Raw genomic sequence first — 112942 nt, 5'->3', positions numbered from 1 at the left:
TGATTGAGGCTCCGAACCGAACCATATCAATACCGGAGAAGTTGTTTTTATCTGCAAATAATGCAGCAGCATGATTAAACTCTCCTTTTTTTGTATAAAAGCCGAGAGTCTTTAGGACATCGGTACTTAAGCTTTCCAGTTTTAATTTTTGTTGAATAATCCGAAAAAAGGACTCAAAGGTCAAATCTTGTGCAGGGGAGGGCAGATCTTCAAAGGACATGTTGTCTCCCATTAAAATCAGCCGTTTTAATTCAATTTGATCTACTTCGACTGTTGCCGTATCGCTTCGCCTGTATGCTTTCCCCTTATATAAATAGGGTTTAAATGCTCCGTCTTTTACTTCTAATGTGATTACGCCGGTACTGCGGTTAATGGAAAAAGAAAAGTCAGGCTTTGGCTGAATACTGTCATTTATTTTATTTTCAATATCCAAACACATCTTATCAGGGTTTTGAATTCCCTTTATAGAACCGTCATCTTTAATCCCAAATAATATTTTTCCGGTACCGAAGTTGGCAAAGGCCGAAACCGTTTTTAAAAAGCCTGAACTAAGGCCTTCTTTAAATTCCGTAAATCTATTTTCTTTCATCGTTAATACCCCTAATTTTGTTTAGTGTACCTTTAGTTATTATACCATATAACAAACGTAAATGCAACGTATTTTTTTGCGTTTTATTTACGTTTGAAACATATTTTTCTTTCGTTTGATTTGCGTTTGCAAAATGAGTTTAAAATTGACTGAATTACAACAGAAAATTACAGGATTCAAGGGTTTTAAAATTTGAACCTGCGGCGAGTCTTATAAGATAGAATAAAAAATCTTTTAGTTCGGCGTAGGCTTGATCCGAGAGGTTTAATTCTCTTGAAATTTTTGGAATAAGATTTTGAACTGCAAAGAGGTATAAAAGGCTTTCGCCTGAAAGGGGAAAGGCCGGTTCGTGTTTATCAAGGCAGGAACTGCAAACGCAAGAATCCTCATGCGGAACGAAAAAAAAGTTTTTTTCAGCGTAAAAAAAATCTGAAATGTTTTTATTAAGGCAATCCGTTTCCGGTATGTTACTTGAAACCCTTATTCCGCAGCGGCAGCAATTTTCCATATCCGGGGCAAGACCCGATAAAGAGATTACACGCCACAAAAAACGGAGCAGGGCTTTTCTACATTCGCTTTCGGAAGAAACGGCAATTCCCGTTAAAAAGGAATTTATGATTTGCCAATCGATGTTTCCCTTAAGCTTTACGGCTAATTCGGCTGCAAAGGCGGCACACCAAATACGGGTCAGGTTATCGCTGAGGCCTATGCGGTAGTCGCTTACCTTAAAGTCGCTTATCTTGTTTGAATTTTTTATGGGGTTGGAATAAATCCAAACCTCTCCTGTGTGATAAGGAATTACCATGCTTCGCAGTTTGCTTTTAGGCCCGCCGAAGACGGCTGCATCTACCAGCTTGCAGGAGTGTTCCGTATCGGGTAAGAGGAGAAGGGCGTTTCTGTGCCCTTCCCCGAATGTCTTCAATGAAAGAACAAGAGCTTCGGAAGACCAAGAGCGGTTTGCCATTTTTATTTAGTGCCTGTCTGATTGTTTTGAGAGCTGTTTGTATTACCGGATTGTAAGAGGCCTTTAGCCCTTCGGCTTAAAGCTCCGTTTTTTTCGTCTTCGGCAATTAAGGAAACAAGGGACACCAGTTCGGGATATCTATTCCGTTTGAACATATCCAATCCTATACTTTTGAAAATGGCATCTTTATGGTTTAGATAGGCCTCGGCTATCGGTGCTGTTCCTCTGTTTTCAACTTTTGAAATAACCTTGCCGAGCTCTGCGGAAAATTTATTTTGCTTCTTGTCCGAAATAGCTTTTAATGCAGCCTTCTTTACATCATCGAAAATTACATCAAAATTATTCTTTAAAAGGCTTTCGGCGATTTTTAAGCGGATGGATAAGCCTGTCCTTTCTTCATTAAAAGAATCTATGAGCCATTCGTTTGCTTCCGCATTATTGAAATGAGAAAGGGCTTCTATGGCGGCCAGTTTTACAACATTTTCAGGATCTTTTTTTGCACGGTATAAAATAAACGGAACAGCATCTTCTGCTTTTTCTTCTTTTGCGGACTGAACGGCTTGCAGTCTTACTTTATAATAGGAATCCTTAAAGGCTTGGGTCAAGATGCTTTTGGCTTTTTCGTCCTTAAAGCCTGCAATGCCCTTTATCGCAGCTGTTCTTAAAACCGGATCCTTATCTTCAAAAAGTTCCGATAAAACCGGAACAGCATTTTCGTTGCCTATTTTTCCAAGAGCTGAAGCAGCACTGCCTCTTATGATGGAATTTTCATCGGAATCTTCAGCGACTCTAATTAAAAAATCACTGATTTCGGGAGTGTGCAGCTCTTCCAAGGCAAACATTATGTTTTGTTTTATTATCAGTGATTTTTTTTCGTCATCGGAACTTTCAGAATCAAAAAGCTCTGTAAGAAAAACGGCATCCTCCGGTTTTCCTATCTTTCCTATTGCAGAAATACAAAGGTCCCTGTATTCGTCTTGTTCATCTTTTAAGATTTGCCTTAAAAAATCTATGCTTTCATATATCTCAAGTTCCCGTATGTAGGAAATCGCCGAGCGGACGGTTTCTTGGGGGGCGTCATCTTTATTTTCCAAGAGCATGAGGGCATCGGCCTTTAAGCAATCGTTCTTTTTTTCGGCAAAGTAAGCAAATAAGGCTTCTCTGATTGCAGGAATCTTGGTCTCGGCAAATACTTTCTGCAAATCGGCATCAAAGCGGTCATCTTCATCGGCTTTTAGTCTTTTTATAAGCTCCAAGATATCGTCGCCGATGCCGTAAAGAATCGTATCTCTTTTTTCTTCAAATTCCGAAACTTCTTTTTTCTTTTTTTCATCAGCTTGAGCGGCCTGATTTTCTGAAGGAGGCTGGGCAGTTTCTTGAGCTCCAAGTTGAACTGCGAAGCTTAAAATAAATAAGAGGCTTAGCACGCCGGGTTTTAAAAAAAAGTTTAATTCTTTTTTTAGGGTTTTCATAAATTATCCTCCGTGATACAAGTTTTTGCCTTACAAAACACTACCGATTTTAAGGCTTACAAAATACTTATTCTAAACGGTTTTCATATTTCTTTAAAAAGTTTTTATAATAATCGTTAAAAGAATCGTTTTGAATGGCCTCTCTTATGTCTTGTACCATACTATATAAAAAAGCCAAGTTATGATAAGTTGCAAGCATTGAGTATAAAATTTCTTTTGTTCTAAATAAATGCCGCAAATAGGCCCTTGTATATTGTCGGCAAACCTTACACTTGCATTGAGAATCGATCGGGTTAAAGTCGAACTCGTATTCTTTCCGCTTAATTGAAATGGCTCCTTCATGGGTAAAAAGATTTCCATTCCGGGCATTGCGGGAAGGCAGTACGCAATCAAAAATATCGACTCCGTTTTTTACGGCTTCGAGGATGTAGTCGGGGGTTCCTATTCCCATTACATAGAGGGGCTTATTTTTTGGGATGTGCTTTGCGGTAAAGCTCAAATATTCTTGGTAGAGGTCTTTAGGTTCTCCTATGGAAAGGCCGCCTATGGCAATTCCCCTAGGTTCATGCTTTAAGATAGCTTCAAGGCTTTGAAGTCTTAGGTCTTCAAAGAACCCGCCTTGCACAATAGGAAAGAGTGCCCCATCATATTCATCGGGGGTATTGTGCCAAGCTGCAAAGGCCCTGTCGAGCCAGTTCATAGTTATTTTAAGGTCGGCAAGGGTTTGGGTTTTGCTTATCCCAAAAGAAGAGCAGATGTCCAGCTGCATTTGAATGTCGCTGTTAAATCCCGTCTGCAATTCTACCGCAATTTCAGGGCTTAAAAATTGACGGCTTCCGTCTATGTGGCTTTGAAATTTTACACCTTCTTGGGTAATTTTTCTTAATTGTGAAAGCGAAAAAACTTGAAAGCCCCCTGAATCGGTTAAAAAGTTTTTTTTCCAGCCTGAAAAGCCGTGTAAGCCTCCTGCCGCTTTTATAACTTCAATTCCCGGCCGTAAAAAAAGATGGTATGTATTGGCCAAAATAATTTCAAAACCTATTTCGTCTAAGTCATCCTTTGTCATCGCCTTTACGGTAGCCGCCGTTCCCACAGGCATAAAGGCCGGCGTAAGCACCTTTCCATGAGGCAGCTCCAAAACTCCCGTCCTTGCAGGAGAAGCCGCATCTTGATGTAAAAGCGTAAAAATTTCTTTTTTTTCTTTCATTAAATGTTCAATCCTTTAACCGCTTGAAAGTTTATCACAAAGACGGGAAAAAATCAATTAAAGGGGAAAGTTGCCGGCAGGGACAGCTGGGGTTAGGTATTTAACCGCAACGAGGTTTGTCCGTATATCGGTTGCGAAACTATGTTAGGTTGACCTGCCTAAAGGCAGGCAGGTTCGGAACCGACCTATAACATTTATCGATCTAAAAATAAATTTATAGGAGGTGTTTTATGTCTGATATTGATATTACAAATAAAGTTATCTTAGACATCGATTTTGATACTCCATTCGGAAGCGGTCATATCCATTATGATGATAACGATAAAGAGAAAGATGACGATGATAATGAATAGATGAGTCTATTTATCACTGTATGATTATACTATATGTAGGGTGTAATCATACAGTCTTTGTCGCTTGTTTCTATAGCTTGAGCTATTTTTGAGTGGTTGTTTGAAATATTATAGTGATGTTCAACTGAAAATAAGTCTAGAACTGAAATAGATTAATTGGAAAAATAATATGTGATGCTATTGGAATAATCGACTTGACATGTAAATACGAATTCTTAAAAATATATATAAAAAAGAAAAATATTTCACAGATTAACAGATTAATAAAAAATATTTAAGAAAACAAGTCTAGCCTATTTTCTTAAATAGAATTGAACTTTCAGGAAAAAAAGTTAGTGGTAGTATGTGGCTTTATGTCGATTTCAACACTATTATCTGCTTGACATATACATGTGAAAGGTATATAATGTGATTATGATAAAGAGTTTTGCGGATAAAGATACTGAACTTATCTATGATCAGAAGTTTTCTAAACGGCTTCCTACTACAATACAGAAAGCCGCCTTGCGTAAACTGATGATGCTGGATAACGCAAAGTGTCTGGAAGATTTACGAGTGCCGCCTAGCAATCACCTGGAACTTCTTGTTGGAAACAGAAAAGGTCAGCATTCAATCCGTATAAATAATCAGTGGCGTGTCTGTTTTACTGAAAAAAATGGGCATTATTATGATGTAGAAATTGTGGATTACCACTAGGAGCGAATCATGTCTAATTATATTGAAACACCTACAATGGGAGAAATCCTTAGTGAAGAATTTTTCATTCCTCTTAGTCTTTCAGCCTATAAAGTTGCAAGAGAAATAAATGTTCCAACTTCCCGTATTCAGGATATTCTCCATAACCGCAGGAGAATTACCATAGATACATCTTTGCGTCTTGCAAAATTTTTCGGAGTGTCCGATGGATATTTTATGTCATTACAGAATGACATAGATATTCGGAATGCTAAATTGGAACTTGCTCCCCAGCTTGAAGAAATAAAGACTTATGTGTATGCATAAAAATACCTAACACCCGCTTCAACCTGACATTGCCTTTGCGGCAATGCAGCTTATCCGCCGCCCGTTAGACTTACTATCGCACAGAAGTAAAAATAATAATGTTATCACTAAATCACTATATCATTTGCAGATTTTATGATATAATATCAGAGAGGTGACTAAATGAAAACTGAATTGATTTTAAAAATAGATAAAAATATTGCTGAATCGATGAGACATTATGCGGTCAAAAATAAAAAAAGTATGTCAAAATTTGTTGAAGATCTTTTTAATAATTCAATGGGTATAAATCAAAGGATAGAAGAAATATCTCCACTGGTCAAAGAATTGAGCGGCATTATAAAAGAGCAGGATTTAGAAAATATAAGTTATATGAGTTATTTGGAAAAAAAATATGAGTAAAAAAATATTTGTTGATTCAGATGTAATTTTAGATATTTTATGCCAACGTGAACCCCATTATGAATATGCTGCTTATGTATTTTCATTGAGTGATACAAAAAAACTTGTTTTATACACAACATCGTTGGTATTTTCAAATGTATATTATATACTTAGAAAGTTATTAGGTATACAAAAATCAAAAGAAGCATTACGGAAACTGAGGTCGCTTGTTAAAGTAATACCGATAGAAGAAAAAGAAGTAGATTTAGCTTTGAATTCAAAGTTCTCAGATTTCGAAGATGCTTTACAATATTATACGGCAATGAGGTATGGAATAAAAATATTATTAACACGAAATATAAAAGATTATAAAGAAAGGGAAATAATAGTACAAACACCTAAAGAATTTATAAGCGATAATAAAAAAATTAAAGTCTAACACCCGCTTCAACCTGACATTGCGAACAGCTGGGACTCGGTATTTAACCGCAGGGGGCGCAAAGAACGCAAAGGATTTTTTGAGATGCGAAAAACTGTCGGATTGGTTTTGTATACCTGTATAAATTAAAATACGTCCGGCAAAGCAAAATCATAAACATCTATTATATCGACACCACAATATTGACAAGCGTCTGCATGCATTTGTAACGGGGCGCAAAAAATGGCAAAATTTTGCATTTAGTTTGGCAAAATAGCGTGTTTTTCTATGTTTTATACTGTTTTTTCGTGCATATAAGTAGTGTTCTATAAGCTTTTTACGGCCGATAGAACACTTTTTACTTTTGGCTATAACAATTGAACCTCATTATCGACAAGCCCTATAGGATAGTTTGCCGTTAGAACTTCTATTTTAGTTCTACTTGGAGAAGATGCTGCTCCGGGATGATTGTTTATTTTAAGTTCAATTTGATACCAGTTATTTTCTTTTACAGATACTGTTAAAGATTTGTTTCTGTAAGAACTTAAAAGGAATTTACCTTCAATTTTTGAAAGTTCTGTAATTAAGGCATTAAAGTCTTCTTGAGTATAACCATCATAATGCCCTTGATCTGCTCCGACATACGGCGGATCAAGATAAAAGAATGTATCTTTATTGTCCCGTGATTTAATAATTTTTAAAGCATCACAACATTCTATTTGAACATCCTGAATTCTCATTGCCAGTTCTTCCTTAAAACCATCTCTTTTCATAGACAATGAGTGTGTCAACTTACCTTGTTTATCATGGGTAAAGCCGCCTGTCATAGAGTTATTGAAAGACATATTTGCCAACATCCATATAGCCCAAGCCCTTTTTACGCGGTCAAACATTTCAGGGTTGTCATAGATGACTTGCGCATGTTTATGAAGTTTTCGGCTGTGTAGGCTTATAGCAACTTCCGATTGCAAGGCTGTAAAATCTCTCTGTAATACTTCATAAAAATTAACGATTTCGGAGTTGATATCGTTGATGATTTCAGACTGTGATTTAGGTTTTGCAAAAAAAACTGCGGCCCCGCCTATAAAAGGTTCACAGTAAATCCTATGCTCAGGAATGAGAGATACGATCTTGGACGCAAGTTGTTGTTTGCCTCCATAGTAGGTCAATGGTGTTTTCATAACACGCCTCCTAAAATATAAAATTTTAGGGCTAAATCAAAAGACAAAAATAACCGATATTTTTAATACCTATGCGCTTAGGTCGGGTGAAAGCCGGTTATCCGGTAAGTGACAATAACACTTGTCGGCGTGGACTGGACGCCGATTTTTGCCCGTTATAGACTAAATATAAACTATTCAACCTTGGGATAGCGAGCTTTAATCTCTGCTATCTTTTCAAGCCAGACGGCTTTTTCGAGGTCGCCTCGCATTACCTGCATACCCAGCGGATCGGCTTCTCTTGAATAAGCTGCTTGCCGGAGCTCATCGATGTAAGCGTTGTAATCTTCTTTTGAGAGCTTACCCTCATCAAAAAGCTCTTTTTTTGTTTTTGGAACGATTTGCCCATTTTCAATTTTTTCATCGTCTTTAAGATTTCTGAAACCTGCCTCTACCTTTTCGGCTTCACTCATATCTTCAAAATCTGTACCGGCTTTGTTGAGCTTCTTTCCTTCGGGCGGCTGGATTAGGTTTTCTTCTACAAGTTTTTTAAGGCTTTTCTTTTTGCCCAAAATGACATCTTCATACATTCTAACATCATCGCCGATGTTGGCTTGAATGTTTGAGCCGTAGATATAAATAATTCCCTCTTTTTCTTTCTTCGGTTTTTCGCCGATGATGTGATTTATGATGATATTATTTTCAATTTCTATTCTTTCTACATATTTCATATTTAATTTCTCCTATTCGTTTTTTACCAACACCCAAAAAGTAAAGGTAAGGTTTCGAGAGCGATTTTCTTCGGCGGTTGGGACAACTCGCGAAGCCTCAAATGATATTTCCGACTGATTATAATTATACGGATATAAATGCGGCACTCTCCCTCGCCCGATTGCTGTTTTTGATGCAAAAACACCTGCTTCTTCCTTTTTTTCATTTTCATCATACAATAAGTATTTTACTTTACCCTTTATATTCCTAATCGCATCACCCTGCTCATCATCTTGAAAGATATAATCCCCAATCCTGATTTGTTCTTTCGTCAATTTTTTAGAACTAAAGGGATTTGCATTTCTGCCTTTAGCTCGGAAAAAATTCCCGTCATAATTAACTTCATGCCAGCTATACCCCTCATAGTGCATTGATGTATCTTCGAGAGGGCTAGGCATTCCGGGCATCTGAAAGTAGCCTCTTTGGTAATGTTCGATAAACTTTTCATTCACTTTTTTTAAAAGTATATCATTGCCTCCTGAAAAGGCTCCTTCTACTGTATTTTTTATTTTTTCATCCGTCTCTTGCTTTGTGTAACGGTTTTCAAGAGCTGCGTTTATGGCTGTTATGCCGTCTTTGTTTTCGGTTAGGGCATCAGCGAGTTCTTTTAATGTGTTTAAGGCATCGGGAGCATTGTCAATAAGTTCTTCTATTTTTGTGTTAATTTGATGAGTCAGCTCATCTTTGGATTCTTTTAGTTTGGCGGTCATTTCGTTTTTTGCATCACTTATTTGAGTTTTTGTTTGAGCAAAAGTTGTTAGGTCGTCATCGTATTGAGCATCTGAAGCTTTTAATGTACCGGAGTCTGTACGGAGAGCAATCGAATTATTTACTACACTTTCAGTTGCGGCATGGGCCGTGGTTTCGTTAATATGCTCAGTCATTTTTTTTGATAAGGTTTCGACTTTCCCGGAAATTTCTTGAGATGTTTGAAAAACCTCATCTACATTATCCAAAAACTTATTAAAGGCATCCGCAGACACAAAATCTCCATAGGAATGATAGTCTATATAAACATCAGAGAAAGATTTAAAAAATAGAATAGCTCTATAACAATCTTTATTTGATTGTTCAGAAGCAATAGAATCCAAAATATTATACTCATAGTCAATGCCGAGGACTAATCTTTTTGTTTTAGAAATATCTTCAAAAACAGAAAGAGTTTCAGCAAAATAAATGCTGTGCTCAACATAGTAAGGATTATTAGGAACAATATTTGAGATTTTTTCTCCTCGAATATAATTTTCGGGGTTTTCCATAAAAAGGTCTGCATTTAAAAGTTTACTCATTTTAAATCTCCTTATATAAACTGTAAAAGTTTTTTATCTTGTAATGGCCTATCAGATAAAACAAAGTGTGAAAAAATTCTTGAATCTCGATTATGTTTCTTCGTTTGCCGTATTTTTATTTTTTGAGAAAGAGAACCGTTATATTCAAGTTCAATTTCGTCCACAATGCCTTGGGTGAATCCATAACCTCTTAAACTTTTAAAGGCGATTAAGTCAAAGAGAATAAGCCTAGGATCAGCCCATACTTGAACCGATAAATTGTTAGAAAAGTGTCTGTAATAGTAAGCCATAGAATTTAAGACAGTCCGTGCAATGTCATCGCTTGCTAAAGCTCCGACTTCTATATTTTTAATTATTTCTCCATTGACTTGTATGTCATCATTATTTCTAGCTGTAATGGTTTTCTTTTCCTTCCCGGGAATAAGCCGATTGCCATAAATATTGACTGTTAAAGTTTGAGGAACATCAGGAAAATAGTTCCAGACTTTGACATGAAGTCCTTCGGCTGTTTTTCGATAAGAGAATTCGAATTTACTTTTTAAAAACTTATTCGCAATTTCAACAGATGAAACACTTACAGAATCCTTTAATTCTATTTTAAATTCTTCAGGTTTGTTTTTTTCGTTTCTGCTTTCAACAGCAGTAGGATCGGCTATATCGATGTCTTCATTTTCATCAGGAATTATGTAAGTTTCGGGCATTTTGGGAATTTCAAAATTTTCTTTTTTTAAAAGAATCTGAATAGGCTTTTCCTTAATCATAATAAGAATTGAAAGCTGCTCCCCTTCATTTCTCGTTATAAAATTCCAGACTTTAACGGCGGCCTTAGTCGCTTTCCCTTCCGGAGAATAAGAATACTCGATGGAATATTCTAGGCCCTTTGGAATAAAAGCATCCGAAAATTCTATTGCTTCAAAGTTAGATGGAAGATTGAATACTTTAGTCCAAGAAGGAGAAAGCCCGCCGCCAATAGGATATTCTCCATAGGGCACATTTTTATATTGTTCAGGAAAATCAAGTTTACCGATTTCAGAATATAAGACGACATCCTTTTGACCGATTTGATATTCTCCTTCATACTCATAATTTGAGTATGAAAGATTTATTATATTGGGAGCAGCACTAGATGATTCGCCTGAATTGTTTGATTTAAACTCATTCAGCAAAAAATATCTTACGGGATATCGGACTGATCCATGTTTAGAAAGAATAAGAGATGCGATAAGAGCCGATCCTGTTTCATCGCAGGAGCAAAAGGCGTTTGTTAAAATGCAAAGATTATTTAAAAGACTTCCAACCGTTCCGTTTAAAGGGAGCCTTTTTAATTTTATAAGTTTTAAACTTTGGTCAATTCGAGAAGCTGAAAGACTTAGAGCATTTGCAATTTTAACGAAACACGAGTAAGCATCGGAATTGTCCTGTATTCCAAGTGATAGATATTTATTCTTATTAACACCGATATAGTCTTGAGCTTTAATCGATACGGTCGCTTTTTGCTCATCATTTTTTATATTCATAATATAAAATGAACCGAAGTTTAAATAAAACGGTTTATTGTGTTTACTCTGTTTTAATAAAAGTGAAACTGAACATGTCGTATTTGAATTGAAAAAACCAAACAAAGGGCTGTTTATATTTTGATTATCATAAAGTCTTGTAAGGTTGTTTAATTCCAAGTCTAAAGAATTAACATAGAGCCTGCCAATAGAGCCTTCTTTGTTTTCGGTTTTCCTTTTTTGATGTTTAATTTTTACAATATCGTTTTCATGTATTAAAAATTCAAAACCCGGATAAAAGGCTAAAATCCATATATGCTTATCCGGGGTGGCTTTAGTAACATGAAGTTCTAATATACCGGCTTTTTCACAAGGTAAATCAAAGACTATTTTATTTTTTAAGTTGCCTGTAATTGTAAAGCTCTCAATAGTTTTTCCGAATCGAGTTTTAGCCGTAATAACAGCATTTGTGATTATTCTGTCATTACTTGTTATTAAGGTTATCTTTTTTAAAGAAGTTTCAGGAAGATAAAGAGTAACTGTGTCATCTACATCCCCTGTTTGAGAGGCTTTTTTTCCGATATAGCCGATTCGTGAGTAAGGCCTATTTTTTACGGGATGAAGTCTTCCGTCTTTGTGAATGTTTTCAGCATTCGGAAAAAGGCGTGAAGCAAAATTACTCCGGACAAAGAAACGGTTTTGAATATAAGATAAAAAGGGAGAAACAATCTGATCGGGAATAGAACCTTTAACGGCATTCGGAGCTTGAATTTTAATGCTTTCAGGAATTTTGCAGGAGAGGAAATTAAAACATACAGAAGCATTGTACTGTCTGTTATTTCCGAGGATTATTTTCTCGGTTTCTTTTTTTACGGGTATCATAACATTTATCCTGCGTAAATATAAAGTTCTATAGTTACATTTGATGGTCTAGTTTCAGAAGAGACACGGCCGGATGTTCCATAAGTTTGCCGTTCTGTTGTTGAATCATCATCTTCACAAGAGTCATTTCCATGTACATTCCAAATAGAATCACGGCCGGAAGTTTCATAATATCGATGTTGATGATCTTGGAAAGTATCTATCTGACCTCCGCCGTCTCCTTTGATTCCGGGATCATGGTAGATAGAGGTTCCCGATTCTTTAAACTTGCTTGCATTTCCGCCTGCAAGACGCATAAAATCTCCGGGGTAAAGTGCATGAATAGCTTTCCATTGGGCTTCAGTTGTTTGAGGATATTTTTCCCAAGGAACAGGCATTCCGGGGCATCTGAAATAAGGAAAGCCGGGCAAAGGTATATCCGGCGGAAGTTCTTTTATTTTTTTTAAAGCTTCGGTTAAAAGTTTAATTGAAGTACAGACGCTGTTCCAGTTGTTTTCCAAAAGCGGTTCATCGCTTAAGACGGTAGTCGGAACATTAGATTTTAATTGCAGTAAGATTTGTTCAAGCTCGGGGCGTAGTTCCATTTTTTTCTCCTTTAGTTCAATTTTAAAGTAATTCCGGAATACAAGAATTCGGAGTTTTTTCTGAAAGAATGCGAGTATTTAATAGGGTGTACAATGTCTATTTTTACGGCGGTAAAAAATGTTTTAAAATCACTTTGAGGACTGATCGGCATGTTTTCTTTTTTTAAAAACAGATATTTCGAGCTATCATAAAAAGCATTGTCAATTTTTGTAATAATTTCACAAACATTCTCGAAGTCTTTTTGCGTCAAAACAGAAAACTTGATAGAGACTGCTTTATATTTACGGATTATGTCTTTCCGCTTTGAGCCGTCGGCCGTTGTAAAAGTTGAAGATATTTGTTTATCCTCGATGTCGATTTTACCGCCTTTCGGGAGAGGAAAAAATTCATCCTGTATACAAATAAAATCATGAGGATAATGATTATTTAAATATTCTGTGTCAGTCATTTTAATCTCCAACGAACCAATTTTGTTTACCGGTCTCAACGATGTTTAAAAGTTCTCTGTCATGAGAGCGAAGAACATTAAGCAAAGCTTCATCTAAAGACTTCTCACTATTTTGACTTATTTCGATACTGTATGACGGAGAGTAGCTAAATGATTTTGAATTATCTGTTTGATTTAGCCCTGCTGCCTTAAATACATTTTGCAAATTGGGAATATTTATCGGAAGGATGAGTTCAGGCAAACCCGCTTCTGCAACAAGCCCCGCATTTCCGTTAGGCAGTGTAATCCCTGTCCCTGCACTTGAAGGCATTACTATACCGCCTTGTGCAAATTTAATTAACCGCGGGGCCGGCGGCAAGGGCTGTTGTATATAGTCGGGAGGTGCAGGTTGACCCGCAATAACACCAGCCTGAATACCTGCAGCAACAGCCGCTGCAATACGGGCCGGAGCCTCTATAGCACCGGATGGATCACCTCCAAGAGCTCTAGCAATAGCTACTGCTGCAAGAGCTGTTTGTTCAGCTCCTTTAATAGACATGCTTATAATTCCTTGAGCTTTTTGCCATTTGGCTGCCTGCTGAGCGGCCTTTGCAGCTGCATCACCTGAAGCATTTTCCGTTTGAATGCGAGCTATGGCAAATTCATGTTCGGCTTGAGATTTTGCATTTAACAAAGATATCTCATAAAGACGGGCTTCTTTATCTCTTTTTTTCTTTTCATCCTCTTCTTTTTTGCGTGCAGACTCTTCGGCTTTTTTCTTTTTTTCGGCTTCAAGCTGTTTTTCAAGGTTGCGTAATTTTTCAAGATTTGTTTCGGCCTCAAACTGTCCCTGAAGTTCCTGAATATTTCTCTCAGAGGATAAAAGTCTTTTTTCGTATTCTTCATTACGCCTTTGTTCTTCCCTCTCGGAATCTTCCTGTTGTTTTTGTTCTCTCATTTCAGAAAGTTCATTATCAAGTTCTAAAAGAGTTTCATTTTTTTCGCGTTCTATTTCGGCTAATTTCGCAGCAGTTTGAGCTTTACGCTCAAGCTCTTTGTTTTCAATCGACGCTTTCGCAGCATCGGCAATTGAAGAAAAAACTTGTACAACCGAATTGCCTATTGCAGAAATTTTATCGGCTATGTCTTTGGCGGCTTCTGCAAATGACTTTTTTATTTTTTTACTTGATTCTTGTCCTTCATCAGCAAGAGCCCCTAACGCTTCAACCTGTTTTTTTATAAGGGCAGCTTTTTCCTTGTCCTTTTCATTCCCGGAATTGATAAGGTTTAAATACTCGCCCATGAGTTCTTTTTGTTTTTCCAAATAAGCTTTAGTTTTTTCGAGTTCCGCATTGCGTTCTTTTTCTTTATCTGTTTTGCCGGCAATTTGCCCGAGCTCTTTTTTTAATGCGATTTCATCTTCAACAGCTTTTTTTGTCTTTTCGGCTATTGCATTTATATCGTCTATTTCTTTTTTATGTTTTTCATCGGCAATACGGGACAGTTCTGCATTTGTTTTTTCTGTTTCGGTTTTTATACTTTCATTTGCAGCACCTACTATCTCTTTTTGAGATTGTGCAAATGTTTTACCTTTTTCCAGATTTTCATTATGAAATTGCTCAAGAAGATTAAGCCTATTGTTATAGTATTTTTCTTCGGCAGCTTTTAATTCGGCATCTTTTTTAGTTTTTTCGATATTGCGATTTGAAATGATTTCTATTTCTCTTTTAAAGGCAGCATCTATGGTCTCTAATTTTTTTGCATGTGCAGATTTTTCATTTTTGCCGGCACCCGGGTTTTCTTTGGTTTCAGAGTCCAATGCAGTTTTACTGTCTTTTAATTGGGCAAGTAAAATCTCATTTTTTGAAATTTCTTCCGAAAAGATTTTTTCTTTTTCAATTAATTCTTTTAAAGCGGCCTCTTCTTTTTTTATTTGGCTATCGTTAATACCATAACCATAATCACCTTTTGCATTTACTTTATATTCATTTGTTTGTTTTAATAAGTCAAGGTGTTTTTTATTATCCTCTATAATTCTTGAAATATTCCCATGAGCTGTTTTTGCATTCTGAAGATTAAGTTCGATCTCTTTTATTTTTTCGGCATTGAAATTTTTTAAAACTTCCAAATTGTTTTTATAACCGGATTCTTCCAATGATAACTTACCTGCAAGTTCAGGAGATAATTGTATAAGCTGTTCAGTTTGCTTTTGAAGTTTTAGTTTTTCTTCAGCCGTTAAGTTTGTTTTATCTGCCAGTTCTATGTATGCTTTTGAAAGAGAGATTGCACTTTCTGCTTCTTTAGGGAAAGAAAGAGAGGAGCGAAGAGCTTGGCGTTCTACTTCTTTTTGCTTTTCGGAAGCACGGTCTAACCAAGAACATAGCTCTTTAATGGCAACTATTGCAGCAACAGCACCGGCAATAGTCAAAACAAAGGGATTACTTAATCCTATTACCTTAAAAGCTTTATCCATCGCTTTTACTGCTTTTTGAACAGCTATTACACTTTTTGCAAGGCCGAAAACTCCGGCAGTAATTCCTGTAATAGTAAGTAAAATTTTTCCGGCTGAAACTATAAGAGCTATCTGTTCATCATTCAAATTTTTTAAGTATTCAATGCCTTTAAAAATAGGATTTAAAAGAGATTGTAAGGTAGGAATCAATTCTTGTCCGACTTTAACGGCAAAGGCTTGAGCATTCAGGCTTGCTTGTTGTAGTTGAAAGCCGAAGGCGTTAGGCCCTTCGGTAGTGGCATCTTTAAAAGCCTGCTCGGTGGCTCCTGCTGCCTGCTGCATGGCTTGAAGGTCGCTTGTAAATTTGGCAGCACCTTCCCCTGAAGCATAGAGAGCGAGTTTTCCGGCTTCGGCAGAACCGAAAAGATTGCTTATAGGTTCTCCCGTTTTTTCGGCTTCGGATTTTAAGGCCTTCAATGCCCCTTGAAGACCTCCGAAGTTTTCGATAAGTTCAGTTCCCGATTCGACACCAAGAGCCTTGAAAGTTTTCGCAAGCCTGTCCCCCGGCTTTTGCATTTCGGTAAGCAGGGCAGAAAACTTTGTAGAAACTTCTGCAGCTCCTCCTATAACACCGGTTCCTGATGAAAACACGGAAAACAATTCTTCCTGACTTATTTTTAAAGTATTGCTTTGAGAGGTGACTCGTTGAATGGATGCTGCAAGTTCCGGGAAAGAGGTTTGTCCTAATTTTACTGTTGTGAAAGCAAGGTCTGAAACTTTTTTTTGAGCTATGTTCGATGTGTCGCCATAACCTTTTGTAACGGCTGAAAGAAGAGCTATAGAGTCTTTAGTGGTAGCTCCTCCTGCCGTGGCGCCCTTTGCAGCAAGCTCCAAGTTTTTAGCACTATCGGCAGAATCACCGAAAGCGGATATAACTTCATAAAGACCATCGGTTAAATCTTTTGTGGTTTTTCCAACGGCAGGAGAAAGGTTTAAAATTTCATCTTGGAATTCTTTTACCCGTTCTTTTGCGCCCGGGATGAGGGTTTGTACTTTTCCGAAGCCTTCATTAAAGTCTTTAGCCATTTTTGCGGCAGCAATCCCCAAAGCGGCTATTGCCGTACTTGCAACGGCCGCTTGCTTGGATACTTGGCCAAAGAGCTCGTTAGCGTCCTTTGTTTTCTTTTTAAAATCATCAAGCCGGTTTGTGCTTTCTTCTACAGCCTTATTAAATTGCTCCGAGTCGCCTATTATTTTAAATAAAAGTTCCCTTGCCGTTACTGCCATTTTTATTCCTAATTATAAAGTTTACTTATTTCATCATCACTTAAAGGCTTTTCTTTTTTTTCTTTTACAACACCTTTTTGTAAAAGAATAAAGTCAAAGCCGTGTTTTACCTTTTTTATAATAGTTTCTAAAGACCAAGTTTTTAATATAAGTTCTTCGGAAACTCCATACATAAGCATAGCCTGATCTATCAGTTCTCCCCAGTCGTTTTTTTTTCAACAGAGGTAGAAGATTCAGAATCATCATTTGATACTTCCGCAGAAAAGTTTTTGACGATTGCTGTAACAATGAGCAGGTACATTTGCTCGATTTGTTTATCGCTTGCGTTTTTTGATAAAAACTCTTCGGTAAAATCGGGCTCATAAAATGAGCAAAAAAGGGATACGGATTTTATATTGTCCTTTAAAAGCTTTTCCGGACTGTCGGTTTCTTTTTGTTCTTTTATGTTTTTGTTATGATTTTCAATCAAAGGAATTGCAAGCCCTGAGGGGATATAACCTACTTCAAATTCTTTTCCTAAAAATTTAACCTTTTGACTTTCAGAACGCAGAAGATCAAGATTGATTAAGTTGTTTGCCATTTTTTTATCTCTCCTATTTTTAGCAGGGACTTTGGTTTGAAGCCAATTCCCTGCTATGTGTTTTTTTTGTTAATTTTCAGGGGTTTCCTTGTAAAGACTTTCCGATTCCATTTCATTATCTAAAACCAAATCGGGGTGCGGGGAAAATTCAAAGCTTACAGGAACCTCAGCAACATTATCCGAATCGTTTTTTGATTTGAAAGTGATTGAATCTTCACCGTCATAAAAGCCGTAAGGGAATGCAAAAGTGCGGGCTATAATTCTTCCGTCTTGAGACTTACGATTGTTTGTAAGCTTTAAAGCGATAGGTTCTACAACTCCGCCTGAACCTTTACAAAGAGAATAGGCCTTAATACGCGTAACTTCATATTCTATTGTAACAGGTTTTGAAACATCCAAAGTGCCTGCAGCGGGGAATTTATAACCCCATATATCTGCCGAATTTTTCTCAACGATATAATCGGTGTTTGAGGTTAAAGTTTTCGTGCCCTGTTTAATGACAATATTTTCAGGTTTGGATCCGTCATAGTTAGCATACTTAAATTCATAAAACTTATCTTTTTCGGCGGTAAAAACTTCCGTTTCTTTTTTCTTGGTACCCGGAACAATTTTAACGGTAACTATTCCTTTCATGATTTTCCCCAAAAGAGGAACATACCGTTCAAGCAATACAAATTCGACTTTTGCTTTATTGTCGATTTGACCTTTTAATGGAACGGTGCCGTTATCTGCCTTTACATCGATCTTGCTTGATGAAAAAGAAATCTTAATTCCTCTTGCCAATCCCAGATCTTCAAGGTCTTTAAAATCCCAAGTTTTTTTTATTTTATCGATTTCAATCCCTTGAGTTGAAAGTTCAATTTTTGCAGAACCCAGAACCATGCTGTCGGGGTTTTGAGATTTTGTCAAATCCATAGTTTTTTCTCCTTAAAAAAATTTAAATAAAATCGTCTGAATTGATTTCCAATTCGACGAGCCAGCTTTCGTTATATGAAAATGAACGCTCTTCAGTTTCCTGTAAGTCGGAAAAAAGATCGTCATCTTCCCGAAGGGATGTGTGATAAGCCATGCCGTACACAGCCTGTCCCTCGTTTGTTTGCTTGCGGATGGTAAAACCTTCCGCTTGGTCAAAGAAATTTGCTAAAAGAACGGAGCGCTTTAAGCAGTCGTTAATGCCCGGATCACTTGCGGGGATTTCTGCATACACTGTTGCTCTAAGTCTAAGACGGATTCTGCCGTTGCCTACGATAACAGGATGAGGTAAAAGATTAAGCTCCACATGGAACTTTTCACTTTTAAGCAATGACGGCATGATTACAGCCTGAGCGCCTGTTTGTGATTGTAAGCGTGCCGCATAGGCTTTGACTGCTTCAAGGAAATTAGGCTTCATAATATTCTCCTATCCTTTGTTCTATAGCTGCGATTACTTCATCAGGCAAAAACATAAAAGGGCGAACCGGAATCTTTATACTTTTTTTTAAAACAAAAACAGCAAAAGGTTCTTTGCCTTTTTCTTTTGCCATAATTACATTGCTGCGTTCCCCGCCGCCTCTTTTGTACGGGCGGTAAATCGCAAAGCCTTTAGATTCAAGAGCTGCAATTACTTCACGCGGAGACCAACCGTATTTACGGAAGAGTTTACGAGTTTCGGGCCCCGCGGGAAGACATAAAAACTTTGCATTTTTAGGACGGATTACGGTTTCCGTTCTTCCGTCTTCGGGATTGTGAAGATGAGCGTAATGTACATTTGTACCTACCACAGCTTCCGTATCCGAATGCCGTGCGGTCAAGCTTGCCCTAAGGCGGCCTGAATCGCGCAAGGTATTATTGCCCTGCTTTACAGCCTTAGTTAAGGGTGCATTATCGGGCTTTATACCGCCTTCGATGTTCTTTTGAATTGCCGATAAAGCTTTTAGAGAAAGCTCTTTCATTAAGGGTTTAGGGTTTGCAAGACGATTGAAAAAACTTCCTTTCATGTGTTCTTCAAATTCGATTTTTACCTGCATTTACTTTCTCCTATTTAATTTTAAAGCTTTCTTTTTTGGCTTTTGAAACAGCAATAAAAGGAATTGCAGCTTCCCTTTCTTTTTCGAGTGAGCGGTAACGGTCGCTTATTAACCGCTCCGCTTTTTCCATGTAGCCCTTTGCTCTGTAACGATCACCGTTATACATATAAAGTTCGTAGACCGTAAGCGTTTTAATAATTTCCGCTTGGGTTTTGCTGTACTCGTTTAATTTTTCGTCCACGAGATGAAGCATAGTTTCAGCCAAGGCGGTTGCCTTATCGATACAGTCTTGAGTTACTTCTTCTGCACTTCTGTTTTCATCCCAGCTTAATTCACTGTAGAGCTTAGGGCTTATGAAATCTTTTATGTCGGAAACGGAGATTGAAAAGCGAAGAGGCTTATTTTCTTGCTTGAGCGGCTCATGAGCGGAGGGTTGCTCATTTGAGTAAACAGGGTTTGAAGGCAAATTAAATATATCACTCATCGCTTTTTTCTCTCTCTCTTTTTTTACGCAAGGTACTTGCGGTCAACCGTTTTTGAAACTGCAACGGCAGGGAACGGCTTACTCATTCCGATAATCTTGTAACCGGAAGGATCTTTGCTTTCTACCTGTTTTGCAAAAAACGGCATGGATCTTAATCCTGCATCAAGGTCATCAAGAGCAAGGTAAAAAAGAGTTCCGGGATTTGCAAGGTCTATCGTCTTTATCGTTTTTGATTCGATAACATTGGTAAGACTTGTCGAGCCCGGGACTGCATAGGTTGCACTTAAGGGCATGATTTTGTATTTGCCGAAAAGAACGCAGCCCCAATCCGTCCACTGAACGGGAATGCTTGCGTTTTGAGTGCCGGAAATTATTTTGACAATTTCCGCATAGGCATCACTTCCTGCAAGGAAGCGGATATCGGCTGAATAACCGGTTTTCATTTGTTCCAAAAAATGCTGCTCAAGATTTGCCTGCAATATGTTGATTGCTTTGCCGGTGATGTCGGTGTCTGTCATTTTTTGAGCCTTGCCGATTTCGACTTTGTAGGTGTCGAATGCACCGCCTGCAGTTGCAGCAGGGTAAGCGATAGTTCCAGAAAGAGATTGAGCACAAAGAATTTCCGTTGAGGTTATGATTCTGTTTCTAAGCTCTTCTACCTTGTCGGTGAGCTTTTCATTAATGCTTTGAACATCGCCCAAAGCAATAGAATCGTTTAGGTCTCTTGCGGAAATAAAGCTTGAGGGCTTAAAGCCTTCAGGCTGAATGAGTTCTATTTCTTCAGAACCGGAACCGACGGGGTAAGAAGCTGCCCCTCGTTTTACTACGGGAACGGCACCGGTTACATCTTTAACTTCCGAGACTGAAAGAAAGGGAGATGTCTTTTGTTTTTTGTTGCTTTCCGAAAAGAGTAAGTCCTTGATAGGGCTTTTCGGTTTAGGCATAGTAAGCAAAACATCTTGAATGTTTCGTGGCGTAAAATACGCACTCAATGTTGATTGAATGTTTAAAGGCATTATTTTTCTCCTTTGGCCGCATAGATGCCGTTTTTGCGCAACGCCTCGACCTGAGCGTTTGTAACGGCGGTTCCATCCTTAAAGGTTAAGGCTTCTCTTTTTACCCTGCCGAAAACGATGACTACGGCGGAGGTATCTTTACTTTCCCCTTCGATGTTTTCGTTTAAAACGGCAATCGGATCTTCCGAGCCTGTGCCTTCAAGGTGTTCCAACTTTTCGCCTGCTCCCATTTTTAAAATGGTGCCTGCAAACAAATTTTTCATGCCGTCTTTTAAAGGCATTGTTTCAGTAAAGAAATTTTCGCCAACGACAACTGCCGTTTCGCTGACCTTTACTTTTCCTAAATTTCCAAGTATCATTTTTTTCTCCTTATGATTTTAATACATGCTAAATGCAGCCCATCATTTTAGCGGCACTTACCGGCTCTTGGGTTTTACCCGAATCGGGATCGGATAGTCCTATAACTTCTTGCGTTAAAACTTGGTCAGGGATAGCGTTTAAGATATCTTTAACCAAATCGAAGCCTGTAGTTTGTTTGCCGTCCGAAAGAGCGAGGCTTCCTGTTGCAGGCAGCATACCGGCAAGGGCCGACACAGCACCGTGAGCCGCAGGCGGAAGTTTTGTCTTTGCCAAGCCCAACAAACTTTCAGTTTTGGTCTTTCGGATTTCGGACAAAAGCGCTTTGGTTTGCGGATTTGAATCGGAAAGAGCCAAGTCCTCTTCCGGATATTTTTCCGCAATCTTTGCAAGCTTTGTTTTAAGCTCTTCGTTTTCGGCTTTGAGTTTTTCAGCATCTTCCGAAGAACCGCCTGCCTGTTTTGCTTTTTCAAGCTCTTGTTTAAGACTTGCATTTTGAGCTTCAAGCTCTGCAATTCTTTTTTTAAATTCCTCTTCGTTCACTTTTGAACCTCCTATATCGCTTAATGCGATTGTTTTAGATTTGATGGATGGGAAAAATAACACATCCTTTATGTCCGAAGCTGCTATTGCAGCAAGGGATTCGGTAATTGAAGAACGCAAATTTTTAATTGCAGGAGGCTCTTCTCCCAAATAGGCAAGATGATGAAGATAGAGTTTTCCGGTTTCGGCAGAACGCTTTGCACCAATTGAAAGGTCAGGAAAGAAGCCTTGTTCTACAGCATCAGCAAGAGCATCCTGCTCTTTTGTAATGCCATATAAAAAGCCGTCTTTAAGCTCCAAGCCGACTACTTCACCGAAGCGGGGATTGCTTCCTGAAAAGTCGTGTCCTAAAACAATGGGACTTGAATTCATTTCTGCAAAAGATTCGTAGATTTCTTTTAAGTCTTGTTCCGTTACAGTCTGAGGATTTTCGGTTGAACCGAAAATGCCTGCCCGTGCAATTTGTCTTATTCGTGTTTTCATACAGGCAGTATACAAAACTTAAAAAAGGCTTAACGGAGCATAGCTAAAGGATTGTGTATTTTTATAAAAAAGGTGTTGGATAAAAAAACAGCCCCGCAAGATGCGGGGCCGTTGGTTACCAGTTTTTACTGGGTGTTGTTATTATTTCGCTTTTTATAAATTCTTTGATTTTTTGTATTGCTTCTTCCGGTAGTTTGATTATGGGAGAGCCTGTGTATTGGATGGACAGGCTCTGAGTATTTAATAGGCTTTTAATATCATCTTCATTTAAAAGAAAGAAATCAGCCTGCTCTACACAAAAAACAGTACTGAGTGTAATGGTATGTCTTTTAGGATTATTATCTTCAAGTTTAACAGTTCTATCATCAGTTTTAAAATTTAAATTTTTTATAAATTGCCAGTCTTGCCCTTGATAATTAACTGAAAAATAATAAACTGCATCAAAGCTATACCCTGCTTTTTTTAAAGCATAAATTCTTTCATTGCTTGGTTTTCTCTTACCTATTGATACTATATTCATAGTCGCAAAAAGCTTATTATATTCTTTATAAATCGGCATGATATTATTTGTCCACGATTCCTCTATATTTTCATGAGTCTTTACTAATATTTCGTAAGGTTGCGCCCAATATAATCTAGCGGCTTTTGTTGTTGCCATTGAAGCACATCCAATAAGTAAAATTAAAGTAAAAAGACTACAAATTAAAATTACCGTTTTTTTCATTTTTTTCTCCTAATTTTATATTTTTTTTATTATATCAGCCATAAGCTGAATTTACAAGCTGTTCTCCACCTAAAATACCCCTATTCGAACGAAATTCTAACAGTTTTTTGGCGTTTTATTTTAAAAGCCGTTAAATGTTCCGACTTAGCCCCAAAAGACGCGTTATTGGCGTTTTTTTGGCAAAACCGCAACGAACCGCCCCTTGACTTCCCAGTCCCCATTTTTGAGCTCTATTTTGGCCCCGGAACCATCACGATATAAAAGTTCCCATTCTCCTTTTATGTTTTGATGTAAGAGTTTAAGGGTTGTGTTTGAGTTGTAACTTACGACCATAATCTCGCCGTCGATAGGCTGATCGGTGTATTCCAACAGGACGCAGGAGCCGTTTTCAATCCCTGCTTCGGTCATACTGCTTCCTTTAATCTTTGCAACACAGTATTTTTTCCGTTTATTGGGGATTAGTTTTTTAGGCACAGGAAAGGTGTCGTTTACATCTGAGGCTTCAACAGGAATACCGGCTGCAAGATTTTGAGCCAACGGCAGGTCTATGGTTTCTTCCGGTTCTTCATAGGCGGCGGTGTACAACGGGGCAGGTTCTTTTACTTCTTCGGGGAGTTTTGAATCTTCAATAAAAGTGCCGTCAGGGTAAAGAATACCCTGTTTTTCTGTAATTATACCTTTTGAGCCCATAGAACGCCGAATAACCCTTTTCGGTTTGGTTTCTTTCGGCGTGTTATAGTAGAGGTCGTACATTTCTCGATAAATTTTATCTAACTCTTCTTGCCGGTTTTCAACTTTTGCAAGTCTTTCCTCTTGTTTTAAATATTCTCTTTCCTGTATTAAATTTTCCAACTGCATTTTCATTCTTATAAGTTCTTGCTCTTGCTCTTCTATGGTTTCTTTTGCAGCCTCTTTTGCCATTTTTTCAAGCTCTTGCAAAATGGCTGGTTTTTCTGATGATGTTGTATTTTTTAAATTTATAATTTCATCTGATTCACCTTTTAGCCAGTCAGGATTTATATTTAAATTTTTTATTAAAGATAAAACAAATTCCCCATTAGGAATTTTTGTTTTACCAGTTTTTAAGTCCGATATATACTGATACCTCACACCTAAAATAGTTGCCAAACTCCCAGAAAGAGGAATTTTATCCTCTATTTCGTATATTATTTTGCTCCAATCCATAAAAATATCCTTTTTTTCTTATATTTTTCGGTAAAAACACTTGACAATATAAGATATATCGACTATATTGTAAGAAATAACGGCGACAAAAGTCGCCAATTTATACAACACTTGTGAAAAATGGCGACTTTTGTCGCCACAATATTATATCTCAAAACGGGATAATTTAATAGAGGGAAACGGAGAGGAGTTTTAAAAATGAGCAGACAAGAAGCATTTTATTGGATTGCAGGATATTTTACCTGCTTAATAAGCACTTCGGTTTTAATTGCTTTCGGCGGAACGGGAGCTTTTATCTTTGATTTTTTTAGAGAGAGCCTTCCCCATTTTTTTAGCAGAATGTTTTGCAGGTTCAACAAAAGCAATATGCAGCTGAGAGAACAGGAGGAGCCGCTCATCAAGAAGTTTGTTGATAATTGTGTTTCCGAGATTTTCGTAAACGGAAACGAAGATGTTAATGTCCTCATCGGTAAATTTTGTGATGTCTTTGGTTGCGAGGTTTCCAAGTTTACCGCAAAACAAATCGATACACTTAATTACTTCCTTAAGGAAGCGGTTAATAGGTTCGTACGAGTCAGGGAGGAGCCAAACAGAATTTTTAAACATCGAATTTTGGACATCGCTCTTGAGCTTGTTGAGGCTTGCCAAAAACTCTATTGGGTTTTTAGGTTCTACACAATGTATAAAAGCGGGAATCATAGACTGCATTATTTGGTCAACAGCTTCGATCTTACATTCAAAAAAGCGTTCATCCCTTTTTTCTTGGATGAGATTGGACTCCCGCCAAACATTATAGGCGATATTTATAGCTATAACTATTATTGGGACAATAGAGGATATCAATGCGATGTAGACATTATCCATTTAAATACTCCTTTAACTTAAATAAGGTTCCATTATACACAAAAGGTAAAGATTAAAACAGGGCTTTAAGTCCTTAAAATAAATAGCAGAAAACGAAGCAGGTTTTCACAGTGCTATTAAAAGATTTTTGACAGCGGTTTTATTATTGCAATGCGATAGGCAAGAATGGAACCTGACAAGACAGTAAAGCGTTTTAAGAGACCGACTTTTAGCGTAACCGCTTATACCGATGTGCGGCTGTTTTGCCAAAATAAAAAAACGGAATCACGCCCCGGAAGGTTTCTTAAAGGAAAGCATAATTCTCCTAATATTATGATTTAAAAAAGTCAATAGATATTTCTTTAATGCAGGTTCAAGTCCTGCTCGGGGCTTATTCAATTTTTAATTATAAATGCTTAATTGGGAATTGGAGAACCTTTCGGTTAGCCACGAAAGGCAGCTAGATGACGGCGGCACCGTAACCCGTTAGGGGGATTCGTAAACCCACGCTGCGCCGCAGGCGGTCCGGCAAGGGGCAATACTTGCAGCGGCATTTTTTTAGCGGAAGCTTTCCGCAATGGAGGAATAAGATATGAGAACGAACCAAATATTTTCTAACAAAAAATTTCCTGATAAAGATTTTTGTGTTGTATGGGTTTTATTAAACAGCATAGATAACAATTGGAGTCTGGCTCTTTACGACAAAACAGGAAACGAACAGGATTTTTATCTTTTTGGCTCTCCTTGCACAGAGCACGTGATCGCATGGAAATATGCAACGAAAGCAGAATTAAGAAGCGACAAGGGACATAAAAAACTCACAAAAAAAGAAAAGATTTTTATTTCATCACTTGATGATAAAAATAAGGAGGTAAAAAGATGAGTCAACTAAGCGAACGACTAACCGGCTTACAACAGGCAATCGCTCAAAAAGAAGAACGCAAAGCCTCAGGCGAAAAAGAGCCTTGCACCATCGACCTAATCAGGGCAGACAAAGAAAAGGCGCTTTCGATAATAAACAGCTGGCGTAAAAATGCTGTTCTCTATAGTAAAAAGCAGGCAATAGAGGACTGTAATTTTTTAATCAAATTTTTAAATAAATTAATGAAATAAAAGGAGAAAGACAAGAAATGATTATTGTAGCAAGACATCAAGAGGGTATAGGACTTAATCCTTTGGAATATCTTTTGAATGAGGACGGAACGGAAAAAGAATTTGAGAGCAAGGAAAGAGCTATAGAATTCTTAAAAAGTGCCGGAGCTTCAGAAGAAGATATTTATTATATGAGGTTTTTGGATGCAGAAACAGGAAAGGAGTTGGAGGAATAAAAAAATGAACGAACAGATAAAAAAGAAGCCGTGCGGATTTGAGGCTGCACGGCTTGACAAACAAGTAATAGGGCTCAAAGCCCTAAGAGATATGGATATTGTAACAGAAAAAAAGAAATTATGCAAGAGCTTTTATTTAAGCTTAAAAAAAACAGCAAGATTTATTTTAAGAGGAGGTTGGTATGGCTTTAACTTATGAGGAGTTTAGAAAGTACAAAGTTACTAAAAGGCCCTATCCTTTCGATTTTGAAAGGAAACAAAAAGTTGAAAGAGCGATGTACGAAAATGGGATAAAAACGGTTTCCGAGTTAGCTGTAAAATTAAAAATAAAAAGAACAATTCTAAATGAAATAATAAACGGAACAAGGCGAAGCCCCGTAAATGAAAAACGGATTGCTGCATTTTTTAAAATGCCTGTATCAGAGCTTTTTCCGCCGAGGACTCAAGACGAAATAGCAGAGATGAATAAAAAAGAGCAGGAGAGGAATAAGGGGGCAGCATGAAAACTGTAGCAACTAAAGAGATTGCTGAGGTTTTGGACTTGAGTAAAAAAAGCATCTTGGAGCGGGCAAGGAAAGAGCATTGGCAATACATGAAAAAAAAAGGTGCAATGCTTTGGCTTTGCGATAAGCTTCCTGCAGAAGTACAATTGGCTTTAATCCAAAGAGGAAAGACTCTTGTATCCGAAACAAAGGAGCCGGTAACTTTTTTACAGGCTACTGAAGTCGAACGCAAGACAGCAAAACTAAAGGCAGGAATAATAAACAGCTATAAGTGTGCAGGATTAAAAGTTCAGGATTTTTGTATAGCATTTAATGCAGGAAGGATAAGTATTGCATATAGAAAAAAATATGGGAAAGAGTTAAACGACAGAACTCTGTACCGATGGCTTAAGGATGAAAAGGAGACCGGTCTTTCCGGCATTACACCGCTTTATTCAAAAAGCGGTAAAGAATGCGGAGCAGGATCCAGTCTTACTGCAACAGAAAAAGAATCTCTTATATTCTTTTATCTTGATTATACCAAACGGAGTATAAGACATTGCTTTTTAAGTATGAAAGCCAACATAAAAGAATCCAAGGCAACATACGCCACCTGTAGAAGGTATTTAAAAAGCCTTCCGGAGGCAATGGTAGATTTTTATCAGTTGAGTCAAGAAGCTTTTGAGGCTAAGCATTTCCCGTATATCGAAAGGGATAAAAAGTTATTAAAAGCTATGGATCAGGTACAAGGAGACCATCACAGAATTGACCGCGTTGTAATGTACAACGGGAAACTTGTAATTCCGTGGATTACTACTTTTGCTGATGTCCGATCCGGGGCTATTTTGGGCTGGTGTGTAAGTATCAATCCGAATTCTCAAACAATTTTAGCGGCTTACTACATGATGATTATGCGCTTCGGAATTCCTGAAATGGTGCATGTCGATAACGGAAAAGACTATAAGGGAAAAACTATCAAGGGGCAAAAAATCAAGATGAAAGCTGTTGATAAGGACGGAATAGAGCATGAGGAAGAAGTTATCATAACGGGAGCAATAGTAACATGCGGAAGCAGACTTCAATATGCAAGAGCCTATCATGGCCAATCAAAGGGTGTTCAAGAAAGGTTTTATAAAATCCTTGAAGAGTATTATTCCAAAAATACAGGGAACTATATCGGCAGTAATACGGCCTCACGAGTTGATGAGCAAAAGCTTTATTGGCGAGCAATGAAAGGAAAAGCTAAGCGAAACGATGTAGGAAGCTGGGAAGACTTTATCAAAGAAATTACCTATTGGGTAAATTGGTACAATACCGAATGGGTTAGCGATGCTAAAGATAGAAAAGGCTTAACCCCAGAACAAGCATTTATTCAAAACATGCCTGAGGCAATAAGAAAGCCCGATCCTGCAACCGTGCAGCTTGCGCTGACCCGCGGTGAATTACGAACCGTCAGAGAAAACGGAGTAAGTGTAGGAGGAGCTGATTACTGGGCGGAAGAGCTTATAGGGCTTACAGGACAGCAGGTTATAGTCCGCGTAAACCTTACAAACAGGAACGAGGCCTTAATCTGTAACAATAAAGGACAACTTCTTTGCAAAGCTTATGCAGATGTCTTTATGGAAACGGGAAACATGGAAAAAGATAACGAGTTTGTAAACCGTGTAAGAAGGGATATAAGGCAGAAAGTTAAAGAGCAAAGCAGATTAACTCACCTTACAACAAAACCTAAAAACATGCTTGAAATTGCTATGGAAGCTACAGGAGTTGAAATTCCGCGTGTGGAACAATATATTCCGCAGATTGAAGAAGAACCAAAAGCAGCCGGAGCGGAAGACAGGCAGATAAACAAGGGTAAATATCAAAATTATTTTAATATTGATGAGGAGGCATTTATATGTGCGACAGACAAGTAAAAGAAAATCTTTCCATCAAGGAAAGATTAATGGAAACTTTAGCCCGGTATGAGATAAGTCAAAATAAAGCGGCTAAAGAAATGGGTTATACGTCAAGCGTTTTAAGTCAATTCTTAAACGAAACGTATAAGGGAGATACGGCGAAGGTTGAAGAGGCTATCATTAAATGGATAGCCAGAAAGGCTGAAGCTGCAGAACGGAAACATGTTCCAATTGTTGAAACTTCCGTAATGAAGCAGATGACGCGTGCTATCAGGCTTGCACATGATGAAAAGGATATAGCTTTAATTGTATCCGATGCAGGCGGAGGAAAGACAACAACCGCCGAAAGGTATGCAGAGGATAACGAAAGGAATACAGTCTTAATAAAATGTTCCGGGGCGATGAATAAAAAAGTTATGACACAAGAAATAGCCAAGCAGTTGGGGCTTGATACATACCGGATAAATTTTGATGCCCTTGTTAATAATGTAACAAGCACATTAAAGGACAGGGATATGATTGTCATTATTGATGAAGCGGACGGGTTAAAAAGTGATGCATTGGAGTTCAGCCGTCGGCTTATAAATGACTTGGGCGAAACAGGCCTTGTGCTTATAGGCTTGCCCAAACTGGTTTGGACTATTCAAAATTTAAAGAATGACCATAGACAGTTGGAAAGCCGAATAGGAGTGTTTTTAAAATTGGAAGGTCTTACAAAACCGGATGCACAAAAGATTGCTGTAAGTGTTTGGGAAAATGCTTCAAAAGAGGTTATCGATTCGATTTATGAGATAAGCCGAAAAGATGTAAGGCAATTCGTAAAAATTATAAACCGAGCACAAAACATCATGACAGTGAACAAAATATCGGAGCCTGATGTTGAAGTTATCGAAATGGCAGGAAGCATGATATTACGCCGTAATTATGGAAAAGGAGTGTAAAACATGGATAATTCAAAAAGCCTTGTAAATATAAAATCTTTATATAAGGATGAGGCAAAAGAGATAAATAAAAATCATAAAAAGCTTTATGATCTTATGAAAAAAGGTGTTTTAATAGCCTTTGAAATTGGAGAGCAGCTTGTTAATGTTCAACGATTTTTAGCTTCAAACGACAGAAATGCTTTTAAGGTTTGGGCCGAATCTAATCTTGAGATATCTCCGGCAACCATAAGAAACTATATAAAGCTTTACGATTATTTTTATGACAAGCCCGAACTTTTAAACACTCTGACTTTAATGGAGGCCTATTCGGAAGCCGGCATATCAACAAGGAAAGCTCTTCCGGCTCCTTGTGATGAAGAGGATGGAAAGATTTATACAGCGGGGCTTGAAGATGATGACGGAAGTTATGATGAGGAGCTTGCAACAATTTTTAACCGTAAAACAAGAAGCGGTATTAAACTTGAAAATTACCGTGTAGAGATTTACGGAGAAGAATTGTGGGGATTTAGGCGCGGTATGGGCCGTTTCCCCGTTGCTGATATTTTGTTTACTCGCCCTGCCGGATTACCGGAAATTGAATGGCAGGACATGCAAAAGAATGTTTGTATGGCTTTTGAGGCATATTACGCAAAAATCGAGATGTACGAAAACAACGGGAAACTAGAGGCTCCGGAAGATACAAGATTCGGGACAATGATGGAAAGTAAGGGAGGTCTAAAATGAAAGTAAATGAAAAAGCTTACGAGCTTTTGATGGACAAACTTTTGCAAATTGAAAATACGGCATCGTGCGGTATCATAGAAGATCAGGGCACTGAATCCTGTTTAGTTATCCGCAGTCTGGTATTTGATATACGCAAAATTATCAATGATAATTTTTATGTTGCAGGTGATGATGAACCGCCTGCAGCGTAAGAGAGAAAAATATTTTATTACAAGGAGATGTTTTATGGCAAGAACAAAATCAAATGCAGCAACGATAACGACTATCGAGGAAGCTGAAAAGATTTTAAAAGAGATGTGCGAACTTGAAGCACAGTGGGAAAAGATTGATAATGCTGCAAATAAAAAAATTGCAGACATTAAAGAAAAAGCGGCAAACGATGGAAAGGTGTTAAGAGATACATACAAGTCGCATGTGGATTCTTTAAAAGCGTATGCCGTTTACTTTAGGTCAGAATTGTTTCAAGACAAAAAAACTATTGATTTACAATTCGGTTCTATAGGATTTAGAAAGGCTCCGGATTCGATTTCATGTACAAAACAAACGGCAGAGCTTTTACAGAAACTAGGCTTAAAAGAATTTGTCCGTGTTAAAATTGAGCCGGATAAAGAAAGAATGTTAAGCCTTGATGATGAAACATTGAGCCAAGTCGGAGCGGCAAGGAAATCTAAAGAGGACTTTTTTGCCGAAACCAAAAGGGATTTGGTCAATCAAGAGCTTGCAAAATTAGCAGGCTAAAAATTTAAAAAAAAATCAAGATGTAAGGAATACTTTTTTTAGTATTCCTTACATTAAGATAAGGAGGGGAATATGCTTAAAGACAGAAATAAAAAACTAGCAGCAATACATATTGCAAAAAAAAAATTAAAATTAAATGAAGAGGCATACAGAGCCCTTCTTTCCGGGGCAGGGATTTATTCGGCTTCAGAAATAAGAACAGAAACTCAATATAAAATAATAATGCAGGGCTTTAAAAATTTGGGTTATACATTCAAAAAAGAAAAGAGAAGTAATTATTCTTTTAAAAATCAACGAAGCGGAGGCGGGAAAGATCGCCTTACGGAAAAACAAGAATACTACATAAGAGGTCTTTGGGATTTAGCGTCCCGAGTAAAAGATGAAAAAAGTTTAAATGCTTTAATTTTGCGGATAGGAAAAGTGATAGATATATCGCATTTAACCGTATTTAATGCGAGCAAGGTTATTCTTGCATTAAGAGATATTTGTAAAAAAGCGGGATTTAATCCCGATTCAAAATATACTTAAAGGGGGTTTAAAATGTTATTAACACCAATTGAGACGGCAATAATAATGACGGCTGTTGAAGGAGAACTTGTTACAACAAGACAAGTTTATTACAGATTAGAAATGTATTTAATACTGGGCGTTAAGGTCGGCACAGCATTAAGAATTCCTGAAAAAGAAATAGAGGTTTATTATGACGATGTTGGAAAGCGAGGGTTTGGAAGAAGAGTTAATGAGTTTACAAAATACTTTAAGCATCTCGGAAGCAGCATTCTTTCTGAGAGTGAACTATCATACGATTTACCGCCTGATTTGTTCAGGGCAATTAAAAGCGTACAAGAATGGAGACGAACAAAACTGGAGGATAAGCAAAGAAAGCTTAATCCGCTATTCGGAAAAACACGAAACAATCAATTAGAATTTAATTTTGCAGCGTGAAAGAAAACACCGCACCTTTTTGTGCGGTGTTTTTTTATTCCTGTTTTACTACGCTCCGTTAAAAATTTTCTTTAAAGATTAAAATTTAGTTATGAAAATTGAAAGAAAATTCTTAACGGAAAATAAATTCTCCAGGCCCAATAAAAACCTTATAGGGGTAAAGGGAATCGTTATCCATTGGGTAGGGAATGCCGGAACTTCGGCATTGGCAAACAGAAATTATTTTGAAAATCTTAAAAATCAAAAAGATATTAATAAGGCAAGATATGCATCGGCTCATTTTATTATAGGCTTGGATGGAGAAATAATACAATGCCTGCCGGCAGACGAAATGGCTTATCATGTAGGTGCTTATTCCTATTGTCAGGGAATAAAAGAAAGTCTGGGTTCTTATCCTAACAACAGCACTATAGGGCTTGAGCTTTGTCATCCCGATTGGACGGGCCGTTTTACTAAAGAAACATACGGTGCTGCAGTTGAGCTTACAGCTACATTGATAAAACAATTTAATTTAAATCCGCAAAAAGATATTTATCGGCATTTTGATGTAACAGGGAAAATATGCCCTAAATATTTTGTCGAAAAAAATGAAGCTTGGAATAACTTTAAAGCAGATGTAGAAAAGTTTTTAATAAGCATTTTATAAATGCTAAAAAATAAATAGGAGGTCTTGTTATGGGATCATTGATTGGATTTTTACCGCTGTTTGTGGTTATAGCGGTACTGTTGACGGTTATCTTTACCGAGCTCGTAAAGAAGCTGGATAAGAAGGATAGGCTTACGGGCTATCGAGTCTGGATACCTGCCTTATTCTCGGCTTTCTTTGCATTCCTTTTATGGCATGGAGCTTTTTTTGCTCCACGGGAAGTTTGGTTTTGGTGGGCGACTATATTCGGAATAAGCGTATTCTTTTATGAAGCCATCTTAAAAAAATTAAAAGAAGCGTGGCATGAGAAACATACTTAGTAAGATTGTAAAAACTGTTGCAGCCGTGTTGTCCGCGGCTGCGGCTTTCTTTGTATTTATTTTTTTCCGTAACAGAAAAAAAATAAAACAAAAAATTGATGAGGCAAAAATAAAAGCTCAAGATAAAAAGGAAAGTGTTTATGAAAAAATTAAAAAAAGCGATGGCAGCGATCTTGTTGACAATGCTTGTAATGCAAATGAGTTACACGCAATCACAGGAAAGCTCAAACAAGATGCAGCCGAGTCAATTCAACATAAAATTAGCGAAGCAGGTTTATAGCAAAGAGGACGTAGAAAAAATTTTACTTATCTGTTTAGGCGAAATGAACAAGAACATAGATGCTTCTTTTGCAGAAGGCTATAAACAAGGATTGCTTGCAAGTGCTCCCGGAGCCGAATATTACAAAACACTTTCTTTAGAACTTGAAAGAGAAGTCAAAAGATTAAACCATAAGATGAATGTTCCGTGGTGGAGTATTCCTATTTCTATTTTAGGCGGGACAGCATTAGGGTTCGGATTAGCTCAAATAAGGTGGTAGACATGGGATTTGAACAACTGATTATTGCAGCCAAAGACTGGGGACCTACAGCGATAACTACAATTATCGCTTTTGTTATTTCGTATCTTTTTAAGCAGCAAACAAAAAATGCGGCCGAAGATGCAAAGCGGTCAAATGAGTTTAAAGAGAGCTTATCAAGCGGGTTAAGCAGGCTTGAAGAAAATTTCAATAAAACAATTTTTGACCTAAAAAAGGAAATTGATGTACACCGAAAGGAAATAGGTGCTTTAAAAATGGATAAGCTTGAGAAAGACGATTTTTATAAAGACATGGGCGGATGGCGCAGTGAATTAAACCGTGTACAAGATTTAATCATTGCTCAAAATAATACGACACTTGAAAAAATTATTGAACTTTGGAAGGGACAGAAATGAAAGTTAAAACTGCATATTTGAGAGGCGAACTTATTACCTTTTTACACACCGTATATCCTGACGGAATCCCCGAACAGGTTATTGTACGGGCATTTTATGATTATAACGAACGGGATGTTATTATCTCATCGCTTGAATACTTGGCAGAAAAAGGCTATGCCGAAAAAAAAGAGATTCCTCACCCCTATAAAGAGCGTTCTTTTGTGCGTTGGTTTAAAATCACTGCAAAGGGAATCGATTTAATTGAGGGAAATATCGAAAGCGATGCAGGAGTGAATATTCCTTAATCGAAAGGCAGGCAAGTATGGGCGCTAAGAGTAAAGCACAGGAACACGGTCTTGTAGAACTTATTATCGATAAATGGGACGGCGGCAAAAATACGATAGTCTATGTTACCGAAGAAGTGAATAAAAAAATTCAGGAACTAGGACTTAAAGTAACAATCAGCCGTGAGGGAATCCGCCGCGTAATAAAGTCTCATAAAGAAGAAATCGAAGACACACAAAAAGCAATAGAAGCTGCAAAGGCAATGGCCGAAGTTTTAAAGGACTATCCGGGAACGGAAATGAGTGAGGCTGTTCTTATGCAGATGACAAGCCTTATCGCAAAAGACTTACGCACTATAGACAGCTTGGAATTTGACGATCCCGTCGACTTATTCCAGTCTGCCGCTCGTGTTGCAGAAGCTCAATTAAAACTTTCCAATTACCGAACCAAAGCAATTAAAGCCCTGGAAAAAGCAAAAGAAGAAATAAAAAAAGAATTACAAAACGCAATTAAAAACGACACCGACCTTTTACAAAGGCTTTATGTAATCATCGATAAGGTTGAGGTTAAATAATGGCTGATATTTTAACAGAACTTGTCGGGGATAACACAAAAGAGGTTTTAGAAAAGAAAGCACGTCTTGCAAAAGCCGAAAATGATTTTTTTTACTTTTGCAAAACGTACTTGTCGCATTACTTTTCTTCAGAACCGGCGCCTTACCATAAGACTTTAATAGATATTGCAAATACTCAAAGCCTTACACAAAAGCATATTGAAGAAATTAAACCTCTTATTAAAGAGCAGTATCATTCTTATTTGATACCCTCCGAAAAAGTAAAGGCCGTTGTCGATATTGAACCGCGCGGATTTTCAAAATCCACGCGCTGGGCATTGGCGTTTCCTCTTTGGCGGATTCTTTTTAAGAAGAATAATTTTGTTTGTATTTTTTGCGCTACTCAGGATATGGCAAACAGAGCCTTACAAAGCATAAAAGATGAAATTGAGGGAAACGATTTTATCTTTGAAGACTTTGGAGCAATGGAAGGTAAGGTTTGGAAAAGTGATTTTATTACATTAAAAAATGAGACTGCAATTAAAGGCTTCGGTTCAGAGGCCGCCGTGAGAGGCGTTAAGTTTAGGCAGCATCGTCCCGACTTAATTATTTGCGACGACATTTTAAAAGATGAGGCGGCCCGCACTTTCACCCAAAGAGATAAAATATATCAGTGGTTCTTGCGTGCCGTTATTCCTCTAGGTCAAGATGTTTTTACAATTATTATAAATACTATTTTTCATTCAGACGATGTTCCGAGTCGCTTATTAAAACGCATTGCAGACGGAGAACTTACAAATTGGATAGGCTTACGCTTTGCAGCCTTTACGCCGCAAGGGACTTCTCTTTGGGCTTCGTATTGGACGGACGAAAAGCTAAACACAAAAAAAAGAGAGATAGGCAGTGCAGCGTTCAGTACTGAATATATGAACGAACCTTTAAGCGATGAGGAACGCATTTTTAAGCCCGAATGGTTTATCCGTTACACTCATGCCGATATAGGCTCATTGCGTGTTTATATGGGTGTCGATCCGTCGGCAGGGAAGCATGACGAATTTGCTATTTTTGTTTTAGGCATTGCGGAATCAGGAGAATTATACGAGCTTGACGAATGGGCAGAATGTTGTTCTGTTGATAAGGCAGTAAATAAATTGATTGAAAAATATTTAATTTATAAACCTATTTTAATAGGTTTTGAAGAGGTCGGTTTTCAATCAATCTATAAAAAGCACATTATGGAAGCTGCCGCCCAAAAGAGCGTTTACTTACCCATTAAGGGGCTTTCAACACGGGGTATCGGAAAGGAAAGAATCTTATCCTTATCTCCTTTAATTGAAAACGGCTTTTTCAAATGGAAAGAAAATCACAATAAAACGATTGATCAATTAACGATGTATCCGAAAGCGGAGTTTGACGATTTGCAAGATGCATGTTATTACGCTTGGGAAGTATCGCAAAACACAACAAACGAAGTATTTGCGTTTAAATTGCAAACAGCCCCGACAAGGCTTAAGGCTGCATTAAGCAGGTTTAGACATTAAATAATAGGAGGAAGGAAAATGGAAATAGCAAAAACAATAAATGATTTTATTGAATTAAAAAATAAAATAAATGGAATGTGTTCTTTTAGAAAATATATAGGTTTTGAAACAGAAAACGGCAGAAGACTTATTATTAAATTTAAAAAGAAAGACATTCTAAAAGATTATGAGTATACCGTTCTCGATCAAAATCTTTCTATCTTTGAAGATAAAGATAACAATTTTAAATACAATACACCTTTTGAAATAGTACAGGGATATTTTCAAAACGGCAGTATTCCTATAACAAATATGGAATTCTTTAATGACAGAGCTGCCGCCGTTATGTGGTTGATTGAAGAAGAAGACGATGATGATGGGGAGGAATAAATGAAACACGAATTAGCAATGGAGATTATACAGCCGGATCAGTTTTGGTCGGTTATTTCTTATTTACCGAACCCTGCCGATTTATGGGCGGATAAGGTAAGTTTTTATAGAACTGTAGACGAAATGATTTTAGACGCTAAAATCGGCTCGCACTTACGGCTTAGAAAAGACATCGTTACAAGTTTCCCATTCGTAATTAGACAGGGAAACGCAAGCGATGAGGTGTACGAATTTATCCGCGATAATTTAACTGCTAATCTAAATTGGGAAACGGATGTTAAAGAATTTTTAACGGCAATAGAATACGGGCACTCATTCAGTGAAGTTCTGTGGAAAGAAACGGCTCAAGGAAAAATCATTCCCGATTCTTTACGGAATAAATACCCTGAAGACATAGTATATAAAATAGGTTTTGTAAAAACTCAAGGCGGAAAAAAATCGGTATGGGTTCCTGTATTGAAAAAGACAAACGAGGAGTTAAAATCTTCGCATAAGTTTTTAACTTACCGAAATAATCCGAGAGCCGAAAATCCTTACGGTTTTTCAGACCTTTTAATGTGCTATTGGCCGTGGAAGTTTAAACAACTTGGCTGGGAGTTTTGGCTTAAAGCGGCACAAAAAGCCGGTGTGCCGTCATTGGTAGCTTTGTTTGACGCTCCTGATGGAGATAAGGCTAGGAAGAATGCACAAGTTATATCCGACACTTTAAGCGAGTTAGGCGGCGGAGACGGACTTGCTCTTGCAAATGTAAAAGAGCTAAAAGTGCTTGAAATGTCCGGAGCTTTGCGCGACCATAAAACGCTTATTGATACTTGTAATCAGGAAATCAGCTTTGCCCTTACAACTCAATCATTAAGTACACAAGAAGGCGAATTCGGTACAAGAGCGCAGGCGACCGTTCATGATGAAAACTTGGTGAGAGTTTGCCACGGAGATGCTCTTGCATTGCAGGGTGTTTTTCAAAGGCTCATAGACTGGATGGTGGAGCTCAATTTTGGGAAAGAAATTCCATCGCCTAAAGGTGAATTCGATTTACAAAGTTATGCAAGTTTTGAAGAAATAATGCAGGCAATTCAAAACAAAATCCCCGTATCAAAAGAAGCCTTATACACTCGATATAAATTGCCGCGTCCTAAAAATGCAGAAGATGAATTTGTGCTTACTGAAATTCAAAATGACGGCTTTGCCTTGTCAGATAAACCTTCAAAAAAAAAAGACCGCTTACCCGCACGAGTGTTTTAGCTCAAGAAGAAGCAAAAGCCCAAGAAATTGAAAGCCTTGCGGCCGCTTCAAAAAAACGCTTTTTAAAAGCTATTCAAAAAACAGTAAAAACCTTTTTAAAGACTCTTTCAAAAAATAGTGAGCCGCCTAAAAAAGAAGATTTAAAGGCGGCACCGCGTCCCGATTTTAACCGTGAACTTTTCTCAATGACTATGAACGCCTTTGCATCGTCCTTGCTTATCGGAATGGAACATGCCGCAGGGAATATAAGTTTTGCAGATGACTCAGGACAGCTCGATTTGGATATTTCTTTTTCGGCAGAACCCTTACCCTTTGAAGAAGCTATAGATTTTTTTAAGGGTAAGATTTCTTTGACAAAAGAAGAGTGGGAAGAACTCGAGCCTAAATTAAGGTTTAGGGCTTTTACGGTTTCCCGCCTTGCAGAGGCTGACCATATCGAAATGCTTAGAGGCAGGCTTTTACATGCAATGGAAAAGGGAGAGCATTTTACCGAAACTTGGAAAGATGTAAAGGCTTTTACCGAAGATGCAGATCAGCCTTTTCCAGCTAGGTATTTTGAAACAGTATACCGCACCAATATGCAGTCGGCATATAATGCGGGACGGTTAATGCAGTATCAAAACAACATGCCGCCTGCGTGGGAATTATTGTTTATTGAAGATGGCCGTACAAGCGACATTTGCCGCGGGCTTGCTTCTATTGCCGGAAACGGGAAAGCATTAGCTGCTTCACACTCATTCTGGAGTACATACGGGTTTCCGCCTTATCACTTTAATTGCCGCACAACTTTCCGCGCCGTTTATGATTATGAAATCGGGCACGGAATGGAAATTGAAAATGTTCCAATGAAACAAATAAGGCAGAATTTTAAGCCTCAAGACGGCTTCGGCGGGAATCCGATAGAAAAGGAAAGCTGGTGGAGACTGACTGATAAAATGAAAGAAAGAATTGAACGATACGGGATAAAAGAAGAGGTCGAAGCAGCTGCCAAAGCGGCCGGGATTGATAATTTTGATCTAAAACTTGCCAAGAATGAGGTTATAAAGAGAGAGTTAGGGCATACAGGGTATCATGCAAATTTGGTAAAAGGTGCAGATCCGGACCAGAATGAAGTTGAAATTGCAAAGATTCTTGAAGAAAACGGATACAAGGTTTTATTTACACCGAAAAATACCTTTGTTCAAGGTGTGAAAAATCCTGAAGGAATTATTCCCGCTCTTGATAGAATTATTGAAATGAAAAAACTTACTAGCGATGATATAGGAAAAATAGGCGATAGAATCAAAGAGGCCGTTAAACAACAAACCGAAATAGTTGTTTTGAATTTTGACCTTAAAACAGATTATACAAAACAAAAAGCCATAGAAGAAGTAAGGGAAGCGATATACAAAACAATTCCAAAGGATACTATTTTTACCAATCCAAACCAACTTACCAAGAAACAGAAAAAAAGTCTTGAAGAAAAGAAAACAGGAATTCAAAAATTAAAAGAAGTATGGTTAATCTGGGATGGCAAAATAAGCAAGATAAAAAAATAAGAGGCTTACAACACCGAGCCTTGCGTTCAGACTTTAACCGGTAGTAAACCCCTCGACGGCACAACATGGTAGCTAGTTACACTCGCTAACGCCTCACGCCTCCGCCATATAATTTAATTATACCCTATTATCGGTAAAAGTCAAGTCTTTTTTTACGATTTTGCCGATTTTTTTAGGCAAGTTGCCCGGGTTTTATCCTTATTTTTAGATGTGTAAAAACCGCTTTAAACGATGTTTGAACGGTTTTGAATAGTCTAAAATATGGTGTTCAAAAGTCTAAAAAATAACCTATTTTTAATGGTTTTTACCATTTTTTTTGTTATTTTTGCCTGAAAAAAAAGAAGGTAACGGAAAGGGTAACGATACAGGCAGAAAAAGGGCTTTTTTAGCCGTTTTTGGCCTAAATTCGCTAAATTTCAGGCTTTTTTATGTACACGGGAATTTTAAGGTGTAGACGCGTAAGTTTATGCTCAATATAGAATTATATAATTTATATATTAAAGTGAGGATTGTCATTGTGTGTGTAAAATAACAGCTGTTCGTCTTGCAAATGAAATCGTTGATATTCAAACGGATAAGATAGAAAACGACGATATAGGCAGTTTGTCCAAGTCTGTTCAGTTATATGAAGATGCCGTTAACTCTTACGGCGATGACGGCATTCTGAATAAAAATCTTGATAAACTTAAACCTCCTCAAGAAGAACTTGATATAAGTCCTGAACCGGATTTAGAAGATTTGGGAGCGGTAAGTTTTGAAGATGACGATGAAATAACTCTCAGCGAAAGCTTTGAAGATATGCCCGATTTAGAGATGCCTTTTGATGATTTAATGGAATTGGCTGATGATGAAGTTTTTGATAGAGGAGAAGATGAAGAGTCGTTAGATAATTTGGTCTATGTTGATGCGCCCATTGACGATAGTCCGGACATAGGTGCTGAGTATGATCCTCTTGAGCTGGGTAAGCCGGGACCTAATAGGAACCGAAAGAACGATATACCTGAAGAAGAGCTTCAGCTTCAAGATACTCCAACAAAAGAAGAAGCGCTTGCAATGGAAGCTGCACCTTCTCAATCTCAGCCATATCAGGCTCCTTCAAAGGAAGCGGTTCCTTCTCAATCTCAGCCATATCAAGATACTTCAAATGAATCGGCGTCTTATCAAGCTCAGCCGCAGCAGCAATCAAGTGTGCCTGAATCGGATTATCCCCAAGATCTTAGCTTTGCCGCAAAATCCGAAAAGCCCGGCACAGCCGATATTCCCTTTTCTGCGGCAAAGCCCGATGCAGTTGACAGTTTTGGTTCTCAAGGTGAAGAAATCGAAATGGGAACGGAATTGGAAACAGTACCGGAATTTCAAAGTGCTTCCAGTCCGCTGCCTGAAAGATCGGCAGATAAAAAAACGCCTCAAGATTCCGACCTGCCAAGCTTTGATGATGAAGCTTTTTTAGATCCTGCCGGTACGGCTCCCGACTCCCTTATTCCTTCTTCCTTTGATGATGATTTGGATACTTCCGATTCTGTTGATGAAATTGTAAATAAACTTTCTGACAAGCCTTATCTTTCAGTTCTGCCTCACAGCTTAAAAGAATCGCCTCAATTTGAAGAAGAGTTGGATATTATCGAAAGTTATGAAATAGTTAATCTCTTTGTCTATTTGCGTGACTTAATGGACAATCTTCCCTCTATCGAATTAAAAGATTTTCTTATAAGTAATGAGCGTATTCAAATGGAATATGTTATAAATAAATTGTCCGGAGAGGTTGGGTTAAAACGCAGGATGATTCTCTTAAATGTAAAAGGTGCTTTGAAAAAAACAATAGACCCTAAAACTTCTACGGATAAAACTTTAAAGGATGTTTTGGGCTATCTTAGAATAATTGCATCTCAGCTGCCTGATAAGGGATTTGCTTCTGCCTGCATAGGAAAGATCAATAGTCTTATAGAACAAATCGAATAAGGCGCTCATAGCTGGACAAAAGGCAAAATATATATTATTTTTAAATTAGGAGTTTAAATATGGAATTAAATAAATATATCGATCACACCCTTCTTAAACCGACAGCTTCCGAAAAGGATATAATCAAAATTTGTAATGAAGCAAAGGAGTATCATTTTGCTTCCGTTTGTGTAAACCCTTGTAATGTTTTATTGGTAAGCAATGAACTTAAAGGTTCCGATGTAAAGGTGTGCAGCGTTATTTCTTTTCCCTTTGGAACGTCTTCAACAGAGGTAAAAGTAGAAGAGGCTAAAAAAGCAATTGAAGCCGGTGCTGAAGAGATAGACATGGTTATAAATGTAGGGAAACTTTTAGAAGGAGATTTGGAATATACTCAAAATGAAGTGAGTGCCGTTACAAAGGCCTGCCATGAAAAGAATGTTCTTCTTAAAGTAATTGTCGAAACCTGTTATCTTGAAGAAAAGAATATTGCGGATATTTGTGCAATTATTGAAAAGGCCGGAGCGGATTTTATAAAGACCTCGACAGGCTACGGCTCCCGCGGTGCTTCGGTTGAAGATATAAAACTATTTAAAAAATACTTAAAAAAAGATACGAAGATAAAAGCTTCAGGCGGGGTGCGCACCCGTGAAGATGCGGAAACCTATATCGGTTTGGGCTGTTCAAGAATAGGAGCCAGCAGCGGTATAGCAATAGTTACCGGCAAGTAAATTATTAGAAAAAAAACGGCCTCCAAGGGCCGTTTTTTTTACGTCTTTAAATTTAAGCTCTTTTGCCTAGTTCCTTATCCAAAATCATAAGACCTGTATTGTTATCGATGTATTTAAACTTATCCAAGATAGCCGTAACATTGGCTTCTTCTTCAACCTGTTCATTGATAAACCAAGTTAAGAAGCTTTGAGTTTTATAATCTTTTTCGGCTAGGGCCAACTCGTAAAGGCTTGTAATAGAAGCAGTTACGAATTTTTCGTGTTCCAAAACCTTTTTGATAACATCTATCGGTTTCCCGTATTCGGTACTTTGGGCACCGATGGCTCCTAAAACAGGTTTTGCTCCTATTTCAAATAGGTATCTGTATATTTTAAGAGCATGTTCCATTTCTTCCTTAGCTTGCTCCTGCATCCAATGGGCAAAACCTGTAAGAGCTTCAGCTTCAAAATGTACAGCCATTCCTAAATATAAATAAGCCGATTCCATTTCCTTGTTAATCTGCTCGTTTAAAGCCTTTGTAATTTTTTCGTTCATAATATTTACCGCCTTTTGTATGTTAATATATTAAAGGTAACACTATTTTTATCTATAGTCAAGTAAGAAATTCCATTATTTTCTGCTATAAAATTTGAGAAAATGCTAAAAACAGCATTTCACAGAAAAATTATGGACTGTGATTGCCTAAAAATTGATTTTCGTTTCTTCTGTTAAAATTATACTTGATTTTATTCAATACATAATATATACTGTTGTAACAGAGATATACTTTAAAGGAGTTTTTTATGATTATACGCAAACCTGAAGATAACATCAAGATACGTTTTGACAATTGTGGAAACTGTTCTGGTTCTCGTAGTTATTTGCATCCCCTAAAATCTGAATCACAGAATATGAAACAAGTTAAAAACCGGTAATTAGTTACTAATTTTAGAAATTTTTATTACTCATGCTTGATTAAAGTTATGTCCTTGGAACAAATTATCTATGCAGAATGTCTTTCCAAAAAATATAAGATGAGGGAAAATTACGCCGTTGAAGATTTTTCGTTAAAGCTGAATTGCGGCGAAATATTAGGGCTTCTCGGCCCCAATGGGGCCGGCAAAAGTACGATTATAAAAATGCTCTTAGGGATTATAAAACCCACAAGCGGTGAAGTCAAGGTTTTTAATAAAAATCCTCTTAAATTTTCTTATCAAGATAAAAAGAAACTTGGTGTTTTTCTCGGAGGTAAATCCAATCTGATTTATCATCTTCCTGTAATTGAAACAATAAAACTTTTTAAGACAATGTATAAAATACCCAATGATATTTATCAAGATAATATAAAAAAATTTTCAGACATTTTAGGGTGTAAAGATTTTCTAAATAATAAAACGGCAACTCTTTCTTTGGGACAAAAAATTCGTGCCGAACTTTTATGTATTTTAATTTATGAGCCGTCCCTGCTTATTTTAGATGAACCTTCTTTAGGTCTGGATATAGAAGGTAAAAGGACGCTGCGGAATATTCTTCAAAATCTGGCATTAAGTAAAAATATTTCAATCATAATTACTACTCACGATATTTTGGACATGCAAAAACTATGCAGCAAAATTATTTTAATTGCGAACGGTAAAAAGCTTTTTGAAATGAACCGTCTTCAGTTGGATGAGTATCTTGACAAATATACAAGTTTGACGACAAATGTTGAATTGGATTGTAAACTATTTGATATTAAAAAAACCGATGAAACTTTAACAGGTGATAGGCGTTATTTATTAAAAAGAAATCAAGCCGATTCCGTAAGTAAAACACTTGCAGAGCTTAATGCAAATATAAAGTATGAAGAGCCTAATTTAGAGGATTTGCTTTATGAATATTATAAATAGATTTTTTTTAATTTCCTTAAAAAAGAATTTTGCCTATCCTGCAAACTGTTTTTTTATTATACTTGATGATATCTTCGATCTTGCCGGAGTGTGGATTTTTTGGAATTCTCTTTTTGCTTTGGGATTAAAGGCTGCAAGTTGGAACTACAATAGTTTGACCGTATTTATGGGATTTAGTTTTATATGCACGGCAATTTCCGCATTCTTTATTGGAACATATTTTATTGAATATTATATTTTAAACGGAAGTTTGGATTTATGTTTGGTAAAACCTTTAAATCCTATTCTTTATATTTTATTGGAACGGGCTAACTTTTTTAGAATTTCATTCAGATTTTTACTGGGTTTGGGCTTTGTTCTATACGGCTTGATAAAATTACAAGCCATAAAGGTTCTCATACCGGCTCTTATAATTTGTGCAGTTGCAACCGTTGCTATAGAAAACATCCGTCTAGCCGTTTCTTTTTTAGGTTTCAAAATAGGAAAGGTATATGAATTGCTTCAGTTAAGTTTTTCTTTTTTAGAAATAAAAAAATATCCTCTTAATTTTTTCCCTGCTATCCTGCAAAAAATTTTTACCTATGCAATTCCGGTTATGTTTACTGCTACAGTGCCTGCACGGTTATATTCTTTTTCTGTCGGAAAGAATTATTTTCAACTATTTATTTGGATAATAGTTTTAGGCATACAGCTTTTCCTGTCTTATATTCTTTGTAATGCCGCATTTAAAAAAGGATTAAGCCTATATGAATCTGCCGTTTAAAAAATATTTAATGTTTTCGATTGCAAAAATTAAGGAAGAAAATCAATTTAAAATAGATTTTATATTATCTTTTTTTTCAATCTTCATAAGTTCAATTATTTTTTTACTTCTTTTTAAAAATATTTTTTTTAATTCTAAGACTGTAAATTTTAAGTATATAACCGGTTACTATATAACGGTAAATATAATTTTTTATTCCGTTTCTTCTGCAATGTATATTGCATATAATTTGATGGAAAATATAAACTCAGGATCAATAATCCCTCTTTTGATACAGCCTGTAAATTATATTTTTAGAATTTATATGGAGGCTTTCGGTTTGTTTTTTATCCGCTTAATTATAAATATAATTTTTATTGCAGCCGTTAAAATATTTTTATTAAATTCTTTTAGTTTGTCTTCGATTTTAATAGGTTTATTTGCTTCAATCCTAGGTTTTTCTATTTTATTTTTTATTCAAGCAATTATCGGCTGCTTTACGGTTTGGTTTACGGATATTACCAGATTTAGAGACTGCATGTATTCTGTTTTACTTATTTTAGGAGGAAAATTTTTTCCTGTAGAATATCTGTATGGAAGTTTAAAACATACGGTAAAATATACTCCCATTCCCTATGTTTTTGATACGCCTGCCCGATGCTTTTTAGAAAAAATAAGTTTTTCGGAATTACAGGCACAAGGTTTATGGTTTATAATTTTATTTTCAATTTTATTTTTACTCTTTAATTTAAAAGTAAAACATAATATTGAAATGGGCAGCTAAAAATCTTCTGCCTATGTTTTTAGAGGCTCCCCTCCCATAAGTTAAAATTTATTCATTATGCGTACAAAAAAGGCAAGAGTTCTTTTAAACTCGTCCAAGCGGATTCTTTCGTCATTGCCGTGAATTAAGCCTCTCTCTTCTTTTGTTAAGTGCATTGCAGAAAACCTATAAACCTTATCCGATATTTTTGAGTAATGGCGGGAATCCGAACAGGCCATCATCAGATAGGGACTTACTAATGTCTTTTCCCAAGTTTGTCTGATTGCATCACTTAAAAGCTCAAATTCGGGGCAATCTATTTTTGAATAACGGCTGGGTTCTTCATCGTATTTGACTTCAATTTTTACATCCTCATTTTTTATTATTCTTTTAAAATGAGAAATAATGTTTTCTCTTCCGTCCTCGGCTAAATAGCGGATATTGATTCCTATACTTGCTTTAGGCGGAATAACATTAAAGGCATCGGAGCCGGCCATCTTTGTTACAGCCGTTGTGGTGCGGAGCATGGCATTTAATTCTCCGCCTGTTTTTTTGGTAAGCATGTTAAATAGGGGATAAAAAACTTTTAGGTTTGCAAAGACTAATCTCATTCCAAGGCCTGCATGACGGCCGAGGACATCGAACATAGCCGAAACCGGAGGTGTTACATGCATGGGGAGGGGATTGTTTTCGATATTGCAGACGGCTTGAGCCAATTTACCTACAATCGTGTGCTTAGGAGGTGTTGAAGCATGTCCGCCCTTACTTTCCATCGAAAGCTCCACATCCATCTGCCCCTTTTCTCCTATACCTATTACAGCAAACCTTTCTTTGATGCCGGGGAAAATACCTTCAACTACGGCACCTCCTTCATCAAGAACGAACTCCACATTTATATTTTCTTTTTTAAGCTCTTCGACTATTGCAGGGCAGCTTGGGCCGTGCGGTTCTTCATCTCCCGAAAAAGAAAGATAGATATCATGTTCGGGTACAAAACCTTTTGAAAGAAGATACTCGGCAGCTTCCATTACACCGCAAAGGGTACACTTAGTATCCAAGGTGCCGCGCCCCCAGAGTACATTATCTATAATTTCAGCGCCGAAGGGATCTCGGCTCCAGCCCTCCCGATCTACGGGAACTACATCATAATGAGCCATAAAAACCGAAGCCTTTTCGGAATTCTTTCCCTTCCAATGATAGAGGAGCCCCTTAGGCCCTAAGATTCGGCGCGGGCAGGTTTTTGTAACAAGAGGGTAGGCTTCGTTCAGATAGGCTTGGAATTTCTTAAAAACTGCCGGGTCTTCAAGACTGACATCTGAATGAGATACCGTAGGAATCTTTGTCATCTCTGCAAACCGGCTTATAGCCTTATCAAAGTCCATATCGACATTTTCTACGATAAGTTTATTTGTTTTTTTAGGTTTAAATGTGAGAGCCCTTAGCAGCAAAACTAAGGGAAATACAAGAAGCAAAAATAATAGGTAAAAATAATTCATAAGGTTTTCCCCTTTTTCTATTCCGTATTATAGCATAAACTCTCAAAAAAGTCTTCCTCCATACGTATTGAATTCTTTGCCCTTATCTTGTACAATCATCCGGATTATTAAACTTTAGGAGAATTGCATGGCTGTCATAAATGTTACAAGCGAAATAGGAAAACTAAAAAAGGTGCTCTTGCACCGTCCCGGAAAGGAACTTTTAAATCTTACCCCCGATAAACTTGACGAACTATTGTTTGATGATATTCCGTTTTTAAAAGTGGCTCAAAAAGAACACGATGCTTTTGCCGATATTCTGTCTAAAAACGGAGTGGAGGTTGTATATCTTGAAGACTTAGCGGCTGAGGCTCTTTCTCAAAGTGCGGAAATCCGCGAAAAATTTATAAAGCAGTATATTAACGAAGCTGACATCTATTCCGAATATTATCAAAAGATGATCTATGATTTTCTTAATGCAATCAAGGATCCGAAAGAACTTATCCTAAAAACAATGGAAGGTGTAAACGCAAATGAGATACCCTTTAAGAATACACATTCGCTTTCGCACTATGTTCTGGATTCGGGCTCTATGATAATAAACCCTATGCCCAACCTCTACTTTACCCGCGACCCCTTTGCATGTATAGGAAACGGAGTCAGCTTAAATAAAATGTACTCCGTAACAAGATGCCGTGAAACTATTTACGGGGAGTACATATTTGAGCACCATCCCGAATATGCCGGAAAGGTAAACAGATTCTACAATCGATATGATGCTCCCAGTATTGAAGGCGGAGATATCTTAAATATCGGTAAAGATGTTTTGGCGATAGGGCTTTCACAGAGGACATCCGCCAATGCCATCGATTCTATAGCAAACAATATCTTTTATAACTCGGATTCCCCTATAAAAACGATCTTAGCTTTTCAAATCCCTGCTATCAGGGCCTTTATGCACTTGGACACGGTCTTTACTCAAATAGACTTTGACAAGTTTACCATTCACCCCGGAATTCTAGGGCCTTTAAGAGTCTTTGAAATTACCCGAGGTGCCAAAAAGGGAGAACTCAACGTAAAGCAGATTGATTCTACCTTGGAAAAGGTTCTTGAAAAATATACGGGAGCCGGAAAGATTGAGCTTATCCAATGTGCCGGAGGGGACAAGATTGCAGCCGAACGCGAACAGTGGAATGACGGTTCCAATACCCTTTGCATAAGTCCGGGCACAATAGTCGTTTATGAAAGAAACGATGTTACAAATGAAATCTTAAACAAGAAGGGCTTAAAAGTCCTCGAAATGCCCTGCGGTGAACTTTCCCGCGGCCGCGGCGGCCCCCGCTGTATGAGCATGCCTCTATTAAGGGAAGATATAAGATAAATTTACATAAAGTTTAAAAATTATGGTCTATACCGCTTTGCTTCATGATAGCATTAGCGGTATGCCGTGATTTTATTTTGGAATCGCTGATTATTCTCTTGGAGCAGATCAGGCACGGCGTATCGTACTCTTTCCATAAGGGCATCAATAGAACCGCTTTCAAGAACAAGGCCTCTTATATCATCGCTTGTTGCTATCCATACCCCGGCTTCATTGTCCCAGTTTATTTTAATGATATATTCCATGATTATAAGTTTATCATAGGCGGGATATTTTTACAAGTGTAAATTATTTCACGGCAGATATTCGGGTAAGATATTCTTTAGAGAATTAAAAAGGTTTATCTTGAGCTTGTAGGAGCCGCCTGTCAGGCGGTCGAGTCTTGAGCGGGCTGTTTTGCGGGCGGAGTTTTCTTGAAAGTTGCAGGTGCAGGTCGAACATATATAACCGGCCTGCTCCGAATGGCGGATAATCATGGGGAGGTCTGCAAGACAGAGCGGTCTTATCATCGTAACGGGATATTTTTCAAATTTTAAGACAGGGGGCATTGTAGACAAGATGCCCTTTTCTAAGGAATTCATCAAAAGGGTTTCCAAAATATCATCCAAGTGATGGCCTAAGGCTATCTTATTAAAACCTTCCTCCATGGCAAACTTATTTAGCTCGGTGCGCCGTTGGGTTGAGCACCACCAGCAATTCATCTTTTCATTAGGTTTTAATCTTCCCAAGACAGAAACGGTTTTTATCGTTAACGGAATATTCCAGTTTTCAAACATTTTTATTAAATCAGGAGAAAGGGGAGGGGCTACATCGGTTGCAATGTGCATAGCATGAACTTGAAATCTAGGCGAGGGGCGTTTTAAGCGCATCGAAAAATACTCGGCTAAGGCCGTAGAATCTTTTCCGCCTGAGGCAGCAAGTAAAATTCGGTCTCCTTCTTCTATCATCTTATAATCAAAAACAGCCCTGTCGATTGTTCTAAAAAGTTTGGGGTTTGCCATGAATATGAGAATAATATTTTTTTAAAAAAAAGACAATGGCTTTTGTTTTAATAAGCTGCCTGCCGATAATGAATAGAGGTGTTATATGGGTTTTAATGCGGATATAAAAAAATTGGAAAACATGGACGAAGGCGAATTAAAAGTTGAACTTAAAAAGCTTTTTGATGAGGTTTATGGCGCTTCGCCGGAAGAAGGAATTTTAATAGCCTCTCCTCTTAGTTTGACCCTCATGGGCGAAGAGCTGGATTATAACGGCGGAAATGTTTTAAATTTATGCTGCGATAAATCTATTTATTTTTTTATTAAAAAAAATAACTCGGATAAAATTTCTTTGACGGATTTGGTTTTAAATAAAAAGTTTGAAGGCCTTATAAGCGGACAAGCCGGAAAAAATCAAAATCCGGACAGCAGGAAAGAAGGTTTTGCAAGCTCCATATTCAATATTATTCTTTTAACGGCACAAAAAATTAATAAGCATTTTGAAAATCCTTTAAGCGGTTTTGATATAATGGTCTTCGATAAGTTACGCTTTAAAACAGGGCAGACCTCATTACCGGCCTTTGAAGCGGGCTTTTGTACCGGGCTTTTATCTATATTTAAACTTAAAGAGAACTTTAAAGCTATAGCCTCGCTGTGCTTGGAAGCCGAACATGAAATCTTAAATACAAAGAGAGGGCTGTCAAATCAAATATCTTCTTTTTCGGCAAAACAAGATGCTCTTAATTTATTTGACTCTAGGGATCTTTCTTTTTTAAGTCTGCCTTTAAATTTAAGAGAATATGGAATAGTAATAATAGGTACCCGCTCAAATAGTGAAGCTTATAGAACTTCTTCCAATATCCGCTACATGGAGTGTGAAGAGGGCTTGCGTATTTTACAAAACAAATTAGACTTGGATCATCTTTGCGAAATAACCGAAGCTGATTATACATACTATCAGCCTAGTTTTTTGGATAAGATAATTATGCGGAGGGTAAAGCATTGCATTACCGAAAACTCAAGAACTTCTAAAGCGGTAATGGCTTTAGAGGATGGAGACATGGATCTTTTGGGAAAACTCCTTTGTGAATCCCATATTTCGATGAGAGATGATTTTGAGCTTATGAGTACCGAACAAAATATTCTTTTTGAAACTGCCATTATTCAACGAGGATGCCGAGGAGCAAAGTTAGTCGGGAATACGGAAGGCTGCTATATTCTGGCCTTGGTAAAAAAAGATGCTCTTGACGAATTTTATCTTGAGGTACATAAAAGGTATTTTGAAAAAACCGGAGACAGCCCCGAATTTTTTGAATTTAAAAGTGCTGCAGGAGTCCGCATTTTATAAAGATAGGTATAGAATGAAAAGAGGTGTTTTAATGAGTTTAGAAGCTCGTTAAAACACCTTCTTTTTTGTTTAAGATTGAGTAAGGTGCCTTAGACTCCTCTTTCGCTCATTATAACTTTTATTTCTTCTTCGTTGATTCCGACCATGGCAGGGCCGAGGTTTTCTGAAACCTCTGCTAAGATTGCAGGATTATCGTAATTTTTTACGGCCTTTACAATGGCTGCTGCTCTTTTTGCCGGATCGCCCGATTTAAAAATTCCGCTTCCGACAAAAACGCCGTCAGCTCCAAGGTGAACCATCAAGGCTGCATCTGCCGGGGTCGCAACTCCTCCTGCCGAAAAGTTCGGAACGGGGAGCTTCCCGTGCTTATGCACATATTCTACAAGGGCATAAGGCACTTGGAAATTCTTTGCAGCGACATAGAGCTCATCTTCGCGAAGGCATGTCAGCTGGCGCATTTCACTTTGGATTTGGCGCATGTGTTTTACAGCCTGAATAACATCTCCGGTTCCGGCCTCACCCTTTGTGCGAATCATCTTTGCGCCTTCTTGAATTCTTCTCAATGCTTCTCCCAAATTTCGGGCACCGCAGACAAAGGGCACCTTGAATTTGTTTTTATCGACATGGTAAACCTCGTCTGCAGGAGACAGAACTTCGGATTCATCAATAAAATCGATACCGATAGCTTCCAGAATTGAAGCTTCTACAAAGTGGCCGATTCTGACCTTTGCCATAACGGGAATTTTTACTGCCTTTATGATTTCTTTAATCATCTTAGGATCGCTCATTCTTGAGACCCCTCCGGCGGCCCTTATATCGGCCGGAATTCTTTCGAGGGCCATGACTGCAACGGCTCCTGCATTTTCTGCAATCTTTGCCTGTTCGGGGTTGGTTACGTCCATAATGACTCCGCCCCTTAGTTTATCTAAAATATCCACAAAAACCTCCATAAATGTTTAGAACGGGTGCAATTATACCGCAAAGCAGGGATAAGTTAAAGTAGGGTATAATTGTAATGACTAAAGATAAACCTTGACATTTTTCCTCATCTTTTGTATAGTTTTTAAGGTGGTTTTATCATAGGAGCCGTTTTATGAAAAAAAAATTATCGATACTTTTTTTTATCTTTATACTGATTTTTTCTTTGTCATCTCAAGATTACTATATAGATGACTTTAAAGATTTTACCTTTGAAATACCTGACGGTTGGGAAACAATGACCTATCCCGGACTGAAATATAAGATAATATACGGCGATTCGGTAAAGGGGCTAAATCAAAATATGATTTTTGTTTCCGAAGAAGTTTCAGGTTCAATGGAGGAAGTCGTCAGTGAGTATTTATCCGGTCAAAAGAATCCTGATGACCCGGCTTCCGATTCTACAATAATAACGCAAGAAAAATTTGAAAATAATTATAATTTGGAATCACGAAAAATAATTATTGAACTTCATGAAGAGAAAGGGATTGTAAAACATTATTTTTATTTGTTTAAGCACAACAGCATTCTTTATGTATGTGCGGCTACCCTATCCCATGATATTGAATCTGAAATTGTAGAAATGCTCGATGCCTCTATGAAAACATTTCAGGTGCTTGATAAAAAAGAAGAAGAGTAATTTAGTTTTAATTCATGGAAAAAAAAGCAAAAAAAGCGAAACTTATTTTTGTTCTCTTTATAATTTTACTTTGGATAATTGTAATTTTAAAACTGTATCCGATAATAAAAGAATTTAAAGAAGCTAAAGAAAATGAAGGTAAGCACGATGTAACCGTAAAAGCAAAACCGAAAAAAGAAAACACAAGAGAGGAGATTTTTTTTAAAAAATATGCTGAAAGTTTATACTCGGAATATTATGATATTCCGGATGTTTCAGTTTACGATTATATACCTGATGACGAAACCTATGGTTCGAATGAAAAATTCTATTTTGTTGTAATAGAAAAAAAGTTAAAGTTTAATTCGGTGTATCAGCTTCCTTTTGTTGCCGGAATGAAAAAGGCTGCTGAATATTTTAAAGACAATAAAAAAGCTTTGAATCAATATAACAAAAGAACTACTGAATTAAAAAAGTATATAGGTAAAAAGCAAATTGAAAACAATATTTTTAAGATCACATTTACCGAAAAAGATAATTTTGAAAACATAAAAATTGAAATAGCAACCTATCATACAAAAATAGATGCTTTTTCTTTAAAACCTCCGGAGCCAGAGGTGCTTATGCAAAACGGGTTTGATTTTATAAAATATCATGTTAATACAAATTCAAAAAAGGTTAATTACAATAATGCGGCTGCCGTCGGCTATGCAAATAAATACGCCTCTAACCCCTTAAATATGTCGAGCGATATTTCGGTTTGGAATCCCGAATACAAGACATATGATAATGATTGTGCAAACTATGTTTCTCAATGTATCTATGCAGGCGGAATTTCGCCGACAGCTGCTTGGTATCCTGAAAGTCTGATTTGGATCAGGACCGGTAGTCCCAGATATACCAGCAGCGGGATAACCGACTATATGCAGCAAAAGAAAATATTTTATTCAACAAATTATTCTGCCGTAAGTGAGGGCGGCTTTATCTGCCTTACAAAAGAATCCCACGTCGTGTTTATCACATCAAACGATAGTATCACCATATTGTTTAACGGTCATACAAATGACCGCAAAATGGTTTCCTTCCCTCACTTAAACGAATCTGAAGCAATTTATTTAAGTCCGAATAATTAGCTTGCAGTTTTTACTTTGTTTGATAGATGCCTGTTCTTATAAATAGTCCGGATTTAAACCAAAACTCAATTTTTATGTTCATTAATAGGAAGAATTTTAATATATCTTATCAGGTCATTATCCATTTCATGGATAATGAATTTATATTCTCCTATGTCGGCTTCCAAACCGAGGTGAGGTGAGCGTCCCTGTTGTTTAAGATAGTTAAACAAATAACCTGCAACCGTGTTTCCGTAAGCTTCATCAAAATCCGAGTCCAGCCTGTGATTTATCTCATGGATACTGGTGCCGCCGTTTACGATATAATCACATTCGTTTCCTGTTCCATATTCGCCGCCTTCGTTTAGGTATTTTTTTACGGCAAACAAAACTGCTATAGCGACAACGCCCAATAGGGCATCAAACATACTGCCATGGTCGGCAATAATTTTTCGTGCAATAGTATAAAGCACAACCTCAAGAGCACTTCCCGGTGTATGTTTTATAAGCATGTTTACAAATTCGAGACCGATTACAAGAGAAAATATCAATGATAAGAATTCGGAGAATGAAGGAATTTTGTTACTGTAAATAAATGCATAAACCATTTCTTTTATGTCAAAGAAAATTTCGATAGAAAGAATTAAAATTCCAATAAGCATCGCAAAAGATAGAACAATTTCGATTCGTCCTGCCAACCTTGCAGCTCTTCGTCTTAGATTTTGTTGATGAAAAAAAGCTTTAATTTTTTGCATAATACTCTCCTTGTCCGATAAAAAGAAAGCAGCCCGAAAAGGAGGAGAAAGGGCTGCTTGTGAATAGAATAATAGTGTGTATCTTCTGTGTGTGAAGATAATATACTTAATTTTAAAATAAATGTCAAGCACTTTTATGAAAAAAATTATATTTTCTGCTATTTTTTTGCATATTATGCGGTTTTCTAACATATTTACCGGCTCTTTTGCATAATAATCACTGAAATCGGACACCACTCAATGGTGTATCGATGAATAGAGGATAACGATGATACCGACCTTACCCAAGAAGAAGTGGAATCTTTATCATTCTCCCCTATTTTGTAAGCCCAAGTTCTTCTCCTGCCCTTAACCTTGTTCTCATATTTTGAATTTTTGCATCCATAATTTCAAGCTCGGCAAGGATTTCTTTTTCTTTTTTTGAAGTTTCTATAACAGCTGCTATTCCTCCGTTTTTGATAACTATTCGCTTGTCCGCATAGAGGGCCAGAGCCGGATCGTGTGTGGCCATTAAAACAATTTTTTCCTTTGAAACCAAGAGTTCCAAGGCTTTTTTGCGGTCAATGCCTGCGTTTTCTATTTCGTCTATGAGGACGATGGGAGAGGCGCTTAAAATAGCCGTATCCGCAATCATAAGAGCCCTCGACTGTCCTCCGCTCAAGGCCGTTATCGGCGTATCCAAATTAAATTTTTCGCCTGCAAGATTGTTTGCCGCCTCTATGATATTTTTTACCGCACCTTCCTTGTCTTGGATTAGCCGGCTTTCCGCATGGAGCTCGATAAATTCTTTGACGGATAAATCCATTACAAAGTTCATATTTTGAGAGAGCTGAGCTACAAGTTTATTGTTTACTGAAAAACGGATTGTCTTGTCGGGTGTTTTGCCGTTAATTAAAATGCTGCGGTTTGTAGGGGTATCCTTTTGGGCCGTCCACTCGATGTCGGCAAGGAGCCTTGATTTTCCGGACCCTGTCGGACCTACAATCGAAATGATTTGAGAGGTATAAAGGGTAAGCTCATCAAAGTTTTCGGTTTCGCCTGACTTGTTTGTTCCGGGAAGAATTGTGAGGCTGTGAACCTCGTTTGCATTTTCCAAATTAAGGAAGGACTTCATTTGAATTATGTATTCAAAAAATGCAGAGTAAAGTTCTTCTCTGTTTATTGCTTCTTCTTCACAAACTTCATCGGAAAGCGATTGTAAAAAATCTTTTAGAGTCTGCTCTTTGTTTTTTAAAATACCTATTTCAATCAAGCGGTTTTCATTTATAAAATCTTCGATAAAAGGGTATTCGCTTAAAATATCTTGAATCGATTTTTCAGAAAGTTTTTTAACCTCTGTATTTTCATCACTTAAATAAAATTCATTGTTCATTTTTTTCCCCCTGCTCCTCGGCAATTTTCATCTTGCGGATATTTCCCATCTGGAAATTTTCTCCTATTCTTGTTTCACCCAAACAATAAGAGCAAAGAGCGGCAGGCATGGGAAAGCGGAGCTCCATTCCTTGTACCGTAGAAATATCCTCGGCCTTATCCGTTAAAAGGGTGCTGAGCTCAAAGGCACCTTGGCCCGTAAGACCGTTTACATGCATGATGACTGCCCTAGGATTTACGGCATTTACCCTTGCCGCAAAAACTTCGCGTTCAGCTTGAGAAACGATGTCTCCCTTTGTGATAACTACGATGTCGGCTGACTTTAAAAGAGGGCCTATTTTTTTTGGTGTATTTATCCCCGACAGGTTATCGATTACACAGATACCTAAAATATTTTTTATATAGGGGGAACAGCGGTTACAAAGCCCTGCGGACTCGCTTACCAAAAGGTCAAGCCCTTCCTTGATTCCCCATTGCACGGCCTCTTCTATGTTCGATACAAAGAAGTGGTCGGGACATAGGGAACCTGAGATTCCTTTTTGGACGGGAACTCCGGCCTTTTGATATAGAAGGTCATCATCAGTATAAAGGCAGTCGAATTTTACTGCCCCCGTTTTTATATTTTGTTTTTTTAAGGCATCTATTGTTTTTAAGATTACGCTTGTTTTACCCGACGACGGCGGGCCTGAAAATATTATTAAGTTCATAAATATAATATAACAAATCTATGTGACGAAGTCTGTAACGGATGTTACACAGACCTTAAATTTTTCCGGCAGCTGTTTCAAAATCGGTTTTTATTTTTTCCAAAAGAGAACCTATATCGTTTTGGTAAATAAAGTCCCAACCTACCCAAGAAAACTTTTTATCTTCACTCAAACGGTTATCGACATCGGGATTCGTTGACGGGAAAAAACCGCTTTCGGAAAATACCCTTCCGGTTTTTTCCGAAAGGAAGAAATCCGCAAAGGCCTTAGTTAAAGCTTCATTTTCTTTTTTTACGAGCATAAAAATCGGAGCCGCTATAGCCCCGTCTTTGGGCCAAACCGTTTTTAATGCCGAATCTTCTTTTATCATCTTTGAAAAAAAGTAGGGGCTTATGTTTATTGCAGGAGGCTCATTGACAACGGATTTAGGATTTTTTAAAACCAGAGATGCTTTTCCCTTTACCATTTGTGCCGGATGAAGAGAGGTGCGGCAAGCCCTGCCCAATTTTTTTATACCTTCATCTCCGAAACGGCTGTAAATATTTAGAATTACCGAATTAAACAAATCCAAATCGCTGAATGGAATAGCCGCCGAATTTTCAAATTCGGGTAAGAGGAGGTCTGCCCAAGTTTCGGGCATTTTTCTTCCTCTTAACAGCTCGGTGTTTACAATCATTACTGCGGGAACTACTCCGATAATTGCATAGTTTTTTTTGCCGTCTCTAAGGTCTATATAATCGTTGCAAAAATCCTTATTCATTTTTTCGATTGAACAATGAAAATCTTTGTTCTCGATAAAGGAGCCCATTAGTTTTTTGTCGAAAAAAAGCTCGAACCCTGCGGAGAGGAGGATATCGGGGAGGTTTTCCTTTTTTCCTGTTTGAGCTTCTTTTATTATCCAGTCGATTCCGAGGTTTGCGGAACGAAGATCATAGCTGATTTTATAGTTTTGTTTTTCAAGCTCATTTTTATTTTCTTCAATATACTCGGAATGAAATTCTTTAAAGGCTTCAAGCAAGGGGATTCTTATGGGACATGGAAGCACTCCCTCAATTCTTATATTTTTTTTGCCGTCATCATAACCGGTGTTTTGTGCGTCTTTCTTTTCTAAGCTTAAATCTATTTCGGCAAAACCGATATTTTTATTTTGTTCGATAACTTCAATAAGCTCTTTTTCGCACAAACCGATATCGAGGTTTTTCGACAAAAGGGCTTTTTCAAGACTAATCTTTTTCCCCATTATTTTGCGCATAAGGGGATTGGTAAGAGGGGTAAAACCTTTTTCTGCCAAGTATCTTATCGTTTCAGGAAAGCGTTCGGTAATATCAAAAACACTTTCATCCATATTAAAATATTTATTCATTATAATCCTCCGATCTATAATCAAGTTAAAATCAAAATAACCCGAAATTAAAAGTATGAATCCTATTTTTAAAAATATATCCGCTCAAGAAACGGAAAAATATTTAAAAAATACCAAGGCCAAAACCCTCAACTATAAAAAAGATGCCTTTATCTTTTTTGAGGGCGATACTCCCGCTTTTATTTTTGTTTTAAAATCGGGTATCGTTCAAATCGAAAAAAACACTGCCGATGGAAAGCGGCTTATTGTAAACCGCTTTGAAAACCCCGGTACGGTTTTTGCCGAAGTCTATGCTCTTTTGGATTCGGCTATCTACGATTACTCATGCCGTGTAATTAGCGATGCCGAAATTCTCCGCCTCCCCATAGAAGGTGTCTTTGGTGCCGGAGCGTACTCCGAAACTCATTTTAAGGTTCTAAAAAACCTATTAAATATTTTGGCTCATAAGGCTTATTTTTTAAACCAAAAGCTTCTTATCTTTTCTTCATTCAGTCTTCGCCAAAAGATAGCCCTCTATTTATTGCAGCAGGCTGAAGGAAGTTCAAGGGTTGAGCTAAACCTAAACAGGGAGGCTATGGCTGAATACTTAGCCGTTCCTCGCCCATCTCTTTCCCGCGAGCTTATGAGCATGCAAAAAGATGGGCTTTTAAAAATCGAAAAAGATACCATCATTGTCAACCTTGATAAACTCGAAGACTTTAGCTAATGGCCTATGAATAAGAGCCCTTGGCCTGTCATTCCGATTATGTTTCTAACCGAAAAAATGTTTTATATCATCTTCTATTGAAGAGATTCCAGATAATCCGAATTTGCTTATTAAGACCTCCTTTACATTGGGCGAAAGGAAACCCGGAATAGTAGGCCCAAGGTGTATGTTCTTTACGCCTAAGAACAATAGAGCCAAGAGTACTATAACGGCTTTTTGTTCGTACCATGCTATATTAAAAATTATAGGTAAATCATTAATATCGCTTAGGTTAAATATTTCCTTCAATTTAAGAGCTATAAGGGCAAGGGAATAAGAATCATTGCACTGTCCTGCATCCAATACCCTTGGAATGCCGTTTATATCTCCAAGATTTAGTTTATTATACCTGTATTTTGCACAGCCTGCCGTCAGAATGACGGTATTTTTTGGAAGAGCCTCCGCAAAACCCGTATAATAAGATCTTGTTGTGTGTCTGCCGTCGCAGCCGCCCATTACTATGAATTTTCTAATATCCCCGTTTTTGACGCTTTCGACAATTTTGTCGGCAAGAGCAAAAACTTGGGCGTGAGCGAAGCCGCCTATAATCTTTCCGCTTTCAATTTCTTTGGGGGGAGGACAGGATTTTGCCTTTTTTATAATTTCGGAAAAGTCCTTATGTCCGTTTTCATCGGCTTCGATATGAACACAGCCGGGATGTCCTGCTGCATTTGTCGTGTACATTCTTGATACATAAGAAGCCTTCGTAGGAATTATACAGTTGGTTGTCATAAGGATTGGGCCGTTAAAACTTTCAAATTCGGAAGCCTGTTTTGCCCACGAATTACCGTAATTACCTGCAAGATGCTTATATTTTTTTAGTTTTGGGTAATAATTAGCAGGGAGCATTTCGGAGTGAGTATAAACATCAACTCCTGTACCCTCAGTTTGCTCAAGAAGCATTTCGATATCTTTCAGATCATGCCCCGATACAAGGATGCCCGGATTATTTCTTACACCTATCGAAACTTCGGTTATTTCGGGGTTACCGTAGCTGCCTGTGTTGGCGCTATCCAGCAGGGCCATTCCCTTAACTCCTGCTTCTCCTGTCTTTAAGGTAAGAGAAATAAGTTCATCAACACTCAAATTTTCATCTATGAGCATTGAAAGCGTTTTTTGAATAAAGGCATCAACCTCTTCGTCTTCATAACCTAAGGCGTTAGCATGTTTTACATAGGCACATAGCCCCTTTAGACCATAGATAATAAGTTCTTTTAAGGAGCGCTTATCGGGGTCTTTTGTCTGCAAAACACCTATTGTCATGGCCTTGCCCAACCTTTTCGGTATATCCGAATCAAGATGAGCTTGTATCTCCGGATCAAGTGGTCTGTTTAAGGAACTATGCAAATCATGAATTGCTTTAAGAGTAATATTTATTCTGTTGTTAATTGCTTTTTCATCAAAATTTGCATTAGTTATTGTAACAAAAAGGTTTGTGCTTACGATGTGGTTAATTTCTTTTTCAACCTTAATCCCGTTTTCCCTCATATAACTTGTCACCTCGGAAAGCTTTTTTGTTCCCCAGATGAGAAAGTCCTGTAATCCTGCAACTAAGGGATTTTTCCCGCATACTCCGACCCTTACGCAGCCTGAATTTTTAAATGTCTCCTGACATTGAAAACAAAACATAGTGTCCATAGTATTCTCCTATAAAAACTTTTTGCAGCAAATATCAATTTGCAAAAAAAGTTTTTTCTAGTGTGTGCCGAAAAGCACACACATATAATAATGCGATGTTTTGTGCAAAGCACAAAACTCGGTAGATAAACAGTGAAACAGTATTTCTGTTGAACTGTTTATCATACCTCCTATTTTTCAAAGGTTTGAGTAAATTATAAGCATTTTATGAATAGAAGTCGGTAACGGATGTTACGAGGAGGTTAAATTTTTTCGGTTTTCCAGTCTTTTATGGTACGCTTTTTTTCATCAAAGGATGAACCGATTAAGACAATTTTTTTACCGCTTGATTTAAAAGGAGCTGCATAGCCTTTTTCTTTTATCTGTTCTATTGCATCTTCCGAGCTTCCGTTTCCGTCAAGTTTAAATTCGAAGATATAAACCGCATCTTGTGTATGGACAATACAATCTGCTCTTCCGGCAGCACAGTGTATTTCTGTTTCGACAAATTGTCCCATCAGCTTAAAAATCAAATAAACGGCAGTCTGATAATTTTGCTCTCTAAGTTTTAGCTTTTCTTTGGGAAGATTATCGTAAGGAATTCCGGCAATTATGGACTGCATTCTTTCCATAAAACCGTCCACATTTCCTCCTTCAATATCTTTAGAAAATTGGGCAACGGAATAAGCCGCTTCCGAGCTTTTAATATCCGAGTAGACAGGTAAAAGATTGCTTAAAAAACCGTAACGGACTTCATCGTTAGGAAAGCCTAAAGAATAAAGCCTGTATTTTGAATCATATTTTTTTATTGTTAAATAGCCTGCCTGAAACAAAATCGGAAGAGGATTTTTTGTGTCGGCTCGGTAATCGGCTAAGCCGGCCTCATCAAGCTCAACATTTCCGTCTAAGTCGGGAATATTATAATCAGCCTCTTTGAGGTAGTTTACCAAAAAGGTCGGAGTGCCCGTAGCAAACCAATAGCTTCCCACATCTTTTGCCGAAAAAGCATTTAGAAGGCTGAAAGGATTATAAACGCTTTTTCCTTCTTTTGCAAAAAGATATCCGTCATAGCGTTTTTTAAGAAGGCTTAAACATTCTTCATAGCTTATCTTTTCTTTGTCTGCCAAGACCTGAATTTCGGGAGAAAATACGGCCGTTAATTCTTCTTGGGTTATACCGCAAAGAGCAGAGCAATCTTCGTGAAGGCTTATGTCTTGTAAGTTATTTAAGTCACTGAAAATACTTACCTTACTGAATTTTGTTACTCCCGTTAAAAATGCAAAGCGGATATACTTGTCGCAAGTTTTTATAACGGAATAAAAAGCTTTGAGTGTGCTGCGGAATTCTTCGTTTAGAGTTTCATTTACATACATTGTTTGTAAGAGGGGCTTATCATACTCGTCTACGAGGATAACTACCTGTTTGCCCGTTTTTTCATAAGCAGTTTGTATTAAAAAAGCAAAGCGGTTGCCAAAAGATAAATCGTTCCCCTGTATCCCGAAACGAGCCTCCTCGGCTCTTAAAAAGAATTCAAGGCTTTCGTTTAAAGACCCGGGTAAGTCATAGCGTCCCGTATTAAAATCCAAGTAAAGAACGGGATATTGAGTCCATGCTTCAGTTCCTTCTTTTTTAGTTCTGTTTTCTTCGGCCTCTTCAATGTACAGCCCCTTAAACAATTCTTTTTTTCCTAAAAAGTAGGCTTCGAGGGTAGAAAGAAAAAGACTTTTTCCGAAACGGCGGGGGCGGCTTAAAAAGTAGACTCTATTTGAATTAGTCAGCTTAAAAATAAATTCGGTTTTATCTACATACAAAAATTTATCATTACGCATGACTTCAAAACTTTGTACTCCTATAGGTATCTTCCGTGAAAAATCCATCATTTTTGCCTCCCCAATCAATCGTTAAGTGCTTATTCCCTTTATCTATTATATATTATAATTTACAGGGATTCAAGTATTGATAAATTTTATGGGCTTGCCTCTTTTTGCTCACTTGAAATCTCTTATTCTATCCTATATACTCAATCTTATGAAACCGGATAAAATCATACAGTGGCAAAAATTAGGTTTTGGAATGTTTATTCATTATGGGCTTTATTCTTTATGCGGAGGCGTTTGGAAGGGTGAGCCTATAAAGCGCGGTTATAGTGAGCAGATTTTAAGTCACGGTAAAATTCCTAAAGAAGAATATAAGGCCTTACAAAATAAATTTACCTGTAAGAATTTCGATGCAGAAAAAATATGTGCTCTTGCAAAAGCTGCAGGAATGAAATACATCATTATCACGGCAAAGCACCATGACGGCTTTTGTCTTTTTGACACAAAGACTACCGATTATAATTCGGTAAAAGCCCCTGCAAAAAGAGACCTTATTGCAGAGCTTTCTCACGCTTGTAAAAGAAACGGTTTAAAGTTCGGGCTTTATTTTTCTTGGATAGATTGGAACTGTGAATATGCTCTTCCTATAAGTGATCATAACAGCGATAAAATTCCGCCCAAGCATCAGAAATTTAATATTGAGCAGCTGAAAGAATTGTTTACAAATTACGGCCCTCTTTGCGAGCTTTGGATGGATATGGGTTTCCCGACAAAAAAACAAAGTGAAGAAGTAAGAGCTCTTGCTCAAAAGCTTCAGCCCGATATGATGATAAACGGCCGTATATGGAATGACTGCGGAGATTTTTGTACAATGGGGGATAATAAATTTCCTGATAAAAGTTTAAATGTTCCTTGGCAAACCCCTGCTTCAATTTACCATGAAACATGGGGCTACCGTTCATGGCAAAGACGGGGAGATAAAAATAAAAAGGCCCAAGAGCTTATAGAAAGCCTTATAAGGGTAAGGGCGATGGGAGGTAATTATCTTTTGAATATCGGCCCAAAGGGCGACGGCTCCGTGGTAGCTTTTGAAGCTGAAGTCTTAAAGAAAATAGGCAGCTTTTTTAAATCAAAAGCGCCTTCTCAAGGGTGCGCAAAAAAACTTTGTAAAGAATTAAATTTAGATCTTCCTCGAGAGAGTATTTTAGAATTAAGCGAAGAAAAAAATGAAATCCCCTTTACAAAAAAACTATACCGTTTTACGGGAAAAGATTATTACTCTTCTCATTTTATTTGCACAGAACTTGAACTTAATCTAAAAATTTCAAAAGGATTACACAAAACAGATTTGTGGACAATAAGCCTCGTCAGAAAAAAGCCCCTATCCCAAGATGAGGTTTTGGAAATAAACGGAAAAGAATTTTGCTTCCCCGCAAACAAAAAAGAATTGGAAATTTTTAAAAACATAAAAATAGAAAAACCTCTCACAATTTTAGTATCTACAAGCGGAACACCTTCATTGCGTAAGGCCTTAAAACAGGATAACTTAATTTTGAGAGTAGAAGGAAAATGATGCCATTTGATTATTTGATTTTATATTTCACTATTTACAGTTTTATCGGAAGAGTTTGTGCCCTAAATTCGGCGCTTTAAATAAACTAATAATTACTCCACTGTTATTATTTCAATAGTTTTCATAAAGTCTTCACTTATTTTATACAATTCCCGTGCAGTTTTACTTTCGATTGTACCGTCAATTATCTTTTTTACAAATTCAATATCTCCGGTTTCGCCTGAAGGCATTTCGTTTTTCCAGTCTCCATTTTCTTCAAAGTACTGAGGGGCTTCTTGTTTGAATTCATCAGCGCCCCTTGAAAAGGTACATTCTAGCGTATACATGGGCGTTGTTGTATAATAACTCATTTGAAACATAGAAATATCAGGTGCAAATTGCGAAACCCGAATGTTTCGTGCAAATTTGTGACCATTCACTTCAACAGCCCCTCTAGCAGTTCTCAAATCTTGCGGTAAAGTTGAAACAGACAAAACAGCTTTTGCATATTCTTGAAATGTTTCTGGCAGTTCGAATTTAATGGAATCATCTATATAGTTTTTTTGAATGAGCTGTACATAAAAATTCACCCCATTTTTTAATTCAGCGTTAATATAATAATAACCTTCTTTGTCATTTGGCATTAACCTGTATTCTCCATTGTTAAAAGAAATTTTTGTAATCTCTTTTTCGATAAGAGCAATCCATGGTTCTTTTGTTTTAGTTTCAGTAATATTTTCCACATTCGTGGCATTCTGTGCAATAGAGCTTGATTCGTTTTGCACTTCAGTTGCAGTTTCCGTTTCCCTTGTAATGCTTTCATTCATGCTTACCTCAGTGTGTTTACTGCACCCAACAAGCATTCCCGCCAATACCAATATAAAAGCCAGTTTTTTCATAAAAATCTCCCCGTACAAATTTATTCTTCTCAATTTTTAGACTTTAAATTTTTCAACCTCGTTTACGAGATTGCCGATATTTTCTTTATTTTTTTGAGTGATGATGTTGACTTCTTGAGTTGCCTCATTTATTTGAAGAGCACCAGCTGACATTTCATTCATACTTGCAGTGATCACTCTTGTAAGGTCATCGAGTTTTTGCATTTCAACGGCAATGTTTTTTCCTCCCTCAAGCATTTCGGCTGAACCGTCATTTACCTGTGAAGTGATTAAATTGATATTATGAATTGCCGTCAAAACTTCACGGCCGCCGTTTTCTTGCTCTTTCATTGCAAGCATAAGAGTTTCACTCATCTTTTTTACCTGCTCAGATAAAGCGAAGATGCTGTCAAATTTTTCTTCGGCCAATTTTGAAGAAGACGAAAGGTTTTCAATTTCTTTGCTTAAAATCTTTAATGTTGAAGTTATTGTTTTTCCCTGTGAACTTGATTCTTCTGCGAGTTTTCGAATTTCGTCGGCAACAACGGCAAAGCCTTTTCCGGCTTCTCCGGCATGAGCTGCTTCAATAGCTGCATTCATGGCAAGGAGGTTTGTTTGACTTGCTATATGTTGGATAACGCTTGAAGCTTCTAAAAGACCGCCGGATTCCTCCGAAATTTTTTGAGTTACGGTATTTGATAGTGAAAGAGTTTCTTTTCCTTCTGCTGTAGCTCCTGCAAGATTTTTGATTGCGTCATCCGTTCTTGCAAGAGTCTGAGTTATGGAGCTTATGTTTCCTACCATTTGCTCTATTGCCGATGAGGATTCGGCTACACTGGCAGCTTGAGATTCTATCATGCCGTTTAATTGTGCGATAGTTTTAATAATCTGTTCAATAGTTGCTGAGGTTTCGGTAACGCTCGCCGCCTGTGTAAGGGCTTGTTGTTTTACTCCTTCTATGTTTGTACTTATTTGATGTATGGCACTTGCAGTTTCCGTCATATTACTTGCAAGCTCATTTCCTATCTGTTCCATTTCTTGAGTGCCTGAACCTACCGTTTTGATTGAGTTTCCGATTTTTTCAATTGTTTTGTTAAAGTATTTTGATAAATCGGTTATTTCATCATTCCTTTTGATCGGTAAGCGTACCCTTAAATCTCCATCACCATCTGCAATATTTTTAAGAGCTTGCACTGTTGATGTAATGGGTTTTACTATTGTAAGGGCTATAACAGCCGTAAGTATAATAGATACAATCAATATGCTGATACCTATAAGTCTGATTGTGATTTTTAAAGGCCGGAGACTGCCGGTAAGTTCATGAACAGGAGCACTGATTATGACTTTCCAGTTTTTCGTTTTCATAGGAGAATAAGCGGCTATTTCTTTTTGTCCTTCATATACAAATCTAGCTAAACCGGCTTCAGAAGATGCTAAAGCTTTTTGTTCAAAATCGGCAATGCTTTTAAGTTCAGGGTCGGATACGGCTTTTTTAATGCTGTTCTCTTGTCTTTTAACCAGTTCTATGTCCTTATCGGCAATCGTTGTTCCTGAAGCATCAATAATATAACAACCTCCCGTTTCTCCTATTACGATGTCGTCGATTAGATTGTTAAGATCTAAGCCGTTAACTGCGGCACTAAACACGCCTAAAATATTGTGTTCATCATCATAAATAGGTACGGAAAATATAATTTGAAGTTCACCCGTTGTACGGCTTATAAGAGGCTCAGAAATAAAATTCCTGCCTTTAATAGCCTCCTTATACCAGTCCCTATCACCGACAAAAATGGAAGTTCCGTCAGGAGAATATCTTATACCGTTTTTATCGGAAACTCCAAAGTATTCTATCGTTTTATTCCGCTCTGCATCTTTTTGTAATGCCTTTACTTTTTCAAAAAAAGTGAGTTTGGAATCGCGCAGTGCCGGAATACGCGCAAGGCCTTCCAAAAAATATAACAAGGCATTGGCCCGTCCGTCGACAATTTCTGCCGTATCCTTTGCCTTCATTATTAAAGCCTCTTCAATTTTTTCCATTAAGGCATTTCTTGCTACAAATAAAGCAGAGGCTCCCATTGTAAATCCTCCTATCAGGATTAACCCACCAAAAAAGAAAACTAATTTTCTTAAGATAGAAAACCGTCTTCCCTCCTTCTGATAATTTTTTTCACCTACCATATTTAGAGTTCCTTTCAAGTATTATTTTAAAAACTATTTGTAATTGATTTTTATTGAATGTACATTAAGAATTGACAGATGCGATTGTACACTAATTTTTTTATTTTTACTAGGCGTTTATGCAATAAATAAATGAAAAAGATTATAATGGAGAAAATTTATAAAATAGAAATTTAGAACCGATGCGTTTTTACGATCCTGTCGACTTATATTTCGAAACTCCGAGCAGCCAAAAAAGATAAGCAGGAATCAAAAACAAAAATGAAAGAAGAGGTAAAAAGGCGAGAGCAGGATTTTTGTATTTATCGAATAAAAACAAAAGCGGATAGTATTGAAAAAGGGCATAAGGAATTATAAATGTGCAAAAGCGTAAAATTTTATTTCCGTATATTGAAACAGGGTATGAGGCAAATGTTCTGGCTCCATCGGTAAAGATATTCATAAACTCAAGACTTTGTATGGTAAAAAAAGAAATAGCTGCATAGATTAAAAAAAGACCTGAAAATACCGCTATGCCTCCTAAAAGCATTGATATAATTGTAAACACCTTTAAAAAAGACCAATCTATATTTCCGAATCTTATGCCGTAAAAAAATAAAACGACGGCTATGAGCAATCTTCCTATCCTTGAAAATTCGAATTTACTTCCCAGTACTTGAAGGGGTAAATTTCGGGGACGCAAAAGAAGTCTGTCAAAGTCTCCGGTTATAATCAATGCAGAAAATGAATCAAAGCCTCGTGCATAGCTTTCGGTAATGGCAAAACTTAACTGCATTATTGAATAACAAAAAACAACTTCGGCAAAGGAAAAACCTTTTATGGACTGAAAGCGCGCAAATAAAAAATAAAGAGCAGCCGCGCTGTTACAGGTTAAAAGGAACTGCCCCAAGCAGGATAAAAAAAATGAAGCCTTGTATTGCATTGTGCTTTTTAAAAGAATACCTAGATATTTAAAATAAAGTTTTAAGCCGTTCATAATTATCCTAAATTTTAATTAGCCTCCTTGCACTACCAACCTTTTTTCTGCTGCTCTTGCAATAATTTTTCCCGATAAAAATAAAACGAGGAGCCAGAAGACTTGTAAGAGTATTTTTTTACCTGCATCGGCAGGTAAAATATCGTAAGAAAAAATTCTTAAAGGAATATTTTGAATTCCCGTAAAGGGAGAAAATTCCAAAATCTTTTTTATTGTTTCAGGGAAAAAAGGAATAGGGATTATCTGCCCCATGAGCATCTCGGAGGCCGAGAAAAATACTATTTGAAGCCCTTTGGGAGAAACAGTAAAAAAACAAAGCACGTATATCAGGCAGGTAAAGGCTGCTGCCGTGCAAAGCCCCAATATCATAGAAGCTATAAATATAAAAAAGGTAATAGGATCTGGCATTATCAAACGGTAAGGCTGAGGTAAAATTGAGGCAATTATTAAAACCGGAAAACATCTTAAAAGACCTCTTGCAAGTCTTAATGCAACCGAGCGGGTAAACCAAAGATTGTATATGTTTATCGGTTTAGACATTTGATACGCGATGGAGCCCGAAACAATCGAATCGGTTATATCACTTTCAAATGTCCACATTGCAAAAAATGCTAAGAATGCCTGCTGCATCCAAATATAAGAAACAAAAGCAGAAAAGCCCATAGGAAAATTTTCCGGAGAAGATTCATAAAAGGCCTTAAATAAAATGATATTTAAAGTTCCCCAAGCAAATTGAGTTGAGATACCGGCAAGAGCTGCTGCCCTGTATTGTAAGTTTGCGATAAAACGTATTTTAAAAAAAGAAAGATATTTTTTCATAAGCCGTACAGCCCTTTAACAATTCTCTTTATAAAATTCGGCAAGGCTTTCATCCAAAGATAAGGAATCTTTCTTAATGTCCTTTAATGTGCCGTCTAAAAGAATCCGTCCTTTGTCTATTAAAATAATACGCTCGGTAATTGCTTCGATATCCTGCATATCGTGGGTTGTTAAAATAATAGTCGTTTTATTTTTTTTGTTCAGTTCCGAAATAAATTTTCTAACCGTCAATTTTGAAAGAGCATCAAGCCCGATTGTCGGTTCATCCAAAAAAAGAATTTTGGGACTATGTAAAAGAGAAGCTGCAATTTCGCACTTCATCCTTTGGCCTAAAGAAAGCTGACGGGCAGGTGTTTTGACAATTTCTTTTAATTCTAAAAGATTGATCAGCTCTTCCAAATTGTTTTGAAAAAGATTTTGAGGTACAGAATAAATATCCTTTAAAAGTTCAAAGGAATCTATAACGGGGATATCCCACCACAGCTGAGTTCTTTGCCCAAAAACTACACCGATGTTTTTTACATATTCCACTCGCTTTTTCCATGGAACAAGACCTGCAATTTCGCAAGTTCCCGAATCGGGAGTAAGGATTCCGCAGAGAACCTTTATGGTAGAACTCTTTCCGGCCCCGTTCGGTCCGATGTAACCTACGGTTTCTCCTTCGTTAATTGTAAAAGAAATATCATTTAAAGCTTTTATATATTCATAGTCCCTCTTAAAAAGAGCCTTTGCTGCTTCCTTTAAGCCCTTATTTCTTTTTGCGACCTTGTATGTTTTGCAAATATTTTGAACCTTAATCATTTTTTCTTCCATAAAAACTTTTACAGGGGCGGTATAATATCATTAAAAAGAAACTTGGTCAATAGAAAATTCAAGTCTAATTTATTTTCTCCGAAACTATAGCTATGAGAAAGCGGATTTTTTATATCTTTATTTTCGGTTTATCGTTTTTGTTTTTTTCTTGTTTGAGTTTTTTTGTACGGCCTCCTCATTTAATAGAAAGCCGAGGCAGATGCTCGGCTGAGGATTTAACCGTTTTTTTTATGAGCCAAAACCCCAAGGCCGATAGGGAGAAGGTAAAACGGCTGGCTCAATTTTATATAGAAGAAGCTGATGCAGAAGAAATAAATTCGGATATTGCTTTTTCGCAAATGTGTTTGGAAACGGGGTTTTTGCGTTTCGGAGGTCTTGTAAGCGAGGCGATGAATAATTTTTGCGGACTGGGCTCACTCGGGGACGGAAAAAAAGGAGAAAGTTTTCCAAGCGAAAAGACGGGAGTTTTGGCCCATGTTCAGCATTTAAAAGCCTATGCTACGGCTAAGCCCCTTGTCCGTCCGCCGGCTGATCCGCGATACAAATATGTTAATCCTAAGGGGAAGGCTCCTACAATTTACGGGCTTGCCGGAACTTGGGCGGCAGACCCGAATTACGGCAAAAAACTTGAAAACATATTGACAAGATTGTACAAATCGGTTTATTAAGAGAAGCGGTTTTATTCAATGTAGAGACTCTTTTAAACTTATCAAATTCTTTCTATAGAGATGTCTGAAAGTTCATTTGCCTTTGTAAACATATCCTTGATGATTCTATAAGAACCTAAGCCTGCAAACAAAAAGCCGAGACCTAAGCTGGGAAGAATGGATTTTATAAAGACCGGATCGGCAAAAAATACCGGAGAGAATTTTACAAAGGATACAAAATCTAAGCTGACCTCTTTTTGGACGGCTAAAAATAAACCTATGTATTCGGCAAAAAGCAGAGCAAAAACTATCGCAATGATATTTATTATAGCACCTGTTTTGGTTGCCTTTCCTTTTCCAAAATTATAACCGTAAAATGCAGAGTAGGCTATAAAATATCCTGCAATGGATGCATAAAAACCGAAATAGCCTATTAAGATCCAAGCTAAAGAACCGACTAAGGCTCCTATAATACAGCACAAGGCTCCGGTCAAATAATTATTCGGTTCATTGTTTACTTTTTCCATCTTAGTTTTAAAATTTTCTACACATTCTGAGCATAAAAATGTTGGAACGTTCTTGATTTTATAAGCATTTGTTTCCCGTATTTTATTACATGAAAAGCAAACATCGTGTGATTCTAACTTTGTTAAAATATCGGAAAGATCTTTTAAGAAAAATTCAAACTCTGAATCGTTGTTATTGCAAGCATAGGTCAAGGATAACAAATCTTCGTCCATATTAAAGGTTTTTATCTTTCCAATCTTTTTTTGCTCATCTAAAAAAGCGAATAGGTCTCCCTTTGCTCCGCTTACGGCACAAGAAGTTTTAAGAACAAGTTCTTGATTGGTTGATTTATCTTGCCTAATAAGAAATTTATTATTGCCTATATTTCCTGTCCAAATACCGTTTACATTTTTAAAAAAGAAACGGTTAAGTATTTTTTCCACATTATCTGTCATTTAAATAGCTCCAAATATTTTATCGCCCTTATTCTATCAAAAAATAAAATAAAAAACAAGATAAAATTTTTTTAAGTGCTGGATAGTAAACATTACTTTTTTCATTTTAACCTCTTTAATAAAACAAACTATCTAACAAAGAACAGCCTTTATATTTAAAGATAATACAATTTATTAAAAGATTCAATCCGGTTTTGCACACAGGCTTGGGGCTTTCTATCGTTAAAAGTATTATGCAGGTACTAGGCGGTTCGGTCTCTGCCGAAAGCGGAAAAAGAAAAGGCACCGTTATTATAATGCAGCTGCCGCAAAATAGTATCTATGAATCCTTCCCTTAATTACACCTTCTTTCCCAAGAATTTCCTGTGCTTTAAAAAGATTCTTCTGATATTTCTCCACTTCAAAACCGGGAAATTCCCAATCAATGATTCTCGCAAACCAGACAAGTGCACCTACGTCATAAAACTCTATCGGCCTATAGACTTCAGCTTCTTCTATAATATCAAATCCGTTATCTGCAAATTCCTGTCTCGCAATATTCAAATAAGCTTCCGGAAACGGAATGTCAATATTGCCAATTAAAAGCTCTACCAGGTCTCTGTCATTTTCAGCGCCTACTTGCTGTGTAAGAAATACTCCTCCTTTTTTAAGAGTTCTTTTAATCTCATTTACATTGTATTTACCATGTCTGTTAGTAATAATGTCAAAGTAATTATCTTCAAAAGGAAGGATATCTTCGCCGTCACATGCTTTAAAATTTATCCCTAAAGGACGAAGTCTTTCTTCACACATTTTGATGTTTGGTTCATAGCCTTCAATCGCAGCGGTGTGTTTAGCATTGGCCATAAAAGACAAAAGAAATTCTCCGCCGCCTGTTTCCATATCCAATAAATAATCGGTATCACTCAGATAAGATTTTATGATTTTTCCAAAATCCCATGGAAGATCGTCCTCTTCTTTATACCTTCCTCTAATGTGAGAGAAATCCCAACCTTTAATATGAGCTATTTCTTGTTCATGCAGCCATTGATTTAAAAGCGCTTGCTTTTCCATATTTTTTCTCAAAGTTATTTTGTATTGAGGATTGTATCATTTTTAATGGTGTTTTTCTAGCAGTAGGTTATAAATGATTCGATAATTACTAGGATAGCTATGACGGTTCCATTCCGGAATTCCGATAATAAAGTATATTATAACCATAAAAATATAACATAAAATCGCTATGAACATATTAAACAGCATAGTGAAAAGCAATGTTTGTAAACTCTGAATCTACCTCAGAGCTGATACTCTTTTATCGACTAATTCTATAAAGGCTTCTTTCATATCTTGAGGCATTAGAGAATTACGGCACATTTCAATAAAAACAGGCGTCATAGATACTAATTGTTCGATCATTTTCTCTGCTGCAAGTTTTGCTATTCCACAACCGGCTGCAAAGATAAGAAAATCTTTACGATGAATATTTCTTTTTTTCCCATTTATCGGCAGAGCAAATTCTTCCTTGTCTTCAGGTATAATTACATTTACCGGAAGCAAATCATATGCAGGGGAAAGATGATATTCTCCTGAGCCCGATTCCGATTCAATCAAGGAAAAATTCTTTAAATGCATATCGGAATTTCCAACAATAAACGAAAATACCAGCCGATAAAATAGTTCGGTCATATCAAGACCTGAACGGGACGAATACTTTTTAATTATATTTCCGCACCGCTCGTAAGAGCCTTTATATTTATCCTGAGTCAATCTTAAATCAAGCTGACAAAAATCTTCCATTGCAAACATCTTTACATTGGAATCTTTTGAAAAAACACGATCTATTCTTTTTGTAATATACGCATAAGAGTCTTTGCTTTTTACAAGAGCGTGAGGAACGGTTCTAATCTTAGCTTTATCTGCCATAGACATAACAATATGTTCAGCCTCCGGCAGTGCACGAAATTCTTTTACTTGAGGTTTTAAAATATATCCCGTCGGGTAATTCACAACAGTCAACCTGGGATAAGCTTCCTTTGAAAGATGTAATGAAAGTTTTTTCTGAACACCCGGAATAGTATACCCTTTATTGGTGCTTTCTTTTGCAAGTTCTTCCAGCACTGAGTCTGTTATTTCAATTTCCGGAATAACGGTTGTTGTGAAAAATTTTTTTATACATGTTTTATGCCAGCCGCTATTTCCGCTATTGTCTTTTATCGGCTTTCCGCAACACAGACAGTTCATATCTTTTCCTCTCTGATACTGACGTTTCCGATAGGGTCTTTACAAGCAACTAAAAGCAATGCAAATCTGTCCTTAGTATCTATCTTCCAATTACGGCTTACAATATCAAGAAGCCAGCCTTCAGGAATCAGTCCGTCAAAAAAAGAAAATAATGTTTTTGATTTATAAGGTTCTTCACATATAGGAAGGGTCAATGAAACCGGATGGTTACTTGCCTTGATATAGGTTTTATCGTAAGAAAAAGAATATCCTTCATCAGTTTCGCTCAGTTTTCCGGCAAAGTTATTATATACATAGACATACGCAGTTCTGAATATGTTTTTCATTTATATTCCTTCCTTTTTGCCCGGGACGGCCTCCATACCGAACATAGCCAGTGCAACATTCACTTTATCCATGCGTACGGTTTCTTTTCCTTGCTCCAATTCACGGACAAAGCGAAGTCCAAGACCAGCTCTTATCGCAAAATCTTCTTGCGTTAAACCGGCGGATTTTCTGCTGGTCTTAATGAATTCTGCTATCCTATTCATATTGCCTCTTTTGAAGTTATTATAGGAACAGTATATACCCTTTAGGGTATAATGTCAAGTAATGGGCGCTAAAATATACCCTAAAAGGTATAATTATTTAATTAGAAGCTATTATATACCCGATAGGGTATATCTTGAAATGGTTAATGATTTTGTACTCTATCTACATTATGTACACGGCTTTTTATTTTTTGTAAGCTGACAGTTCCTCTATTGCAATATCCAAAGAAAGCTGCCTTCTTCTCTTTTCTTTTGTTTCTTTTACGGAGCCGACTAAAACTATTCTGTGTCTTGGTATTTTTAATATGTAAGTTTTGTACCAATAAGGCTGCGGTTTAGGAATCTTAATATTTAATGCTCCCTTTTTGATGTGTAATTCTTTATTTTTCCAATATAAAACGGCATGATCTTCATATAGTTCAAGCTGTGCTTCCTCCTCCTTGCTGCTCCAACATTTTGCGGCAATCCACGCCGGCAGCGACATAGCAATAGGAATTAAACCGAATATCAAATAAACAGCATGCATGGGGTGTTCTCTGAAATATACCGGTCCATCTTCCGGTCCTTTCTCAATACCGGAAAACACAAGAAATGCATAAAAAATTAAAAGCCCAAGACTTACTCCGAATAACACCATAATATACAATACACCGGGTGAATATTTATTGCATTGAAATGTTATTCTTCTCATAATTTACAACTCCTGTTTCAACGCTTTATTCCATACAAGCACTGACTATTGATACATCTCGTCAAGTGATACTAATACCGTCTTTTCATCCTGCAAAGAATCATGTAACCTGATTGTACGAAAGCTTCTATCTTCAATACCGGCTAAAAATACATCCGTTACCTGTTTTGAGAATAACTCCAGATTTCTTTCTTTGCCCACTTTGGTTGCTGTATAAAAAATTACCTTTTTATCTTTCACAAATTCCGAAATAAGGGTAGATTTACCGATACGTCTGCGCCCGTATATAACAGTCATTCCGACTCCGGGTTTTTGATAAAATTCATTTAGATATGATAATTCTTTTTCTCTTCCAATGAACATATGTATATCCTCATTAATAGTTTGATTCAAATTAATTTTATTCGTGCGGAGGGTTTTAATACCCCGACGCTCTGCGTCGTAACAAAGGGTATTAAAGCCCGACTGCAACCACCTTATGAGAACAACATACCCCGAAGCTCTGCGTCGGGGTTGTTGATTCAAATTGATTTGAATAAAATTATATCATATTCCATTCTATTTATCAAGTCAAATCAAACATCAAATCAAACATCAGAGAGTAGCATCCGCTCTTATTTTCTTTACATTGCAGTTCATCAAATGCCTTCCTAAATGTTTGTAAGCAAAGGCTTTTATTCCTGACACTTCCTGATGATGATGTTTCAACAATTCATCCGGAGAATCCCATACTCCAAAATCCTGAGTAATTCCATCGCTTTGTATGTACGTGTTGTTCCTGTCAAAATCAATTATTGGATGCCGGAAATCTTTTACTGCAACACCATAACCGCAGAAAGAACCGTTGCAGGTTGCAAATTGTTTTTGCAGCTTTGATAAATACTTTTTGTCCAGTATAAAGGCTTCAAGTTCATACCACTTATCTTCAAAATACACTTCAACCCAACTGTGAAATATATTCTGCGGTGCATTTTTATAAACAAATCCGCTCATTACTCCTTTCTGTAATTGTTTGTCTATGGTAAAACCATGAACTCGACAAGGAATTTCGCAGGCACGCAACAAAGCCATGAAGAGTGTTCCTTTTGTATTGCATTGACCGTATCCGTCCTTAAGAACTTTAGATGCGCTGATACCATCATCTGTATTATACCCGAATGCGATATCATCTCTTACAAAGTTATAAATAGCTTTAAGGCAGTCAAATTTATTTTGTTCTTTCCAATGTTTCACTTCTATTAATTTTTGAATGACAGGATTTGAAAAATCCAGCATTGCAGTTTCTTGCAAGTATTGATTCATATCCATTTTATTTTTCCAATGCTTTCCGCAAATCGTCTATATTTGAATATCCTTTTACGGTATCATCACAAGCAATTTTTCTACCTTCTTTTATTTCAGTTATCTTTTTCATTATTTTATGCACAAACATTAAATTAAGTAATATTGTGATAACACATAATACAGATGAAATTACTATACTAAAGAATGTATATTCAAAAGTATAAATTGCTTTATTTAGTAGGAATACACTTATCGGTAAAAGAATTATACTTGATGCTAATGCCGGAATATATCTTTTAATAATAATACTTTGGATTATATGAACAAGCAAATGCAATGAAAAAGCAATAAAGGCTCCAATCCAAACGATGTATATTTTGAAAAAAATGCTTACGCCAGTTATGATTATACAGAGTAAATACTCTTCTAAAACAGCTATCGAAAAACCTTCATTGCTAAAATTTTGATATAGCACAGAAAGTTTATTATATTTTCTGACTATATCTATATTTTTATCTAACCATATTCCAAATCCTATTATTTCTTCCATCTCATGAAGCATAAAAATAATAGGGAATAGCCAAAATATATTTTGCAATTTTTTTATCTCCTCTCACATTAATCAAATTGTTTTCCAGCAGCGTTCTTTCATAAAGCTGGCAATATTGGATACACCTTCTCCTTCGTAATATTTTACTAATAACTGCTTAAACTCAGAAACTTCCTTTTCCGGAATTACAATAAAACCGCCGCCATGAGAAATCAAATAATGATTTGCAAAAATAACAGAGGCTCTCTTATTACCATCAAGAAATATCTGTGTCTTCATACAATAAAGACATAGTTTAATAGCAATATTAATCACATCATCATTCTCCTCGGTAATCTTTTGAATTCTATCTTTAACATCTGCTTCATTCGGTAAAGACGGAACATAAGATGAACCACCAATCGTTACCGGAACACCACGAATGCGGCCGCCTTCTGCAAAAAAACCTTCATTTACAAGTTTTGCAATATGACTAAGCATATAATAGTCTGATTTACTTGCAATAACATCTTTATCTAGAATAAACTCCCAAGCATGTTTCAAGTTCAAAATCTTTTGCACATCAGTTGCTGTCATGCCGGAAACCTTTCCGTTGTCTATAATTTCTTCTGTCTGTGGAAAAGATGTTGCAATTCCCTCCAAGACAGCTTGATCATAGATATTTATTTTTATATTAGCTCTTGCAAATTCAATATTAGCCATAACGCTGGAAGATAGTTCATCTTCGGAATATCCGGCAATAGCAAGTTGTTTTTCTACATGTCTAAGTTCTTTTCTTATTTTGCGAGTTTCTTTTGCATTACGAAGAAGCTGGTTATATAACTCCTCTGTATAGACTCCCACATATGTCGATGTTTGTTTACCGGCTACACGCTTTCTAACATATAAATATTTTCCATCGCCGCGTTCTTTAATTTCAGGTGTACCGTCATACGGCAGTAAATTTAATCTGGCATGAAGATCGGCACGAGTCTTGAGGAATTCCTGTATTTCATTATATTTTGTTGGCATTATCTTTTCTCCTTTGGGGAGCATTTATCATGATTATTATACTATTATGCTCCCCAAAATTCAATATAGAAAGAGCAACTTATTGTCATTATCTATTTATCACTCTATTTGAAATGCGATGTTGCATTTTGAGTTCTTTAAATTTGGAAAGCCATATTCCTCTAATCGATTTAGAGTTTTTTGAATAGATTCGGTTATATTGTTTTTGCTAATAGGTAAATTGCTTATGATATATATAATACCGCTAAGTTTTGCCGGATAAATAATCCCGCACTTAGCTTCATTATTTATAATACGGAGCAGGTAAACATCATATTTTGTTTTGACATAGAAATCAAACTCTTGATTATCATAAATCTCCTCCGGAATTAGGTGGACCGGAGCTACTATACAGTCTTTCATTTGAAAGCTATCACTCCCAAAATGTGCTTTACAATTGTGTTTTCGCTTTATCCTTTCTATCCATTCAGTAATCATTATCATACCCATCGTCACCGCCTATAATTTTTACATCGTCTATTGCCATTTATCATCTCTCCGTTTACAATTCTAATACATTCCCTAACAAATGCTGCTTATTTAGTTTTGCTTACTTATAGAAAGGTTAATGTAATCCTTTTAACTTCTTTGTAATATTGATTCATTTCAAATAAAATCTTAATATTTTTATATTGCACACCTTCCATATTCTCTTTCTCTGTTTTTGGAGGAGAAATTCCTAGTACTTCATAAGGTTCTTTCCATTCTCTCCGTTTATCAAAAACAAGATCAATCCATACCGGTTCGATATATATTTCTTTTGCATCATCTATAATTGCTTTGATAATCGTTGCCTCAAGCAAAGAACATGGTGAATCCGATAAGTTTTTAGCTTGTAAAGTTATATTTGTAAACTCATATTGATTATCACTTTTAAAAACATAAGAGTTACTTATTTCCCCCGGTTGCAAAATGATGTTTTTTAATCCTTCAATCGTTCCTTGCTTTACAATAAGGTTTTTAAAGAAACAATCTTCAAATGTATCACTGCCTAAAATAAAAGACCTTCCAATATCTGCATGAAATGTAAAGCCGTCAGGATTATCCGAATGCGTTTTTAATTGCGGTTTCAATTCTTTACAAATGTCTTCATAGGATTTTATGTTAAGCTTATCTTTTTTTACTTCAGAAATATCTTGATATATCATACTATCATCATCAGCTGCACCTTTCAGTTTGATGCCGTCAATATCCATTCGTATGTTTAGTAATCTCTCATCAATAAGCATCGGATGTTTTTCAGCAACGAATGCAATAAATTCCATCGCTCTATCATAAGGAGCTTTCAATTCTTCAAGTGAATGTACTTTCGTATAGTATATAAAATTTATAGGGATTTCCCAAAAAATCTCATCATTACCAAGTTCATAATTTTTTTTGTATTCCTCAATGATATACTCGCCGAAAATCTCATCAAAATTCGTTTTTATAGATGGTGATGTCATGGAAAGAGGATCACGGGAAACAGTATAAAAAATGATGAGATCGGGATATTCATTTAATGTCACAAGCCAGCGGCGATAATATTTATCTTTTTTAATGGTATATGCATCCTTACCAAATCTATTATCCAAATATTTGATTATCATTTCACTATCTTCTTTAATATGAGAACAGGCATTTAAAAAAATTACACTGCACACAATACATAATAAAATGACTATTGGTTTAAAAATATTCATATACATTCTCCTTTTATGTTCGCATCAAAGTTGTTTTCTTTCTCTTGTTTTTCAATAAGATAATACGGCTTATTCCATCTTTTCCTATTGCTTATTTATAAGAGAACAAAAAATACTTGTGTGAGATTTTCCTCTCATTTTGCCGCCTCAAAGAACTATTTTTTATAAGTTTATATTCTCAATCATCTGTTATAATTTGTTTTGCCTAAAGGAACAGGAGTTGGATTTAACAATACCCAGAGAACCGAAAGTTCACACAAACGATCCGTTATAGCATCTTCATCACTACCGTTTGCACGGATATTTGAAATAAGCGCTTTGGTTTCTTCCAGTTCTTTCTTAGAAAGCGGTGTGCCTGAAGCAAAATGATTTGGCAGGGTATTAAGCATATTTCTATAATCTTTATCCCAGTTTACTCCGCCGTTTCTATATAGCTCATCCTGCACCCTGCCTGTTATACGGATAACTTCTCCCTGTACTGTTTTTGCAGCTCCGCTTGAAGGAATCAGCATCTCCCAAAGTTCATCGTATTGTTCCTTCCAAGAACCTGTCTTTACAATAATGGGAGAAACGCCGTCATGTGTCTTGCGTTTTGGAGCAGGCTTTACATCAAATAGTGTATAGAGTTTCTCAAGTCCCGCTTCTGTTTCAGCCAAGTAATCTTTATTAAAGTTTTCTCTGTGAAATTCAAAATCCTTACCGATTATTTTAACTCTTTCCGCCATTTCAGGCACTACATCAGCGCCCGCCTTTATTAACATTTCTGCAATTTCCGCTGCCTGTACAATATTAATATTCCTACAAGTAGCAAGGACTTCGGTTAGCGGAGTTCGTCCCATATCATCTTTTGCATTAACATCTGCACCTTTTTCAATCAAAAAACTTACTATCTTAGGCCGGAAAAACCCTGCTGCCGTATGCAGAGGTGTACTCCCATATGTATCAGGTTTTTGTATATCTCCTCCTAATTCATACAGCAGTTTTACAGTATCTCTGCCCAGAGTGGCATGTTTATATAATGGTGTACGCCCATAATAATCGAGTGTATTTACATCTAAGCCCTGTTCTACGAGCCAGATCACAAGTTCATCAGGAACACCGCCATAATGAAGCGCCGTATTGAGGCTGTATCTGCCGTTATGAGCGGTAAGCTCACATTTTTCATAGACGGCTTTAAGAACTTCAACATCTCCTGCTGTAATCAGTTCATCAAAATTTTTAGGTAAGGTCACTCTTTTTTTTGCCATTGTTCTTCTCCTTATATTTTTTTACCCTTCCATATCGGCTGACACAATTCCTTTCTTTAAGCTTCCGCAGACTGTGATACAATGCCCGAAGAAGAGCTCGTTATCATCAAAATAGGCAGAAAATGATCCGCCTGATGTCATACAAATTGAATTGAGGCTAATTCTTTTTGCAAAACTTTCTTCTGTAATTTCAGCAGCTTCTTCTTCAGATTCTGCCCATTCGCAGGCAAGCTTAGTAAGTTTTTTGGCAGCAAAAATACGCAGTTCTGCATCCCATTTTTCCTGTTCTGAAACCATTGTTTTCAGAGCTTTTTTTGCCTTTGTTATTTCACCCTTATTATCCTTATCTACATCTAATATAATATTTATTTTTCTATCCTGCCAAATAATACTTCCTTGAAAACTTTTAAGAGGCCTATCATAAATCAGTTCACCTAATATATCATCTTGTAAAATTATAGGTTTTCTATACTCTGCAAGTATTTCTTCCAATTCCTTACAAGCCGCATTTTTTTCAAGAACTTCCACAACTAAAAAATGTTTTTTTGTCGATAGTACACCGTTTGGAACTTCCTCAGGAAGCTTTGCACGCACCTTTAATTTGTAAATGGTTTCGTCTTCAAATTGATATGGTAAATTTTCTTTGTCTGTGACAGGATATACTATACGCCCTTCTTCTTTATGCAGTTCACCTGTTTCACAGTCCACATAAGCTAAGAAATAAGCAGCCCAGTCCCAAAAACCGTTTCTCAAACTTCCGCCGCCGCCTTCGTGCCTTAGAACAATAATCTCTCGTTCCTTTTTCTCAAAAGAGTCTTCCCATTCTTCTTGTGTCATTTTATTTCTTAGCCGCATGTATTCAATTAATTCCATTCCTCTCTCCAATCAATCCAAAATAATTTTAAAATATTTATAATTTTGATTTGTGGTTATTAAACACATCTTCTATAACTTTCTCGGTTTGGTTATCATATTGCCTTTTGATTAATAGTATTTCTTTTACTGTCATTAATTTTTCTTTATCCTGTCTCAATTTTTCCAAAGCAAGCTCAATATCTTCTCTTGCATTACAGTATTTTTCATTTTTATTGCAACTGCAATCAAGCTCCCAATAAAACTTTGTTTTCTTTACCTGATAGATTTCAAGAAATTTAATACAACTGATTTTACGGTTAAAACGGATTCTTACATCTTTAGTAAAATACAAGCTATTATTAATCAAATACAACTCTTGTCTTCCATATAATTTTTCAGCCTGTCCACTGATTATTTTAGAAATCAAATATTGAACAGATATTAAAATAAATAATGCAATTACAGCCAAAAATAGCAATAATATCATATTATCTACAACTAACCAACTCACAGTTCCGATAACTGCCGACATTGCCATAACCGCTCCACATATCGGTATTGCATCTCTTAGCAAAAATATAATCATGTCAATAATAAATCTTTTAATCCGGTTATAACCTCTAAGTTTATACTCTTTCATACTATTCAAAAAACTTAAATCACCCTTATATTCCCTACTCTCGTCATCATTTACACCCTAATCAAAATCCTCACCTGAATGTTTGACAAACTCATATACATCTGAGGCTATACGCTTCATTTCAATCGAACCCAAGGCTCCCAAATCATTCATATAAATAGTATCATCAGAATCTTTTTTTATAAAGAAAGCCACGTCACCGTCCTGTCCAATCATAAAAAAATCCGGCTCCCATTCTTCTATCTGATAAGTAGTATTTCTTTCTACCAAATACGCCTTTGAATATAAAATGATTCCGGTATCCTCTATTGTAAATTCTCCATCCTCTCCCATTTCTGATAAAAACTTATCATATAAAGTAGGCAGTACAAAATCCATCTGATTATCCATTGTAAACTTCTCAAAATATTTTCTGTCTTAATATTTTATATCTCATCTTCGCTTAATTCTCTAAAATTTGAAATATGATACCCAAAATAACATCTTCCGGATTGACCTATAAAAATTCCATGTTCCGGCATATTAGCTATCTCGCCTAAGTAAATCATAGGCATGTCATCAGAAAACGGATATTCCAAAGATATTTCATCTTTAAGAGTAACCAAAGTTTTTTCTTTAATTATGTAAGTGCTCAATTTATCACTCCTTAATATATCTCATAAATAAAATTTTATTACAGTATGAATTAACGAACATGGTCATTTTGTGGAATATCTTTAAACTTTTCTGCAAACCTATCATTCCATATTTTGTAGTCATAAGCAGGCATATTAACAGATAGAAATTCTAATTTTTCAAGGTCTAAAACAGGCGAATAATCTCCGTTCAATAGCCTAAATCCTGTTGTATGAAGATTTTTAATATTCTTCAAACTTTTTAAAAAATCAAAAGAATCTACTTTAATTATATTTCCCATAGAACTATGAATTCCCAGTTGTTTAAGATTTTTTAATTTGCCCAACGGCGAATAATCCGTTACGCCGGTGAAGTTAGATAATATAAGCACTTCTAAATTTTGTATTTCGCCTATAGGCTGCAAACTTTTTACTCTTGATGAAGCATATATTGAAAGAGCCTTTAAGTTTTTTAATTTTGCAATACACTGTATGTCCGAGAAATTACCCTGAAATATAACGAGTTCCTCAAGTGATGTTTGATTACATATCGCTTCCAATAACTTCTGATTTACAATACCTGTTACTAAAAGCTTCTTAATGTTTGTTTTTGTATTATTAAAATAATCTATCCAGCTTTTTAAAATGTTGTCTCTGTCTTTTTTTAAGGGATATTTTTCTTCAGATAATCCGTAGCAATATAATTTTAAAATTTCTTCTCCTGTATAATCTTTTAACTCTGTAATAGAATTTACTGCCCATTTTGCATTCCAGTTATAGTAATTCATAATTATTCTCCCATATTCACATAACAGTCAGTTCACTACTTGATTTAAACTCCGATAAAGGACTGTTTTATTTCAGACAGTTCTTTTAACTTTCTTTCCAAAATCACTGCATTCATTCCGTTTTTGATTGCAATTTCATAATACTTATCAAATTCAGGATGATTATTTTGTTTTACAACCGCTAAAAGTTCTGCAAAATATCCCCAAACATTATTATAGCTTTTTGTTGAAGTATAATCTTCTCTTTTCGGCATCCACTTGAGTTTTACAAAGAATTTGTAAAGTATCTTACTCCAAGTTTCTACATCATCATCATAGCAAAAAAACTTGGTCTCAAACAGACTCCCGAAACGCCTGTCCCAAAATTTTACATTGTCTGGCAGATACCAACTATTACGGGTATCGCGGCATATCAATTCTGTTATTATTCTTTCAAGTATTTCGGATGGAAAACCTCCGGTACAACCATAACTTCCGGCAACTGAAGTTTGTGCCGCTTCCTCTTTAAGTTCTTCATAGGCTGTGCGGCTATCAAGCAACAACAAAGCAATTTGGGCACGGTGACCAAAGGCTTTTCCTGCACTCAATATTCTATATTTCTCAATCTCGTTCATAGTTCCTCCAAAATTCTTACATATCTAATGATTTGTCTGTTAATCGTTTATTTACATACCCCGACGCTTGCATCGGGGTTGTTGATTGTAATTTTCAATTTCTTCTCTGCTCATCCCCACAAGCTCCGTTATCCATACTCCTACAATATCCGAAAGTATAGAATCACAAATATACTCTTCTTTACCGTCAAGATACTTACAGGAAAATATCGGTTCTCTTGTTGCTGCTTTGTAAAATTTCATTGTGACATTCTCTAATTTATCAGGAGAAAAAACAAGCGACAGACTGTTTGCAATATCGCTTCGCACCTTGTCCCAATCCTTATTTTGAGCCTTATAGCTTTCCCTTATTTTTGATATATATCCATTACAATAAGTTTTTAACAGCTCTTTATTTTTATAAATATGTTTACAACTAAAATCGGAAATACAGCCGGTATGGATTAAAAATGTCAATAACTCATCTAAGCTTTCTGCCGCTCGCCCAACTTCACCTTCACTTCCGATAAAGCCTATACTTCCGTCTTCAAGAAAAACATATTCTCCTCCGCTGCCGTCTTGTGCAAATGACTTACATCCAAGAGAGTATTCTTCATTATTTTCCAAAAACTGAGTATCTCCTGTTTCCTTATAAAAATAAATATCACATTCATTCATAAGCAGAATATTTAACTGTTCATTTTCTCTGATATATTGTAGTTTATCCATTTTAATTCTTCTCCATAAAATCTTTTTTCTATAATCCAAATTTTTCCTGTTCATAGAGTTCAGCATATCCGTCCACTATTAATATTCCGCTGCATTGGATATGAACCTTGCTATTCCTTATTTCAAGAATTTTTAATTTGTATGAAACCATCGGTTCGTGTTCATAAATGTAAAATGAATCTTCTCTGTCATCGCTTGATATTTACAAGTTTCCAGAATTTCGCTGCTGTTCGGGCATTCCGCATTTTTCTTCCATAAGTAAATGAATCATAAAAACCATGCCCGGACGGTCGGCAGTTTGACTCATATCCTGTTTGAGAATCTTGTCATCTCCATTTGATTTTTTTTCATAGTACTTCAATCCATTACTTTGCCTGTTACATAGTTTATATACTGATAATTCGATGTCATTCCCTTAGTATGCTTCTTTATACAATTTATAATTCTAATTTTAATGAGTTCCCATCCAAAAAAACTGCTTTCGACTCTGTGATTTTGATTTTCTGTTCTTCGGTAAATCCTATGGTTTCTCCGTGTTGCAGTGTTACATCCTGCTGTAGGACATAGTCAAGTACAGGCAGTAGAAAATCGTATAGTTCGCTGCCCTTCATATTTGCATCTATTATTTCTATTTCAGATTTGCCGAACTCCTTCATTCCATAAGTATAAACGCTACTTTTTTCATCGCTATTGATAATACCTATATACACCCAAAGCTGAATTGGCAGTATATCGTCCTCGTCCAACAAGAGATCTGTAAAATCGATATAAAGATTCTTTGGAAGCAGCAGCGTCGAGGCGCCTTGATATATCCCTATCGCAGTTTCACAAGTCCTCAGAATAGAAGCATTCAGTTTGGACAGTAGAGAGTATCTTTCGACTGCCGGTGTATTGCTGCCTAAGCCTAAAAGCGATACGATTGCATGTTGGGTATGCTCTTGTATCTCTTTTTCGGCGTCTTTCCAAAGGTAAGAATAGTTGTATATGGATTCAAATTCCGCAGAAGGTATCGGTGCAGGCATCAATGCAAGAGCTACAAGTTCCTCGTCGATTTTAAATGTGGCAGTATTATCATCTCCCTCTATCTCATCAACCTTAAGTCCCCAATATGATTTTAAATCCTGTATAACCTTATCCAGAGAATACCCTCTATCGCCTTTGAACATCGGCATAGACAGGATATGTTGTCCTTTATTTTCTGGTTTTTCGTTTTTCTTGCCAAATATGTTATTTAGAATTCCCATAATATCAACCTCCGTTATTTAGTATAATTATACCCATTTTTTATGCAATATCAAGTACTGCCATTACATGTTCTTGTGTTTCTGATTTTTACCGTATTATAGTCATCAGCTGTGCCAAGCATAATACATTCCTTGAACTGCCGCACGATTGACATTTTCACTATTCATCCAACAATATTTCTTTTCGATCCACTGCTTGCCTTGATGTTGTAACTCTTTATTCGCCTTTTCGTTTTTGTAATCGTATTTGTCATAAAAAAAGTTCTCGATGGCGTCTCTCGTTTGTCCGATATAATCGGCAATAGAGTTTTTTTCATCATCGGGAATATACGGATAAAGTTCTGCAACAATGTCAATTATCGGTTTGTGGAAATTTTCTCCAAATTCCAGAGATGCACTATAAACCTTATTTAAAATTTCTTCGTTCATTGTCATTACCTCCTCTCGGGAATCGTCTACTCCACCATTCTGCAAAGGGCGATATGGTCTGCCTCGTCGCTGATAAATACGTGATTATCCCAAATATCCATGATCCTGAATTTGGAATATCCTCTTGGGAGTGTAATATCGAGAAGCTCAAGGTCAGACAATCTCAACAGTTTTTGTTTCCCTTTCCATTCATCTGTCTTGAAAATCGGGGATAGTATCAGATATTCTTTTTGGGCACTGAATTTCCCTCTCAAGCCATGCTTTTGTGCAAGCCTCTCCAATTTTTCTTTTCCCCATATTTTCCTCTTGTAGATACCGTCTTGGGTGAGTTCGAGATACCAATAATACTTAAATTGTGATAAGCGGCAAGGATTTACCGTATCCGCTTCCACGAAGGCATAAATCGAATTATCTTTTATCATAAGGCTGCCTATCTGTGGATAGGAGTAACTAAAATCCATTTTGTGATGTACACCCTCTGCCCGTTCCAAGGATTGCATAAAATTGCTTCGGACTTTTTCATTTGTAAACACGGGGGTGAGCTGCTTCTCCCAGTGAAGCGTATGCGTCTCATTGTCATAGTGTAAGAAGGTAAAACTATTTGTGGCAAAGACCTCTCCGTCGACACGGCAAATAATTGGATAAACCCCCTTTTCGCCAAGTGTGGAAATTTCCGTTATGTTTTCTGCAAGGAGTAATAGAGCATTATCTATCGTTTCGGATTTTGGATTTCTGCCAAGTTCTACCTCGATGTATTCACACAGACTGTCCAGAGTCTCATAATGTTCTTTGTCCGCTTGTTCAAAATTACCGCTCCAGTCTATCGAATCAAGCCTTTGTTTTAGGTGTAATAAATTAATATTATCCATTTTTTCGCTCTCTGTACTGCTTCCTTATAATCCGAATTTTCCCCAGTCCTTAACCGATTCAATAACAGGTATCCAACTGTCGATTTCAAATTTTTCCTGTTCATAGGGTTCAGTATATCCATCCACTATTAATATTCCGCTGCATTGGATATGAGCCTTGCTATTCCTTATTTCAAGAATTTTTAATTTGTATGAAACTATCGGTTCGTGTTCATAAATGTAAAATGAATCTTCTCTGTCATCGCTTTCTTCTATTGTCATTACAGAAAAGGATTCTCCAATTAATTCTGCTGCTGAGTTTTTGTCTGTACTTATTGGATTTATGCAAATAGAAGGTGCTATTGTTTCGCCCCTAAAATTACCTTTAGCAAATCCGACATCCACTGACCATGATGCAGATCCATCTTCTTTAAAATACATCAGACAGCTCTGTCTTCCGTTCCAGTCATCTTCAAACGTATAATTTTTTCCGATCTTTAGCATTTGTTATCTCCTTTTCACTAATAGTATATGTCATTCAATGCTGATTTATTTGAAAATTCCTTGTAACCATTTCACAATATCATCCGTCGTTTCTGTTTCATTTATTATACTGATAATTAAGATAATAGTCCTCCCACGTTCCTTTTATGTTTTTATTATGCGAATTATTGGGAATAATTATCTTTGATGACGGCAAAAAATAGCGGTTTTTATATTCGTATTTTCCCATTACATAGCCGTTTTGTATACCCGGCAGAGTTTTTAATTTCTGCTGTAAAGCTGAATAAAATTTTTTGATGTTTTTATCAGGCCGCTTATCAATTTGTCTTAAATATATTTGTTCTCGTGTACTCTCCGTTTCATATCCGCCGTTGCCTTCGATTGTAAAAGGAGCTATTTCAGGTGTATAAAAGGCGCCAAACGGAATAGAACTTTTTTCATCATCAAACGGATAACATGAAAAATAAAAAGAATGATAACTTTCTTCAAAGAAATATTCGGTAAATACATTAGGCCTGTCTTCCCGATAAGTATACACGTTCCGATTTCCGGACTTATTGTCAATTACTTCCACATAAGCGGATACGCCGTATTTTTTCATTATGTCATTGCTATACCGAAAGAAATCATCTACCGGTATGGCTATCCAAAAATTCATTGCTACGCTCATATATCCTTCGCAACCTCCAATTGCTCCGACTATTTACAATGCATCTTTTAAAAGCTCACCATAATCGCCCTACGGCGTCGGTTCGTTTTTGCACGTATAAGTTCATAGATACATTTTCAGCTTCTCCTCTCATCTCTCTGAATAATTCCTAAAATACATCTATTCATCCTGCAATCAATTCCGATAATTCAAAATATGATAAAACGGAATCCGTATATAGTTTTCTCAACAAATTATCATCGAATTTCATAGAGTAATATTCTGTAACAAATTCTCGAAATCTTTCATACTTATCGAAAGCATATCCCAATAGCCAGTAACCTCCATCATGTTCATCTGTTTGATTTTGGTGAACTGCCCCATCATACCAAATGAAAAATGTTGTTTCCGCCCTTTCGTCTACTGAAAAAAGATTTATCAATTTCTCGTCAAGCCCTTCGTACATCTTGTCTATAATACTTTGATTCCATTCGTCGGCAGCAAATTGGTTCAGACTGTTTTCATGTGCAAAGCCTTTTACCAACACCACTGTTTCCGTAAAGATTACAGATAACGAATCTCCTGCTCCGTTATCAATAACATATTTGAGATTCGAGTCGAGTTTCTTCTTTCTTACCAATCGCAAGTCGTCTTGCGACGGGTCCGTCAAAGCATTATCCAAAATATATAGCGCCTCCAATCTTGTATGCATATTATCCCAATCCATATACTTCATATCGTTTCTCTTCCGTATTTCTTTGTTGTATCTCTTTTGTGAAAATAATGCACTGAGAGAACAACCTAATTTTTGAAAATAAGTTTAATCAATTTCTGCAATTATCCCATCAATCAATTCCGTAATACTCGGCGCTGTATAAACCACTTTATCAGGATCATGGATATAGCAGATAATCTGACCTTCTTTTCCCGCTGTATCCGGATCAAAATCCAACATCAAAAAGCAGCTGTCACAGTATTCGGCAAAGGGAATCCATTTTTTATTAAAGAGATAGGGTTTAATCCTGCTGTCCTTCATATTTTCAATATCTTCATTTGTAAAATAATCCGTAAATTCCGTTAAGAGCGCATCTCTGTTTTGAAAATGTTCTTTTGTGTTTGTTACAGTCTGTAAGCTCATCAGATTAAACGGCATTTCTATTTCATCTATAACACAGGGTAAAATACTTAAGTATTTACTTCCATTTTTATATCGGTAAAGTTCTTTGAAGTCTTCCAGCAAAGTTATACCGAGCTTCTCCTCAAAGGCTGATATATCTTCCTCTGAAGCTCCGGAAATTTCCTGATAGTCGTTCAGATATTCTTCTTCGACAGGATCATCCAAATCCCATTCTTCAAAATGCTCACATATATACTTTTCTATCTGTTTTATCTTGTCAATTAGTTGCATAACTTTCTCCTAACTTTTTTGTTCCCAATTTTATTTGCTCGGAGGATTTAACCACTGATGTTCCTCGTCTATGCTCTGCGCCGGAGTATGTTGATTAATCCTGAGCTCACAAAAATTATAGCATTTTTTATGGTGTTTTTCTAGCGGTTGTCAACAATCGCAGCTTTTGATACAATGGCTGAGTAAACAAAAAATGGAGAATTATTATGTACATAAAACCTGAAGATCGGCGTGAAAAATCGAATGCAAAAATAAAGGGGATGGGCATTGCCTGTATGGAAGAACTGCCCTTGCGGGAATCATCAGAAGAGGCGAAGCTTAAAAGCTTTGAGGAAATCTGTGACAGAGCCATCGCATGTCTTTTGTCGATTCAGTTGGCTGAAGATATTCATAATGAGCAAGGGTATGAAGAATCGAAAGAGCTTTTTTTAAGGTTGCTTGAAAAATATGAAGTATCGGACTGCCTTTTGGAAAAAGAAAAACGACTTTTTGACGGAACATACAGCGAACAGGATGTCATCGATGTATGCTGGACCTATGAAGCTTATTGGCCGCTTGTGTGGGCTTTGGGCTTGGTCGAAGATATTTCCTATCCGAATGATATCTGTGATGTGGAACGAGCGATAAGACTGGTCGGCGACGTCGCCGGGAAAACTGCGTTTAAAGCACAATGTAAGTTACGCGGAATAGAAGAAATACTGGATATGCTAGATCTTCACTATCGTTACCATTGGGCAACGGAAGAAAAGCGGCTCCGCCCCGAAACGGAAATCAAAGACTTAAATCCCGATGTTTTAATGGAACGAAGGCGCGGACTTGAATGGCTTATTTCCGAAGAAAGCGATTGGTTCGATATTTCGATGGATACATAGGCGGGTACCGCTCGTCCTTTAGTTTTTGTTTTCCTTTCCATATCTATTGCCATCAGGTAATTTATATCTTCCTTTTTTATCAATCGTCTTACTGATATTATTGTAATCCTTATAGTTCTCCCCAAAATCCATACATCCATTTCTCTGTATTCAAAGGATAAATTTCATTCGCTTGGTTTAGCAAGAGCAATATTTTTTCTTTTCGTCTCATTTTTGCATTTTCGCTCTTTAAATCTTCCATTCCTTCAATCAGTTTTTGTGCCTTATTCTTTAATCCGTGCCATTTCTGCCAGTCTTTAACAGACATTCTCTCCGATTTTTCTTTTAATATCTCTCTCCATAAAATTTTTTCTCTCACTTCTTCCGGATTTTCAGGTTCTCCCAATATTGCCGGCTCTAAGTAAATCTCATTTAAAAAGTTAACCTCTAAAAATGATTTTATCTTTTCACTCACATAAATTTCCTGATTTTTTAAAGAATCAACGATAAAAATATCTTTTGTTGAGAGAGTAGATTTTACCAACTTTTCTTTTTGCTCATTTTCATCATAGTAAGCATATCCTTCCTTCTCCGGAATCAAAGCATATAAGTTTCCTAATGTTTGTGACAAAAGCTCATTATGTTTTCTGGCCGTGATATATTCTTCCGCATCCATATCGCCCGAAGGATACATTTTAGGTTCATCTGCGGATAAATCCCATGTTTGCCAATCCAAATTGACAATTCTTTCTTTACGAACCTCTGCAAAATTGAGGTTTGAAAAACAGTTCTCCATTAGTTCTTTTACATGCTCTCTTACTATAATAACCGGACGCTCTTTATCATATTGACTTCTGTATATTTCGGGACAAAAAGGTGCAGTCCTCAACAAACAATGTTCTTTTTTCTTCTTATCAAAATAATAAATTCCTTGCCACAGCACCTCCCCATAAGATGTCCATGGCATTTCTTTGTTTTTGAGTACATAAATCATCACATATTCTCCATAAAAATATCTTTGTTACACTAAAACTTTCCAATATATCGCTATTTTTATCCGACGAAAATATATTCGATGACAAGCTCACAGATGGCATCGTTTTTATCGTAGCCGAAATATACCGGATATTGTCCGTCACCGAAACCGCTTTGTATCATGGGAACGGTTAAGTCCGTTCCCTCTAAAGGATAGTTAATCCAGTCCCCGCCGTCGCGTTGAAAGCGTGGATTTGCGGCATAACTCTTTTCAAATTCTTTTGCAAAATAATCGTCGTATATATTTTTGCCGGGGTTTTCATTTACCCAACGGCTTTCAAAATCGCAATAGGCATCCCGTGCTTTTACATCGACAACCGTTGCAAGTCCTGCATCTACATTAAACCCGAAAAAACTTTCTTCATTGACGTCATCCAAATCTTCATTACCAATCAAGGCTTCACGATACACGGCAGCCTTTTCATCGGAGAACCTTACCCGTGTTGCAACATACCGGTAATGGTCTTCTTCTATTTCGGCAACTAAAGTTTCTAATGGAAAAATTCCTGTAGGTACTTTTTGCAGATACGGCTCCTCGCTTTTGTTAAGGTAGACAAGCGGATCACGCACCAGAATATTTCCCGTAGGAAAATGTATGGTTCCCATCGGCAATATAAATAACTTTTTCCCCTGTACTTCATCTTGAGAAAACAAGTTACCGTAATGCACAGGAGATACAAGCAGCTCCTTCACTTTTTCATATTTTTCAATCCATTCTTTTGCCGGCAGCATCGTAAGACCTCCATTCTTTGGTTCGATGAAAACAATAGTTCATCCATTATGTTTTCCTTAACTTTTGAAAATCAACAATCCCGACGCAAGTGCCGGAGTATATTGATTAATCCTGAGCTCACAAAAATTATATCATTTTTTATGATGTTTTTCCAGCGGTTGTCAACAATCGCAGCTTTTGATATAATAGCACTGTAGATAAAAAAGAAAGTAAATAAACATGATATACTAAATAATAGGAGGTATGATAAACAGCTCAACAGAAATACTGTTTCACTGTTTATCTGCCGAGTTTGCCTTTCGGCAAACGTCGCATTATTATATGTGCTTTTTAACTTCGTTGCAAAAGCACGGAAAAAACTTTTTTCGCAAATTGATATTTGCTGCAAAAAGTTTTTATTGGAGGTTAAACTATGAAAAAAATGGAACATCAATACTTCGGTCAGTTGAATCTTGCGATAACAGATGATGTGGAAGTAATTTGGGAAAAAGAGATTCAGGGGATAGATACCTGTCTTTGGCTCGAAAAAAATGTAGAACCGTCTACCGGCATACTCGACCTTTGTGCACAGTTTCTTGAGAACATAGACGATAAAATAAAAGAAGCAAGAAAAGCACTTATAGCATATTTAAACGATGACAGTTACTATATCGACTTTCATATTGAAGAATGCGGACTGGAAGATTTGCCGAGCGATATTACCGAGTTTGTAAGTAAAATGACGGTAACGAATGTAGACTTATGGATTGACAGTGAACAGCCGCACATCGCAATGGATTTTATGATTGCACCTGATGAAAGCGATGAAATACTCTGCGTAAAATTCGGTGAAGATGCAAAAATCATATCCATTGATTGGGAAAGTTAATTGGTGTTGTAGCTAAAGAGATTGAAAATGAAGAAGAGAAAAAAATGATAGTTACAAATTTAAGTTTTAAAGAGAAGAATATGAAAAAATTCATATCAAATAAATGTTAGGGGTGGGCGTTTGAATAAATACAGCCGAATACTAAATAAAGAAGTGAGAATATACAAAGAATGGGTTTATAAGCATTATTCTGAGATGACTGAAGATACTGATAATGGAGAATTTCTAGGTCCTTCTTTTGATAGAATGAGAGAATCTGCAATCTCATTTGTAAAGAATGTAGAAGTAAAAGATGTTACCGAAACTGATTTAGAATCTATACTTTATTGTGTAGCCAGGGACAATGAATGCGAATATTTGGCTGACTTTATTTCGTCATATAAAGAATGGTTTAAATATTTGATTGAAAGATGTATAGATTCAATTTATACAACTGCGAAGTGGCAGCTAGTAAAAAGATTGCCAGTTTATAAAGATGATAGTTCAGTTACTGATTGGGTATTCAAGTATATAAATGTAGATGATGAATATACACAGAGAATGTCTTTAAGTGCTTTAAGTGAGATAGATTATAAAAAAGCAGAACAGTATGCGATTGAATTTTGGGAAAGAGACAAATATAAGGGTGATACCTATGCTGAAGAGTATCAAAAAATAATGGCACTCAATGTTCTTTATAAAATAAAATCAGATAAATTAAGCGAATATATTGAAGCGGCGAGACAATTAGACTTTGTTTATTTGAAAGAGAATGCAGATGAGATTGCAAATTCTGATTAATTTTCTAATTTTCTCACTAGGAAGTAGATTGAAAAGTAGCTAACTTAATGCAGCATTCATTAAAAAAAGAGGAGTTTAATTTCAACAAAAATAGGGGGTCTTTAAACTATGAAAAAAATCGAGCATCAATACTTCGGTCAGTTGAATCTTGCGATAACAGACGATGTGGAAGTAATTTGGGAAAAAGAGATTCAGGGGATAGAGACATGGCTTTGGCTCGCCGAAAATGTAGAACTGTCTACCGGCATACTCGACCTTTATGCACAGTTTCTTGAGAACATAGACGATAAAATAAAAGAAGCAAGAAAAGCACTGATAACATATTTAAAAGATGACAGCTACTATATTGACTTTCATATTGAAGAATGCGGACTGGAAGATTTACCGACTGATATTACCGAGTTTGTAACGAAAATGATAGTAACGAATGTAGGCTTATGGATTGACAGTGAAAAGCCGTACATCACAATGGATTTTATGATTGCACCTGATGAAAGCGATGAAATACTCTGCGTAAAATTCGATGAAGATGCAAAAATCATAGCCATTGATTGGGAAAGTTAGCAGTAGGAAATGTCAATGTAAAAATTTTTTATTCGTGCCCCTGCAAAATCAAATATGGAAGTTTATAGTAGAAGTCATTATGGAAACGAATAATATAATAAACGGGCTAAAACATTTATCTGAAGGACTATTCCTACCCGAAGAATGGATTGATTGGTGGAAACAAAATGAAAAATTTGCAAAACAATTTTTGTTGCCGCGATGGTATTTAAAGATAAAACCTAAGATGTCACAAGGTTTAATGGGTGCCGCACTAATATCTCAAAATGCGGCTCGCGAATATTTAAAATCTATAAATCAATCTTATAACGAAAATTCACAAGTCAATTATATGGAAGGATGGAGAAAGCAAATAGATGATATCTCCTTGAACTGTGACAAAGTTGATATTATTGATTTTGACTTGAAATTTACCAAATTGAAGCAAAGTTACCCTAACTTGTTTGCCGTAATAAAAAAACACTTACTGAAAGATGATGTTGTAGAAAATAATTTAACCGAAGAAAAATTAACCTCATCATTCTTTTATAAATTATTACATAGTGATGTGATTACATTTTTTTATTGTATTTCGCAATTAAAAATGGAAGGTATTCTTATTGATTTTGATATGTTAGAATTACGGGAGGAATATATTAAAATTGGGGAATTGTGGTTGAATAGTGATGGGGATGAGTTATATATCAGACCATATGAAGCTTCTGTATATTTTCATGATATAGGGAAAAATCAAATACATATTATAAATAAATCATTTAACTTATTTATTGAAAATGATTTGAGCCGTTTTGTCTATGAAAATGCATTGCCTAATACTTTTTCAGGTTTTTCAAATCAACAGCCCGATAAAAAATTAAACCATTATTTTTAAGGAAAGAACGAACTGTGATTTATGTTAAATTCTATAGCAAAACTAAAGATTGTTTTTTAGAGAGCATCAACAGAAAACCAAGTGACGAGATTGAAAAAATAATCAACAACCTCGATGCTAACATTATCTATCAATCTCCTTATACAAATAAGATTATTTGGGCTGCAAAACGGCTGGACGAAAATTGTGTATGCATAATCGCATTTGATGAAACTGCAAACAAAATTGCTTCTATAAAAATGGAAGATGAATTGAGCGATTCAGATATAGCTTTTACAAGTTTAAATGAAGAAAATCGTATAATAGTATCTTTTACAGCAGGACAGGACGGTTCTCAAGATTATTGCATAGAATTAAACAATAATGAGCTGAAAATAATATATAAGTTTCCGGAGAATTTATCGTATATGTTTAGCTTCGATAAATATGCTCTGCTTGCTGATTTTTACAGTTCGGTTTTTTTTAAAATTTCTTCCTTGGATTTTACACTGATTGCTGAAAAGACATATTCTTTATTTAAAGAAGATTCATTATCCAATGCACAGAAAATCAATGATAGTTTCGGAATATTTTGTACCACTGAAGGGAAGTGCTATGTATTTGATTTATCCGCACTTGAATTAATTGATGAGCTTATTATTGATTGTAAAATAGATGATTTAGAAAAAAATTGGACTGTGAATGCATTATTTCAAACAAGGGATGAGATGATATTCCAATATCGCAATTATAAAAATGGGAAAGAAAGCATTGAATGGATAAGTGTAGATAAATTATATTTAGATAGGATTATCAAAGAACAAAAACTGTGATATAATTAAAAAAGGATAAATATTATGAAATTAATAGAAGCGCTAACAAAATTTAATAATGTGTTCGGCAGAAATAAAACCGATTTAGGAAATTTTTCTTTTATCCGAATGTATGAAACTGGAAGAAGAAAAATATAAATTTAACACAAGCGATGATGACGAAGAGCCTTTAGAAAATTTTATTGATGATACGGAAGGCATTCTCTCGCATTGCTTAAGCACAAAGCAAATTGAAGATTTTATATCATTCTTTTTTGGTTAAAAATATGAGAGACATAAAAGAGCTGCATAAAATAATGACTGAAGGGGGAAAAAATAAATGAAGACAACGCTTTTTCCAAATTGGACATTAGATGACACAGATGACACGGGGGCAATTTCGGAATATTTTCATAATGAAAAAATGCCTTTCACCGAAAAGACAATGATTAAGTGCCTTAAAATGAAGCGTAATAAATACGAAATCTATTGGGCTGTTTTAGCTCTGCGTATGCTAGGAACGCAGAAAGCAATTCAATATTTAAAAGAAGTTAGCACTTATAAAAATTTAGATGTGCAGGGTGCAAGCGTTTTAACTATTGCTTACTTAGCCGAGGGTTCTGAAAATGAATATTTGGCGAGCCTCTTGTTAAATAAGGATTTCAAAGCAAAATGGTATGCCGTTGTTGCCTTCAATCACAAACCCGACGGTAAAGCTGTCCCTTATGCAGCTGAGTATGGGGTTAAGACAATCAAAAGTTCGAAAAACAAACCGGAAGCGGGTTCTTTAATAGTTGAGTATCTTGCGAGATTTGCATCGGAAAATGAACTTGCAAAAAAAATATTCGCAAGGATAAATAAAGACTTCGAGAATCTTTCTCCCAAAGAACAGGAAGTTTTCACAGCGAATTTTCCGCATATCTTTAGAAATTAACATGAATAAAATTGTAACTACAACTTCGGCTAAACTATACTATATTGAACTTATCATCATTCCCATTATTATTATTTTTTCTCTTTATTTTTTTGACAGTGTTTTTGATAATCTTGCAATGAAGGTAACAATATAAAAGAATAGTACACTTACAAAATTGCTAAAAGATGATAGAATAAATATGAGGAGACAGCAATATGGAAGTTATTTTGAGTACGGTAATCGGCGGTGAAATTACGGTTGAGGTTGATGGTGGGAAAATTGTTCATTCATTGATAATAAAAATGAGAAACTCCTTGAAAGAGCATTTTAAAAAAATATTTTTTGAAGGGCTAGATAGAATAAAAATCAACGTATATATCAGCGGAGATGTTTCTTCTTATTGCGATAAAACGGGTATTACTGCAACCCGATATTTCCGTGCAAAGACAGAATATACGACAGAGTTTTGTATCGATAAAAACTATTGGTCGTTAGAACCTGTTCTTCCAGTGGATAGAAAGTTTATTCTATTCATGGAAAACTCGTTGATACAGTTAGGCGGAATTATTGAAAAAAAACTTAAAGCAGCCGGATATAATTTTGATGGCGAGCTGTTTAAAGAAATTGTTCTTAAAAGTTTAAGAGGAATTAGTTAAGAATATGGCAAAGTATTCAAAAGAAGCATTAGATGAAGCATTGCTGCAAGCGCAAAGCAGCGATATTAACATGAAAACAAAAGGGATAAAGTTTTTAAGACAAGCCTCTTGTTTGGAAACTGGTACGAAGAATACCTATCCGATAAGGGATTGGTTTTCTGAAACTAAAAATTACACAAAGCTTTTTAAAATAGTAAAATCAGAAAAAGATCCGAAACTGTTATGGGAATATTTATTTTTGATTAAAACATATTGTGAACGTTATATTGATTTAACTTATTTGGTAAAAGATTCTCAAAACTATATCTCAAAAAAAGAAAACACAGAATTCAAAATAAAGGCTTGTGAGCTCGGAGAATTATTTTTAGTGCATCAAGATGCCTCTGTACGGCAAGCTGCAGCAAGCCTGCTTTGGTATTTAAAGAAAACTTCCGAAGTTTGGCCTGTAATCATAGAACTTATGCAGAAAAAACGGGATTATATAACGCTTTCTCATATCGGCATAATGATTCGCAATTGTTATTCACTTTTGAATGATGATAAAATTATTACAGACTTTTTTGGGAATGTTGTGGCGAAAGAAAATCTTATTTCACTAAAGGATGCAGAAGCTTTAAAAGAAGCCGTATCATTTTCATTGGAAAAAACTCCTAAGGCTGCAAAAAAAGCCGGCCTTAATTCCGTATCTGAAACACTGGACAATATAATTACAGCACTTACAAAAACGGTTGAAAAATGATAAAATAAACATTATAGGGGGTAAAATATGAATGGAGAATTATATCTAAAGAAGGGTATGCTTCAACTAAATAAAAAATTATATGATGAAGCCTTGGAAACTTTGAATAAGGTAATCGAACTCGATGATGATCTTGCCAGTGTTACATCTGCAAAATGTATTTTAGGTGAATATTATTTTATTCATCAAAACTATGAAAAAGCAAAAGAATTTTTATCATGGATTTGCGACAGGCAGGATGAGCTTGAAGAGGAGTTTGACGATTTACTTTCAGAAGAAATTGATACCGCGTCTGTGCTGATGGAGTTGATTGAGAAATATAAGCTGTAAAAAGCGGCGGATGCTAAGGAGGACGATATCGTGGATAACGAAGTAAAGTTATTTGAAGATAATAAAATACGCTCCGTTTGGGATAACGAAAAAGAAGAGTGGTATTTTAGTGTTGTGGATGTTATAGGAGCCTTAACGGACAGCCCTAATCCGAGGGATTATTGGTACCGCGTTAAAAAACGTATGTCAGAAGAAGAAAAAAGTCAGTTGTCGACATTTTGTCGACAACTGAAATTTAAGGCTGCTGACGGTAAAAAATATAGTACCGATGCAGCCGATATGCAAGGCATATTTAGGATTATACAATCTATTCCGTCACCTAAGGCAGAGCCCTTTAAGATGTGGCTCGCCGAGGTGGGAAAAGAAAGAGTTGATGAAATCATAGATCCGGAATTGACAATTGATAGAGCTTTAGAAACCTATCTTAAAAAAGGCTATACTAGGGAATGGATAAATCAGCGCCTGCAAGCTATTCAGGTAAGAAAGGAACTTACCGATACATGGCAAGACCATGGCGTAAAAGAAGGCAGAGAATATGCTATTTTGACAAACGAAATATCTAAAGCATGGAGCGGTATGACCGTTAGACAATATAAGGATTTTAAGAACCTCAAAAAAGAAAATCTAAGAGACAATATGTCGACACTTGAGCTTGTTCTTAATATGCTTGCAGAGGCTACCGTTACTGAATTAACCAATACTACTAACCCTAAGGGGCTTGAAGAAAATAAAAAAACGGCACGGCGCGGCGGAAGCATCGCAGGAAATACACGAAAAGAAATAGAAAAAGAAACCGGAAAACCCGTAATTAATTCAAAAAACGCAATAGATTTTTCACGCCTTATAGACGGCGTGGTAAAAGATAAAACTAAAAATTAAGTGAATTTAAAGTACCTATTGAATCATGCAAAACCATAATACTAAAAATATGAAAGGGAGTAATATTGTATGAAAAACAATTCTTATATTCATAACTTAAAAATAGAAGATGTACCTTGGCATCGGCTTCCTACAACTTATGGAAGAGCAACATTGTTTCCTCAATACTTTGAAATATTGGAAAACATGCAGGATACGGATAAAATAAAAAATGCATTGTATGAAATAGCAATAAATATTGAACATCAAAGCACTTTGTGGTATGCAACTCCGTTTGCTCTTATATTTCTTACAAGAATTTTTATGAAAGCTTTAACTCAGAGCGGTACAAATAAGAATGCGCACTACATTGTAGAAGAACTACTGCAAGTTTTTGCCGTAATAGCTGAGAGTTTTTGTGAAGGAGATGAGTTGGAGCATGCCGCTCCCTTACCTTTTTTTGAAGATATGTTAAAAGAAGAATATTTATGGTCTGAAGTTTATAATGAAGATGATGATTGTCTCCGGTATGAAGATGAGAATGTTTTTCCTGATAATCTTTTTTACAGTTTTTATTATTATTCTTTTGAAGTATTAAAAATATATCGGGAAGAATTTGTTAAATTAAAAGATACGGAATTTGAAGTAAGAGCAAAAATACTTTCTTCATGGTTTTAAAAAGGTTTATAATATAGATGCAAAGTTTTGGCAATTAAAATTATACTATTAGGATTTGAAAAATGAGTGAAACTATTATCCGTATGGAAAACGTTACAAAATTATATGAAATGGGTGAAAGCATCGTGCATGCCCTGCGAGGCATAAGCTTCAGTATAGATCAGGGAGAATTTGTTTCGATAATGGGGCCGTCAGGTTCGGGAAAGTCTACCTGTATGAATATGATAGGCTGTCTTGACCGGCCGACAAGCGGTATATTGGAAATCGGCGGAAAAGAAACGGCAAAGATGACGGAAAAAGAACTTGCTGTGCTGCGTAATAAAACGATCGGCTTTGTGTTTCAGCAGTATCATTTGCTTCCAAATATGACGGTTTTAGAAAACGTTATGCTTCCGTTACGCTATCAGGGGCTGGAAAGAGCTAAACGCATTGCACTTGCAAAAGAAGCTTTGGAGCATGTCGATATGGGCGATAGACTTTCCCACGGTCCTAATGAACTTTCCGGCGGTCAAAAGCAGCGTGTCGCCATTGCACGTGCAATGGTAACAAAACCGCACATTATCTTAGCCGATGAGCCGACCGGTGCTTTGGACAGCAAAACAGGAGCTCAGGTTCTTAACCTCTTTAAAAAAATAAATGAAAGCGGAACGACAATTATTATTGTTACTCACGACCCGGGAATCGGAGCAAGTACGGATCGATGTATAAAACTTTTTGACGGAAATATTCAGTCGGATGAACATCAGGTTCCTGTTACTTAATTTCTTTTATCAAATGATACGTTTCCATAAAGCGAAGATGCCAGACTTCCTTATCGGCGGTAATTTCTTCATATATATTTTCCAGCGTATCAGCAGGTGACAATGACCACAGAGCATAATCCTCAAAAACCGCTTCGCCTATCTTTTCAAGTTTATCTAATAGAAGTCCTAAGTCTTTGTGATTAAACCAGCAATCCGTATCCAGAGCATATTTTGTGTTTTGCTTTTTACAAGCAATTTCGCTGTTCAAAAAATCATCCATAGTCGGTTTATCTTTTTGTAACAAGCGCGTGCAAGCCAAATGATATTCTATTTTTCTTGGTGTCTGATCAACATCTGAAACAAAAACGGCGCCGTACTCATTTTCAAATTTAACTGCAAGCACTTCTCCTACTTTAAAATACGGGTCCCGTTTAATTTTTGCCTTCGGTACTTTAATCGGTTTAGGATTTTCACTTTGTAACTGAACAGCCAGTTTATCAAGCTCTTTCTGCCTTTGCTTCAGAGCTTTGCCGTCAATTTCAAGCCAGAAATCATCAGCATCTTTTGCAATTATTTCTAACGCTTTATTCTTTATCTCTTCCGGTAAATGCCCTACCTTCCATAAAGAATAGGCAAATGCAGTCCAGTAAATTTCCGTGTAAAATGGATCTATGCAGAAGTTTTCCTCGTCATTTAAAATATCTTCAATTATTGCATCGATATTTTCACCGTCTTTATATCGTTCAACTATGGTATTGTAAATATCATACCCGTCATCACTGTCTATAATTTTTACACCGTCTATTGCCATTTATCATCTCTCCGTTCACAATTCTCATTTCATTACATATTTGATACTATTATACTCTTTTTAAGGTTTCTTTTCTACTGTAAGATTTTCATCTTTCCTCCTTAAAAAGGATAAGGAAAAATGGTACAATATGATATGAAAGAATGAGGATTAGTTGATGAAGAAGATCGGCTGAAAGGATTAAGTATATTGAAACAAATAAGGAGATAAAAATATGAATAACCTAAAATTAAGTTTATTGAAAAAATGGGAATTGGATAGTGAGCTTTCGTTTGTGCATGGCTCTGTTTTGTTGCCGGATGGAACTGCTATAATTCTGACTACGGGCGAGAAGAGCGATTGGGGTAAATTTTACCTCCTTGTGCTTTCTGTCGATGGCATAAAAAAGATTCCGATTGAATATGCGGAAACATCAGGCAGAGATTATCCTGTGCTTTTTCGATATGGTATAAGTTTCGGACTCATCATTTCGGCAAAAGAAGTGCGGTATTACTCATGCATTCATTCCTCTCCGGAAATAATTCCGATAAAAAATAATTCACGGCTAAGAGGAAGCATTGTGCCGGAAAAAGCTCAACAGAGGTATTTTCAAAATATATCCGACAGCAAGACAATTCCCGTTTGCTTTGAAAATGAATTTTATTACGGGGACGCAAGATATTTTGCCCTTTTGAAATTTGATGCTGCTGCAAAATCTGCCGAATGGAAATGTTTTTCTACAATAGATAAAAAAGCATTTATACATCAAGATGACAGATGCGGCGAGGCACCTAAAATAGACAGCATTAAAATATCGGATAAAGAAATCTATGCCTTTATTCCGGGCGACAGCCAAACATCGGTTAATAAGTGGGGAATGAATTATTATGCCCTTGCAAGAATTTCCGAAGATGGGAAAGTAATCGAAAAACTTATCGAATCAGATGACTTAAAAAAAGATGGTAAAAAAGGCGGCATCAACGGATGCTTTACTGACTCTCAATATGTGATAATGACTCCTCTTTTTAAAACCGATGATTGGAAAGGCAAGCAAAAAGTTTTTTCACTCAGCACACGTAAATATTCCGATATTACCTTTCCAAGAGGAATGTCCAAACACAGGCTCGAAAACATCACAAACGAAATATGCCTTACCTCACTTTACGATAGAGGCTTAAAAGAAATAGCATTATGCAATGTGAATTCATAAATAAAAAAAGGAATGGAATATGAACGGAAAAAATATTGGCCGAACTGTGTCATGGGTGTACTACAAAGACGAAAAACTCATAGGCGGGTCGGCATTTGATATACAACTCTTTCGGCAGATATTGGAAAACAACGCAAAGTTTTCGAGTCAGGCTCAAGAAATGATAGAGACACAAATTAAAGAACAAAATATTTTTGATTGTATTTCACTTAAAAGCTCAAAATACACCAATCGCTTTTACGAAAATAGCGGCCATAAAGCATTTATACCCGAAAGTATCTGTATGGTTGATTATTGTGAAGATGAAATCTTTGCCGTTGTGAGAATCGGAGATCGTTGTGAAATTGTTTCTTATGATTATGAAATCACAGGCGAGAAGGGACAAGAATGGTTCAATTTTATAGGAAAGAACAAGCCTATCTTTGATAAAAAAATCATTGAGAATATAAAAACGGTTTTAACGCAATACGGACAACTGCAAGTAAAAATACTTGAAGAAGAAGACAGACGTATTTGGGAGGAAAAAGAAAAACTTGCTTGCCGGAACAAAAGCTTACCTGCCGATACGGAACAAACTTTTTTATCGCTTTGCAAATTACTCGGCATATCTCCGCAAAAAGCCAAGAAAATATACCACATAGCATTGGAACAAGAAGATATTTGCGTCTCTTTGATAAACGATTTTATAGATTTGAACTATTTGGCAATGTTCGATTGGAAGGCGGATGTAGGAGATATTGTATACGGTTACAATCTATTAGCAAAAAAGATAAAAGCGAATATGCTTCACTTGGATAAAGATACGGAATTTGAACCGCCGGAAGTTTTCCGTAGGCTTGCTGCGATGAGTGACAAGGTATTATATCTTATCGACACAAATAGCGATTGCTACATTTTAGGTTTGTCAGATAAAGAAAATAGAGAAAAAATCATAAATGCTTATAAACAACTGTTCAGCCTGCTTCAATCTGAGAATACGATTGAAATTGTGAACACTCTGTAATCAAGGGAAAAATGAAACAAGTAATTGCATTTTGTATATTTATATTAACTTCTTTTACACTATCTGCCGATGAAGAGGATCGAGTTATGACTATTCCAAAACAATGTATTATAAACCCTGACGGTATTGTGTCAATGCAGTTTTCCGATAATACGGATACAGTCTTACGAACAATTAAGCATGATGATATAAAAGCAATAACGGATATTTTAAATATTGCAAAATATGATGATGAGCGTAATGACGGAAAGATGTTTAAGATGACTGCACCGCAGTTAAGAATAGTAATACGATATAGTGATGACAGTGAAGTAAAAATCCAATTATGGGATGCACTTATGTATGTTAATAAAACATGGTATAAACTTGACATAAGAGCTATTAAAGAAATATTATATGGTAAGGAGATATAAAATGAGTATTATAAAAAGCAAGGAATCGAACAAACAGGATAAACAACCGGCTATGCCGCAACAGAAACTTCATATCAATTTAACTAAAAACGGCTTGTATATTAATGATGAGTTTATTGAAAACTTGTCAATTGATATTCTTGCGGAGAAATTCGGTGAATATAGAAAAGTATTGCGTAAGCCGCCTGATGGAACAATAAGTAAAGATGATTTAGAGGAAATATATATCTGGGATAATATAGGAATAAAGAGTTTTGTTTCCAAAGGACGTATCAGCGAACTAGACATAAGAATATGTGAAGATAAGGAATGGGAGAAAAAAGTAAAATTTTCGTTTTTCGATGTAAATCCCAAACAGGTGTTTCCCGGCATTTTTACGATAAACGGTAAAACTATTTTGGAAGCTATACCTCAAAAAACATTGAGAGATGCTTATATATTTTTAGAAATGAAAGTGGAAAATTGGAAAATAAATTGCTCATTGTCGAGCAAATTAAAATCGGTTCTGGATGCAATATCTTTTCAGGAGCGTTTGAGAAAATCAAAAACCGATGAGATAGCCGATTTGGTACGTGCCGCACCTGAGCCTATACGGGAGATAAGTTTTTGGTATAAACCGCCGAGGGTGTCGAGCGGTAAATGGAAACAGCAAAAGGTAGAAGGTGAAGTGTTAACATTTACAAACTTCAATTTTAAACTTGCTGTTATCCAAGAGCTGATGTATGAACAAGAACTGCTTAAACCGAAATTTGATGTATATGATTTTTGCAATGATTATGCAAAAAAAGAAATAGATCCCGATGATTACTACGATAAAATGATACCTGAAGTAAAAAGCTGGTTTCAGCAATTGGAAATTCCTGCTGAATTAGCCCCAAAGGTAACACAGCTGTTTCTTGATGGCGGAAATGAAATTAATATGCAGCTTATTCCGCAATGGGACGGCGAGGATGATCTATTTGATATTAAGTCTATTTCTGATGAAGAGTTGGCACAGTTTCCAAACTTAAAACTTATTGACGGCACCGTTATTTATATTTCCGAAAAAGCAAAGAAAAAACTTATCAAGAAAGGAATTAATATTGCAGAATAAATTTAAGTTAGAAAGGATATAGTATGCTTCATTTGGAAAAAGTAAACGGGAAAAACATTTGGGATATTTTGAAACTGCAGGTATCGGAAGTACAGAAAAGCTTTGTTGCTGCCAACGATATAAGTATCATTGAAGCCTACATTACAATCACCGCGAATGGTTATGCATTTCCATTCGGGATATATGACAATGAAACACCGGTCGGATTTTTGATGATCGGTTTTGATGTTCATGACTATTGGATTGATGCACCTAAAATAGCAAAAGGAAATTATAATCTTTGGCGTCTGATGATTGATAAAGCGTATCAAAACAATGGGTTTGGAAAAGAAGCAGTTAAATTGGCTCTAGATTTCGTTAAGACTTTTCCTTGCGGAAAAGCTGAATATTGTTGGTTGTCTTATGAACCTGAAAATCAAGTTGCACGTAAACTATATAGCTCATTCGGTTTTGTCGAAACAGGAGATACGGATGGAGAAGAACTTATCGCAGCGTTAAAGTTATGATATAAAAAGATAGAAAAGCGAGTATTTATATGAATTAAGCGAAAAAAACTTATGGAGGAAAACGTTGATAATAAACTATTGCAGCATATATGGCGACAGTGACGAGCGTAATCTGTATTTCGACATGGGCGATAAAATAAAAATAGACTATTGTGAAGTATGTAAGATGGTATTAAACCGTGATGAAGCAATTTCACAAGCGGCAAAGATAGTTAAAATACGAAAAAAGAAATTTTTCTTTGGTACTTTAGATGGTGTATCTATCGCAAGTCAGCGATTTTATGATATATATCATACATATAATATGCAAGGAATTGAGTTTATTCCGTTTGAAAAATCGCATGGATACTATGTTTGCAAATTTTTGTATACAATGCACTTTGATATTGTACGGTCAAATTCGGTGCGTATCGAATACCAGGGTAAAGTTTCTTACGGCATCTTGGATAATGGAAATTGCAGTGTTTGCAAAAGAAGTTTCGGGCATCACCATCCATGGCCGTACCGAATGACAGTTGAAGATGAGAAAAAATTAAATTCAAATACATTTTATCGCAGCGATATTGAATTTGGGGAAATGAATTTTCAACACCCTCTTTTGTGGGCAACCGACGGAATTATCCAAGCTTTTACAAAAGAAAAATGCAGAATATTCTACAAAAATGTTGAAGGTGATTTTGGGAAAGGAGACTGTGGTAAAGCAGTATTATAAAACCGAAATATAAATATATTTGGAGGAAAGAAAATTGAATAAAACATTATTTTTAGGAGCGGTGCTTATTGCAATGACAGGCGGCAGTGCCGGTGTAAATGCCGAAAATGCAGACATGCTGCCTACCGGTAAGACGTATACGGTAAACGGCGTATCGTTTACGATGATAACCATTCCCGCCGTAACGGACGGTACCCTCGGATACGGAGAATACGACGTAAACCCTGCACATATGGTCAGCTTGCCGTCCTACCGGATCGGCGAAACGGAGGTAACGCAGGAGTTGTGGCAGGCGGTGATGGGCAATAACCCGAGTGGTTTTAACGGTAATGACGAAGAAACGAAACCTGCCGGCGGCGAAGAACAAAAAAAACGGCCGGTAGAAATGATAAACTGGTATCAGGCAATCGCTTTTTGCAACAAGCTCAGTTTGAAGCTCGGCCTTGAACCCTGTTATACGGTAACGGTGAAAGGAAAACCGATAGACTTTGCCTCACTTCCGTTTGATAAAATTCCTTCTGAGGATGAATATATGCCTCAAAAGGATCGAATTATAAAGGCATGGGATGCCGTAACCGTGGATATAAGCAAAAACGGATTCCGGTTGCCGTCGGAGGCCGAATGGGAATGGGCCGCAAAAGGCGGCGTTGAAAGCCGATGGGCGGGCTCCGATGACGAAGAAGAAGTCGATCGATATATGTGGCATGATGGGAATAGTGAAAACCGAACCCATGAAGTAAAAAAGCTGAAACCGAACGGATACGGGCTCTACGATATGAGCGGCAACGTGTGGGAATGGTGCTGGGACCGCGTCAAAGATTTTTTGCCTGACTCGCTTGTAGAAGCAGGTGTCGTTGACATTGACGATATTCCCGATTCCTGCCGTGTCTTTCGGGGCGGCGGTATAGATATCGATATATATAACGCAGCGCTGCCGATCAGGCTCTTTTATACTCCCGATTTTCATGCAGGTAGTCTCGGCTTACGCTTGGCATGCAGGTTGTAATTTTTTCATCTTTCGAATCGCTTATCATACCGTAAGAAAAAAAATACGGCGCGGCTTGTGAGCGATATTGAATTTGCATAAATACTGTCGCCGGAACATTATTAAAACAACAGGAGATTTTATATGAAAAGAAAAATAATTAGGCTTTTTCTATTTTTTTTATTATGCAATGCTTATGGAATCAACAATAAGACTCTGGTAAACACTCAATTATAACCCATTTAATCATATTGATAAATTGGGATCCTATGGCGGAGGTAATTAAAATGAAAAAAAATTTATGTATTTTGTATGTATCATTTATTCTTCTGGAGTGTTTGTTCGCAACAAATAGTAAAGACATCAAAAAATACTAATATTTATGATCATAGTTTTAGTATTATTGAAACGATAGAAAAAAATAAAAAAATACAAATATCACGATATTTATTTGAATATCTTAATAATGGAAAAAATGAATATGATTATTATGCGGAATTGATAAATAAATATGAAGGATTAAAGATTAGAGCTAATGATTTAATTCCTGAAATAACAGATGATATTTTTGATGCGGATATACTAACGAAACCTGGAAATGTTTATTTTATAGATGATTATTTTCAAGGATTAAAAAAGAGAAATATAAATATAATATACGATTGTTATAGTACAACTGTTGAAAAAGAAAAAAATGATGATGACTATAGAGATTGGAAAGAATGTTGTACTTTCTATCAGAATAATACATATATAACAAATATTCAATTTTCTTTTAATAATTATTTTACAATTTTTGATGGAGAAATTACTAATATACAAAAAGATAACGATACATATAAATTAATAGTTGGGCACTATTATTATTCTGATCATAATCAGAAAGCCGGAATTAGAAATAATGAATTACCGAATGAGGGTGAAAATTTTATTTTTTATCTAAAAGTTGACGGTGATTATTTTTCGTTTTATTTACCCGATAATAAAACACTTATACAAACTTTTATACGAACTGATGAACAAACAAAAAGGGAATTTGAAAAATTCTTAAAAACGGGAAAATACGATGAATCTAAAATCACCTGGCCCCGCCATGCCGACAGCTCTTGCGATTATGACAGTAGTAAAAAATATTAAATTATTTCACTATCAATTCAAAAGGCATATAAACTGTCTTATATAAACCAGCAGATAAAGATCATAATCTATGCCGGATGTAGATTATAACCTTCGCCAGTCGTAGAGCATAGTCTATATCAGCCGCAGTGTACACGGATGTACATCCTTCATTATAATGAAGAGTAGTCCTTCACACTTTTCATTCATTCCAATCACGTGCTATTTCGGTTGAAATCTCAAAGCCGGTCATGTCATTGTTTTCATTAAAATGAATATAAGCAAAGTATTCATTCCAAAAAAGATGATCGCTTCCGGTTGACCATTTAATGCCGTAGTGCAGCTGAGTTATGTCTCTCGTATTTCTTGGCGGTACTAACCACAGTTTTTTATCGAATGTTTTTTGCAAGGTTTCTCGCTGCAATGGAACGAGCAGCTCAACATCATCAAGCCAATAACGAATTGAATTTGCTCTTGCATCGGAAATGCAGTATTCATCAAGTTTTAAATGAATGATTTTACAGCCCTCCAATACCGTATCATTCTTTTTATGACCGTAAAGACCGATGTTCCCAATTACAAAGCCGTTTTTTACAAGAAGATAATTAGCATAAGGTATAGCAGTATTATTTCTTCGGAATCCCTTTTCAACGAGAATACTTCCATCGACAGGATATTTTTTAAAAGCGCCACAAGAAAGCAGTTTTTTATAATCTCTGCCGGAAGGATTATCCTGTTTTACATATATGTCGAATCCGTCCGCTACTATATCGGCAACAGTTGTATGAGCCATCTTAATCTTTGTGTTGTTAATCGTAAAAATCGGAGGCCTCACCGGAACACTGATTATGATATATACCAAAAACATATAAAGTGAAAATATTGCGACAACCATAAATATAAAAATGCTTCTTCCGGTACGCTTCCGTGCATTAAAAAGAGCCATAACCGGAGGCAGGAGGATAGCTGTTGCCAAATTAGAAAATCCTGAGCCTCCCTTTTTTATCACCTGTAAGGCAAATAATACCGCTCCAAGTACGACAGATGCATATACCAAAAACTCACTAAACCTCATTTTTGTAGTATCGGTCTGTTTGTTTACCGGTTCTTCCATCAATGATTTTCCGCCCGATACGGTTCGTTTCATATAAATATACATTCCGAAGATAACCGCTAAAAAAATAAGTCCTGAAACGGAAAGCAGCAAAATAAAAATCAATCTTCCCAATCTATCGTTTCCTTTTAGGTTTTGGGTCAGGCAGTTCATCAAACATAGCTTTGCTGTCTACATCATCTCAATATTTGCACATAATTATTCTTATAGCCTTCCTATTCTCTCAGCTTGTTGATTTCTATTTTATACTCATCTTCAGATATGAATAAATCAAGAAAGTCAGAGAAACGCCCCAATTTTTCAATCTCTCTAAAGAATACTTCGTGATCTGTAGTGTATACTTTGGGATTGGTAATATCTTTATCGCTTAGGCATATAAAGTAATAATTGGGATAGGAGTTGGATTCGCCAATAATTAAAAACTCTAAATCATTACAAGGAATTACTGAGTTTACATATTCCTTATGAATAAACCCGGAGTATTCATCATAGTCGGCTGTTCCTTTTGTAAAAGGAGTAAATTTTTCAGTTTTGTATTGTATCCTTGGATATGGGATTTCCGATTCAGGTAATATCCCTTCTGCCTTTATTCTATCGAGCAAATCATCTTCTAAGTAATCGCTAAAGTCCTGCATAAGATAACTTTTAGGCAAGCTAATGCTTTCCATATTTCGTAGCAAGTTCTCGCCTTCAAAGGCCGATTTGCCGCCCAGTTTAGTGATTCTATCAATTATTCTTTTGTCCATATATTCTCCCTTTCAGATATATTCTTGGGCACCTCTAAAAAGCTGTTTTTTAGTAGCCATAACCATTTTAGTAGTTTTTTTATAAATTGTCTAGTGTAAAAATTAGATTCATATACTTTGTCATATCTTCTATAAAATCATCAAAGCCTGCCAAATCGATGAGCTCTTCATGTTCCATATCATAGCTTGCAATCTTTTTTGTTTTCGGATTCCAGACAATATAAATATGACTGTAATCTCCGAGAGAGCGGGAGAGTCTTAATAATTTTTGTCTGCCGAAGTTAAATGGAATAGTATCGATCAGTTTGAAGAACTCAATATATTCAAAGTCGGAATCCGCTAAATCGAAGTGTAGGTTTTCACCGGTTAAAAATTCAATTATTTTCTTTGGCAATTTATACGGTTTTAATTCATCCAATTTATTTTGCGTTTGATGAAACTCAGGAGGTTCTAATGATTTAAAATATTCCGCCATTTCCTCATCGCCTTTTTCCAAGGCTATGCTATATGGACGCATTCCATCTTTTTCGGCGATCGTAAGGTCCGCTCCATGCTTTACTAAAAATTTACACATTTCCAAATCAACATATCTTGCAGCTACACACAATGGAGTCGGTTGATTGGAATATACCATGTCAGACTTATTGTAATTAATATCTGCTCCGTGTTCAATTAGAAATTCTAGAATTTTATAATTATGATCAGAAACCGCGTGACGCAAAAGCTGTCCGCCGTATTTAGCCGCGGTATGCCCAAGTTCTTGTATAATCGAAAAATTGTCAAAGCGTTTACCATAGTACGCTTCTAAAAAAGCTTCCGAACCTACGTTGTTCGTTACATCTATCTTTGCACCATGGGAAACAAGAAACCTTATTACCTCTTTATTACAATATCTCACTGCGAGAAGAAAACTTGGATGCTCCTTTGCATTAAGGTTTGCTCCTTTTTCCGTCAGCCATTTTATAGATTGAAATTTTTCCATTATCAATGCAAAATCCAAAGGAGAGAGCTCGGTGTATTTGCCGACTTTGATTGCTGTATTAATCTTCCACCCGTTTAATAGATGTTCTTCCAATGCAGAAATATTTTCATTTAGTACATCATTTAAAATTTGCGGTATAGATTCAAATCTTCCGATGTTTCCGATTGTTATCATAAGTTCATCCTTGCTTATCTATTTCCCGAAGCGTATTCGCCCGTATTAATGTCTATGACTTCTCTTATCGGCTGTATGAGAAGTTTATTATCAATATCTAAAGATAGTTCAACAGGAGTAGCATTAAAAAATTTATCTGATGACAATGTAAGTAAAGTATGTAAGAAACATAATATAAGTGAAGTAGTTGATGAATTAGGTAGAAGATTAAATATTGAAAGAATGACTACAATGTTCCTCGTTAATGATTGTTTCACTTGTTTATAAAAAAGATCCTGCCAAAAAGACAGGACCTAAAAAGAAAAACTTTGCTTTTACGGCGATGTGGGTTTGACTAATTCATCCTTTTCCCAGCAATCCTTCCAATAATCATCATAATCAGTGAGCTTAAGGACATTGCGAAAGGAATATTTAACCCTTTCATACCCAAATTTAGTAGAAAAACCAGCAGAATACAACTTCCCAAGAACAAGGTAAACATCATATTTATCTTTATTCTTAGGTGACAAAGGAGGAAATTCCGCAACAACCTGATCAGCAATAACCCCTTTTCCTATCCTATTCAAGGAATCTTTCAGCATATCCGATAATGTAAACATATGAACATCTGCATTATAATTTACATCAATCAAGGATTTCGGGTCATCTTGGTTATTTGGGTGACTTTTATCCCATAAAGTATATGGACCATAATGGAAAGAATAACTCTCCAAGTCTTTTGGAGCATCATCTTTTGGAACGAAAACAAGATGCCAATCTGCAAAATGTACAGCAGCAGTATCATCAGTAACAATAAAAATATTTTTATTTTTATCTACAGTAAAATACTGCCCTGTATTAGCAAAGCCAAGAACTTTCAGATTTGCAAGACCAACCTTATTATCTATATATTTTTTTATATAGCTAAGACTATCTTTTGGCTCCAAGTACTTTATCGTTCCAACCTTGGTATATTTAGTCTTCTTTGCCGCAATCCACCTTTTCTTAAGTCCATCAGAGACAGAATCAAAAGATGTAGGAATGAAAGCGACTCCTTCATCACCAATCTCGGCTTTGATTTTTTTAAAAGCCTCATCAAGGGGATAATTAGGATCCCCATTACTACTACCAGTAGTATAAAGATCTTCAGTAGATAACAAGCATAACTTATTGTTTCTCCAACCGAAGCTAAGACCATCCTTATCGCGTACGATTGGATCATTATTACCTTTGATCTTCATCACCTCGATAGTATCTTTTACCAGATCTGGCTTAGGATCATTTCCACCGCCAGTACTGCCACCACTGCTGCTAGTACCATTAGCTTTACTGGACACAGTATTAGGGCATCCAATAATAGTAATGATACTGATCACAACTACCAACGTAAAGCAAAGCTTCTTTACGATTTCTTTTGATTTCTTATTCATAAGAAACCTCCTTATAAAAATATTTCCTCAACAATAATGTTGATACCAATAATCCTATATTATTTACTCTTTTTTGTCAAGTTTTTTCTCTCCTCTCTACCCCCCCCCATATCCTCCCCTTTTCCCTTATTTTTCAATACCTTACATATAATAAA

At 36.4% G+C, this 112942-nt stretch carries 136 protein-coding genes and 2 pseudogenes (1 of these 138 only partly in view); 64 read left to right on the top strand and 74 right to left on the bottom strand.

The window, feature by feature from the left end; all coding sequences use genetic code 11:
* The 4 genes from HO345_RS10900 to tgt form a co-directional block, all read right to left on the bottom strand.
* Window positions 1–589 carry the beginning of an ATP-binding protein gene (locus HO345_RS10900; RefSeq protein ID WP_253682926.1) on the bottom strand. It extends 662 nt beyond the left edge of the window, so 589 of the gene's 1251 nt are visible here — the first part of the coding sequence; its start codon is at window positions 587–589; the stop codon falls past the left edge of the window.
* A 154-nt stretch (window positions 590–743) separates the two neighbouring features.
* A complete protein-coding gene (gene recO / locus HO345_RS10895; protein ID WP_253682925.1) occupies window positions 744–1553 on the bottom strand; it encodes a DNA repair protein RecO in 810 nt (269 codons plus the stop codon).
* Between the two features lie 2 nt (window positions 1554–1555).
* The gene (locus HO345_RS10890) at window positions 1556–3025 is read right to left on the bottom strand and encodes a HEAT repeat domain-containing protein (protein WP_253682924.1); all 1470 of its coding nucleotides are present in this window, start codon (window positions 3023–3025) and stop codon (window positions 1556–1558) included.
* Window positions 3026–3092: 67 nt separating this feature from the next.
* Window positions 3093–4232, bottom strand: coding sequence for a tRNA guanosine(34) transglycosylase Tgt (tgt, locus tag HO345_RS10885; protein WP_253682923.1), 1140 nt, complete (start codon window positions 4230–4232; stop codon window positions 3093–3095).
* A gap of 230 nt (window positions 4233–4462) precedes the next feature.
* On the opposite strand from tgt, the gene HO345_RS13080 reads away from it, so the two are divergent.
* The 5 genes from HO345_RS13080 (at window position 4463) to HO345_RS10865 (ending at window position 6410) form a co-directional block, all read left to right on the top strand.
* Window positions 4463–4585 carry a hypothetical protein gene (locus HO345_RS13080; protein ID WP_301338664.1) on the top strand — a complete coding sequence of 41 codons (123 nt, stop codon included), beginning with the start codon at window positions 4463–4465 and terminating at the stop codon, window positions 4583–4585.
* A gap of 414 nt (window positions 4586–4999) precedes the next feature.
* Complete coding sequence (locus tag HO345_RS10880) at window positions 5000–5281, top strand: type II toxin-antitoxin system RelE/ParE family toxin (protein WP_253682922.1); 282 nt, start codon at window positions 5000–5002, stop codon at window positions 5279–5281.
* Window positions 5282–5290: 9 nt separating this feature from the next.
* Window positions 5291–5587, top strand: coding sequence for a HigA family addiction module antitoxin (locus HO345_RS10875; RefSeq protein ID WP_253682921.1), 297 nt, complete (start codon window positions 5291–5293; stop codon window positions 5585–5587).
* A 162-nt stretch (window positions 5588–5749) separates the two neighbouring features.
* On the top strand, window positions 5750–5989 hold the full coding sequence (locus HO345_RS10870) for a DUF6364 family protein (protein ID WP_010693575.1): 240 nt from the start codon (window positions 5750–5752) through the stop codon (window positions 5987–5989).
* Window positions 5982–6410: a type II toxin-antitoxin system VapC family toxin gene (locus tag HO345_RS10865; protein WP_253682920.1), complete on the top strand. Its 429-nt coding sequence runs from the start codon at window positions 5982–5984 to the stop codon at window positions 6408–6410. The genes HO345_RS10870 and HO345_RS10865 overlap by 8 nt, the downstream gene beginning before the upstream one ends.
* Before the next feature lie 347 nt (window positions 6411–6757).
* On the opposite strand, the gene HO345_RS10860 is transcribed toward HO345_RS10865, so the two are convergent.
* The 19 genes from HO345_RS10860 to HO345_RS10770 all read right to left on the bottom strand — a co-directional run bounded on the left by HO345_RS10860 (window position 6758) and on the right by HO345_RS10770 (window position 24980).
* Window positions 6758–7570 (bottom strand): DNA adenine methylase, encoded by an 813-nt coding sequence (locus HO345_RS10860; RefSeq protein ID WP_253682919.1) that lies wholly within the window; start codon window positions 7568–7570, stop codon window positions 6758–6760.
* 173 nt (window positions 7571–7743) lie between these two features.
* Window positions 7744–8280, bottom strand: a complete 537-nt coding sequence (locus HO345_RS10855) for a hypothetical protein (RefSeq protein ID WP_253682918.1) — start codon at window positions 8278–8280, stop codon at window positions 7744–7746.
* Between the two features lie 12 nt (window positions 8281–8292).
* A complete protein-coding gene (locus tag HO345_RS10850) occupies window positions 8293–9609 on the bottom strand; it encodes a methyl-accepting chemotaxis protein (protein WP_253682917.1) in 1317 nt (438 codons plus the stop codon).
* Window positions 9610–9620: 11 nt separating this feature from the next.
* A complete protein-coding gene (locus HO345_RS10845; protein ID WP_253682916.1) occupies window positions 9621–11987 on the bottom strand; it encodes a hypothetical protein in 2367 nt (788 codons plus the stop codon).
* 5 nt (window positions 11988–11992) lie between these two features.
* Entirely contained in the window at window positions 11993–12571 is a 579-nt protein-coding gene (locus HO345_RS10840) for a hypothetical protein (protein WP_253682915.1), read from the bottom strand.
* A gap of 11 nt (window positions 12572–12582) precedes the next feature.
* A complete protein-coding gene (locus tag HO345_RS10835; RefSeq protein WP_253682914.1) occupies window positions 12583–13020 on the bottom strand; it encodes a hypothetical protein in 438 nt (145 codons plus the stop codon).
* A 1-nt stretch (window position 13021) separates the two neighbouring features.
* Complete coding sequence (locus tag HO345_RS10830) at window positions 13022–16738, bottom strand: phage tail tape measure protein (protein ID WP_253682913.1); 3717 nt, start codon at window positions 16736–16738, stop codon at window positions 13022–13024.
* A gap of 8 nt (window positions 16739–16746) precedes the next feature.
* Window positions 16747–16917 (bottom strand): hypothetical protein, encoded by a 171-nt coding sequence (locus HO345_RS10825; protein ID WP_253682912.1) that lies wholly within the window; start codon window positions 16915–16917, stop codon window positions 16747–16749.
* A gap of 11 nt (window positions 16918–16928) precedes the next feature.
* A complete protein-coding gene (locus tag HO345_RS10820; RefSeq protein WP_253682911.1) occupies window positions 16929–17318 on the bottom strand; it encodes a hypothetical protein in 390 nt (129 codons plus the stop codon).
* A 69-nt stretch (window positions 17319–17387) separates the two neighbouring features.
* Complete coding sequence (locus HO345_RS10815; protein ID WP_002676544.1) at window positions 17388–18233, bottom strand: hypothetical protein; 846 nt, start codon at window positions 18231–18233, stop codon at window positions 17388–17390.
* A gap of 22 nt (window positions 18234–18255) precedes the next feature.
* Window positions 18256–18708 carry a hypothetical protein gene (locus HO345_RS10810; RefSeq protein WP_253682910.1) on the bottom strand — a complete coding sequence of 151 codons (453 nt, stop codon included), beginning with the start codon at window positions 18706–18708 and terminating at the stop codon, window positions 18256–18258.
* On the bottom strand, window positions 18698–19324 hold the full coding sequence (locus HO345_RS10805; protein ID WP_253682909.1) for a phage virion morphogenesis family protein: 627 nt from the start codon (window positions 19322–19324) through the stop codon (window positions 18698–18700). The genes HO345_RS10810 and HO345_RS10805 overlap by 11 nt, the downstream gene beginning before the upstream one ends.
* A 10-nt stretch (window positions 19325–19334) precedes the next feature.
* A complete protein-coding gene (locus HO345_RS10800) occupies window positions 19335–19808 on the bottom strand; it encodes a hypothetical protein (protein ID WP_253682908.1) in 474 nt (157 codons plus the stop codon).
* 23 nt (window positions 19809–19831) lie between these two features.
* A complete protein-coding gene (locus HO345_RS10795) occupies window positions 19832–20824 on the bottom strand; it encodes a major capsid protein (RefSeq protein WP_253682907.1) in 993 nt (330 codons plus the stop codon).
* On the bottom strand, window positions 20824–21183 hold the full coding sequence (locus HO345_RS10790) for a head decoration protein (RefSeq protein WP_253682906.1): 360 nt from the start codon (window positions 21181–21183) through the stop codon (window positions 20824–20826). The genes HO345_RS10795 and HO345_RS10790 overlap by 1 nt, the downstream gene beginning before the upstream one ends.
* 28 nt (window positions 21184–21211) lie before the next feature.
* Window positions 21212–22207 (bottom strand): hypothetical protein, encoded by a 996-nt coding sequence (locus HO345_RS10785; RefSeq protein WP_253682905.1) that lies wholly within the window; start codon window positions 22205–22207, stop codon window positions 21212–21214.
* Window positions 22208–22322: 115 nt separating this feature from the next.
* Complete coding sequence (locus HO345_RS10780) at window positions 22323–22931, bottom strand: hypothetical protein (RefSeq protein ID WP_253682904.1); 609 nt, start codon at window positions 22929–22931, stop codon at window positions 22323–22325.
* Between the two features lie 162 nt (window positions 22932–23093).
* On the bottom strand, window positions 23094–24116 hold the full coding sequence (locus tag HO345_RS10775) for a S24 family peptidase (RefSeq protein ID WP_253682903.1): 1023 nt from the start codon (window positions 24114–24116) through the stop codon (window positions 23094–23096).
* 264 nt (window positions 24117–24380) lie between these two features.
* Window positions 24381–24980: a hypothetical protein gene (locus HO345_RS10770; RefSeq protein ID WP_253682902.1), complete on the bottom strand. Its 600-nt coding sequence runs from the start codon at window positions 24978–24980 to the stop codon at window positions 24381–24383.
* Window positions 24981–25551: 571 nt separating this feature from the next.
* Between HO345_RS10770 and HO345_RS10765 the strand changes: the two genes are divergently transcribed.
* The 25 genes from HO345_RS10765 to deoC all read left to right on the top strand — a co-directional run bounded on the left by HO345_RS10765 (window position 25552) and on the right by deoC (window position 42096).
* Window positions 25552–25842: a hypothetical protein gene (locus tag HO345_RS10765; protein ID WP_253682901.1), complete on the top strand. Its 291-nt coding sequence runs from the start codon at window positions 25552–25554 to the stop codon at window positions 25840–25842.
* Entirely contained in the window at window positions 25839–26072 is a 234-nt protein-coding gene (locus tag HO345_RS10760; protein WP_253682900.1) for a hypothetical protein, read from the top strand. Before HO345_RS10765 ends, HO345_RS10760 begins: the two co-directional genes overlap by 4 nt.
* Window positions 26073–26089: 17 nt before the next feature.
* Window positions 26090–26287, top strand: coding sequence for a hypothetical protein (locus HO345_RS10755; protein ID WP_253682899.1), 198 nt, complete (start codon window positions 26090–26092; stop codon window positions 26285–26287).
* 4 nt (window positions 26288–26291) lie between these two features.
* Window positions 26292–26486, top strand: coding sequence for a hypothetical protein (locus tag HO345_RS10750; protein WP_253682898.1), 195 nt, complete (start codon window positions 26292–26294; stop codon window positions 26484–26486).
* The gene (locus HO345_RS10745) at window positions 26470–26790 is read left to right on the top strand and encodes a helix-turn-helix domain-containing protein (protein ID WP_253682897.1); all 321 of its coding nucleotides are present in this window, start codon (window positions 26470–26472) and stop codon (window positions 26788–26790) included. Before HO345_RS10750 ends, HO345_RS10745 begins: the two co-directional genes overlap by 17 nt.
* Window positions 26787–28685, top strand: coding sequence for a Mu transposase C-terminal domain-containing protein (locus tag HO345_RS10740; RefSeq protein ID WP_253682896.1), 1899 nt, complete (start codon window positions 26787–26789; stop codon window positions 28683–28685). The genes HO345_RS10745 and HO345_RS10740 overlap by 4 nt, the downstream gene beginning before the upstream one ends.
* Window positions 28667–29608, top strand: coding sequence for an AAA family ATPase (locus tag HO345_RS10735; protein WP_253682895.1), 942 nt, complete (start codon window positions 28667–28669; stop codon window positions 29606–29608). The genes HO345_RS10740 and HO345_RS10735 overlap by 19 nt, the downstream gene beginning before the upstream one ends.
* A 3-nt stretch (window positions 29609–29611) precedes the next feature.
* Complete coding sequence (locus tag HO345_RS10730; protein ID WP_253682894.1) at window positions 29612–30334, top strand: hypothetical protein; 723 nt, start codon at window positions 29612–29614, stop codon at window positions 30332–30334.
* A complete protein-coding gene (locus tag HO345_RS10725) occupies window positions 30331–30525 on the top strand; it encodes a hypothetical protein (protein ID WP_002676506.1) in 195 nt (64 codons plus the stop codon). Before HO345_RS10730 ends, HO345_RS10725 begins: the two co-directional genes overlap by 4 nt.
* Before the next feature lie 34 nt (window positions 30526–30559).
* Complete coding sequence (locus HO345_RS10720) at window positions 30560–31072, top strand: host-nuclease inhibitor Gam family protein (protein WP_002676505.1); 513 nt, start codon at window positions 30560–30562, stop codon at window positions 31070–31072.
* 72 nt (window positions 31073–31144) lie between these two features.
* Entirely contained in the window at window positions 31145–31600 is a 456-nt protein-coding gene (locus HO345_RS10715) for a phage protein GemA/Gp16 family protein (RefSeq protein WP_253682893.1), read from the top strand.
* A gap of 12 nt (window positions 31601–31612) precedes the next feature.
* Window positions 31613–32017 carry a hypothetical protein gene (locus tag HO345_RS13225; protein ID WP_253682892.1) on the top strand — a complete coding sequence of 135 codons (405 nt, stop codon included), beginning with the start codon at window positions 31613–31615 and terminating at the stop codon, window positions 32015–32017.
* 91 nt (window positions 32018–32108) lie between these two features.
* Window positions 32109–32663, top strand: coding sequence for a peptidoglycan recognition protein family protein (locus tag HO345_RS10705; RefSeq protein WP_253682891.1), 555 nt, complete (start codon window positions 32109–32111; stop codon window positions 32661–32663).
* A gap of 29 nt (window positions 32664–32692) precedes the next feature.
* Complete coding sequence (locus HO345_RS10700; protein ID WP_253682890.1) at window positions 32693–32983, top strand: hypothetical protein; 291 nt, start codon at window positions 32693–32695, stop codon at window positions 32981–32983.
* Entirely contained in the window at window positions 32967–33263 is a 297-nt protein-coding gene (locus HO345_RS10695) for a hypothetical protein (protein WP_253682889.1), read from the top strand. Before HO345_RS10700 ends, HO345_RS10695 begins: the two co-directional genes overlap by 17 nt.
* A 43-nt stretch (window positions 33264–33306) precedes the next feature.
* Window positions 33307–33522, top strand: a complete 216-nt coding sequence (locus HO345_RS10690) for a hypothetical protein (protein ID WP_253682888.1) — start codon at window positions 33307–33309, stop codon at window positions 33520–33522.
* Window positions 33523–33524: 2 nt separating this feature from the next.
* Entirely contained in the window at window positions 33525–33917 is a 393-nt protein-coding gene (locus HO345_RS10685) for a hypothetical protein (RefSeq protein WP_002676494.1), read from the top strand.
* A complete protein-coding gene (locus tag HO345_RS10680) occupies window positions 33914–34204 on the top strand; it encodes a hypothetical protein (protein WP_002676493.1) in 291 nt (96 codons plus the stop codon). Before HO345_RS10685 ends, HO345_RS10680 begins: the two co-directional genes overlap by 4 nt.
* Before the next feature lie 17 nt (window positions 34205–34221).
* On the top strand, window positions 34222–34758 hold the full coding sequence (locus HO345_RS10675) for a phage protein Gp27 family protein (RefSeq protein ID WP_002676492.1): 537 nt from the start codon (window positions 34222–34224) through the stop codon (window positions 34756–34758).
* Window positions 34758–36278, top strand: coding sequence for a phage terminase large subunit family protein (locus HO345_RS10670; RefSeq protein WP_253682887.1), 1521 nt, complete (start codon window positions 34758–34760; stop codon window positions 36276–36278). The genes HO345_RS10675 and HO345_RS10670 overlap by 1 nt, the downstream gene beginning before the upstream one ends.
* 18 nt (window positions 36279–36296) lie before the next feature.
* Window positions 36297–36647: a hypothetical protein gene (locus HO345_RS10665; protein WP_253682886.1), complete on the top strand. Its 351-nt coding sequence runs from the start codon at window positions 36297–36299 to the stop codon at window positions 36645–36647.
* Window positions 36648–37889 carry a phage portal protein family protein gene (locus HO345_RS10660; protein ID WP_253682885.1) on the top strand — a complete coding sequence of 414 codons (1242 nt, stop codon included), beginning with the start codon at window positions 36648–36650 and terminating at the stop codon, window positions 37887–37889.
* 191 nt (window positions 37890–38080) lie between these two features.
* Complete coding sequence (locus tag HO345_RS10655; RefSeq protein ID WP_253682884.1) at window positions 38081–39427, top strand: phage minor head protein; 1347 nt, start codon at window positions 38081–38083, stop codon at window positions 39425–39427.
* A 519-nt stretch (window positions 39428–39946) separates the two neighbouring features.
* Window positions 39947–41386, top strand: a complete 1440-nt coding sequence (locus HO345_RS10650) for a hypothetical protein (protein WP_253682883.1) — start codon at window positions 39947–39949, stop codon at window positions 41384–41386.
* Window positions 41387–41445: 59 nt separating this feature from the next.
* Window positions 41446–42096: a deoxyribose-phosphate aldolase gene (gene deoC / locus HO345_RS10645; protein ID WP_253682882.1), complete on the top strand. Its 651-nt coding sequence runs from the start codon at window positions 41446–41448 to the stop codon at window positions 42094–42096.
* A 52-nt stretch (window positions 42097–42148) separates the two neighbouring features.
* Here the strand turns inward: deoC and HO345_RS10640 are convergent, their stop codons facing one another.
* The gene (locus HO345_RS10640) at window positions 42149–42631 is read right to left on the bottom strand and encodes a ferritin (protein ID WP_002666049.1); all 483 of its coding nucleotides are present in this window, start codon (window positions 42629–42631) and stop codon (window positions 42149–42151) included.
* Window positions 42632–43059: 428 nt separating this feature from the next.
* On the opposite strand from HO345_RS10640, the gene HO345_RS10635 reads away from it, so the two are divergent.
* The 3 genes from HO345_RS10635 to HO345_RS10625 are packed head-to-tail and all read left to right on the top strand — an operon-like array spanning window position 43060 to window position 45491.
* The gene (locus tag HO345_RS10635; protein WP_253682881.1) at window positions 43060–43965 is read left to right on the top strand and encodes an ATP-binding cassette domain-containing protein; all 906 of its coding nucleotides are present in this window, start codon (window positions 43060–43062) and stop codon (window positions 43963–43965) included.
* Window positions 43949–44728, top strand: coding sequence for an ABC-2 family transporter protein (locus HO345_RS10630; protein ID WP_253682880.1), 780 nt, complete (start codon window positions 43949–43951; stop codon window positions 44726–44728). The genes HO345_RS10635 and HO345_RS10630 overlap by 17 nt, the downstream gene beginning before the upstream one ends.
* A complete protein-coding gene (locus HO345_RS10625; protein ID WP_010693554.1) occupies window positions 44712–45491 on the top strand; it encodes an ABC-2 family transporter protein in 780 nt (259 codons plus the stop codon). Before HO345_RS10630 ends, HO345_RS10625 begins: the two co-directional genes overlap by 17 nt.
* Window positions 45492–45532: 41 nt before the next feature.
* Here the strand turns inward: HO345_RS10625 and HO345_RS10620 are convergent, their stop codons facing one another.
* On the bottom strand, window positions 45533–46966 hold the full coding sequence (locus tag HO345_RS10620; RefSeq protein ID WP_253682879.1) for a M20 family peptidase: 1434 nt from the start codon (window positions 46964–46966) through the stop codon (window positions 45533–45535).
* Between the two features lie 127 nt (window positions 46967–47093).
* Here HO345_RS10620 and arcA point away from each other — a divergent pair, with 127 nt between their 5' ends.
* Window positions 47094–48326 carry an arginine deiminase gene (gene arcA, locus HO345_RS10615; RefSeq protein WP_253682878.1) on the top strand — a complete coding sequence of 411 codons (1233 nt, stop codon included), beginning with the start codon at window positions 47094–47096 and terminating at the stop codon, window positions 48324–48326.
* Window positions 48327–48379: 53 nt separating this feature from the next.
* Here the strand turns inward: arcA and HO345_RS10610 are convergent, their stop codons facing one another.
* On the bottom strand, window positions 48380–48571 hold the full coding sequence (locus tag HO345_RS10610) for a DUF1902 domain-containing protein (RefSeq protein ID WP_002685138.1): 192 nt from the start codon (window positions 48569–48571) through the stop codon (window positions 48380–48382).
* Window positions 48572–48619: 48 nt separating this feature from the next.
* On the bottom strand, window positions 48620–49327 hold the full coding sequence (locus tag HO345_RS10605; RefSeq protein WP_010693549.1) for a tRNA 2-thiocytidine biosynthesis TtcA family protein: 708 nt from the start codon (window positions 49325–49327) through the stop codon (window positions 48620–48622).
* A gap of 85 nt (window positions 49328–49412) precedes the next feature.
* On the opposite strand from HO345_RS10605, the gene HO345_RS10600 reads away from it, so the two are divergent.
* The gene (locus HO345_RS10600; protein WP_253682877.1) at window positions 49413–50654 is read left to right on the top strand and encodes a galactokinase; all 1242 of its coding nucleotides are present in this window, start codon (window positions 49413–49415) and stop codon (window positions 50652–50654) included.
* A gap of 89 nt (window positions 50655–50743) precedes the next feature.
* On the opposite strand, the gene pdxS is transcribed toward HO345_RS10600, so the two are convergent.
* Window positions 50744–51592, bottom strand: a complete 849-nt coding sequence (gene pdxS / locus HO345_RS10595) for a pyridoxal 5'-phosphate synthase lyase subunit PdxS (protein ID WP_002666038.1) — start codon at window positions 51590–51592, stop codon at window positions 50744–50746.
* 155 nt (window positions 51593–51747) lie between these two features.
* Here pdxS and HO345_RS10590 point away from each other — a divergent pair, with 155 nt between their 5' ends.
* Window positions 51748–52272 carry a PsbP-related protein gene (locus HO345_RS10590; protein WP_253682876.1) on the top strand — a complete coding sequence of 175 codons (525 nt, stop codon included), beginning with the start codon at window positions 51748–51750 and terminating at the stop codon, window positions 52270–52272.
* Between the two features lie 14 nt (window positions 52273–52286).
* Window positions 52287–53384 carry an amidase domain-containing protein gene (locus tag HO345_RS10585; RefSeq protein WP_253682875.1) on the top strand — a complete coding sequence of 366 codons (1098 nt, stop codon included), beginning with the start codon at window positions 52287–52289 and terminating at the stop codon, window positions 53382–53384.
* A gap of 65 nt (window positions 53385–53449) precedes the next feature.
* Here the strand turns inward: HO345_RS10585 and HO345_RS10580 are convergent, their stop codons facing one another.
* The 4 genes from HO345_RS10580 to HO345_RS10565 form a co-directional block, all read right to left on the bottom strand.
* Window positions 53450–54118 (bottom strand): HlyC/CorC family transporter associated domain-containing protein, encoded by a 669-nt coding sequence (locus HO345_RS10580; protein ID WP_010693534.1) that lies wholly within the window; start codon window positions 54116–54118, stop codon window positions 53450–53452.
* A 316-nt stretch (window positions 54119–54434) separates the two neighbouring features.
* Entirely contained in the window at window positions 54435–55490 is a 1056-nt protein-coding gene (locus tag HO345_RS10575) for an ATP-binding cassette domain-containing protein (protein WP_253682874.1), read from the bottom strand.
* Entirely contained in the window at window positions 55480–56196 is a 717-nt protein-coding gene (locus tag HO345_RS10570) for a GTP-binding protein (protein ID WP_253682873.1), read from the bottom strand. Before HO345_RS10570 ends, HO345_RS10575 begins: the two co-directional genes overlap by 11 nt.
* A 55-nt stretch (window positions 56197–56251) precedes the next feature.
* Entirely contained in the window at window positions 56252–57559 is a 1308-nt protein-coding gene (locus HO345_RS10565; RefSeq protein WP_253682872.1) for an ABC transporter substrate-binding protein, read from the bottom strand.
* Between the two features lie 55 nt (window positions 57560–57614).
* Here HO345_RS10565 and HO345_RS10560 point away from each other — a divergent pair, with 55 nt between their 5' ends.
* A complete protein-coding gene (locus HO345_RS10560; RefSeq protein WP_253682871.1) occupies window positions 57615–58265 on the top strand; it encodes a Crp/Fnr family transcriptional regulator in 651 nt (216 codons plus the stop codon).
* Window positions 58266–58310: 45 nt separating this feature from the next.
* On the opposite strand, the gene hcp is transcribed toward HO345_RS10560, so the two are convergent.
* Both hcp and HO345_RS10550 read right to left on the bottom strand, forming a co-directional pair.
* On the bottom strand, window positions 58311–59942 hold the full coding sequence (hcp, locus tag HO345_RS10555; RefSeq protein ID WP_253682870.1) for a hydroxylamine reductase: 1632 nt from the start codon (window positions 59940–59942) through the stop codon (window positions 58311–58313).
* A 242-nt stretch (window positions 59943–60184) separates the two neighbouring features.
* Complete coding sequence (locus tag HO345_RS10550; protein ID WP_253684602.1) at window positions 60185–61798, bottom strand: ATP-binding protein; 1614 nt, start codon at window positions 61796–61798, stop codon at window positions 60185–60187.
* A 91-nt stretch (window positions 61799–61889) separates the two neighbouring features.
* Here HO345_RS10550 and HO345_RS10545 point away from each other — a divergent pair, with 91 nt between their 5' ends.
* On the top strand, window positions 61890–63311 hold the full coding sequence (locus HO345_RS10545; RefSeq protein ID WP_436411231.1) for an alpha-L-fucosidase: 1422 nt from the start codon (window positions 61890–61892) through the stop codon (window positions 63309–63311).
* A gap of 92 nt (window positions 63312–63403) precedes the next feature.
* Here the strand turns inward: HO345_RS10545 and HO345_RS10540 are convergent, their stop codons facing one another.
* From HO345_RS10540 to HO345_RS10520, 5 genes are all read right to left on the bottom strand, one after another.
* Entirely contained in the window at window positions 63404–64189 is a 786-nt protein-coding gene (locus tag HO345_RS10540) for a hypothetical protein (protein WP_253682868.1), read from the bottom strand.
* Window positions 64190–64225: 36 nt separating this feature from the next.
* On the bottom strand, window positions 64226–66346 hold the full coding sequence (locus HO345_RS10535; protein ID WP_253682867.1) for a methyl-accepting chemotaxis protein: 2121 nt from the start codon (window positions 66344–66346) through the stop codon (window positions 64226–64228).
* 190 nt (window positions 66347–66536) lie between these two features.
* A complete protein-coding gene (locus HO345_RS10530) occupies window positions 66537–67322 on the bottom strand; it encodes an ABC transporter permease (protein ID WP_253682866.1) in 786 nt (261 codons plus the stop codon).
* Between the two features lie 18 nt (window positions 67323–67340).
* Window positions 67341–68141, bottom strand: coding sequence for an ABC transporter permease (locus HO345_RS10525; protein WP_010693502.1), 801 nt, complete (start codon window positions 68139–68141; stop codon window positions 67341–67343).
* 15 nt (window positions 68142–68156) lie between these two features.
* Window positions 68157–68942 (bottom strand): ABC transporter ATP-binding protein, encoded by a 786-nt coding sequence (locus HO345_RS10520; RefSeq protein WP_253730968.1) that lies wholly within the window; start codon window positions 68940–68942, stop codon window positions 68157–68159.
* A gap of 104 nt (window positions 68943–69046) precedes the next feature.
* Here HO345_RS10520 and HO345_RS10515 point away from each other — a divergent pair, with 104 nt between their 5' ends.
* On the top strand, window positions 69047–69622 hold the full coding sequence (locus tag HO345_RS10515) for a glucosaminidase domain-containing protein (RefSeq protein ID WP_253682864.1): 576 nt from the start codon (window positions 69047–69049) through the stop codon (window positions 69620–69622).
* A gap of 41 nt (window positions 69623–69663) precedes the next feature.
* On the opposite strand, the gene HO345_RS10510 is transcribed toward HO345_RS10515, so the two are convergent.
* A complete protein-coding gene (locus HO345_RS10510) occupies window positions 69664–70563 on the bottom strand; it encodes an MFS transporter (protein WP_253682863.1) in 900 nt (299 codons plus the stop codon).
* 203 nt (window positions 70564–70766) lie between these two features.
* Here HO345_RS10510 and HO345_RS10505 point away from each other — a divergent pair.
* Window positions 70767–70901: pseudogene (locus HO345_RS10505) on the top strand (ATP-binding protein); the annotation flags it as partial.
* Here the strand turns inward: HO345_RS10505 and HO345_RS10500 are convergent.
* From HO345_RS10500 to HO345_RS10370, 27 genes and pseudogenes are all read right to left on the bottom strand, one after another.
* Window positions 70855–71616, bottom strand: coding sequence for a class I SAM-dependent methyltransferase (locus tag HO345_RS10500; RefSeq protein ID WP_253682862.1), 762 nt, complete (start codon window positions 71614–71616; stop codon window positions 70855–70857). The pseudogene HO345_RS10505 and the gene HO345_RS10500 sit on opposite strands and share 47 nt — an antisense overlap.
* A 219-nt stretch (window positions 71617–71835) precedes the next feature.
* Complete coding sequence (locus tag HO345_RS10495) at window positions 71836–72786, bottom strand: HipA domain-containing protein (protein WP_253682861.1); 951 nt, start codon at window positions 72784–72786, stop codon at window positions 71836–71838.
* Window positions 72783–73112, bottom strand: coding sequence for a HipA N-terminal domain-containing protein (locus HO345_RS10490; RefSeq protein ID WP_253682860.1), 330 nt, complete (start codon window positions 73110–73112; stop codon window positions 72783–72785). Before HO345_RS10490 ends, HO345_RS10495 begins: the two co-directional genes overlap by 4 nt.
* Window positions 73113–73316 (bottom strand): helix-turn-helix domain-containing protein, encoded by a 204-nt coding sequence (locus tag HO345_RS10485; RefSeq protein WP_253682859.1) that lies wholly within the window; start codon window positions 73314–73316, stop codon window positions 73113–73115.
* 184 nt (window positions 73317–73500) lie between these two features.
* Complete coding sequence (locus HO345_RS10480) at window positions 73501–74007, bottom strand: hypothetical protein (protein ID WP_253682858.1); 507 nt, start codon at window positions 74005–74007, stop codon at window positions 73501–73503.
* A 45-nt stretch (window positions 74008–74052) separates the two neighbouring features.
* Entirely contained in the window at window positions 74053–74370 is a 318-nt protein-coding gene (locus HO345_RS10475) for an AAA family ATPase (protein ID WP_002687117.1), read from the bottom strand.
* Between the two features lie 231 nt (window positions 74371–74601).
* Window positions 74602–75315, bottom strand: a complete 714-nt coding sequence (locus tag HO345_RS10470; protein ID WP_253682857.1) for a transglutaminase-like domain-containing protein — start codon at window positions 75313–75315, stop codon at window positions 74602–74604.
* 1 nt (window position 75316) lies between these two features.
* Complete coding sequence (locus HO345_RS10465; protein WP_253682856.1) at window positions 75317–75889, bottom strand: HXXEE domain-containing protein; 573 nt, start codon at window positions 75887–75889, stop codon at window positions 75317–75319.
* Window positions 75890–75913: 24 nt separating this feature from the next.
* A complete protein-coding gene (locus tag HO345_RS10460; protein WP_253682855.1) occupies window positions 75914–76852 on the bottom strand; it encodes a Fic family protein in 939 nt (312 codons plus the stop codon).
* Between the two features lie 99 nt (window positions 76853–76951).
* On the bottom strand, window positions 76952–77341 hold the full coding sequence (locus tag HO345_RS10455; RefSeq protein ID WP_253682854.1) for a hypothetical protein: 390 nt from the start codon (window positions 77339–77341) through the stop codon (window positions 76952–76954).
* A gap of 104 nt (window positions 77342–77445) precedes the next feature.
* Window positions 77446–78573 (bottom strand): hypothetical protein, encoded by a 1128-nt coding sequence (locus HO345_RS10450; protein ID WP_253682853.1) that lies wholly within the window; start codon window positions 78571–78573, stop codon window positions 77446–77448.
* 182 nt (window positions 78574–78755) lie between these two features.
* Window positions 78756–79820 carry an ankyrin repeat domain-containing protein gene (locus HO345_RS10445; protein ID WP_253682852.1) on the bottom strand — a complete coding sequence of 355 codons (1065 nt, stop codon included), beginning with the start codon at window positions 79818–79820 and terminating at the stop codon, window positions 78756–78758.
* A 21-nt stretch (window positions 79821–79841) separates the two neighbouring features.
* On the bottom strand, window positions 79842–80693 hold the full coding sequence (locus tag HO345_RS10440; protein ID WP_253682851.1) for a DUF2262 domain-containing protein: 852 nt from the start codon (window positions 80691–80693) through the stop codon (window positions 79842–79844).
* 37 nt (window positions 80694–80730) lie between these two features.
* Complete coding sequence (locus HO345_RS10435) at window positions 80731–81315, bottom strand: hypothetical protein (RefSeq protein ID WP_253682850.1); 585 nt, start codon at window positions 81313–81315, stop codon at window positions 80731–80733.
* Between the two features lie 57 nt (window positions 81316–81372).
* Window positions 81373–81705, bottom strand: a complete 333-nt coding sequence (locus HO345_RS10430) for a hypothetical protein (RefSeq protein ID WP_253682849.1) — start codon at window positions 81703–81705, stop codon at window positions 81373–81375.
* A 35-nt stretch (window positions 81706–81740) separates the two neighbouring features.
* A complete protein-coding gene (locus tag HO345_RS10425) occupies window positions 81741–81950 on the bottom strand; it encodes a hypothetical protein (protein WP_253682848.1) in 210 nt (69 codons plus the stop codon).
* A 50-nt stretch (window positions 81951–82000) separates the two neighbouring features.
* Window positions 82001–82717, bottom strand: a complete 717-nt coding sequence (locus tag HO345_RS10420) for a leucine-rich repeat domain-containing protein (protein ID WP_253682847.1) — start codon at window positions 82715–82717, stop codon at window positions 82001–82003.
* A gap of 44 nt (window positions 82718–82761) precedes the next feature.
* Window positions 82762–83331 (bottom strand): hypothetical protein, encoded by a 570-nt coding sequence (locus tag HO345_RS10415; protein WP_002672563.1) that lies wholly within the window; start codon window positions 83329–83331, stop codon window positions 82762–82764.
* Window positions 83332–83382: 51 nt separating this feature from the next.
* Window positions 83383–84039 carry a hypothetical protein gene (locus HO345_RS10410; RefSeq protein ID WP_253682846.1) on the bottom strand — a complete coding sequence of 219 codons (657 nt, stop codon included), beginning with the start codon at window positions 84037–84039 and terminating at the stop codon, window positions 83383–83385.
* A 202-nt stretch (window positions 84040–84241) separates the two neighbouring features.
* Window positions 84242–84400, bottom strand: a complete 159-nt coding sequence (locus HO345_RS10405; RefSeq protein WP_253682845.1) for a hypothetical protein — start codon at window positions 84398–84400, stop codon at window positions 84242–84244.
* Between the two features lie 76 nt (window positions 84401–84476).
* The gene (locus HO345_RS10400; RefSeq protein ID WP_010693405.1) at window positions 84477–85283 is read right to left on the bottom strand and encodes a DUF4261 domain-containing protein; all 807 of its coding nucleotides are present in this window, start codon (window positions 85281–85283) and stop codon (window positions 84477–84479) included.
* 105 nt (window positions 85284–85388) lie between these two features.
* A complete protein-coding gene (locus tag HO345_RS10395) occupies window positions 85389–85712 on the bottom strand; it encodes a hypothetical protein (protein ID WP_010693403.1) in 324 nt (107 codons plus the stop codon).
* 26 nt (window positions 85713–85738) lie between these two features.
* Window positions 85739–86410: pseudogene (locus HO345_RS10390) on the bottom strand (hypothetical protein); the annotation flags it as partial.
* Between the two features lie 195 nt (window positions 86411–86605).
* Window positions 86606–87064 (bottom strand): hypothetical protein, encoded by a 459-nt coding sequence (locus HO345_RS10385; RefSeq protein ID WP_002672552.1) that lies wholly within the window; start codon window positions 87062–87064, stop codon window positions 86606–86608.
* A 97-nt stretch (window positions 87065–87161) separates the two neighbouring features.
* Entirely contained in the window at window positions 87162–87734 is a 573-nt protein-coding gene (locus HO345_RS10380; RefSeq protein WP_253682843.1) for a hypothetical protein, read from the bottom strand.
* Window positions 87735–87897: 163 nt separating this feature from the next.
* Window positions 87898–88449: a hypothetical protein gene (locus tag HO345_RS10375; protein WP_253682842.1), complete on the bottom strand. Its 552-nt coding sequence runs from the start codon at window positions 88447–88449 to the stop codon at window positions 87898–87900.
* A gap of 84 nt (window positions 88450–88533) precedes the next feature.
* Window positions 88534–89121: an SMI1/KNR4 family protein gene (locus HO345_RS10370; RefSeq protein ID WP_253682841.1), complete on the bottom strand. Its 588-nt coding sequence runs from the start codon at window positions 89119–89121 to the stop codon at window positions 88534–88536.
* 206 nt (window positions 89122–89327) lie between these two features.
* Between HO345_RS10370 and HO345_RS10365 the strand changes: the two genes are divergently transcribed.
* The gene (locus tag HO345_RS10365) at window positions 89328–89993 is read left to right on the top strand and encodes a DUF4272 domain-containing protein (protein ID WP_253682840.1); all 666 of its coding nucleotides are present in this window, start codon (window positions 89328–89330) and stop codon (window positions 89991–89993) included.
* Between the two features lie 109 nt (window positions 89994–90102).
* Here HO345_RS10365 and HO345_RS10360 read toward each other — a convergent pair whose 3' ends face one another.
* Both HO345_RS10360 and HO345_RS10355 read right to left on the bottom strand, forming a co-directional pair.
* Window positions 90103–90966 (bottom strand): hypothetical protein, encoded by an 864-nt coding sequence (locus HO345_RS10360; protein ID WP_253682839.1) that lies wholly within the window; start codon window positions 90964–90966, stop codon window positions 90103–90105.
* A gap of 59 nt (window positions 90967–91025) precedes the next feature.
* Complete coding sequence (locus HO345_RS10355) at window positions 91026–91739, bottom strand: DUF4241 domain-containing protein (protein WP_253682838.1); 714 nt, start codon at window positions 91737–91739, stop codon at window positions 91026–91028.
* A 413-nt stretch (window positions 91740–92152) separates the two neighbouring features.
* Here HO345_RS10355 and HO345_RS10350 point away from each other — a divergent pair, with 413 nt between their 5' ends.
* From HO345_RS10350 to HO345_RS10290, 14 genes are all read left to right on the top strand, one after another.
* Window positions 92153–92608: a DUF2004 domain-containing protein gene (locus HO345_RS10350; RefSeq protein ID WP_253682837.1), complete on the top strand. Its 456-nt coding sequence runs from the start codon at window positions 92153–92155 to the stop codon at window positions 92606–92608.
* Between the two features lie 120 nt (window positions 92609–92728).
* Window positions 92729–93388, top strand: a complete 660-nt coding sequence (locus tag HO345_RS10345; protein ID WP_010693381.1) for a hypothetical protein — start codon at window positions 92729–92731, stop codon at window positions 93386–93388.
* Window positions 93389–93496: 108 nt separating this feature from the next.
* Entirely contained in the window at window positions 93497–93952 is a 456-nt protein-coding gene (locus tag HO345_RS10340) for a DUF2004 domain-containing protein (protein ID WP_253682836.1), read from the top strand.
* Window positions 93953–94031: 79 nt separating this feature from the next.
* Complete coding sequence (locus tag HO345_RS10335) at window positions 94032–94823, top strand: hypothetical protein (protein ID WP_253682835.1); 792 nt, start codon at window positions 94032–94034, stop codon at window positions 94821–94823.
* A 14-nt stretch (window positions 94824–94837) separates the two neighbouring features.
* The gene (locus HO345_RS10330; RefSeq protein WP_253682834.1) at window positions 94838–95635 is read left to right on the top strand and encodes a hypothetical protein; all 798 of its coding nucleotides are present in this window, start codon (window positions 94838–94840) and stop codon (window positions 95633–95635) included.
* A gap of 112 nt (window positions 95636–95747) precedes the next feature.
* Complete coding sequence (locus HO345_RS10325; protein ID WP_010693363.1) at window positions 95748–95897, top strand: hypothetical protein; 150 nt, start codon at window positions 95748–95750, stop codon at window positions 95895–95897.
* A 57-nt stretch (window positions 95898–95954) separates the two neighbouring features.
* Complete coding sequence (locus tag HO345_RS10320) at window positions 95955–96548, top strand: HEAT repeat domain-containing protein (protein WP_253682833.1); 594 nt, start codon at window positions 95955–95957, stop codon at window positions 96546–96548.
* 1 nt (window position 96549) lies between these two features.
* Window positions 96550–96684, top strand: coding sequence for a hypothetical protein (locus HO345_RS13075; protein ID WP_301338709.1), 135 nt, complete (start codon window positions 96550–96552; stop codon window positions 96682–96684).
* Between the two features lie 61 nt (window positions 96685–96745).
* Window positions 96746–97186 carry an Imm12 family immunity protein gene (locus HO345_RS10315; RefSeq protein WP_002672522.1) on the top strand — a complete coding sequence of 147 codons (441 nt, stop codon included), beginning with the start codon at window positions 96746–96748 and terminating at the stop codon, window positions 97184–97186.
* Between the two features lie 4 nt (window positions 97187–97190).
* The gene (locus tag HO345_RS10310) at window positions 97191–97925 is read left to right on the top strand and encodes a hypothetical protein (RefSeq protein WP_253682832.1); all 735 of its coding nucleotides are present in this window, start codon (window positions 97191–97193) and stop codon (window positions 97923–97925) included.
* A 27-nt stretch (window positions 97926–97952) separates the two neighbouring features.
* Window positions 97953–98255, top strand: coding sequence for a tetratricopeptide repeat protein (locus HO345_RS10305; protein WP_253682831.1), 303 nt, complete (start codon window positions 97953–97955; stop codon window positions 98253–98255).
* A 30-nt stretch (window positions 98256–98285) separates the two neighbouring features.
* On the top strand, window positions 98286–99134 hold the full coding sequence (locus HO345_RS10300) for a BRO-N domain-containing protein (RefSeq protein ID WP_010693354.1): 849 nt from the start codon (window positions 98286–98288) through the stop codon (window positions 99132–99134).
* A 69-nt stretch (window positions 99135–99203) separates the two neighbouring features.
* Window positions 99204–99791 carry a hypothetical protein gene (locus HO345_RS10295; RefSeq protein ID WP_253682830.1) on the top strand — a complete coding sequence of 196 codons (588 nt, stop codon included), beginning with the start codon at window positions 99204–99206 and terminating at the stop codon, window positions 99789–99791.
* A gap of 62 nt (window positions 99792–99853) precedes the next feature.
* Window positions 99854–100552, top strand: a complete 699-nt coding sequence (locus tag HO345_RS10290; protein ID WP_253682829.1) for an ABC transporter ATP-binding protein — start codon at window positions 99854–99856, stop codon at window positions 100550–100552.
* Here the strand turns inward: HO345_RS10290 and HO345_RS10285 are convergent.
* On the bottom strand, window positions 100545–101345 hold the full coding sequence (locus HO345_RS10285; protein ID WP_253682828.1) for a hypothetical protein: 801 nt from the start codon (window positions 101343–101345) through the stop codon (window positions 100545–100547). The two genes, HO345_RS10290 and HO345_RS10285, sit on opposite strands and share 8 nt — an antisense overlap.
* A 214-nt stretch (window positions 101346–101559) precedes the next feature.
* Here HO345_RS10285 and HO345_RS10280 point away from each other — a divergent pair, with 214 nt between their 5' ends.
* The 8 genes from HO345_RS10280 (at window position 101560) to HO345_RS10245 (ending at window position 108383) form a co-directional block, all read left to right on the top strand.
* Complete coding sequence (locus HO345_RS10280; RefSeq protein ID WP_253682827.1) at window positions 101560–102534, top strand: hypothetical protein; 975 nt, start codon at window positions 101560–101562, stop codon at window positions 102532–102534.
* Between the two features lie 19 nt (window positions 102535–102553).
* Window positions 102554–103537 (top strand): DUF6630 family protein, encoded by a 984-nt coding sequence (locus HO345_RS10275; RefSeq protein WP_253682826.1) that lies wholly within the window; start codon window positions 102554–102556, stop codon window positions 103535–103537.
* An 86-nt stretch (window positions 103538–103623) separates the two neighbouring features.
* Complete coding sequence (locus HO345_RS10270; protein ID WP_253682825.1) at window positions 103624–103950, top strand: hypothetical protein; 327 nt, start codon at window positions 103624–103626, stop codon at window positions 103948–103950.
* 1 nt (window position 103951) lies between these two features.
* A complete protein-coding gene (locus tag HO345_RS10265; RefSeq protein ID WP_253682824.1) occupies window positions 103952–105043 on the top strand; it encodes a DUF6892 domain-containing protein in 1092 nt (363 codons plus the stop codon).
* A 23-nt stretch (window positions 105044–105066) separates the two neighbouring features.
* Window positions 105067–105549 carry a GNAT family N-acetyltransferase gene (locus HO345_RS10260; RefSeq protein ID WP_253682823.1) on the top strand — a complete coding sequence of 161 codons (483 nt, stop codon included), beginning with the start codon at window positions 105067–105069 and terminating at the stop codon, window positions 105547–105549.
* A gap of 64 nt (window positions 105550–105613) precedes the next feature.
* A complete protein-coding gene (locus tag HO345_RS10255) occupies window positions 105614–106261 on the top strand; it encodes a hypothetical protein (protein WP_010693332.1) in 648 nt (215 codons plus the stop codon).
* A gap of 34 nt (window positions 106262–106295) precedes the next feature.
* The gene (locus tag HO345_RS10250; RefSeq protein WP_010693330.1) at window positions 106296–107267 is read left to right on the top strand and encodes a formylglycine-generating enzyme family protein; all 972 of its coding nucleotides are present in this window, start codon (window positions 106296–106298) and stop codon (window positions 107265–107267) included.
* A 291-nt stretch (window positions 107268–107558) separates the two neighbouring features.
* The gene (locus HO345_RS10245) at window positions 107559–108383 is read left to right on the top strand and encodes a hypothetical protein (RefSeq protein ID WP_253682822.1); all 825 of its coding nucleotides are present in this window, start codon (window positions 107559–107561) and stop codon (window positions 108381–108383) included.
* 181 nt (window positions 108384–108564) lie between these two features.
* On the opposite strand, the gene HO345_RS10240 is transcribed toward HO345_RS10245, so the two are convergent.
* The 4 genes from HO345_RS10240 to HO345_RS10225 form a co-directional block, all read right to left on the bottom strand.
* Window positions 108565–109629: a hypothetical protein gene (locus HO345_RS10240; RefSeq protein ID WP_253682821.1), complete on the bottom strand. Its 1065-nt coding sequence runs from the start codon at window positions 109627–109629 to the stop codon at window positions 108565–108567.
* 62 nt (window positions 109630–109691) lie between these two features.
* Window positions 109692–110222: a hypothetical protein gene (locus HO345_RS10235; protein WP_253682820.1), complete on the bottom strand. Its 531-nt coding sequence runs from the start codon at window positions 110220–110222 to the stop codon at window positions 109692–109694.
* A gap of 79 nt (window positions 110223–110301) precedes the next feature.
* Window positions 110302–111378, bottom strand: a complete 1077-nt coding sequence (locus tag HO345_RS10230) for an ankyrin repeat domain-containing protein (RefSeq protein WP_253682819.1) — start codon at window positions 111376–111378, stop codon at window positions 110302–110304.
* Window positions 111379–111692: 314 nt separating this feature from the next.
* Window positions 111693–112787 carry a hypothetical protein gene (locus HO345_RS10225; RefSeq protein ID WP_253682818.1) on the bottom strand — a complete coding sequence of 365 codons (1095 nt, stop codon included), beginning with the start codon at window positions 112785–112787 and terminating at the stop codon, window positions 111693–111695.
* Window positions 112788–112942 lie beyond the last annotated feature (155 nt).

The sequence above is a fragment of the Treponema denticola genome (assembly GCF_024181645.1).
GTDB lineage: Bacteria > Spirochaetota > Spirochaetia > Treponematales > Treponemataceae > Treponema_B > Treponema_B denticola_A.
This window is presented reverse-complemented; position numbering and strand designations above follow the sequence as displayed.

Bases quoted from the DNA above. Each gene is read 5' to 3' on its own strand.
- recO (WP_253682925.1), bottom strand. From the start codon at position 1,553: ATGGCAAACCGCTCTTGGTCTTCCGAAGCTCTTGTTCTTTCATTGAAG.
- HO345_RS10890 (WP_253682924.1), bottom strand. From the start codon at position 3,025: ATGAAAACCCTAAAAAAAGAATTAAACTTTTTTTTAAAACCCGGCGTG.
- tgt (WP_253682923.1), bottom strand. From the start codon at position 4,232: ATGAAAGAAAAAAAAGAAATTTTTACGCTTTTACATCAAGATGCGGCT.
- HO345_RS13080 (WP_301338664.1), top strand. From the start codon at position 4,463: ATGTCTGATATTGATATTACAAATAAAGTTATCTTAGACATCGATTTT.
- HO345_RS10880 (WP_253682922.1), top strand. From the start codon at position 5,000: ATGATAAAGAGTTTTGCGGATAAAGATACTGAACTTATCTATGATCAG.
- HO345_RS10875 (WP_253682921.1), top strand. From the start codon at position 5,291: ATGTCTAATTATATTGAAACACCTACAATGGGAGAAATCCTTAGTGAA.
- HO345_RS10870 (WP_010693575.1), top strand. From the start codon at position 5,750: ATGAAAACTGAATTGATTTTAAAAATAGATAAAAATATTGCTGAATCG.
- HO345_RS10865 (WP_253682920.1), top strand. From the start codon at position 5,982: ATGAGTAAAAAAATATTTGTTGATTCAGATGTAATTTTAGATATTTTA.
- HO345_RS10860 (WP_253682919.1), bottom strand. From the start codon at position 7,570: ATGAAAACACCATTGACCTACTATGGAGGCAAACAACAACTTGCGTCC.
- HO345_RS10855 (WP_253682918.1), bottom strand. From the start codon at position 8,280: ATGAAATATGTAGAAAGAATAGAAATTGAAAATAATATCATCATAAAT.
- HO345_RS10850 (WP_253682917.1), bottom strand. From the start codon at position 9,609: ATGAGTAAACTTTTAAATGCAGACCTTTTTATGGAAAACCCCGAAAAT.
- HO345_RS10845 (WP_253682916.1), bottom strand. From the start codon at position 11,987: ATGATACCCGTAAAAAAAGAAACCGAGAAAATAATCCTCGGAAATAAC.
- HO345_RS10840 (WP_253682915.1), bottom strand. From the start codon at position 12,571: ATGGAACTACGCCCCGAGCTTGAACAAATCTTACTGCAATTAAAATCT.
- HO345_RS10835 (WP_253682914.1), bottom strand. From the start codon at position 13,020: ATGACTGACACAGAATATTTAAATAATCATTATCCTCATGATTTTATT.
- HO345_RS10830 (WP_253682913.1), bottom strand. From the start codon at position 16,738: ATGGCAGTAACGGCAAGGGAACTTTTATTTAAAATAATAGGCGACTCG.
- HO345_RS10825 (WP_253682912.1), bottom strand. From the start codon at position 16,917: ATGCTTATGTATGGAGTTTCCGAAGAACTTATATTAAAAACTTGGTCT.
- HO345_RS10820 (WP_253682911.1), bottom strand. From the start codon at position 17,318: ATGGCAAACAACTTAATCAATCTTGATCTTCTGCGTTCTGAAAGTCAA.
- HO345_RS10815 (WP_002676544.1), bottom strand. From the start codon at position 18,233: ATGGATTTGACAAAATCTCAAAACCCCGACAGCATGGTTCTGGGTTCT.
- HO345_RS10810 (WP_253682910.1), bottom strand. From the start codon at position 18,708: ATGAAGCCTAATTTCCTTGAAGCAGTCAAAGCCTATGCGGCACGCTTA.
- HO345_RS10805 (WP_253682909.1), bottom strand. From the start codon at position 19,324: ATGCAGGTAAAAATCGAATTTGAAGAACACATGAAAGGAAGTTTTTTC.
- HO345_RS10800 (WP_253682908.1), bottom strand. From the start codon at position 19,808: ATGAGTGATATATTTAATTTGCCTTCAAACCCTGTTTACTCAAATGAG.
- HO345_RS10795 (WP_253682907.1), bottom strand. From the start codon at position 20,824: ATGCCTTTAAACATTCAATCAACATTGAGTGCGTATTTTACGCCACGA.
- HO345_RS10790 (WP_253682906.1), bottom strand. From the start codon at position 21,183: ATGATACTTGGAAATTTAGGAAAAGTAAAGGTCAGCGAAACGGCAGTT.
- HO345_RS10785 (WP_253682905.1), bottom strand. From the start codon at position 22,207: ATGAAAACACGAATAAGACAAATTGCACGGGCAGGCATTTTCGGTTCA.
- HO345_RS10780 (WP_253682904.1), bottom strand. From the start codon at position 22,931: ATGAAAAAAACGGTAATTTTAATTTGTAGTCTTTTTACTTTAATTTTA.
- HO345_RS10775 (WP_253682903.1), bottom strand. From the start codon at position 24,116: ATGGATTGGAGCAAAATAATATACGAAATAGAGGATAAAATTCCTCTT.
- HO345_RS10770 (WP_253682902.1), bottom strand. From the start codon at position 24,980: ATGGATAATGTCTACATCGCATTGATATCCTCTATTGTCCCAATAATA.
- HO345_RS10765 (WP_253682901.1), top strand. From the start codon at position 25,552: ATGAGAACGAACCAAATATTTTCTAACAAAAAATTTCCTGATAAAGAT.
- HO345_RS10760 (WP_253682900.1), top strand. From the start codon at position 25,839: ATGAGTCAACTAAGCGAACGACTAACCGGCTTACAACAGGCAATCGCT.
- HO345_RS10755 (WP_253682899.1), top strand. From the start codon at position 26,090: ATGATTATTGTAGCAAGACATCAAGAGGGTATAGGACTTAATCCTTTG.
- HO345_RS10750 (WP_253682898.1), top strand. From the start codon at position 26,292: ATGAACGAACAGATAAAAAAGAAGCCGTGCGGATTTGAGGCTGCACGG.
- HO345_RS10745 (WP_253682897.1), top strand. From the start codon at position 26,470: ATGGCTTTAACTTATGAGGAGTTTAGAAAGTACAAAGTTACTAAAAGG.
- HO345_RS10740 (WP_253682896.1), top strand. From the start codon at position 26,787: ATGAAAACTGTAGCAACTAAAGAGATTGCTGAGGTTTTGGACTTGAGT.
- HO345_RS10735 (WP_253682895.1), top strand. From the start codon at position 28,667: ATGTGCGACAGACAAGTAAAAGAAAATCTTTCCATCAAGGAAAGATTA.
- HO345_RS10730 (WP_253682894.1), top strand. From the start codon at position 29,612: ATGGATAATTCAAAAAGCCTTGTAAATATAAAATCTTTATATAAGGAT.
- HO345_RS10725 (WP_002676506.1), top strand. From the start codon at position 30,331: ATGAAAGTAAATGAAAAAGCTTACGAGCTTTTGATGGACAAACTTTTG.
- HO345_RS10720 (WP_002676505.1), top strand. From the start codon at position 30,560: ATGGCAAGAACAAAATCAAATGCAGCAACGATAACGACTATCGAGGAA.
- HO345_RS10715 (WP_253682893.1), top strand. From the start codon at position 31,145: ATGCTTAAAGACAGAAATAAAAAACTAGCAGCAATACATATTGCAAAA.
- HO345_RS13225 (WP_253682892.1), top strand. From the start codon at position 31,613: ATGTTATTAACACCAATTGAGACGGCAATAATAATGACGGCTGTTGAA.
- HO345_RS10705 (WP_253682891.1), top strand. From the start codon at position 32,109: ATGAAAATTGAAAGAAAATTCTTAACGGAAAATAAATTCTCCAGGCCC.
- HO345_RS10700 (WP_253682890.1), top strand. From the start codon at position 32,693: ATGGGATCATTGATTGGATTTTTACCGCTGTTTGTGGTTATAGCGGTA.
- HO345_RS10695 (WP_253682889.1), top strand. From the start codon at position 32,967: ATGAGAAACATACTTAGTAAGATTGTAAAAACTGTTGCAGCCGTGTTG.
- HO345_RS10690 (WP_253682888.1), top strand. From the start codon at position 33,307: ATGAACAAGAACATAGATGCTTCTTTTGCAGAAGGCTATAAACAAGGA.
- HO345_RS10685 (WP_002676494.1), top strand. From the start codon at position 33,525: ATGGGATTTGAACAACTGATTATTGCAGCCAAAGACTGGGGACCTACA.
- HO345_RS10680 (WP_002676493.1), top strand. From the start codon at position 33,914: ATGAAAGTTAAAACTGCATATTTGAGAGGCGAACTTATTACCTTTTTA.
- HO345_RS10675 (WP_002676492.1), top strand. From the start codon at position 34,222: ATGGGCGCTAAGAGTAAAGCACAGGAACACGGTCTTGTAGAACTTATT.
- HO345_RS10670 (WP_253682887.1), top strand. From the start codon at position 34,758: ATGGCTGATATTTTAACAGAACTTGTCGGGGATAACACAAAAGAGGTT.
- HO345_RS10665 (WP_253682886.1), top strand. From the start codon at position 36,297: ATGGAAATAGCAAAAACAATAAATGATTTTATTGAATTAAAAAATAAA.
- HO345_RS10660 (WP_253682885.1), top strand. From the start codon at position 36,648: ATGAAACACGAATTAGCAATGGAGATTATACAGCCGGATCAGTTTTGG.
- HO345_RS10655 (WP_253682884.1), top strand. From the start codon at position 38,081: ATGAACGCCTTTGCATCGTCCTTGCTTATCGGAATGGAACATGCCGCA.
- deoC (WP_253682882.1), top strand. From the start codon at position 41,446: ATGGAATTAAATAAATATATCGATCACACCCTTCTTAAACCGACAGCT.
- HO345_RS10640 (WP_002666049.1), bottom strand. From the start codon at position 42,631: ATGAACGAAAAAATTACAAAGGCTTTAAACGAGCAGATTAACAAGGAA.
- HO345_RS10635 (WP_253682881.1), top strand. From the start codon at position 43,060: ATGTCCTTGGAACAAATTATCTATGCAGAATGTCTTTCCAAAAAATAT.
- HO345_RS10630 (WP_253682880.1), top strand. From the start codon at position 43,949: ATGAATATTATAAATAGATTTTTTTTAATTTCCTTAAAAAAGAATTTT.
- HO345_RS10625 (WP_010693554.1), top strand. From the start codon at position 44,712: ATGAATCTGCCGTTTAAAAAATATTTAATGTTTTCGATTGCAAAAATT.
- HO345_RS10620 (WP_253682879.1), bottom strand. From the start codon at position 46,966: ATGAATTATTTTTACCTATTATTTTTGCTTCTTGTATTTCCCTTAGTT.
- arcA (WP_253682878.1), top strand. From the start codon at position 47,094: ATGGCTGTCATAAATGTTACAAGCGAAATAGGAAAACTAAAAAAGGTG.
- HO345_RS10610 (WP_002685138.1), bottom strand. From the start codon at position 48,571: ATGGAATATATCATTAAAATAAACTGGGACAATGAAGCCGGGGTATGG.
- HO345_RS10605 (WP_010693549.1), bottom strand. From the start codon at position 49,327: ATGGCAAACCCCAAACTTTTTAGAACAATCGACAGGGCTGTTTTTGAT.
- HO345_RS10600 (WP_253682877.1), top strand. From the start codon at position 49,413: ATGGGTTTTAATGCGGATATAAAAAAATTGGAAAACATGGACGAAGGC.
- HO345_RS10590 (WP_253682876.1), top strand. From the start codon at position 51,748: ATGAAAAAAAAATTATCGATACTTTTTTTTATCTTTATACTGATTTTT.
- HO345_RS10585 (WP_253682875.1), top strand. From the start codon at position 52,287: ATGGAAAAAAAAGCAAAAAAAGCGAAACTTATTTTTGTTCTCTTTATA.
- HO345_RS10580 (WP_010693534.1), bottom strand. From the start codon at position 54,118: ATGCAAAAAATTAAAGCTTTTTTTCATCAACAAAATCTAAGACGAAGA.
- HO345_RS10575 (WP_253682874.1), bottom strand. From the start codon at position 55,490: ATGAACAATGAATTTTATTTAAGTGATGAAAATACAGAGGTTAAAAAA.
- HO345_RS10570 (WP_253682873.1), bottom strand. From the start codon at position 56,196: ATGAACTTAATAATATTTTCAGGCCCGCCGTCGTCGGGTAAAACAAGC.
- HO345_RS10565 (WP_253682872.1), bottom strand. From the start codon at position 57,559: ATGAATAAATATTTTAATATGGATGAAAGTGTTTTTGATATTACCGAA.
- HO345_RS10560 (WP_253682871.1), top strand. From the start codon at position 57,615: ATGAATCCTATTTTTAAAAATATATCCGCTCAAGAAACGGAAAAATAT.
- hcp (WP_253682870.1), bottom strand. From the start codon at position 59,942: ATGGACACTATGTTTTGTTTTCAATGTCAGGAGACATTTAAAAATTCA.
- HO345_RS10550 (WP_253684602.1), bottom strand. From the start codon at position 61,798: ATGGATTTTTCACGGAAGATACCTATAGGAGTACAAAGTTTTGAAGTC.
- HO345_RS10545 (WP_436411231.1), top strand. From the start codon at position 61,890: ATGGGCTTGCCTCTTTTTGCTCACTTGAAATCTCTTATTCTATCCTAT.
- HO345_RS10540 (WP_253682868.1), bottom strand. From the start codon at position 64,189: ATGAAAAAACTGGCTTTTATATTGGTATTGGCGGGAATGCTTGTTGGG.
- HO345_RS10535 (WP_253682867.1), bottom strand. From the start codon at position 66,346: ATGGTAGGTGAAAAAAATTATCAGAAGGAGGGAAGACGGTTTTCTATC.
- HO345_RS10530 (WP_253682866.1), bottom strand. From the start codon at position 67,322: ATGAACGGCTTAAAACTTTATTTTAAATATCTAGGTATTCTTTTAAAA.
- HO345_RS10525 (WP_010693502.1), bottom strand. From the start codon at position 68,141: ATGAAAAAATATCTTTCTTTTTTTAAAATACGTTTTATCGCAAACTTA.
- HO345_RS10520 (WP_253730968.1), bottom strand. From the start codon at position 68,942: ATGATTAAGGTTCAAAATATTTGCAAAACATACAAGGTCGCAAAAAGA.
- HO345_RS10515 (WP_253682864.1), top strand. From the start codon at position 69,047: ATGAGAAAGCGGATTTTTTATATCTTTATTTTCGGTTTATCGTTTTTG.
- HO345_RS10510 (WP_253682863.1), bottom strand. From the start codon at position 70,563: ATGACAGATAATGTGGAAAAAATACTTAACCGTTTCTTTTTTAAAAAT.
- HO345_RS10500 (WP_253682862.1), bottom strand. From the start codon at position 71,616: ATGGAAAAGCAAGCGCTTTTAAATCAATGGCTGCATGAACAAGAAATA.
- HO345_RS10495 (WP_253682861.1), bottom strand. From the start codon at position 72,786: ATGAACTGTCTGTGTTGCGGAAAGCCGATAAAAGACAATAGCGGAAAT.
- HO345_RS10490 (WP_253682860.1), bottom strand. From the start codon at position 73,112: ATGAAAAACATATTCAGAACTGCGTATGTCTATGTATATAATAACTTT.
- HO345_RS10485 (WP_253682859.1), bottom strand. From the start codon at position 73,316: ATGAATAGGATAGCAGAATTCATTAAGACCAGCAGAAAATCCGCCGGT.
- HO345_RS10480 (WP_253682858.1), bottom strand. From the start codon at position 74,007: ATGAGAAGAATAACATTTCAATGCAATAAATATTCACCCGGTGTATTG.
- HO345_RS10475 (WP_002687117.1), bottom strand. From the start codon at position 74,370: ATGTTCATTGGAAGAGAAAAAGAATTATCATATCTAAATGAATTTTAT.
- HO345_RS10470 (WP_253682857.1), bottom strand. From the start codon at position 75,315: ATGGATATGAATCAATACTTGCAAGAAACTGCAATGCTGGATTTTTCA.
- HO345_RS10460 (WP_253682855.1), bottom strand. From the start codon at position 76,852: ATGCCAACAAAATATAATGAAATACAGGAATTCCTCAAGACTCGTGCC.
- HO345_RS10455 (WP_253682854.1), bottom strand. From the start codon at position 77,341: ATGGGTATGATAATGATTACTGAATGGATAGAAAGGATAAAGCGAAAA.
- HO345_RS10450 (WP_253682853.1), bottom strand. From the start codon at position 78,573: ATGAATATTTTTAAACCAATAGTCATTTTATTATGTATTGTGTGCAGT.
- HO345_RS10445 (WP_253682852.1), bottom strand. From the start codon at position 79,820: ATGGCAAAAAAAAGAGTGACCTTACCTAAAAATTTTGATGAACTGATT.
- HO345_RS10440 (WP_253682851.1), bottom strand. From the start codon at position 80,693: ATGGAATTAATTGAATACATGCGGCTAAGAAATAAAATGACACAAGAA.
- HO345_RS10435 (WP_253682850.1), bottom strand. From the start codon at position 81,315: ATGAAAGAGTATAAACTTAGAGGTTATAACCGGATTAAAAGATTTATT.
- HO345_RS10430 (WP_253682849.1), bottom strand. From the start codon at position 81,705: ATGGATAATCAGATGGATTTTGTACTGCCTACTTTATATGATAAGTTT.
- HO345_RS10420 (WP_253682847.1), bottom strand. From the start codon at position 82,717: ATGAATTACTATAACTGGAATGCAAAATGGGCAGTAAATTCTATTACA.
- HO345_RS10415 (WP_002672563.1), bottom strand. From the start codon at position 83,331: ATGAACGAGATTGAGAAATATAGAATATTGAGTGCAGGAAAAGCCTTT.
- HO345_RS10410 (WP_253682846.1), bottom strand. From the start codon at position 84,039: ATGGATAAACTACAATATATCAGAGAAAATGAACAGTTAAATATTCTG.
- HO345_RS10400 (WP_010693405.1), bottom strand. From the start codon at position 85,283: ATGGGAATTCTAAATAACATATTTGGCAAGAAAAACGAAAAACCAGAA.
- HO345_RS10395 (WP_010693403.1), bottom strand. From the start codon at position 85,712: ATGAACGAAGAAATTTTAAATAAGGTTTATAGTGCATCTCTGGAATTT.
- HO345_RS10385 (WP_002672552.1), bottom strand. From the start codon at position 87,064: ATGCTAAAGATCGGAAAAAATTATACGTTTGAAGATGACTGGAACGGA.
- HO345_RS10380 (WP_253682843.1), bottom strand. From the start codon at position 87,734: ATGAGCGTAGCAATGAATTTTTGGATAGCCATACCGGTAGATGATTTC.
- HO345_RS10375 (WP_253682842.1), bottom strand. From the start codon at position 88,449: ATGAAGTATATGGATTGGGATAATATGCATACAAGATTGGAGGCGCTA.
- HO345_RS10370 (WP_253682841.1), bottom strand. From the start codon at position 89,121: ATGCAACTAATTGACAAGATAAAACAGATAGAAAAGTATATATGTGAG.
- HO345_RS10365 (WP_253682840.1), top strand. From the start codon at position 89,328: ATGTACATAAAACCTGAAGATCGGCGTGAAAAATCGAATGCAAAAATA.
- HO345_RS10360 (WP_253682839.1), bottom strand. From the start codon at position 90,966: ATGATTTATGTACTCAAAAACAAAGAAATGCCATGGACATCTTATGGG.
- HO345_RS10355 (WP_253682838.1), bottom strand. From the start codon at position 91,739: ATGCTGCCGGCAAAAGAATGGATTGAAAAATATGAAAAAGTGAAGGAG.
- HO345_RS10350 (WP_253682837.1), top strand. From the start codon at position 92,153: ATGAAAAAAATGGAACATCAATACTTCGGTCAGTTGAATCTTGCGATA.
- HO345_RS10340 (WP_253682836.1), top strand. From the start codon at position 93,497: ATGAAAAAAATCGAGCATCAATACTTCGGTCAGTTGAATCTTGCGATA.
- HO345_RS10335 (WP_253682835.1), top strand. From the start codon at position 94,032: ATGGAAACGAATAATATAATAAACGGGCTAAAACATTTATCTGAAGGA.
- HO345_RS10325 (WP_010693363.1), top strand. From the start codon at position 95,748: ATGAAACTGGAAGAAGAAAAATATAAATTTAACACAAGCGATGATGAC.
- HO345_RS10320 (WP_253682833.1), top strand. From the start codon at position 95,955: ATGAAGACAACGCTTTTTCCAAATTGGACATTAGATGACACAGATGAC.
- HO345_RS13075 (WP_301338709.1), top strand. From the start codon at position 96,550: ATGAATAAAATTGTAACTACAACTTCGGCTAAACTATACTATATTGAA.
- HO345_RS10315 (WP_002672522.1), top strand. From the start codon at position 96,746: ATGGAAGTTATTTTGAGTACGGTAATCGGCGGTGAAATTACGGTTGAG.
- HO345_RS10310 (WP_253682832.1), top strand. From the start codon at position 97,191: ATGGCAAAGTATTCAAAAGAAGCATTAGATGAAGCATTGCTGCAAGCG.
- HO345_RS10305 (WP_253682831.1), top strand. From the start codon at position 97,953: ATGAATGGAGAATTATATCTAAAGAAGGGTATGCTTCAACTAAATAAA.
- HO345_RS10295 (WP_253682830.1), top strand. From the start codon at position 99,204: ATGAAAAACAATTCTTATATTCATAACTTAAAAATAGAAGATGTACCT.
- HO345_RS10290 (WP_253682829.1), top strand. From the start codon at position 99,854: ATGAGTGAAACTATTATCCGTATGGAAAACGTTACAAAATTATATGAA.
- HO345_RS10285 (WP_253682828.1), bottom strand. From the start codon at position 101,345: ATGGCAATAGACGGTGTAAAAATTATAGACAGTGATGACGGGTATGAT.
- HO345_RS10280 (WP_253682827.1), top strand. From the start codon at position 101,560: ATGAATAACCTAAAATTAAGTTTATTGAAAAAATGGGAATTGGATAGT.
- HO345_RS10275 (WP_253682826.1), top strand. From the start codon at position 102,554: ATGAACGGAAAAAATATTGGCCGAACTGTGTCATGGGTGTACTACAAA.
- HO345_RS10270 (WP_253682825.1), top strand. From the start codon at position 103,624: ATGACTATTCCAAAACAATGTATTATAAACCCTGACGGTATTGTGTCA.
- HO345_RS10265 (WP_253682824.1), top strand. From the start codon at position 103,952: ATGAGTATTATAAAAAGCAAGGAATCGAACAAACAGGATAAACAACCG.
- HO345_RS10260 (WP_253682823.1), top strand. From the start codon at position 105,067: ATGCTTCATTTGGAAAAAGTAAACGGGAAAAACATTTGGGATATTTTG.
- HO345_RS10245 (WP_253682822.1), top strand. From the start codon at position 107,559: ATGTATCATTTATTCTTCTGGAGTGTTTGTTCGCAACAAATAGTAAAG.
- HO345_RS10240 (WP_253682821.1), bottom strand. From the start codon at position 109,629: ATGAACTGCCTGACCCAAAACCTAAAAGGAAACGATAGATTGGGAAGA.
- HO345_RS10235 (WP_253682820.1), bottom strand. From the start codon at position 110,222: ATGGACAAAAGAATAATTGATAGAATCACTAAACTGGGCGGCAAATCG.
- HO345_RS10230 (WP_253682819.1), bottom strand. From the start codon at position 111,378: ATGATAACAATCGGAAACATCGGAAGATTTGAATCTATACCGCAAATT.
- HO345_RS10225 (WP_253682818.1), bottom strand. From the start codon at position 112,787: ATGAATAAGAAATCAAAAGAAATCGTAAAGAAGCTTTGCTTTACGTTG.